This window comes from Micromonospora sp. LOL_023 (assembly GCF_048060115.1).
Classification (GTDB): domain Bacteria; phylum Actinomycetota; class Actinomycetes; order Mycobacteriales; family Micromonosporaceae; genus Micromonospora_E.
The window spans coordinates 1-115,343 of record NZ_JBHMIM010000012.1 but is presented as its reverse complement, the minus strand read 5'-3'; the positions used below and the strand labels follow the sequence as shown (position 1 = coordinate 115,343).

The 115,343-nt window shown below is 70.8% G+C and carries 93 protein-coding genes, 1 pseudogene and 3 riboswitches (1 of these 97 running past the window's edge); of the genes and pseudogenes, 52 read left to right on the top strand and 42 right to left on the bottom strand.

From position 1 onward, the window contains the following. Nucleotides 1-1,120, top strand: the 3' portion of a protein-coding gene (locus ACFHVL_RS09150) for a S8 family peptidase (protein ID WP_416626952.1). Its footprint begins 95 nt before the window's first position; 1,120 of the gene's 1,215 nt are visible here — the last part of the coding sequence; the start codon falls outside the window, past its left edge; its stop codon occupies nucleotides 1,118-1,120. Nucleotides 1,121-1,197: 77 nt separating this feature from the next. On the opposite strand, the gene ACFHVL_RS09145 is transcribed toward ACFHVL_RS09150, so the two are convergent. Beyond that, nucleotides 1,198-2,172: a pyridoxal-phosphate dependent enzyme gene (locus ACFHVL_RS09145; RefSeq protein ID WP_416626951.1), complete on the bottom strand. Its 975-nt coding sequence runs from the start codon at nucleotides 2,170-2,172 to the stop codon at nucleotides 1,198-1,200. A 493-nt stretch (nucleotides 2,173-2,665) separates the two neighbouring features. Here ACFHVL_RS09145 and ACFHVL_RS09140 point away from each other — a divergent pair, with 493 nt between their 5' ends. From ACFHVL_RS09140 to ACFHVL_RS09130, 3 genes are all read left to right on the top strand, one after another. Then, nucleotides 2,666-4,117 carry an endo-1,4-beta-xylanase gene (locus ACFHVL_RS09140; RefSeq protein WP_416626949.1) on the top strand — a complete coding sequence of 484 codons (1,452 nt, stop codon included), beginning with the start codon at nucleotides 2,666-2,668 and terminating at the stop codon, nucleotides 4,115-4,117. Between the two features lie 234 nt (nucleotides 4,118-4,351). Next, entirely contained in the window at nucleotides 4,352-6,409 is a 2,058-nt protein-coding gene (locus tag ACFHVL_RS09135) for a DNA gyrase/topoisomerase IV subunit B (RefSeq protein WP_416626947.1), read from the top strand. A gap of 40 nt (nucleotides 6,410-6,449) precedes the next feature. Further along, nucleotides 6,450-8,933, top strand: coding sequence for a DNA gyrase/topoisomerase IV subunit A (locus ACFHVL_RS09130; RefSeq protein ID WP_416626945.1), 2,484 nt, complete (start codon nucleotides 6,450-6,452; stop codon nucleotides 8,931-8,933). A 20-nt stretch (nucleotides 8,934-8,953) separates the two neighbouring features. On the opposite strand, the gene ACFHVL_RS09125 is transcribed toward ACFHVL_RS09130, so the two are convergent. The 5 genes from ACFHVL_RS09125 to ACFHVL_RS09105 are packed head-to-tail and all read right to left on the bottom strand — an operon-like array spanning nucleotide 8,954 to nucleotide 13,289. Then, nucleotides 8,954-9,871, bottom strand: coding sequence for an aldo/keto reductase (locus tag ACFHVL_RS09125; protein WP_416626943.1), 918 nt, complete (start codon nucleotides 9,869-9,871; stop codon nucleotides 8,954-8,956). Nucleotides 9,872-9,920: 49 nt separating this feature from the next. After that, nucleotides 9,921-10,910 (bottom strand): glycosyltransferase 87 family protein, encoded by a 990-nt coding sequence (locus tag ACFHVL_RS09120; protein WP_416626942.1) that lies wholly within the window; start codon nucleotides 10,908-10,910, stop codon nucleotides 9,921-9,923. Next, a complete protein-coding gene (locus ACFHVL_RS09115; RefSeq protein ID WP_416626941.1) occupies nucleotides 10,907-11,548 on the bottom strand; it encodes a class I SAM-dependent methyltransferase in 642 nt (213 codons plus the stop codon). Before ACFHVL_RS09115 ends, ACFHVL_RS09120 begins: the two co-directional genes overlap by 4 nt. Continuing rightward, a complete protein-coding gene (locus ACFHVL_RS09110; RefSeq protein WP_416626940.1) occupies nucleotides 11,548-12,282 on the bottom strand; it encodes a polysaccharide deacetylase family protein in 735 nt (244 codons plus the stop codon). The genes ACFHVL_RS09115 and ACFHVL_RS09110 overlap by 1 nt, the downstream gene beginning before the upstream one ends. Next, nucleotides 12,279-13,289 carry a glycosyltransferase family 2 protein gene (locus ACFHVL_RS09105; protein ID WP_416626938.1) on the bottom strand — a complete coding sequence of 337 codons (1,011 nt, stop codon included), beginning with the start codon at nucleotides 13,287-13,289 and terminating at the stop codon, nucleotides 12,279-12,281. Before ACFHVL_RS09105 ends, ACFHVL_RS09110 begins: the two co-directional genes overlap by 4 nt. 325 nt (nucleotides 13,290-13,614) lie before the next feature. Here ACFHVL_RS09105 and ACFHVL_RS09100 point away from each other — a divergent pair, with 325 nt between their 5' ends. From ACFHVL_RS09100 to ACFHVL_RS09065, 8 genes are read left to right on the top strand one after another with little or no spacing between them, the layout of a single operon-like run. Then, entirely contained in the window at nucleotides 13,615-14,931 is a 1,317-nt protein-coding gene (locus ACFHVL_RS09100; RefSeq protein ID WP_416626936.1) for an aspartate aminotransferase family protein, read from the top strand. Continuing rightward, nucleotides 14,925-15,968 (top strand): NAD-dependent epimerase/dehydratase family protein, encoded by a 1,044-nt coding sequence (locus ACFHVL_RS09095; RefSeq protein WP_416626934.1) that lies wholly within the window; start codon nucleotides 14,925-14,927, stop codon nucleotides 15,966-15,968. The genes ACFHVL_RS09100 and ACFHVL_RS09095 overlap by 7 nt, the downstream gene beginning before the upstream one ends. Before the next feature lie 13 nt (nucleotides 15,969-15,981). Then, on the top strand, nucleotides 15,982-16,971 hold the full coding sequence (locus tag ACFHVL_RS09090) for a UbiA prenyltransferase family protein (RefSeq protein WP_416626932.1): 990 nt from the start codon (nucleotides 15,982-15,984) through the stop codon (nucleotides 16,969-16,971). Between the two features lie 25 nt (nucleotides 16,972-16,996). Next, nucleotides 16,997-18,007: a glycosyltransferase family 2 protein gene (locus tag ACFHVL_RS09085; protein WP_416626930.1), complete on the top strand. Its 1,011-nt coding sequence runs from the start codon at nucleotides 16,997-16,999 to the stop codon at nucleotides 18,005-18,007. A gap of 1 nt (nucleotide 18,008) precedes the next feature. Beyond that, complete coding sequence (locus tag ACFHVL_RS09080) at nucleotides 18,009-19,028, top strand: glycosyltransferase family 2 protein (RefSeq protein WP_416626929.1); 1,020 nt, start codon at nucleotides 18,009-18,011, stop codon at nucleotides 19,026-19,028. Continuing rightward, nucleotides 19,025-20,236: an endonuclease/exonuclease/phosphatase family protein gene (locus tag ACFHVL_RS09075; RefSeq protein ID WP_416626927.1), complete on the top strand. Its 1,212-nt coding sequence runs from the start codon at nucleotides 19,025-19,027 to the stop codon at nucleotides 20,234-20,236. Before ACFHVL_RS09080 ends, ACFHVL_RS09075 begins: the two co-directional genes overlap by 4 nt. After that, nucleotides 20,233-21,318: a glycosyltransferase family 2 protein gene (locus ACFHVL_RS09070; protein WP_416626925.1), complete on the top strand. Its 1,086-nt coding sequence runs from the start codon at nucleotides 20,233-20,235 to the stop codon at nucleotides 21,316-21,318. The genes ACFHVL_RS09075 and ACFHVL_RS09070 overlap by 4 nt, the downstream gene beginning before the upstream one ends. Beyond that, the gene (locus ACFHVL_RS09065) at nucleotides 21,315-22,316 is read left to right on the top strand and encodes a lysylphosphatidylglycerol synthase domain-containing protein (RefSeq protein ID WP_416626923.1); all 1,002 of its coding nucleotides are present in this window, start codon (nucleotides 21,315-21,317) and stop codon (nucleotides 22,314-22,316) included. The genes ACFHVL_RS09070 and ACFHVL_RS09065 overlap by 4 nt, the downstream gene beginning before the upstream one ends. An 11-nt stretch (nucleotides 22,317-22,327) precedes the next feature. Here the strand turns inward: ACFHVL_RS09065 and ACFHVL_RS09060 are convergent, their stop codons facing one another. After that, a complete protein-coding gene (locus tag ACFHVL_RS09060) occupies nucleotides 22,328-25,342 on the bottom strand; it encodes an AfsR/SARP family transcriptional regulator (protein WP_416626921.1) in 3,015 nt (1,004 codons plus the stop codon). A gap of 441 nt (nucleotides 25,343-25,783) precedes the next feature. Then, complete coding sequence (locus tag ACFHVL_RS09055; RefSeq protein ID WP_416626920.1) at nucleotides 25,784-26,758, bottom strand: sporulation protein; 975 nt, start codon at nucleotides 26,756-26,758, stop codon at nucleotides 25,784-25,786. Between the two features lie 182 nt (nucleotides 26,759-26,940). On the opposite strand from ACFHVL_RS09055, the gene ACFHVL_RS09050 reads away from it, so the two are divergent. Next, complete coding sequence (locus ACFHVL_RS09050) at nucleotides 26,941-27,984, top strand: sodium:calcium antiporter (protein ID WP_416626918.1); 1,044 nt, start codon at nucleotides 26,941-26,943, stop codon at nucleotides 27,982-27,984. Nucleotides 27,985-28,004: 20 nt separating this feature from the next. On the opposite strand, the gene ACFHVL_RS09045 is transcribed toward ACFHVL_RS09050, so the two are convergent. Both ACFHVL_RS09045 and ACFHVL_RS09040 read right to left on the bottom strand, forming a co-directional pair. Then, entirely contained in the window at nucleotides 28,005-28,463 is a 459-nt protein-coding gene (locus ACFHVL_RS09045) for an ATP-binding protein (protein WP_416626917.1), read from the bottom strand. Continuing rightward, nucleotides 28,450-29,322: an MEDS domain-containing protein gene (locus tag ACFHVL_RS09040; protein ID WP_416626916.1), complete on the bottom strand. Its 873-nt coding sequence runs from the start codon at nucleotides 29,320-29,322 to the stop codon at nucleotides 28,450-28,452. The genes ACFHVL_RS09045 and ACFHVL_RS09040 overlap by 14 nt, the downstream gene beginning before the upstream one ends. A 184-nt stretch (nucleotides 29,323-29,506) precedes the next feature. Between ACFHVL_RS09040 and ACFHVL_RS09035 the strand changes: the two genes are divergently transcribed. Then, nucleotides 29,507-30,520, top strand: coding sequence for a serine hydrolase (locus tag ACFHVL_RS09035; RefSeq protein WP_416626914.1), 1,014 nt, complete (start codon nucleotides 29,507-29,509; stop codon nucleotides 30,518-30,520). 19 nt (nucleotides 30,521-30,539) lie between these two features. On the opposite strand, the gene ACFHVL_RS09030 is transcribed toward ACFHVL_RS09035, so the two are convergent. After that, a complete protein-coding gene (locus ACFHVL_RS09030; RefSeq protein ID WP_416626913.1) occupies nucleotides 30,540-30,899 on the bottom strand; it encodes a hypothetical protein in 360 nt (119 codons plus the stop codon). A gap of 333 nt (nucleotides 30,900-31,232) precedes the next feature. Between ACFHVL_RS09030 and sthA the strand changes: the two genes are divergently transcribed. Then, the gene (gene sthA / locus ACFHVL_RS09025; protein ID WP_416626912.1) at nucleotides 31,233-32,636 is read left to right on the top strand and encodes a Si-specific NAD(P)(+) transhydrogenase; all 1,404 of its coding nucleotides are present in this window, start codon (nucleotides 31,233-31,235) and stop codon (nucleotides 32,634-32,636) included. Between the two features lie 41 nt (nucleotides 32,637-32,677). Here sthA and ACFHVL_RS09020 read toward each other — a convergent pair whose 3' ends face one another. From ACFHVL_RS09020 to ACFHVL_RS09005, 4 genes are read right to left on the bottom strand one after another with little or no spacing between them, the layout of a single operon-like run. Then, a complete protein-coding gene (locus ACFHVL_RS09020) occupies nucleotides 32,678-33,292 on the bottom strand; it encodes a hypothetical protein (protein ID WP_416626911.1) in 615 nt (204 codons plus the stop codon). Then, nucleotides 33,289-34,185 (bottom strand): carbohydrate ABC transporter permease, encoded by an 897-nt coding sequence (locus ACFHVL_RS09015; RefSeq protein WP_416626909.1) that lies wholly within the window; start codon nucleotides 34,183-34,185, stop codon nucleotides 33,289-33,291. The genes ACFHVL_RS09020 and ACFHVL_RS09015 overlap by 4 nt, the downstream gene beginning before the upstream one ends. Further along, entirely contained in the window at nucleotides 34,182-35,141 is a 960-nt protein-coding gene (locus ACFHVL_RS09010; RefSeq protein ID WP_416626908.1) for a carbohydrate ABC transporter permease, read from the bottom strand. Before ACFHVL_RS09010 ends, ACFHVL_RS09015 begins: the two co-directional genes overlap by 4 nt. Before the next feature lie 19 nt (nucleotides 35,142-35,160). Next, nucleotides 35,161-36,420, bottom strand: coding sequence for an ABC transporter substrate-binding protein (locus ACFHVL_RS09005; protein ID WP_416626907.1), 1,260 nt, complete (start codon nucleotides 36,418-36,420; stop codon nucleotides 35,161-35,163). Between the two features lie 265 nt (nucleotides 36,421-36,685). Here ACFHVL_RS09005 and ACFHVL_RS09000 point away from each other — a divergent pair, with 265 nt between their 5' ends. Genes ACFHVL_RS09000 through ACFHVL_RS08980 form a run of 5 tightly spaced genes read left to right on the top strand, consistent with a single transcriptional unit; the run spans nucleotide 36,686 to nucleotide 38,966 of the window. Beyond that, the gene (locus tag ACFHVL_RS09000; protein ID WP_326553803.1) at nucleotides 36,686-36,937 is read left to right on the top strand and encodes a YlcI/YnfO family protein; all 252 of its coding nucleotides are present in this window, start codon (nucleotides 36,686-36,688) and stop codon (nucleotides 36,935-36,937) included. Then, entirely contained in the window at nucleotides 36,934-37,248 is a 315-nt protein-coding gene (locus ACFHVL_RS08995) for a type II toxin-antitoxin system PemK/MazF family toxin (protein ID WP_326553802.1), read from the top strand. Before ACFHVL_RS09000 ends, ACFHVL_RS08995 begins: the two co-directional genes overlap by 4 nt. 59 nt (nucleotides 37,249-37,307) lie before the next feature. Continuing rightward, the gene (locus ACFHVL_RS08990) at nucleotides 37,308-37,910 is read left to right on the top strand and encodes a sulfite oxidase-like oxidoreductase (protein ID WP_416626904.1); all 603 of its coding nucleotides are present in this window, start codon (nucleotides 37,308-37,310) and stop codon (nucleotides 37,908-37,910) included. Continuing rightward, entirely contained in the window at nucleotides 37,880-38,632 is a 753-nt protein-coding gene (locus ACFHVL_RS08985; RefSeq protein WP_416626902.1) for a ferredoxin reductase, read from the top strand. The genes ACFHVL_RS08990 and ACFHVL_RS08985 overlap by 31 nt, the downstream gene beginning before the upstream one ends. 28 nt (nucleotides 38,633-38,660) lie before the next feature. Beyond that, the gene (locus ACFHVL_RS08980; RefSeq protein ID WP_416626970.1) at nucleotides 38,661-38,966 is read left to right on the top strand and encodes a DUF6510 family protein; all 306 of its coding nucleotides are present in this window, start codon (nucleotides 38,661-38,663) and stop codon (nucleotides 38,964-38,966) included. A gap of 354 nt (nucleotides 38,967-39,320) precedes the next feature. On the opposite strand, the gene ACFHVL_RS08975 is transcribed toward ACFHVL_RS08980, so the two are convergent. Continuing rightward, entirely contained in the window at nucleotides 39,321-39,851 is a 531-nt protein-coding gene (locus tag ACFHVL_RS08975) for a GNAT family N-acetyltransferase (protein ID WP_416626901.1), read from the bottom strand. Between the two features lie 136 nt (nucleotides 39,852-39,987). Between ACFHVL_RS08975 and ACFHVL_RS08970 the strand changes: the two are divergent. The 4 genes and pseudogenes from ACFHVL_RS08970 to adhE form a co-directional block, all read left to right on the top strand. Then, nucleotides 39,988-40,392 (top strand): annotated as a pseudogene (locus ACFHVL_RS08970) (ASCH domain-containing protein); the annotation flags it as partial. Between the two features lie 24 nt (nucleotides 40,393-40,416). Next, complete coding sequence (locus tag ACFHVL_RS08965) at nucleotides 40,417-41,127, top strand: maleylpyruvate isomerase N-terminal domain-containing protein (RefSeq protein ID WP_416626969.1); 711 nt, start codon at nucleotides 40,417-40,419, stop codon at nucleotides 41,125-41,127. 107 nt (nucleotides 41,128-41,234) lie between these two features. After that, nucleotides 41,235-41,960, top strand: coding sequence for a hypothetical protein (locus ACFHVL_RS08960; RefSeq protein ID WP_416626899.1), 726 nt, complete (start codon nucleotides 41,235-41,237; stop codon nucleotides 41,958-41,960). A 152-nt stretch (nucleotides 41,961-42,112) separates the two neighbouring features. Continuing rightward, nucleotides 42,113-44,785: a bifunctional acetaldehyde-CoA/alcohol dehydrogenase gene (adhE, locus tag ACFHVL_RS08955; RefSeq protein ID WP_416626897.1), complete on the top strand. Its 2,673-nt coding sequence runs from the start codon at nucleotides 42,113-42,115 to the stop codon at nucleotides 44,783-44,785. 81 nt (nucleotides 44,786-44,866) lie between these two features. On the opposite strand, the gene ACFHVL_RS08950 is transcribed toward adhE, so the two are convergent. The 4 genes from ACFHVL_RS08950 to ACFHVL_RS08935 all read right to left on the bottom strand — a co-directional run bounded on the left by ACFHVL_RS08950 (nucleotide 44,867) and on the right by ACFHVL_RS08935 (nucleotide 46,987). Then, the gene (locus ACFHVL_RS08950; RefSeq protein ID WP_416626895.1) at nucleotides 44,867-45,148 is read right to left on the bottom strand and encodes a hypothetical protein; all 282 of its coding nucleotides are present in this window, start codon (nucleotides 45,146-45,148) and stop codon (nucleotides 44,867-44,869) included. 488 nt (nucleotides 45,149-45,636) lie between these two features. Beyond that, nucleotides 45,637-45,960 carry a hypothetical protein gene (locus ACFHVL_RS08945; RefSeq protein ID WP_416626968.1) on the bottom strand — a complete coding sequence of 108 codons (324 nt, stop codon included), beginning with the start codon at nucleotides 45,958-45,960 and terminating at the stop codon, nucleotides 45,637-45,639. Between the two features lie 47 nt (nucleotides 45,961-46,007). After that, complete coding sequence (locus ACFHVL_RS08940) at nucleotides 46,008-46,766, bottom strand: CbtA family protein (RefSeq protein WP_416626894.1); 759 nt, start codon at nucleotides 46,764-46,766, stop codon at nucleotides 46,008-46,010. A gap of 14 nt (nucleotides 46,767-46,780) precedes the next feature. Beyond that, nucleotides 46,781-46,987, bottom strand: coding sequence for a CbtB domain-containing protein (locus ACFHVL_RS08935; protein WP_416626892.1), 207 nt, complete (start codon nucleotides 46,985-46,987; stop codon nucleotides 46,781-46,783). 31 nt (nucleotides 46,988-47,018) lie between these two features. After that, a riboswitch (cobalamin riboswitch) is annotated at nucleotides 47,019-47,197 on the bottom strand. Between the two features lie 112 nt (nucleotides 47,198-47,309). After that, nucleotides 47,310-47,438: riboswitch (cobalamin riboswitch) on the top strand. 80 nt (nucleotides 47,439-47,518) lie between these two features. Between ACFHVL_RS08935 and ACFHVL_RS08930 the strand changes: the two genes are divergently transcribed. Genes ACFHVL_RS08930 through ACFHVL_RS08915 form a run of 4 tightly spaced genes read left to right on the top strand, consistent with a single transcriptional unit; the run spans nucleotide 47,519 to nucleotide 51,791 of the window. Then, complete coding sequence (locus tag ACFHVL_RS08930) at nucleotides 47,519-49,528, top strand: VWA domain-containing protein (protein WP_416626891.1); 2,010 nt, start codon at nucleotides 47,519-47,521, stop codon at nucleotides 49,526-49,528. After that, on the top strand, nucleotides 49,528-50,130 hold the full coding sequence (gene cobO, locus ACFHVL_RS08925; protein WP_416626889.1) for a cob(I)yrinic acid a,c-diamide adenosyltransferase: 603 nt from the start codon (nucleotides 49,528-49,530) through the stop codon (nucleotides 50,128-50,130). The genes ACFHVL_RS08930 and cobO overlap by 1 nt, the downstream gene beginning before the upstream one ends. Then, nucleotides 50,124-51,545, top strand: coding sequence for a cobyrinate a,c-diamide synthase (locus tag ACFHVL_RS08920; RefSeq protein WP_416626887.1), 1,422 nt, complete (start codon nucleotides 50,124-50,126; stop codon nucleotides 51,543-51,545). Before cobO ends, ACFHVL_RS08920 begins: the two co-directional genes overlap by 7 nt. Nucleotides 51,546-51,563: 18 nt before the next feature. Then, entirely contained in the window at nucleotides 51,564-51,791 is a 228-nt protein-coding gene (locus tag ACFHVL_RS08915) for a DUF2277 family protein (RefSeq protein WP_416626885.1), read from the top strand. 446 nt (nucleotides 51,792-52,237) lie between these two features. Here ACFHVL_RS08915 and ACFHVL_RS08910 read toward each other — a convergent pair whose 3' ends face one another. Beyond that, entirely contained in the window at nucleotides 52,238-53,026 is a 789-nt protein-coding gene (locus tag ACFHVL_RS08910; protein WP_416626883.1) for a DUF2306 domain-containing protein, read from the bottom strand. 131 nt (nucleotides 53,027-53,157) lie between these two features. On the opposite strand from ACFHVL_RS08910, the gene ACFHVL_RS08905 reads away from it, so the two are divergent. The 3 genes from ACFHVL_RS08905 (at nucleotide 53,158) to ACFHVL_RS08895 (ending at nucleotide 56,246) form a co-directional block, all read left to right on the top strand. Beyond that, the gene (locus tag ACFHVL_RS08905) at nucleotides 53,158-54,312 is read left to right on the top strand and encodes a sensor histidine kinase (RefSeq protein ID WP_416626881.1); all 1,155 of its coding nucleotides are present in this window, start codon (nucleotides 53,158-53,160) and stop codon (nucleotides 54,310-54,312) included. 7 nt (nucleotides 54,313-54,319) lie between these two features. Then, nucleotides 54,320-55,012 carry a response regulator transcription factor gene (locus ACFHVL_RS08900; protein ID WP_416626879.1) on the top strand — a complete coding sequence of 231 codons (693 nt, stop codon included), beginning with the start codon at nucleotides 54,320-54,322 and terminating at the stop codon, nucleotides 55,010-55,012. Nucleotides 55,013-55,196: 184 nt separating this feature from the next. Further along, entirely contained in the window at nucleotides 55,197-56,246 is a 1,050-nt protein-coding gene (locus ACFHVL_RS08895) for a hypothetical protein (protein WP_416626877.1), read from the top strand. A 100-nt stretch (nucleotides 56,247-56,346) separates the two neighbouring features. On the opposite strand, the gene ACFHVL_RS08890 is transcribed toward ACFHVL_RS08895, so the two are convergent. The 3 genes from ACFHVL_RS08890 to ACFHVL_RS08880 form a co-directional block, all read right to left on the bottom strand. After that, complete coding sequence (locus tag ACFHVL_RS08890) at nucleotides 56,347-56,787, bottom strand: hypothetical protein (protein ID WP_416626875.1); 441 nt, start codon at nucleotides 56,785-56,787, stop codon at nucleotides 56,347-56,349. Between the two features lie 331 nt (nucleotides 56,788-57,118). Continuing rightward, nucleotides 57,119-57,577 carry a GNAT family N-acetyltransferase gene (locus ACFHVL_RS08885; RefSeq protein WP_416626874.1) on the bottom strand — a complete coding sequence of 153 codons (459 nt, stop codon included), beginning with the start codon at nucleotides 57,575-57,577 and terminating at the stop codon, nucleotides 57,119-57,121. 41 nt (nucleotides 57,578-57,618) lie between these two features. Beyond that, nucleotides 57,619-59,526: a family 10 glycosylhydrolase gene (locus ACFHVL_RS08880; RefSeq protein WP_416626872.1), complete on the bottom strand. Its 1,908-nt coding sequence runs from the start codon at nucleotides 59,524-59,526 to the stop codon at nucleotides 57,619-57,621. A 449-nt stretch (nucleotides 59,527-59,975) separates the two neighbouring features. Here ACFHVL_RS08880 and ACFHVL_RS08875 point away from each other — a divergent pair, with 449 nt between their 5' ends. Further along, nucleotides 59,976-60,596, top strand: coding sequence for a DUF4352 domain-containing protein (locus tag ACFHVL_RS08875; protein ID WP_416626870.1), 621 nt, complete (start codon nucleotides 59,976-59,978; stop codon nucleotides 60,594-60,596). 65 nt (nucleotides 60,597-60,661) lie between these two features. Here ACFHVL_RS08875 and ACFHVL_RS08870 read toward each other — a convergent pair whose 3' ends face one another. From ACFHVL_RS08870 to cobN, 4 genes are all read right to left on the bottom strand, one after another. Continuing rightward, nucleotides 60,662-61,315, bottom strand: coding sequence for a DUF305 domain-containing protein (locus tag ACFHVL_RS08870; protein ID WP_416626868.1), 654 nt, complete (start codon nucleotides 61,313-61,315; stop codon nucleotides 60,662-60,664). A 47-nt stretch (nucleotides 61,316-61,362) separates the two neighbouring features. Then, nucleotides 61,363-62,115, bottom strand: coding sequence for a lytic polysaccharide monooxygenase (locus ACFHVL_RS08865; protein WP_416626867.1), 753 nt, complete (start codon nucleotides 62,113-62,115; stop codon nucleotides 61,363-61,365). 146 nt (nucleotides 62,116-62,261) lie between these two features. Further along, entirely contained in the window at nucleotides 62,262-63,224 is a 963-nt protein-coding gene (locus ACFHVL_RS08860; RefSeq protein WP_416626866.1) for a pirin family protein, read from the bottom strand. A gap of 39 nt (nucleotides 63,225-63,263) precedes the next feature. Beyond that, a complete protein-coding gene (cobN, locus tag ACFHVL_RS08855) occupies nucleotides 63,264-66,914 on the bottom strand; it encodes a cobaltochelatase subunit CobN (protein WP_416626865.1) in 3,651 nt (1,216 codons plus the stop codon). Between the two features lie 56 nt (nucleotides 66,915-66,970). Further along, nucleotides 66,971-67,099, bottom strand: a riboswitch (cobalamin riboswitch). Between the two features lie 117 nt (nucleotides 67,100-67,216). On the opposite strand from cobN, the gene cobG reads away from it, so the two are divergent. From cobG to ACFHVL_RS08840, 3 genes are read left to right on the top strand one after another with little or no spacing between them, the layout of a single operon-like run. Continuing rightward, nucleotides 67,217-68,482: a precorrin-3B synthase gene (cobG, locus tag ACFHVL_RS08850; protein ID WP_416626863.1), complete on the top strand. Its 1,266-nt coding sequence runs from the start codon at nucleotides 67,217-67,219 to the stop codon at nucleotides 68,480-68,482. Then, entirely contained in the window at nucleotides 68,479-69,120 is a 642-nt protein-coding gene (locus tag ACFHVL_RS08845) for a precorrin-8X methylmutase (protein WP_416626861.1), read from the top strand. The genes cobG and ACFHVL_RS08845 overlap by 4 nt, the downstream gene beginning before the upstream one ends. Then, nucleotides 69,117-70,724, top strand: a complete 1,608-nt coding sequence (locus ACFHVL_RS08840; protein ID WP_416626859.1) for a precorrin-2 C(20)-methyltransferase — start codon at nucleotides 69,117-69,119, stop codon at nucleotides 70,722-70,724. The genes ACFHVL_RS08845 and ACFHVL_RS08840 overlap by 4 nt, the downstream gene beginning before the upstream one ends. Here ACFHVL_RS08840 and ACFHVL_RS08835 read toward each other — a convergent pair. The 4 genes from ACFHVL_RS08835 to ACFHVL_RS08820 form a co-directional block, all read right to left on the bottom strand. Beyond that, nucleotides 70,712-71,539 carry a cobalt-precorrin-6A reductase gene (locus ACFHVL_RS08835; protein WP_416626858.1) on the bottom strand — a complete coding sequence of 276 codons (828 nt, stop codon included), beginning with the start codon at nucleotides 71,537-71,539 and terminating at the stop codon, nucleotides 70,712-70,714. The two genes, ACFHVL_RS08840 and ACFHVL_RS08835, sit on opposite strands and share 13 nt — an antisense overlap. Next, nucleotides 71,536-72,279 carry a precorrin-4 C(11)-methyltransferase gene (cobM, locus tag ACFHVL_RS08830; RefSeq protein WP_416626856.1) on the bottom strand — a complete coding sequence of 248 codons (744 nt, stop codon included), beginning with the start codon at nucleotides 72,277-72,279 and terminating at the stop codon, nucleotides 71,536-71,538. Before cobM ends, ACFHVL_RS08835 begins: the two co-directional genes overlap by 4 nt. After that, nucleotides 72,276-73,505 (bottom strand): precorrin-6y C5,15-methyltransferase (decarboxylating) subunit CbiE, encoded by a 1,230-nt coding sequence (gene cbiE, locus ACFHVL_RS08825; RefSeq protein WP_416626854.1) that lies wholly within the window; start codon nucleotides 73,503-73,505, stop codon nucleotides 72,276-72,278. The genes cobM and cbiE overlap by 4 nt, the downstream gene beginning before the upstream one ends. A gap of 142 nt (nucleotides 73,506-73,647) precedes the next feature. Then, nucleotides 73,648-74,013 (bottom strand): pyridoxamine 5'-phosphate oxidase family protein, encoded by a 366-nt coding sequence (locus ACFHVL_RS08820; protein WP_416626852.1) that lies wholly within the window; start codon nucleotides 74,011-74,013, stop codon nucleotides 73,648-73,650. 583 nt (nucleotides 74,014-74,596) lie between these two features. On the opposite strand from ACFHVL_RS08820, the gene ACFHVL_RS08815 reads away from it, so the two are divergent. The 4 genes from ACFHVL_RS08815 to ACFHVL_RS08800 all read left to right on the top strand — a co-directional run bounded on the left by ACFHVL_RS08815 (nucleotide 74,597) and on the right by ACFHVL_RS08800 (nucleotide 79,249). Next, nucleotides 74,597-75,052 (top strand): hypothetical protein, encoded by a 456-nt coding sequence (locus ACFHVL_RS08815; protein ID WP_416626850.1) that lies wholly within the window; start codon nucleotides 74,597-74,599, stop codon nucleotides 75,050-75,052. 463 nt (nucleotides 75,053-75,515) lie between these two features. Next, nucleotides 75,516-77,129, top strand: a complete 1,614-nt coding sequence (locus ACFHVL_RS08810) for a hypothetical protein (RefSeq protein WP_416626849.1) — start codon at nucleotides 75,516-75,518, stop codon at nucleotides 77,127-77,129. Continuing rightward, the gene (locus tag ACFHVL_RS08805; protein ID WP_416626847.1) at nucleotides 77,126-78,598 is read left to right on the top strand and encodes an NADH-ubiquinone oxidoreductase-F iron-sulfur binding region domain-containing protein; all 1,473 of its coding nucleotides are present in this window, start codon (nucleotides 77,126-77,128) and stop codon (nucleotides 78,596-78,598) included. The genes ACFHVL_RS08810 and ACFHVL_RS08805 overlap by 4 nt, the downstream gene beginning before the upstream one ends. A gap of 126 nt (nucleotides 78,599-78,724) precedes the next feature. Further along, on the top strand, nucleotides 78,725-79,249 hold the full coding sequence (locus ACFHVL_RS08800; protein ID WP_416626845.1) for a hypothetical protein: 525 nt from the start codon (nucleotides 78,725-78,727) through the stop codon (nucleotides 79,247-79,249). Between the two features lie 61 nt (nucleotides 79,250-79,310). Here ACFHVL_RS08800 and ACFHVL_RS08795 read toward each other — a convergent pair whose 3' ends face one another. Continuing rightward, nucleotides 79,311-79,988, bottom strand: coding sequence for a DUF1345 domain-containing protein (locus tag ACFHVL_RS08795; RefSeq protein WP_416626843.1), 678 nt, complete (start codon nucleotides 79,986-79,988; stop codon nucleotides 79,311-79,313). Further along, complete coding sequence (locus ACFHVL_RS08790; RefSeq protein ID WP_416626841.1) at nucleotides 79,969-84,540, bottom strand: HAD-IC family P-type ATPase; 4,572 nt, start codon at nucleotides 84,538-84,540, stop codon at nucleotides 79,969-79,971. The genes ACFHVL_RS08795 and ACFHVL_RS08790 overlap by 20 nt, the downstream gene beginning before the upstream one ends. A 155-nt stretch (nucleotides 84,541-84,695) precedes the next feature. Here ACFHVL_RS08790 and ACFHVL_RS08785 point away from each other — a divergent pair, with 155 nt between their 5' ends. The 3 genes from ACFHVL_RS08785 to ACFHVL_RS08775 all read left to right on the top strand — a co-directional run bounded on the left by ACFHVL_RS08785 (nucleotide 84,696) and on the right by ACFHVL_RS08775 (nucleotide 88,602). After that, nucleotides 84,696-84,857 carry a helix-turn-helix domain-containing protein gene (locus ACFHVL_RS08785; protein WP_416626839.1) on the top strand — a complete coding sequence of 54 codons (162 nt, stop codon included), beginning with the start codon at nucleotides 84,696-84,698 and terminating at the stop codon, nucleotides 84,855-84,857. A 498-nt stretch (nucleotides 84,858-85,355) separates the two neighbouring features. Then, nucleotides 85,356-87,179 carry a S8 family peptidase gene (locus ACFHVL_RS08780; protein WP_416626837.1) on the top strand — a complete coding sequence of 608 codons (1,824 nt, stop codon included), beginning with the start codon at nucleotides 85,356-85,358 and terminating at the stop codon, nucleotides 87,177-87,179. A 22-nt stretch (nucleotides 87,180-87,201) separates the two neighbouring features. Next, complete coding sequence (locus ACFHVL_RS08775) at nucleotides 87,202-88,602, top strand: hypothetical protein (RefSeq protein ID WP_416626836.1); 1,401 nt, start codon at nucleotides 87,202-87,204, stop codon at nucleotides 88,600-88,602. A gap of 59 nt (nucleotides 88,603-88,661) precedes the next feature. On the opposite strand, the gene ACFHVL_RS08770 is transcribed toward ACFHVL_RS08775, so the two are convergent. Together ACFHVL_RS08770 and ACFHVL_RS08765 are read right to left on the bottom strand one after the other, a co-directional pair. Then, the gene (locus tag ACFHVL_RS08770; RefSeq protein ID WP_416626834.1) at nucleotides 88,662-89,399 is read right to left on the bottom strand and encodes a methyltransferase domain-containing protein; all 738 of its coding nucleotides are present in this window, start codon (nucleotides 89,397-89,399) and stop codon (nucleotides 88,662-88,664) included. A gap of 111 nt (nucleotides 89,400-89,510) precedes the next feature. After that, nucleotides 89,511-89,699 carry a DUF2795 domain-containing protein gene (locus tag ACFHVL_RS08765; RefSeq protein ID WP_416626833.1) on the bottom strand — a complete coding sequence of 63 codons (189 nt, stop codon included), beginning with the start codon at nucleotides 89,697-89,699 and terminating at the stop codon, nucleotides 89,511-89,513. Nucleotides 89,700-89,904: 205 nt separating this feature from the next. Here ACFHVL_RS08765 and dnaK point away from each other — a divergent pair, with 205 nt between their 5' ends. Continuing rightward, nucleotides 89,905-91,728, top strand: coding sequence for a molecular chaperone DnaK (gene dnaK / locus ACFHVL_RS08760; RefSeq protein WP_416626831.1), 1,824 nt, complete (start codon nucleotides 89,905-89,907; stop codon nucleotides 91,726-91,728). 55 nt (nucleotides 91,729-91,783) lie between these two features. On the opposite strand, the gene ACFHVL_RS08755 is transcribed toward dnaK, so the two are convergent. The 3 genes from ACFHVL_RS08755 to ACFHVL_RS08745 form a co-directional block, all read right to left on the bottom strand. Next, nucleotides 91,784-93,052, bottom strand: coding sequence for a mechanosensitive ion channel family protein (locus ACFHVL_RS08755; RefSeq protein ID WP_416626830.1), 1,269 nt, complete (start codon nucleotides 93,050-93,052; stop codon nucleotides 91,784-91,786). Between the two features lie 77 nt (nucleotides 93,053-93,129). Further along, nucleotides 93,130-93,810, bottom strand: a complete 681-nt coding sequence (locus tag ACFHVL_RS08750; RefSeq protein WP_416626829.1) for a BON domain-containing protein — start codon at nucleotides 93,808-93,810, stop codon at nucleotides 93,130-93,132. A gap of 42 nt (nucleotides 93,811-93,852) precedes the next feature. Continuing rightward, on the bottom strand, nucleotides 93,853-96,567 hold the full coding sequence (locus ACFHVL_RS08745; protein WP_416626827.1) for a LuxR C-terminal-related transcriptional regulator: 2,715 nt from the start codon (nucleotides 96,565-96,567) through the stop codon (nucleotides 93,853-93,855). A gap of 295 nt (nucleotides 96,568-96,862) precedes the next feature. Here ACFHVL_RS08745 and ACFHVL_RS08740 point away from each other — a divergent pair, with 295 nt between their 5' ends. The 4 genes from ACFHVL_RS08740 (at nucleotide 96,863) to ACFHVL_RS08725 (ending at nucleotide 103,706) form a co-directional block, all read left to right on the top strand. After that, nucleotides 96,863-97,954, top strand: coding sequence for a glycosyltransferase family 4 protein (locus ACFHVL_RS08740; protein ID WP_416626967.1), 1,092 nt, complete (start codon nucleotides 96,863-96,865; stop codon nucleotides 97,952-97,954). A 132-nt stretch (nucleotides 97,955-98,086) separates the two neighbouring features. Further along, on the top strand, nucleotides 98,087-99,847 hold the full coding sequence (locus ACFHVL_RS08735; protein WP_416626825.1) for a PP2C family protein-serine/threonine phosphatase: 1,761 nt from the start codon (nucleotides 98,087-98,089) through the stop codon (nucleotides 99,845-99,847). Next, the gene (locus ACFHVL_RS08730; protein ID WP_416626823.1) at nucleotides 99,847-100,887 is read left to right on the top strand and encodes a cobalamin B12-binding domain-containing protein; all 1,041 of its coding nucleotides are present in this window, start codon (nucleotides 99,847-99,849) and stop codon (nucleotides 100,885-100,887) included. Before ACFHVL_RS08735 ends, ACFHVL_RS08730 begins: the two co-directional genes overlap by 1 nt. 329 nt (nucleotides 100,888-101,216) lie before the next feature. Next, entirely contained in the window at nucleotides 101,217-103,706 is a 2,490-nt protein-coding gene (locus ACFHVL_RS08725; protein ID WP_416626821.1) for a putative bifunctional diguanylate cyclase/phosphodiesterase, read from the top strand. On the opposite strand, the gene ACFHVL_RS08720 is transcribed toward ACFHVL_RS08725, so the two are convergent. After that, nucleotides 103,707-104,153 carry an OsmC family protein gene (locus tag ACFHVL_RS08720; RefSeq protein WP_416626820.1) on the bottom strand — a complete coding sequence of 149 codons (447 nt, stop codon included), beginning with the start codon at nucleotides 104,151-104,153 and terminating at the stop codon, nucleotides 103,707-103,709. It abuts the gene before it with no gap. Nucleotides 104,154-104,524: 371 nt separating this feature from the next. On the opposite strand from ACFHVL_RS08720, the gene ACFHVL_RS08715 reads away from it, so the two are divergent. The 5 genes from ACFHVL_RS08715 to ACFHVL_RS08695 all read left to right on the top strand — a co-directional run bounded on the left by ACFHVL_RS08715 (nucleotide 104,525) and on the right by ACFHVL_RS08695 (nucleotide 112,368). Then, nucleotides 104,525-106,825, top strand: coding sequence for a HelD family protein (locus ACFHVL_RS08715; RefSeq protein WP_416626966.1), 2,301 nt, complete (start codon nucleotides 104,525-104,527; stop codon nucleotides 106,823-106,825). A gap of 381 nt (nucleotides 106,826-107,206) precedes the next feature. Further along, complete coding sequence (locus ACFHVL_RS08710; protein ID WP_326553752.1) at nucleotides 107,207-107,356, top strand: hypothetical protein; 150 nt, start codon at nucleotides 107,207-107,209, stop codon at nucleotides 107,354-107,356. A gap of 14 nt (nucleotides 107,357-107,370) precedes the next feature. Next, the gene (locus ACFHVL_RS08705) at nucleotides 107,371-108,813 is read left to right on the top strand and encodes a methyltransferase (RefSeq protein ID WP_416626819.1); all 1,443 of its coding nucleotides are present in this window, start codon (nucleotides 107,371-107,373) and stop codon (nucleotides 108,811-108,813) included. Next, nucleotides 108,806-110,920 (top strand): sulfatase-like hydrolase/transferase, encoded by a 2,115-nt coding sequence (locus ACFHVL_RS08700; protein WP_416626817.1) that lies wholly within the window; start codon nucleotides 108,806-108,808, stop codon nucleotides 110,918-110,920. The genes ACFHVL_RS08705 and ACFHVL_RS08700 overlap by 8 nt, the downstream gene beginning before the upstream one ends. A 164-nt stretch (nucleotides 110,921-111,084) precedes the next feature. Further along, nucleotides 111,085-112,368 carry a citrate synthase gene (locus tag ACFHVL_RS08695; RefSeq protein WP_416626815.1) on the top strand — a complete coding sequence of 428 codons (1,284 nt, stop codon included), beginning with the start codon at nucleotides 111,085-111,087 and terminating at the stop codon, nucleotides 112,366-112,368. A 99-nt stretch (nucleotides 112,369-112,467) separates the two neighbouring features. Here ACFHVL_RS08695 and glgB read toward each other — a convergent pair whose 3' ends face one another. Both glgB and ACFHVL_RS08685 read right to left on the bottom strand, forming a co-directional pair. Continuing rightward, entirely contained in the window at nucleotides 112,468-114,444 is a 1,977-nt protein-coding gene (gene glgB, locus ACFHVL_RS08690; protein ID WP_416626813.1) for a 1,4-alpha-glucan branching protein GlgB, read from the bottom strand. Next, a partial coding sequence (locus tag ACFHVL_RS08685) for a glycosyltransferase family 4 protein (RefSeq protein ID WP_416626811.1) occupies nucleotides 114,441-115,343 on the bottom strand: 903 nt, incomplete at its 5' end. The genes ACFHVL_RS08685 and glgB, both read right to left, overlap by 4 nt.

Here is a 115,343-nt window from a genome sequence, read left to right as displayed (position 1 = left end):
GCCGGCGATGGCTGCCGGCGGGCCGTACCGGGCCATCGCGCTGCCGATCACCACCCCGCGGGCCGCGTCGGACGTCACCGTCATTGCCGGGGCGTACGTCGTCACGATGAAGCCCGGAACCGACGCGGCAGTGCCGGTCCGCGCGTTGCGGGCGCGCCCGACGGCGTACTTCCGTAGCGCGCTCAACGGCTTCGCGGCCCGGCTCACCTCGGCCCAGGTGGCCGAGTTGTCGCACAACGCCGACGTGCTGAGCATCGAACGTGACGTGATGCAGTCGAACGTGGTCGACGCGACCCAGACCAACCCGCCGACGTGGGGGATCGACCGGATCGACCAGGCGGGCCTGCCGTTGTCGTCGAGCTACACCTACGACTCGACCGGTGCCGGGGTGCACGCGTACGTCATCGACTCGGGAATCCAGGCGAACCACCCGGACTTCGGCGGCCGGGCCCAGTTCGCGTACAACTCGATCGACGGCAACGACACCGACTGCAACGGACACGGTACGCACGTCGCCGGCACCATCGGCTCGACGACGTACGGCGTCGCGAAGAACATCCGGCTCCACGGCGTGAAGTGGCTGAACTGTTCCGGTGGAGGCACCCTGTCGAGCGCCATCGGCGCGGTCGACTGGGTGACGGCGAATGCGGTCAGGCCGGCGGTGGCGAATGCCTCCTGGAACTACACCTACAGCGCCACCCTGGCCACCGCGCTGACCCGGATGATGGGCAGCGGGGTCTTTCTCGCCGCGTCCGCCGGCAACACGGGCGGCGACTCGTGTGACCGGCTGCCGCGCAATCTCACCGCCACACTGGTGGTCGCGGCCACCACCTCGACGGACGCCAGGGCCAGCTACTCGTCGACCGGTTCGTGTGTGGACATCTACGCTCCGGGGTCGTCGATCGTCTCGACGTACCCCACCTCGACCACCAAATCGGTGAACGGCACCTCGATGGCGTCGCCGCACGCCGCCGGCGTCGCGGCGCTCTACAAGGCCACGTACGGTGACGCGACCCAGTCGACGGTGCACGACTGGATCGTCTCGAACGGATCCACCGGTGTGGTGACCGGTAGCCTGTCCGGCACCCCGAACCTGTTGCTCAACAAGCGGTCGCTGTAGTCGCCGAGCGTGCGCTGTCGCGGCGCGCCGGTGTGACTACCGTGCCGGCCACCCGACCGTCGGGTGGCCGGCAGCGGTCAGCTGGCCGGGCCCAGCAGAGTCATGAAGCGCCTGGTGTCGATGTTGCCGCCGGAGATGATCAACCCCATCCGGGCCGGTGCCGGGGCCAGCCGCCCGGCGAGCAGCGCGGCGAGGCCGGTGGCCCCGCTCGGCTCGACGACGATCTTCATCCGGTCGAAGGCGAACCGCATCGCCGCGCGGATCTCGTCGTCGTCGACCAGCACGATGTCGTCGAGCAGCCGCTGGTTGATCGAGAAGGTCAACTCCCCGGGGGTCTCGGCGGCCTGGCCGTCGGCGATGGTGCGGGGCACCGCGATGGCGACCCGCCGGCCAGCGGCAAGCGACCGCCTGGTGTCGTCGCCGGCGGTCGGTTCGACTCCGATGACCTGGATCCCGGGCTGTGTTCCCTTGCCGGCGACGGCGGTGCCGGCGGCGAGTCCGCCACCGCCGACGGGCACCAGCAACGCGTCAAGTGGCCCCACCTGCGCCATGAGTTCCAGGGCGGCGGTGCCCTGTCCGGCGATGACATGCGGATGCTCGTACGGCGGGATCAGCGCCAGGCCCCGGTCGGTGGCCAGCGCCGCACCGATGGCGACCCGGTCGCCGGTGTACCGGTCGTAGGTGACGACCTCTGCTCCGTAGCCGGTCACCGCTGCCATCTTCGACTCCGGGGTGTCCTGTGGCATGACGATGACCGCGGTGGTACCGAGCTCCCGGGCGGCGAGGGCGACGGCCTGGGCGTGATTACCCGACGAGTAGGCGGCGATGCCCCTGGCCAACTGCGCGGGTGAGAGCCGGGAGATCGCGTTGTAGGCGCCGCGGAACTTGAACGCACCGATCCGCTGCAGGTTCTCACACTTGATGAACACCTCGGCGCCGGCCAGCGCGTCCAGCGTCCGGGAGCGCAGCACCGGGGTGCGGTGCGCTACCCCGGCGATCTGGTCGGCGGCGTCGTGCACGTCATCGAGGGTGACGGTGGGAATCTGGGACACGCTTCTTCCTCCACGGGCTCGGATCTGACAGAGTTCCACACAGCGGTCGGGCGAGTCGCAGCTGACCGGCGGGTCTCCATGCCGCATTGTCCGGGCGCGGCGGGTACCACTGACGCCGCAGCGCGACAGGTACCGCTGCGTCATCGCGCGGGCGCGGGCGACGGTGGTCGCCATGGTGGGCGCCCGTTGGTCCTCGTACCGGCGGGAGCCGCCGAAGTCGAAGTCAGGGGCCGGCTGGCCGCCGGCCCGGGCTGATGCCGGCCAGGCGACCGAGAGTTTCGAAATGTTCCGGTGCCGCCTGCTGCCGGAAAATCGCTGACGAGGCGGTACTCCCTGGTGTGCCACCGGTCTTGCGAGTCCACTCGCCCGGCGCCGCGACTCATTGAGCTACCGGAACATTTCCGTTAGCATCGCTCGACAGGACTTCGACCAAAGTCGATGTGTTGCTGAGGTTCGTGCCGTCCTGATCCCGCACTGAGAGGCAATCACAGACATGATCCATCAATCCGCCAGCAGATCGAGGAGAAGAGGCCCCCGGGCCGCGTTGGCCTCGATCGCGGTCGTCGCCCTCGCGGCCGGCACCGCCATGCTGTACGCGACGTCCGCCAGCGCTGCCGAGGCGACCCTCGGGGCGGCTGCGGCCCAGTCCGGGCGGTACTTCGGTGCCGCCGTCGCGGCCTACAAGCTCGGCGACTCGACGTACGTGAACATCCTGAACCGGGAGTTCAACAGCGTCACCGCCGAGAACGAGATGAAGCTCGACGCGACCGAGCCGCAGCAGAACCAGTTCAACTTCACCAACGGTGACCGGATCGTGAACCACGCGATCTCGCGTGGCATGGCGGTGCGGGGTCACACCCTGGCCTGGCACTCGCAGCAGCCGGGCTGGATGCAGAGCATGGAGGGATCCGCCCTGCGGTCGGCGATGCTCAACCACGTCACCCGGGTCGCCACCTACTACCGGGGCAAGATCCATTCGTGGGACGTGGTGAACGAGGCGCTCGCCGACGGTAGTTCCGGCGGCCGGCGCAACTCGAACCTGCAGCGCACCGGTAACGACTGGATCGAGGCGGCGTTCCGGGCCGCCCGGGCGGCCGATCCGGGCGCGAAACTGTGCTACAACGACTACAACATCGACAACTGGTCGTGGGCCAAGACGCAGGCGGCGTACAACCTGGTGCGCGACTTCAAGCAGCGAGGCGTGCCGATCGACTGCATCGGTCTGCAGTCGCACTTCAACAGTGGTTCGCCGTACCCGTCGAACTACCGCACCACGTTGTCGAGCTTCGCCGCGCTGGGTGTGGACGTGCAGATCACCGAGCTGGACATCGAGGGTTCGGGTTCGGCGCAGGCCAACAGCTTCCGTGGTGTGGTCAACGACTGCCTGGCGGTGGCCCGCTGCACCGGTATCACGGTGTGGGGCATCCGGGACAGCGACTCGTGGCGGGCAAGCGGCACGCCGCTGCTGTTCGACAACAACGGCAACAAGAAGCAGGCGTACGACGCGACCCTCGCCGCGCTCAACAGCGCCACCCCGGTCCCCACCACGGCGCCGCCGACGACCGCGCCACCCACCACGGCGCCGCCGACGACCGCGCCACCCACCACCGCACCACCGACGACCGCGCCACCACCGACGACCCAGCCGCCGGGCGGTAGCTGTTCCGCGACGGTGTCGCTCAACCAGTGGCCGGGCGGGTTCGTGGCGACCGTGCGGGTCACCGCCGGATCCTCCGGCACCAACAGTTGGGCGGTGACGATGACGATCCCGTCCGGGGCGGCGGTCACCAACACCTGGAACGCCCAGGCCAGTGGCAGTACCGGCTCGGTGCGCTTCGCCAACGTGTCGTACAACGGTCGGATAGCCGCCGGGCAGTCGACCGAGTTCGGCTTCCAGGGCACCGGTACCGGCAGCGGGATGACACCATCCTGTAGCTCCAGCTGACGGACTCCACCGATGGAGCCGGTACGCGAATGCCATTCGCGTACCGGCTCCATCGCCGTACCGGCGGCCTACCGCGCCCGGCCGGTTGGCCCCGGCCCGGCCCGACGCGGCGTCGTCTGGGGCTATGGTTAGGCTCGTCAGGCGGTGGCCCACCGGCCGCCGAGTCCTACCCGCTGGCGGCCAGGTGCCTCCGGCGCGACGGGACAAGCTGGCCGGCACCGGGAGTTCGACGCGTTGACTGCACAACCTGAGACGCTGTACGGAGCAGACGACCTCACCCACCTCGAAGGGCTGGACGCCGTCCGCAAGCGGCCCGGCATGTACATCGGGTCCACCGACAGCCGGGGCGTCGGACACCTGCTCAACGAGATCCTCGACAACTCCACCGACGAGGGGATCGCCGGACACGCCAGCCGGGTCGAGGTCACCCTGCACGCCGACGGTTCGGTGCAGATCGACGATGACGGCCGGGGTATCCCGACCGACGTGCACAGCCGGTCCGGCCTGTCCGGGGTCGAGCTGGTGCTGACCAGGCTGCACGCCGGTGGCAAGTTCGGCGGCTCCGGGTACAAAGCCTCCGGTGGCCTTCACGGCGTCGGTGCCTCGGCGGTGAACGCCTTGTCGTTGCGGTTCGACGTCCAGGTCAGCCGCGCTGGCCAGGTGTTCGAGATGTCCTTCCAGCGAGGCGTCCCGGGGGTGTTCGACGGCGTCGGGCCGACCGCCGGATTCACCGCGACTTCCGGTCTGCGCACGGTGCGCCGGATGAAGCGCGGCGAGGCGACCGGGACCTCCATCCGCTACTGGTACGACGCCCGGTACTTCGACGCCGGTGCCGTCCTCGACGTCACCGGGGTACGGACCCGGCTGCGCAACACCGCGTTCCTCGTGCCCGGGGTCACCTACGTGCTCCGGGACGCGACCGGTGAGGAACAGGTGGAGGAGGTCTTCCACCACCCCCGGGGCCTGGCCGAGATGGTGGAGTTCCTCACCCCGGACGCCGACCGACCGGTCAGTGGCACGCTGCTGATCACCGGCACCGGCACGTACAAGGAGAACGCGGCCGACGCCAACGGGGTGATGCAGTCCGACGTCGAACGCCGTGCCGAGGTCGAGGTGGCGCTCGCCTGGAGCACCGGCTACGAACGTGTGGTCGAGTGCTTCACGAACACCATCCGCAACGTGCACGGCGGGACCCACCGCCGGGGTTTCGAGCGGGGCGTGGCCCGAGCTGTCGTAGAGGCCGTCCGCAACACCCGTGGCCTGCTCAAACCCAAGGAGGATCCGCCGACCGTCGACGACGTACTCGAAGGCATGACCGCCGTCGTGCACGTCCGGATCCCCGAACCGCAGTTCACCTCACAGACCAAGGACGAGCTGTCCACCGCCGGCATCACCCGGGTGGTGCAGGGCGTCGTCGAGCGCCACATCAAGGCGTGGGTCGAGGACCGCAAGACCCGTGCCGAAGCCCGTACCGTGCTGCAGAAGGTGGTCGACGCGGCCCGGGTCCGGCTCACCCAGAAGCAGCAGAAGGACGCCGCCCGGCGCAAGACCGCGTTGGAGGGCGCGTCCATGCCGCCGAAGCTGGTCGACTGCCGATCCACCGGGTTGGACCGCAGCGAGTTGTTCATCGTGGAGGGTGACAGCGCGCTGGGTTCGGCCCGGATGGCCCGGGTCGCCGAGTACCAGGCGCTGCTGCCGATCCGGGGCAAGATCCTCAACGTCCAGAAGGCCAATCTGGCCGACACGTTGCGCAACGCCGAGGTGGCGGCCATCGTCCAGGTCCTCGGTGCCGGCACCGGACGTACCTTCGACCTTCCGGCGATGCGGTACGGCCGGGTGATCCTGATGGCCGACGCGGACGTGGACGGATCCCACATCCGTACTCTGCTGATCACTCTGTTCGCCAAGTACCTCCGTCCGGTGATCGAGGCGGGGCGGCTCTACGCCGCGATGCCGCCGCTACACAAGATCACCACCAAGGGTCGTAACGCGGAGACGATCTTCACCTTCACCGAGTCGGAGATGGAGCAGACCGTGCGGCGGCTGGAACGCGCCGGCCGGCAGATCGTCACCCCGGTTCCCCGGTTCAAGGGCCTGGGCGAGATGGACGCCGACGAGCTGTGGGACACCACCATGAACCCCGCCACCCGCGCCGTGCGCCGGATCACCCTGGCCGACGCGGAGGCAGCCGACCGCACCCTGGAGTTGCTGATGGGGGAGAAGGTCGAGCCCCGCCGCAACTGGTTGATCGACTCGGCGAGCCGGGTCGACCAGGAGAACATCGACGCCTGAGCACCGCCCCCGCTCAACCGAGGAAGCGCTGGAAAAGCCGATGGCACGTAGCAGGAACAAGCAGTCCCAGGTCGACCTGTCCGCGTTCGACCAGGCCGGCGCCCGGGTCCTGGACAACCCCCTGACGACCGAGATCCAGGACTCCTACCTGGAGTACGCGTACTCGGTGATCTACTCCCGCGCGTTGCCGGACGCCCGCGACGGGCTAAAGCCGGTGCACCGGCGCATCCTCTACTCGATGAGTGAGCAGGGCTACCGCCCGGACCGCGGCTACGTCAAGTCGGCCCGGGTGGTCGGTGACGTGATGGGCAAGTTCCACCCGCACGGCGACACGGCGATCTACGACGCGATGGTCCGGCTGGCGCAGCACTTCTCGCTCAACGTGCCGCTCATCGACGGGCACGGCAACTTCGGGTCGCCCGATGACGGTCCGGCGGCCAGCCGGTACACCGAGGCGCGGATGTCCCGCCCGGCGATGCTGCTCGTCGGCGAACTCGACGAGGACACCGTCGACATCAAGCCCAACTACGACGGTTCGCTGACCGAGCCGAAGGTGCTGCCGGCGGCCTTCCCCAACCTGCTGGTCAACGGCGCGTCCGGGATCGCGGTCGGGATGGCGACCAACATGATCCCGCACAATCTCGGCGAGGTGGTCGCGGCCGCCCGGTGGCTGATCCGTCACCCGGATGCCGACCTGGACAAGCTGATGGAGTTCGTGCCCGGTCCCGACCTGCCCACCGGTGGCCTGCTGCTCGGCCTCGACGAGGTGCGACGCGCCTTCGAGACCGGTCGGGGCGTGGTGCGGATGCGTGCCAAGGTGCAGATCGGTCCACTGGAAGGCAGCCGCGGCCGCCAGGCGATCACCGTCACCGAGCTGCCCTACGGCGTCGGCACCGAACGCATCATCGAGAAGATCACCGAGGAGGTCAACAAGACCAAGCGGCTGCAGGGCATCGCCGACGTCAAGGATCTGACCGACCGGGAGAACGGCACCCGGCTGGTCGTCGAGTGCAAGATCGGCGTCAACCCGCAGGCGTTGCTGGCGGACCTTTACCGGCTCACCCCGATGGAGCAGTCGTTCGGCGTCAACAACCTGGTGCTGGTCGACGGGCAGCCGCGCACCCTGGGGCTCAAGGAGTTGCTGGAGGCCTTCCTCGCCCACCGCTACGACGTGGTCGCCCGGCGCAGCTCCTACCGGCGGCGCAAGCGTCAGGAGCGGCTGCACCTGGTCGAGGGCCTGCTGATCGCCCTGCTGGACATCGACCGAGTGGTGCGGCTGATCCGGGCCAGCGACGACGCGCGGGCGGCCCGGGACGCGCTGATGGCCGAGTTCGGCCTCTCCGAGGTACAGGCCGGGTACATTCTCGACACCCCGCTGCGGCGGCTCACCCGCTTCGACCGGATCGAACTGGAGGCCGAGCAGGATCGGCTGCGCGGCGAGATCGCCGACCTGTCGCGGATCTTGGACGACCCGGCGGTGCTGCGCAAGGTGGTCTCCGACGAGTTGGCCCAGGTGACCAAGCAGTTCGCGACGCCGAGGCGCACCACGCTGATCGACGGGGATCTCAAGGAGGTGCTGGCCGCGTCGGTGCCGGCCGGCCCGCTGGAGGTCGCCGACGACCCCTGCCAGGTGATCCTCTCCGCGACCGGGCTGGTCGCCCGGACCGTCGCCGAGAGCGAAGAGTCCGTCGAGGACGCCCGGCGCAACAGTCGGGCCCGCCACGACGCGGTCCAGGCCGTCGTGCCGGCCACCGCACGCGGTCAGGTGCTGCTGATCACCAGCACCGGGCGGGCGGTCCGCACCGACGTACTGCCGTTGCCGGTGCTTCCGCAGCGGTCCGGCACCGTCTCGCTGTCCGGCGGCATGCCGGTCGCCGAGCTCGTGCCGCTGCTCGCCGGTGAGCGGGTCGTCGGCCTGGCACCGGCCGCGCAACGCGACACCCCGGGGCTCGCCCTCGGCACCCGGCAGGGCGTGGTGAAGGTCTGCGCGCCGGACTGGCCGGTGCGCGCCGACGAGTTCGAGGTGATCGGGCTGCGCGACGGTGACGAGGTGGTCGGTGCCACCTGGCTGACCGATGGCACCGAGTCCCTGGTGTTCGTCACCACCGATGCCTCGCTGCTGCGCTTCGCGGCGAAACTGGTCCGCCCGCAGGGGCTCAAGGGCGGGGGGATGGTCGGGGTCAACCTCGCCGCCGACGCGCAGGCGCTCTTCTTCGCGGCGGTGCGTACCGACGATCCGGTGCACGGGGAGCCGATGGTGGTCACCTCGACCGGACGCGGGATCAAGGTCACCCCCTTCGCCGGGTTCCCGGCGAAGGGGCGGGCCACCGGCGGGGTGCGGGTGCACCGGTTCCTCAAGGGGGAGACGACGCTGGAGTTGGCCTGGATCGGGTCACGCCCGGTCGGTGCGACCCGGTCAGGCGAATCCGTCGCCCTGCCGCCGGTCGACCCGCGACGCGACGGCTCCGGCACCCCGGTGATGCTTGCCCCACAGGTGGTCGGTCACCTGCTCGAACGCGGTTGACGCCGGGCAGGGTGGACTCCTCACCAGTCCAGCGGTCGGGCGGCGAGCCGGCTGTCGTACCAGGCCCGGATGGCGGTCACCGCTGCGGCCGGCAGCGGCCCGTCCGCCGCCGCCGCGATGCTGCTGCGCAGTTGCGCCACCGACTTGCTGCCCGGGATGACCGTCGACACCGCGTCGTAGCTCAGCAGGAACCGCAACGCGCCGGACAGCAGGCTGACACCGTCGGGTAGCAGCGCCCGGAATTCGTCGACCAGGCTGGCGCGCAGTGCGATGTCGTCGCGCGACCAGCGGTCCCGTACGTCGGTGAAGATACTGTCCGTGGTGTAGCGCCCGGACAGCCAGCCGGACTCCAGCGGAACCTTGACGATCGTGCCGGCACCCAGGTCGCGGGCCCGGCCCACCGCCGGCCAGGGTTCCTGGTACAGCGCGGACAACCGCACCTCGAACGCGGTCGACGCACTGCTGTCGAGCACCGTGTCCAGGTCGGCGCTCCAGTCGACCGAGGCGCCGTACGCCCGGATCACGCCGTCGTCCTGGAGCCGCTGCAGCACCTCGTAGTGGTCGCTGCGCCGGCCGTCGAGGATCTCCGGCGGCGGGTTGTGCAGCACGACGATGTCGACGTGGTCGACGTTCATCCGTTCGGCGCTGCGCCGCACCGACGCCTCGATCTCGGTCGACGACCAGTTGTCGCTGCCGTCGGGCAGGTAGCCGAACTTGGTGCAGATGACCGCGTCGTCGCGGCGGCGACCGGCCAACGCCCGCCCGATGTTGAGCTCGCTGCGCCCGTCGGCGTACCCCGGTGCGGTGTCGATGAAGGTGACCCCGTTGTCCAGGGCGGTGTGAACGATCCGTACCGCCTCGGCCTCGTCCGGTCCGTCCGGCCACTGGGTTGAGCGGCCTAGCTGCCAGGCGCCCAGGCCGATGGCGCTGACCTTCATGCCGGTCGTTCCAAACGGTCTTGTGTGCACGATCGTGTCCCTTCACGAATCAGGAGTGGACTCTTGCGACAGCGTATCGACGATCATCGGCCGCCGCGGACCTGTCGCGGTACAGGCGCCAGGCGGCGGCACCGAGACCGGTGAGCGCCAGCAGTACGTACAGGTTGCTGTAAACCAGACCGAGGCCGGTGAACCGCAGGTCCCACCCACCGGGGCTCGCCAGCACCCAACTGGTGCTGGCGACCAGAGTCACCCAGACGACCATCGCGGTGATCGTGGCCCCGCGGTCCCGGTGTTCCCGGGCGTGCCGGGCGAGTAGCAGCAGCGCCGGCACCCACCACACCCAGTGGTGGTGCCAGGAGACCGGGGAGATCAGCAGGCCGGTCGCCGCGCAGGCGAGCACGGCGGCCAGCTCGTCGCCCGCGCGGTGGTAGGCCACGGCGACCGCCATCCCGGCCGCGCCGGCCAGCGCCGCCACGATCAGCCACGCCAGGCCCGGCTGCGGATCGTCGGCGATCCGGGTGACCGCGCCGGACAACGACTGGTTGAGGATGGTACGGGGGTCCCCGGTGACCCGGGTGGTGTCCAGCAGCCCGCCCGACCAGAACCGGGCCGAATCCGCCGGTCGCCAGGCGAACCCGAGTCCGATGGTGGCGGCGAACGCGGCGACCGCGATGCCGGCGGCGCGCCACCGTCCGGTCAGCACGAGGTAGCCGACGAAGATCAGCGGGGTGAGCTTGATCCCGGCGACGATGTGCAGGTGGCCGGCGACGGCGAACGGTCGGAGCAGCAAGGCGGCGAACGGCGGGTAGGTGAAGCCGAGGGCAGTGCCGTCGGGCGTGTGGTGCACCGCCTGGTAGAGCTCACCGGCGCCCGCCGCGACAGCGCCCGCCCGGTACGCGCCGAGGTCGCCCCAGAACATCCCGGTGACGTGGTGCAGAGCCGCCGCCGCCGCACCTGCCGCCACGGCGACGATGGTGGCGAGCAGCCGGGGATCGGTCGACGATCGCTGGGTGTCCGGCGTTGGCGCCGCCGTCACGACGGACTCGACGCGTTGCTGTCCGCCGGGTCGGTGGTGCCCAGCGCCAGGACGACGCGGCGGTCCGGTCCGGCGGGGAGTTCGGCGTGTACGGCGAGCCCACAGCCGCGCAGCGCGCGTAGTAGGTCGGCGAGGCCAGGACTGTCGACATCGTACAGCCAGACGAGCACCTGGCCACCCGGGTCGAGGAAGCCGGCGGACCGGCGTACCAACCCGACCGCCTCGTCGACGGTGAAGTAGTAGAGCACCTCCCGAAGCAGCACCGCGTCGTAGCGGGCGGCGGTGCGGTAGCTGAGCAGGTCGGCGGCTTCGAACGAGGTGCGCGGGCGGCGCAGCGACCGGGCCCGGCGGATCGCGGCCCGGCTGATGTCCACCCCGTGGTAGTGCCGGTACCCGTCGGCGGGCAGCGCCAGGTTGACCGTCGTGCCGCAGCCCAGGTCCAGCACCCGGGGTCGGGGGACGACCTGTCGGGCGAACTCCAGTGGGGTGGGATCCTGGCCGTGGTCGAGGTAACGCCACAGGCCCAGCGCGTACTGCAGGTCCCACACCACGGCGTTCAACCGGGGGTATGGGCGGACCAGGACGCGCAGCGGCCAGTTGAGTACGCGGGCTGCGAGCCGGAAGATCGGGTGTGCCATCACGCCTCCCGGGCGGTGGGGGGTTGGGCGGGGACCGGGACGAACCGCAGCCCACGGTGCAACAGCCGGGGGATCACGGTCGTCAACGCGGTCACGGTCTGCGATCGGTCGCCGCCGCCGTCGTGGCAGAGCAGGACGTGCCCGGAGCCGGCCCGGGACAGGACCCGGGTGATGCGACCGGCCCCGGGCTCCTTCCAGTCGCCGGAGTTGACCGTCCAGTCCACCGGGGTGAGGCCGGCCGCGACGGTGGCGGCCAGCACATCGGTGGACCATCCGCCGCTGGGCGCCCGGAACAGTCGTGGGACGACACCGGTGGCGTCGACGATGTGCTGCTGCGCCTGGTCGATCTCCGTGCGCAGGACGCTGGAGGGCAGCGCGGCGAACGGCATCGGATGGCGCATCGAGTGGTTGCCGATCTGGTGTCCGGCCGCCGCGATCCGGCGGGCCAGCTCGGGATGCTCGGCGACCCGTTCGCCGATCAGGAAGAAGGTGGCCGGTACGTCGTACCGGGCGAGCAGGGTCAGCACCGCCGGGGTCCACCTGGGATCCGGGCCGTCGTCGATGGTGAGCGCGACGCGACCGTCGGCCACCCGGAACACCGGCCAGCTCCGCCGGGCGGGCGGGGTCACCGGCTGCAGCCGGTGGTAGGTGCGCAGGCCGAGGAACGCCGCCTCCAACACCTTCGCCCGCCATCGCGGCAGTTCACCGGTCGGTGCGGCGGCCGGCTCGGTCATCGGTCCGCCGTCGGGGTCACGTGTCGGGTGGGCCCGAAGTCCCGGTCCAGCAGGAAGCGCGTACCGCCGACCGCCGCTCCGCCGACTATCGCCAGATGGACCAGGAAGTGCAGACAGAGGAACAGACCGAGGAAGGCGGTGCCGCGTTCGCGTCGGACGAACCGGGCGAGGCCGGGATCGGCGGTAGCGAACCAGAGCAGGCCGGCGCCGGGCACCGCCAGCAGCACGGGAGCCAGCACCACCAGCGGCAGGGTGACCAGTACGGCGGTGGTGGCAAGCACCCCACCCATGCGGTTGGCGCGCAACCCGGCCGGTCCCCGTTCCCGGACCGCGACCGGCACCAGCAGCTGCGAGCGGCTGAACTGCTTGCGCAGCAGCGGGCCAAGCCGGCTGTCGTCGTCGTGGTGGCAGGTCATGTCGGCGGACAACCAGATGCCGTGCCGGTCCGCCATCCGGTCGCTGATCTCGACGTCCTCCGAGGCACGTAGGCGTTCGTCGAAGAGACCGACATCGTCGAAGACGCACCGGCGGACGACACACAGCGCGAAGATGGCGGTACGGACCCGTCCGGTGTTGATCGCCCGCCAGTAGTGGGCGTGCAACAGCCGGTAGGCCTCGACAGGTCCGTCGTCGTACAACGGCTCGGTGAGATAGATGCCGTGGACACAGTCGACGGCTGGCTCGTCGGCCAGGACGCGTAGCGCGGTCGCGAGCGCAGTGGGGGTGGGTGCGCAGTCGGCGTCGACGAAGAAGATCAACTCGCCGGTGCTCGCCTTGATTCCCCGGTTGCGGGCGGCCGCCGGACCGCTGTTGACCGGGGTCTGAAGTAGCCGGACCGGAAACTGGCGGGCGATCTCGCGGGTCTGGTCGGTACTCGCGTCGTCGACGACGATCACCTCCACTGGTGGAAGCGTCTGCGCGTACACCGCTGACAGGCACGCGTGCAGAGTGCGTTCGCTGTTGTAGGCCGGAATGACGACTGAGACGTGCACAGGCACGGACACCACCTTGGAATGTCGGACCCACCCGGGGACTGTGCCGCACCGGACTGGGCGTGACGCTAGTCGCGACGGTGGCGTTGGTCAATTGCCACAGCATCTCGTCCAGTCCGGTTCCAGTCTCGATTCAGTGCCGATCCAGTGGTGCTTCAGTCGATGGGGGAAAGATCTCCACTGGCGGAAGTATGCCGCACCGGTGTGTAGGGTTCCGTCAGTTCTTGAGAGAGGGTCGGTAATGTCGAGTTTGTTCACTGTCGAAGACTGTGACGGATTGTCGGTCAGACAGGTGCACGATCTGTACCGGCAGTTCGTCAATCGAAGTCAGGTCGGCCTGATGACCTCCTTCGGATTCGGGCGTGAGCTGGTCGACCATGCCGAGGGGGCGTACCTGCATCTGCGCGACGGCCGCCGGATCCTCGACTTCACCGGCGGCGTGGGCGTGCTCAACCACGGGCACAACCACCCCCGCATCATGGCGGTCCGACGACGCTTCGCCGAGCATCGGCGCATGGAGGTCCACAAAACCTACTTCTCGCCGTACGTCGCGGCGCTGGCGCACAACCTCGCCGAGGTGCTGCCCGGCGATCTGAACATGTCGTTCCTGCCGAACTCCGGGGCTGAGGCGGTCGAGGGTGCCGTCAAACTGGCATACAAGTATCACAACGGTCGTCGGAACACGATTCTGCGTGCCGACATCAGCTTTCATGGCAAGCTGCTGGGCTCCGGCAGCCTGACCGGAGGTGCCCAGAACCATTTCGCATACCCTGGACTGTCTGGCGTGGTCACCTTCGGATACGACGACCTCGACTCGGTACGTGACGCAGTTGCCGCGCATCCCGACGATGTGTACGCCATCCTGATCGAGCCCTTCAGCGCCTCCACCATGCGTTGGTGCTCGGAGGAATTCCTGCGCGGACTGCGTGACCTGTGTACCGAACAGCAGATCGTCCTCGTGTTCGACGAGATCTACACCGGCTGGGGAAAGACCGGGAGCATGTTCTACTTCATGCGTCACCCCGGCCTGCTGCCGGATGTGCTGACCACTTCGAAGTCGTTCGGTGGTGGAAAGTCGTCGATCTCGGCGTATATCGCCCGGGAGCAGATTTTCCGTAAGGCGTACGACAACCCGGTGGACGCGCTGATGCACGCCACCTCGACCACCTACTACGGCTTCGGCGAGGAATGCGCGACCGCGATCGAGGCGGTCAACATCGCCGTCGAGGACGACTATCCGGGCCGGGCGCGGCGCATCGGGGAGCTCCTCGGCGCGGGCCTGCGCCGGATCGCCAAGCAGCACCCCGAATCGGTGGCCGACGTCGCAGGCTCGGGCGCGCTCTGGGGGATGTTCATCGACGGCGGCCCGAAGGCGCTGGACCTCGCGGCGAAGCTGGCACCGGCCGGTCTGGCCCGGGATCCGCGGCTGCGGACCAAACTGGTCACCTGCGCGGTGATCAACGCGCTCTACCGGGACCACGACATCTACACCTACTACACCCTCAACGGTGCCAGCCCGCTGGTGGTGGGACCGCCGCTGGTCGCCTCGGACGACGACGTCGAGTACTTCCTGGACAGTCTCGAAACGGTGCTGGGCCAGGGACTCACCCGGTTGCTGACCCGGTTCGTCGCGCAGAAGGTCGGCTCGCTGTGGTGATCGCGGTCACCGGTGCCGCCGGCATGCTCGGCTCCCAGGTCGTCGCCCGGCTGACCGGGGACGGGGCCGAGGTGGTCGGCATCGACCTGCGCGAACCCGCTGCCGCTGCCCCTGGCATCAGCTACCGGCACCTGGTCGGCGACGTCCGTGACCCGGCGGTGCTGCGGATCGCCTTCGGTCGTGTCGACGCCGTCGTGCACTGCGCGGCCGCCCTGCCCAGCTACCCCGCCGCGCAGATCCGCTCGATCGTGGTCGACGGCAGCCGAGCGGTGCTCGACGCCGCCCGCGCCGCCGGCGTGCCCCGGCTGGTCTACATCTCCTCCACCGCCGTCTACGGCCTGCCCAGACAGGTGCCGACCCCGGAGGACCACCCGTACGCGCCGGTGGACACGTACAGCACGGCGAAGGCCGACGCCGAACGCCTGGCGTTGGGCTACCGCGACGCCGATCTGGTGCTGCCGGTGTTGCGCCCGAAGACGTTCCTCGGTCCGGGCCGGATGGGACTGTTCTCGATGCTGTTCCAGTGGGCGCAGGAAGGGCGCAACTTCCCGGTGCTCGGCGACGGTCGGGTCCGGATCCAGATGCTGCACGTCGCCGATCTGGTCGACGCGATCGTCACCGTGTTGCGGGCACCGGCGGCGGTCGCCAACGACACCTACAACATCGGGGCGGCGCAGTTCGGCACCCTGCGCGACGACTTCCAGGCGGTGCTCGACGCCGCCGGCCACGGCCGACGGGTCGTGTCGCTGCCGGCCCGGCCGACCCGGGCCGCCCTCGGCCTGCTCGAGCGCGCCGGTCTGTCTCCGGTCTACGGTCGGTTGCTGCACAAACTGATGGACGACTCGTACGTCGACATCGGCCGTGCCCGGCGACGACTGGACTTCACCCCACGCCACAGCAATCAGGACGCGGTACTGGAGGCGTTCCGCTGGTGGCAGGCGCACCGCACCGGCGGCGCGGCACCCACCTCCAGCGGCCGGACCAGCCGTGACCCCTGGCGGCAGGGCGTTCTCGCCGCCGCCAAGTTCTTCTTCTAGCCAGGAGGCTCCGATGAGCGCGGTCGAGGTGGCGGCACAACCCGAGACCTCCACGACGGCGACCGGACAGACCGGCGGCCGAACCCCGGCCGGTGTGGCCGGCCGGTTCGTCCGGGCCGGCCGCACCGGCGCGGACCTGACCACGCTGACCAGGCCACACCAGTGGTCGAAGAACCTGCTCGCTGTCCCGGTCGCGCTGCTCGACGCCCCAGGTTGGAGCGCCGCGACGGTGGGGCGGGTCGGGTGGGCGGTGTTGTTGTTCACCGTGGCGTCGTCGTTGGTGTACGTGGTCAACGACGTGGCCGACCGGCACCTGGACAGCGGTCATCCGGCCAAACGTGCCCGGCCGGTGGCCAGCGGGCGGATCACCCCCGGCACCGCCTGGTCGTTCGCCGCCGCGCTCGCTCTGTTGCTCGTCGTCGGCGTCGCGGCCGGCCCGGCGCTGTCCTGGTGGCCACTGGTCGGCTATTTGGCGCTGAACCTGGCCTACAGCCGGTGGCTCAAGCACGTCCCCCTGGTCGACATCTGTGTCGTCGGCGCCGGGTTCGTGCTGCGGGTACTGCTCGGCTATGCCGCGACCGCCGGGCCGGTGTCGGCCTGGTTGCTGACGACGGTGTTCGCCACCTGTCTGGTGCTGATCCTCGGCAAGCGGCGCCAGGAACTCGCCGTCGACGGCGCCGCGCACCGGCCGGCCCTGCGCGGCTACAACCTCGGCCTCGCCGACCAACTGCTCACCGTGAACGCCACCGTCGCGGTCATGGGATTCCTGCTCTACCTGCACACCGACGCCCCGGTCGGGGTGCACCGCAACGCCCTGCTGCTCGCGGCGGTGCCGCTCGTCACGTTCGGAATCTCCCGCTATCTGCAGGCCGTGCTGGTGCGCCGCAGCGGTGGCGACCCGGTGCGCACCCTGCTGCGCGACCGGCTGATCGTCGCCACCGCCGCCGTACTGATCGTGGCCTTCGCGGCCGCCCTGTTCGCCCATCAGAATCCGTCGTCCTAGCCGAGTCCCGAAAGCGGTATATCTCATGTCCGATCCGCTCGTGTCGGTCATCGTGCCGAACTACAACTATGCCCGGGCGCTGAAGCTGTGCCTGTCCGCGTTGCGCGCCCAGACGTATCCCAACATGGAGATCGTCGTCGTCGACGATCGCAGCACCGACGAATCGGTCGCTGTCGCCGAGTCCTACGGCGTACGGGTGGTGCGTACCCCGGTCAACGGCGGGCCGTCGGTCGCCCGCAACCTCGGCGCGGCGAACGCCAACGGCGAGATCCTGTTCTTCGTGGACTCGGACGTCGCCGCCAAACCCGACGCGGTGGCCAACGCGGTCGCGCTGCTCACCGAGCGACCGGAGATCGGGGCGGTCTGCGGCAACTACGACCCGGTGCCGCTGATCCGCGACAGCCTGGTCGAGGAGTACCGCTGCATGCAACAGTCCTACTGGCTGATCGCCGACGAGGGACGCATCTACACCATGTACACGGCGTTGCTGGCGATGCGCACCGAGGTGTTCCGCGAGATCGGGCCGTTCAACCCACGGCTGCGCGAGACCGAGAACGCCGACTACGGTTTCCGGCTGGCCAGCCGCTACGAGATCTGGCTGACCCCGGCGGTGCGCGGCGTACACGACCACGACCACGAACTACGGGTGATGATCCGCAAGGTCTTCACCCGCACCATGCTGCACATCCCGATGTACGCCCAGAACCCGACCTTCCCCGGCGGCCTGCGCAGTGGTCCACGCGCCTGGAGCAGCGTCGCCGCGCTGCTGGTGGTCCTCACCGCCGTGCTGCCGGTGCTGCTCGGCGCGTGGTGGAGCGTGCTGCCGCTCGGCGCGGCCGCCGCCTTCCTGGCCTGCGACTGGCCGATGTACCGGTTCGTCGCCGCCCGGCGCAACCCGCTGTTCGTCGGCTACTTCGCGGCCATGCACTTTCTCCTCAATGTGGTGATGGCGATCGCCGCGGCCACCGGTTTCGCCAGCTACCTCACCTCGCGGGCGTTCCGGCGGCTCTACGACAAGCCCGCGCAGGTGGTGTGACATGGCGACTCCGCTGGTCTCGGTGATCGTGCCGAGCTACAACTACGCCTCGTCGCTGGCGGTGTGCCTGCACACCGTCGCCGCGCAGACCTATCCCGCGATCGAGGTGGTGGTGGTCGACGACCACAGCACCGACGACTCGGTGGCGGTCGCCGAGTCCCTCGGCGTACCGGTGATCGCCCTGGCCGACAACGGTGGTTGCGGCCGGGCGCGCAACGTCGGCGTCGCCAACACCACCGGGGAGATCCTGTTCTTCGTCGACGCCGATGTCGCGATGGCCCCGGACGCCGTCGCCGAGGCGGTGGCGATTCTCGAGGCCGAACCACAGGTGGGCGCGGTCTGCGGGATCGAGGACCCGGAGCCGCTGCTGCACGACACCCTGGTGTCGCGCTACCGAGGGCTGCAGTACCACCACTGGTCGGCCAGTGGCGAAGGCAACGTCACGTTCCTCTTTCCGGCGATGTGCGCGATCCGGCGCCGGGTCTACACGGAGGTCGGCCCGTTCAACCCGGCCCTCAAGCAGACCGAGGAGGTCGACTACGGCTACCGGATCTCGCGCCGGCACCAACTCCGACTGACCTCCCGGGTGCGGGGTCGCCACGACCACGACCACCAGTTGCTGCCGCTGCTGCGTAAGTTGTTCCACCGGGCCCGGCTGCGGATCCCGCTGTACGCGAGAGCCCGCCGCTTCGCCACCGGCTTCGAGACGGCGTCGCGGGCCTGGGGAAGTCTGGTGGCGGCGGCCGCGTTGCCGGCCCTGGTGCTGCCGTTGTCGTTCGGAGCGCCATGGTCGGTGGTGCCCGCCGCGCTGTTCGTGGCGTCGATCGCCGCCGACCGGCAGATGTACGCCCTGGTGTACCGCCGCCGAGGGATCGGGTTCCTGCCGTTCTTCGTGGCCGTGCACTTCCTGGTCAACGTGACGATCACCGTCGGGGTGGCGGCGGGAGCGGCCCAATGGCTGCTGTCGCGGCCGTTCCGCCAGCTCTACGACAGCACCTTTCCGGTGGAGGCCGCCGCATGACGTCCTCACCAGGGACCACCGACGACGTCTCGGCCCTGCACCGCGCCGCGTCCGCGTCCGGGGCCACTACGGTGGCGGATGTGCAACCGCTGCCGGCCACCTCCGCGTCCACGAAGGAACTTCCTGACGTCGAGGAGTCGACCGGGCCCGGCCGGTGGGGTCGGTGGTGGCGGCGCTGGCTCGGCCGGGTGTTCCTGACCGGTTCCGGGCTGTGGCTGTGCTACGTGCTGGCCCATCGGGCGCTCAGCGGCCGGGTCTGGTGGTGGGTGCTCGCCGAACTGATCCCACCGGTGATGTTCCTGGCCGTACCGCTGGCGTTCGCCGTCGCGGCCGCCGGCTGCCGGCGTACCCGCCGCCCGGCGGCGCTGCTGTGTACGGCGGCGCTGTTGGCCGGCGGCGGACTGTCCGGGATCAACCTGCCGGGTCCGCTACGGCCGGTCCAGCAGGTGCCGGGCGACGCCCTGCGGATCGTCTCCTGGAACACCTTGTACTGGCATCCCGACGGCGGGGCTGCCGACTTCTACCAGCTGCTGCGCGACCAGCGGGCCGATGTCTACCTGCTGCAGGAATACATCGCCGAGGTCGACGGGGTGATCGTGCCGATCGACGAACAGGACCGACTGCGGCGGGAGATGCCCGGATACGAGATCGCGGTCGTCGGGGAACTGATCACCCTGTCGCGCTTTCCGATCGTCGACCAGGCGCCGGTCGAAGCGGTCGGGCTGCCGCCGGCACCGGACGACTTCGTCGACTTCTGGCGATACCAGGTGCTGCGGACCGACCTGCGGGTCGACGGCCAGGTGCTGTCGGTGTACAACGCGCACGTGCCGGTGCCGTTGTGGGCCGGCGGACCCAGTGTGTTCAGCCGGCAGTTCCACGACACCGTCCGGGAGCAACACCAGCGGCGCGTCGCGCAGTTGCGGGCGCTCTCCGCGGACGTGGCCGGCAACGCGAATCCGGTGCTCCTGGCCGGCGACCTGAACACCACCCCCGCGATGGGGGACCTGCGCCGCCTGCCGCCCGGGCTGCGCGACGCCGTCCCGGCCAGCAGGTCGCTCTACCCCGCCTCGTGGCAGGCGGGACAGCTACCGGCCTGGCGGCTGGACTGGGCGCTGGTGTCCGACGCGGTGACCGTGCACCGCTACGAGTTCGGCGACGCTCGCGGGATGTCCGACCACCTGCCACAGACGATCTGGATGTCGCTGTGAGCCGCCGACCACGGGTGTCGGTGGTGATTCCGACCTACAACAAGGCCAAGACCCTGGCCGAGTGTGTCCGCGCCGTGTACCGGCAGACCCACCAGCCGGCCGAGGTGATCGTCGTGGACGACGCCAGCACCGACGGCTCGCGCGAGATCGCCGCCGGTCTGCCCTGCCGGCTGGTCTGTCTGCCGGTCAACCGGGGCGTGTCCGCCGCCCGCAACGCCGGCGCGGCCATCGCCACCGGCGACGTACTGTTCTTCGTCGACTCCGACATCGCGCTCGCGACCGACGCCATCGGCAACGCCCTGCGGGTGCTGCGTGAGTACCCGGACTGCGGCGTGGTGCAGGGGATCTACGACGCCGAACCGTTCGTCGCCGATGGTCCGGTCGAGGTCTACAAGACGCTGTTCGAGCACTACTGGCGTCGGCGCCGAGCCGGAGTCGCGGACGCTACGCTGTTCGCCCTCACCGCGATCCGCCGGCCGGCCTTCGACTCGGTGGGCGGCTTCGACGAGAGCCTGCGTGACGCGGAGGACATCGAGTTCGGTACCCGGCTGCCGGACCGGTACCAGATCCGGATGTGCGCGGACGTGGTCGGGCGGCACGACGACGTCGACCGGCTCCGGCCCTTTCTGACCGAACATGTCCGCCGGGCCGTCAGCTACGGCGGGCTGCTCGCCGGAACCCTGCTCGGCCCGGGGCGCCGTAGTGTGCACCGCCGTACCGTGCCCGTACCGGCGACGGCCGATGGCCCGACCGGTGCCCAACGTCCGACGTCGGGTATCGACGTCGGCGCCGTGGCCGCGATGCTCTGCTGCGTGGCGACGGTGACGACCGTGCCGTTGGCCGCCGTCAGCTGGTGGCTGCTGATGGTGCCGGCGGTACCGTTCGCGGCCTTCGCTGGCATCGACAGCGGACTGTTCTGGTTCGTTCGTCGGCGCAAGGGAAGTCTGTTCATGGTGTACTTCCTGGGGATGCACTTCCTCATGCACACCACTCAACTGACGGGCATGGCAGTCGGCTTCGCCGCCGGCGTGTGGCGTACGGCGCGGCACCGGTCGACCCCTGCGACGGGGGCGGCCCGGTGATCGGCACCGCACCGGCCGGGCGCCGGGCACGGTGCTGGCGGGTCGCAAACCGAATCCTCGTCGCCGTCTTCGTCGGACTGCTCGCCATCGGCCTGGTGAGCGTGCTGCGTAACCAGGACTGGGCGCCGGTCCGGGAACTGGCCACCTCACTGGACCCGACCACGGTCTATCTCACGGTGGCCGCCGCGTTCGCGATCAGCTGCGTCGGTCTGATCTTCGGCGTGCTGTCCTGGCGGGCGATCTTCGTCGACCTCGGTGCGAAGGTCGACACCTGGACCGCAGCCCGGATCTTCTTCGTCGGTTTCCTCGTCAAGTTCGTGCCCGGACGTTTCGTGGCTCTGCCGGTACTGCTGCGGCTGGGCAAGGCGGTCGACGTCGGTCCGGTACGGCTGGCATCGGTCTTCGCCCTCAGCTGGAGCATCGTCGCCCTCACCGGCCTGACCGTCGGGATCGCCGCCGGGCCATCGGTGGGCGGCGGCGGAATGTGGTGGCTGCTCGCCGCCGCCCTGCCAGTGACGATGCTGCTGATCCGGCCCGACCTGCTCGATCGTGGCATCCGGCTCGCGGCCCGGTTGCTGCGTCGACCGGCGCCGCAGGTCAGCGCGTCACCGACGGGCGTACGCCGGGCGATTGTCGCGCAGGCGCTGTCGTGGATCATCTCCGGCCACCACCTGTGGTTGTTGGCGGTCGTCGCGGGTGCTCCACCCGCCGGCTCGTACCTGGTCTGCGTCGCCGGGTTCGCCCTGGCCACCGTCACCGGCCTGCTGGTCATGGTGGCACCGGACGGAATCGGCGTACGTGAGGCGGTGCTGGCTCTCGCCCTGGCCAGCGTGATGCCGCTGCCGTTGGCCAGCACCGTGGTCCTGGCCAGCAGGCTGGTCACGGTGCTCAGCGACGTGGCGGTCGGTGCCGGTGGGCTGCTGATCGCGCAGTACCTGCACCGACGTCGGCAACGGTCGCTGGCTGCCGTACTCAGCGACCCGGTGACGGTGCGCTGACCGCGACTCCGTCACCGACCGCGATCCGCTGCAGCCAGTTGAGCGCGGATCTGTTCGGCCTCCGGCGCACCGATCGCGCTGAAGTGGGCCAGCGCGTGCCGCCAGTGGTCCCGTACGTCGTCAAGGGTCGGGCCGTGACCACCGGCCGGCGGCGCCGGCCGGGCGTCGGCGAGGCGCTGGCCGGCTCTGGCCAGGCCGGCGTGTGCCCTGGCCTGCTGCGTCCGGTCCCCGATCTGCGCGGAGATCGTCAGTGCCTGCCGGTAGTGGTCACGGGCGGCGGCCGGGTGCCCGACCTGCATCAGTGCGTCGGCCAGACCAACCAGCGCGGATGCTTCGCCGACCGGCTGGCTGGAGTCGCGGTAGATGGCCAGGGCGCGCCCATGGTGCTCGGCGGACTCGCGGAACCGTCCGAGGCGGGCGTGCAGTTGGCCGAGGGAATTTAGGGCGAACGCCGTTCCCACCCGGTGGCCGATCCGCCGGCACAGGGCGATCGCCTGGTCCAGGCGTTCGGCCGCTTCGGTGTAGCGGCCCTGGAGCACGTGAACCCATCCGAGATTGCCCAGCGCCATCGCCTCGCCGTGCGCCTCGCCGGTCTCCCGTAGCAGGACCAGCGCCTGCCGTAGGTAGGTCCGGGCCTGGTCGTACTGGCCCTGCTGACCGTGAAAGACCCCGAGGTTGCCCAATGCGCGCGCCTCGCCCGCCCGCTCACGGGTCATCCGGTAGAGAACCAGCGCCCGTTGCAGGTGATCGGCGACCAGCTTGCGATGGCCCTGCATGCCGTACACCACGGCGATGTTCGTCATCATGTGCGCCTGCGAGTCCCGGTCCCCGATGGCTTCGGCCGCCAGCAGTCCGTGATGGTGCACGGTCACCGCGTCCGGGTAGTGACCGGCCCCCTCCAGGTACCGGAACATGGTGAGGACGAGGCGGCGGGCATGCTCCGGCCAGCCGTGCCCGGCGGTGTGTACGACACCGGCGACCAGGTTGGCCCGTTCCTGTTCCAGCCAGGCACGGGCCTCCGCCGCGTCGGCCAGCGGCCGGGCCGAGACCGCCGGCCCGGTGACCGTCGGCCGGCGGTGCCGTTCCGCCGGGCAGGTCAGGTCCATCGCCGCGGCGGCGGTCTGCAGGTAGTGGTCGAAGAGGGCGGTCATCGCGCGATGCCGCTCCATCGGCGACTCCTGCTGCTCGGCGAGATCCACCGCGTACGCCTGGAGCAGGTCGTGCATCCGGTAGCGGTTGCCGTGGCCCCGCTCGACCAGGTGGGCGCGCGCCAGCAGGTCCAGCAACCGGCGGGCGTCCGGCGTCCGACCACCGATGATCGCGGCCGCCGCATGGGACTCCAGATCGGGGCCAGGGTGCAGGCCCAGTAGCCGGAACGCGCGGGCGGCATCGTCCGGAAGGTTGAGATAGGACCAGGAGAACACCGCCCGTACGCCGGTCCGCAGGTCACCACCGGCGTCGAGGAGATCGAGCCGCCCGTGTTGGTCGGCCAACTCCCGGACCAGCTCGCCCAGTTGGGTGCCCGGCCGGGTGGCGGCCATCTCCGCCGCGACCCGCAGGGCCAGCGGGAGCCGGGCGCACTGCGCGGCGAGTACGGTGGCCGCGGCGTGTTCGGTGGCGACGCGGGCGCCGATGAGCCGCTGGATCAGCGCTACCGCATCGTCGGGCGGCAGCGGATCGAGGTCGAGCCGTCGGGCGCCGTGCCGGGCCACCAGTCCGGCCAGGGAGTCGCGGCTGGTGACCAGAACCAGGCAGGACGCGGAGCCGGGCAGTAGCGGACGGATCTGTTCGGCGGATGCCGCGTTGTCGAGCACCAGCAGCATCTGCCGTCCATCGGTCAGGCTCCGGAAGCAGGCTGACCGTTCGTCGACGTCCAGCGGCAGGTCGGGCCCGCTGACACCTAGCGCCCGGAGGAATCCGGCGAGCGTGTGCCCGGGGGATACGGGCTGGGCCTCGTCATAGCCCTGCAGGTCGACGTAGAGCTGGCCATCGGGGAACTGGTGGCGTACCCGGTGCGCCCAGCGGATCGCCAGCGCGGTCTTGCCGACGCCAGCGGTACCGGACACCGCCGCGACCGTGATCCCGGTCAGCCCGGCGTCGTCCCCGGTGCTACTGCTGGCGGCGCTGAGGATGTCGTCGAGCTGGGCCAGTTCGCCGACCCGGCCGGTGAAGTCCGGGATGTCGGCGGGCAGCTGGGCGGGGACCGCGCCGGTCGCTCGGGTGGCCAGCAGCCGGGGTGCTTCGGCGGGTACGCGTTTGGCCGCGCCGGCCGGTTCGTCGTCGTGTAGCAGCGCCGTGTGCGCGGCGGTCAGCTCCGGCCCGGGATCCACACCGAGTTCGTCGGTCAGACGATGGCGCACCCGATGGTAGGTGTGGAAGGCGCGGGCCCGCTGTCCGGCGGCCTGGTAGCCGCGGATCAGCCGGGCCTGGGCCGCCTCGTCCAGCGGCTGTGCCGAGGCGGCCTCCTCCAGCGCCGGGACCGCCTCGGCGGCCCGCCCGGCACAGATCATGACTTCGCCGTACCGGGCGAGCGCGGTGTGCCGCTCCTCGACCAGCGCGACCACCCTGGGATGTCCGGTCAGGACCGGCAGGTCGGCCATTGGCGGCCCCTGCCACAGGGCGAGGGCCTGTTCGAGCTCGGCGGCGGCGCCGTCCAGATCGCCGCAGCGTTGCAGGCCGGCCGAGGCCACCAACCGTTCCCGGAAGTTGAGCGCGTCGACGCAGGACGTCGGCAGACACAGCGCGTAGCCGTTGCCGACCTGTCGGAGCACGGTGCTGGGGGCGCGTGGCCGACGGTCTGGCTCGAGCCGGCGCCGGAGGTGTTTGATGTGGGTCTGGATCACGTTTCGCGCGCTGGGCGGCGGGCTACGGTCGGCCCACACCGCTGTCGATATCTCCGAGGTGCCCACCGGCTGGCCGCAGGCGATCGCGAGCAGGCCCAGGACGGCCCGTTGGGCCGTGGGTCCGAGATCCAGCTGTACGCCGTCGCGCCAGGCGGAGACCTGGCCGAGGATCTGGATACGCAACGTCGTCACCCTCGCCAGTCGTGCCGGTGCCGCCGCTCGTAACGGGTTGGCCGTGTCCGGCGGTCGGATCACCAACAAACTAAGCCACGTGGACTGCCGTCGCAATCCTCAGTCCAGAATGACCAGGGTGAATCACTGTCATAGACGAAAGTCAGGTGTCCGAATCGGACGAAACGACCGGTGGCGTAGGTATTCATCGCTTCCCTTGTCGAGGTGTCCGCCGTTGGTGACGGTGTCGACCTTGGGAGCTTCCGTACGGTTTTGACGATCCGGTAGACAGTAAATCTGCTTTCCAGTATCGCTTGTCAATTGAAGCTATTTCGCGCTGAGTCTGCTGAGCGGCGACAAAGTGTGCCGTTTGAGGCGATGTTTCGCGGCGGTCGACGTCCACCCCGGGTGCCGGGTGGGCACCGGGTGTGGACGTCGACCGCCGGTCGACGGTCACTCCTCGGCGAACTCCTCGCCCGAGTCGTCGTCGCCGAAGGCGTCGAAGACCTCCCCGGCGATCATCCCGCCGGCGAAGCCGAGTGCGGCGCCGCCGACCGCGCCGGCCACCATCGCGCCCATGCCCGCCCCGCTCCGCGGCTCGCCGTGATGTCCGCCGCCGTACGCCGCCGGACCGTATCCGCCGAGGAAGGACTGTCGCTGAGCCATCGCCTCACGTACCCAGGCGTCGACCTGGGCGGTCCAGTCGACCCGGTCGGCGTCGGCGTGGCTGACCCGGTACCGGCCGTACGAGTCGTGGCCGGCGGTGAAGAGTCCGCCCCGCTTGTCGAACTCCAGGATGACGTCCACACCGTACTCGCTGGCGATGAAGGTCAACTCGACCTCGCGGATGCCGTTGGCGTACTGCGGCGCCGCGTAGTACTCGATCTCCTGGTAGAAGGGGAGCGTCTGCGGCACCCCGTGGAGCCGACCGTGCTCCAGGTCCGCGCCCTTGAAGGCGAACCCCAGCCGGGCGAAGGATTCCAGGATGCGGTGCTGCAGCCCAAGCGGGTGGACCTGGACCGGGTCGAGGTCGCCGCGGTCGATCGCGCCGGGGATGGCGACCTCGGTGCGCAGCCCCATGGCCATCCCGTGCAGTGGCTGTCCGTACATGGCGGTGACGGGGGTTTCCCATGGTACGGCGAACTGGAAGGGCAGCGAGAGCCGTTGGCCTTCGGAGAGGTGCAGGCCGCCGGCCACGCCGACCCGGAGGAACTCCGCCACCGCGTTGTGGTCCTCGCCCCCGGCCTCCACCTCCACCCGGGTCACCAGACTGACGGTGATCTGGTCCAACTGCACGTCGTGACTGCCGCCGACCAGATTGACCTGGCCGGCGAGGACCGCGCCCGGCTGCACGTCGGGGTTGGACAGCACGGTGTCGACACTGGGGGCGCCGATGCCAAGTGCGCCCAGCATCTTCTTGAAGACCACGTACGTACCTTTCGTTTCTTGGTGGTCGTGCCACGTCGACTGCAGTCGCCGAGCACTTCTACAGTGGATATAGTGAAACATACCGCCTGTTTCTGGGCGGTCGCTGTGAATCGTCGTGGGCCCGGTCGATCCGTTGGTGTTTCACGCCCTACCGATCCCCCGGCTGTGGGAATATGCGTTTTATGTCGGACTTCTTGGTTGCGGCCTTCGGGTCGGTTCCTTGGGCGATCGCGGCTTTTGCGATCGCCGGACTGCTCACCGTCGTGTGCAGCGTCCGGCTGGTGGCGCTGGGCGACGCGCTCGCGGATCGGACCGGCTGGGGCGAAGCACTGTTCGGCGCGGTCTTCTTCGCATTGGCGACGTCGTTGTCGGGCATCGTGATGACTGCGGTGACCGCAGCCAACGACGTCCCGCAGCTCGCCTACAGCAACGCCGTCGGGGGGATCGCCGCGCAGACCACCGCGATCGCCGTCGCGGACCTGTTCTACCGCCACGTCAATCTCGAACACGCGACGGCGTCGCTGGCCAACCTGCTCTTCGGGTGCCTGCTGCTCGCGTTGCTCGCGCTCGCGTTGCTCGCGACCTTCACCCCGGACCTGGCGGTAGCGGGGATCCACCCGGTCTCGGCGCTCATGATCGGCTGCTACCTCGGCGGCGGGCTGATCGTCCACTCCGCCGACGCTACCCCGTACTGGCAAGCGGTCGACACCGTCGAGACCCGCCGCGATCAACCGCAGAGCCACGGCGATCTGGACGGCCGTCCACTGGAGCTGTTGTGGATCCGGTTCGCGTCGGTGGGTCTGACTGTCGCGGCAGGAGGATGGATCATCGCACTGGCCGGTGAGACCCTGGTGTCGGCGACCGGCCTACGGGCCGGGCTCGTCGGCGGGATCCTGATGGGGCTGATCAACGCACTGCCGGAGACCATCACCGCCATCGCCGCCGTCCGGCGCGGCGCGGTGACGCTCGCGGTGGCCGCCATTCTCGGCGGCAACAGCATCGACGCGCTCAACCTCGTGGTCGGCGACCTGTTCTACCGTGGCGGCTCGATCTACCACGCGGTCGGCCCGGACGAACTATTCCTCACCACGTCCGCGATGCTGATGACCACGGTACTGCTCGGCGGGCTGTTGGCCCGGCAGGTCCGTGGCTGGGGGAAGTTGGGCTTCGAAGGAACCCTGTTGCTCGGCGGCTACCTCGCCGTGGTGGCCGTGCTGGCCCTCTGAGTGGTGCTGACCGACGGTGGTCAGGCCGCCGGATCGAGACTGATGACCGCGGTGACGACCGCACCCGGCCCAGGAACGGCGCGTTCGATGAGCAGTTCGGCGCAGAGCTGTCGACAGATCCACACGCCACGCCCGCCGGCGCATGCCTGGTCCGGCGGGGAGGTCCCGACAAGTAGGTCGGCGATGCCCGGACCGTCGTCGCTCACCTGGCAGAACAGGATGCAGCTCTGGCGCCACAGTCGCAGCCGGCCGCTGCCACCGCCGTGACGTATCGCATTCGTCGCGAGCTCGCCCGCGACGATGAGCAGATGCTCGGTCTGCTCCGCGGAGATCCCCAGCAGCGGGGCATGGGCGGTCAACGTGGCACGTAACCCGTAGAGCCCATCGCCGTCGAACGGCTGGTCGACGAGCCCGTCCGGCGGCGCTGTGCCGTCCGGGCGGCCGCGCGCCTCGGCCCAGGCGGGATCAGGGCTGTTCATGGCGTCTCTGTACCCGAAGTTGAGCCACGTCGTCGGCACCGACCAGGGCCAGAACGGTGCCGACGAGACGCCGACAGGTGACGGTCATCCGGCGGGTCCTCGGCAACGCGCGGGCCGCAGCGACGACGATGCCGGCGCAGGCCCCGTCGATGTAGTCCAGGCCGGTCAGGTTCAGATGCACGTGTCGATCGATGCGGATCGACTCGGCCAGCGCCAGCTCGAGGACATCCTTGTGCCGGTAGTCCAACTCGCCGGCGACCCGTACCCCGGGCGGGCTGTACTGGCGGCAGACCCGCAGCAGTGGATGTTCCAGGTACACCTGGGCGGCGACCGTACGGGGGTGGGCCCGGGCGGCGAAGGCCAGCGTGACCGCGTCGAACCGTTCCCGGTCGTACTGGCAGATCAGGCAGAGCTGGCCGTGCGCGAACAGTTCGGCTACCAACGACTCGAACTCGAGCAGTTGCTCGGCGGAGGCGAACGGACGGGTCGCCCAGCACATGTCCGCCGTCACCCGCAGCCCGGGGTAGCCCTCCTGGCTGGCGAGCTGTACCTCCCCGGCGAGGATCTCCACCATGGTGGCCGCGTCGGCCGTCGCGCCGCCGAGTAGTGACTCGGTCGCCGAGGTGATCCGTAGCTGACCTCGCCGCAGCGCCGAGCCTGGCCGTACCGAGCGCTCGTGCAACTCACCGGTGAGTTCGTCCGGGCTGACGGAGTCGGTCAGACACACCACCTTCTGTCCGGCCCGCAGCCCACCACGGACAAATGCCGCAACCAGGTCCAGCCGTTCCTCCTGGTCGGAGAAGGTCAGGCAGGCATGGTCACCGACGCCGAGCGCGCCAACCGCAGCCGTGTCCGCCATCGTCGGTCCGCCTGTTCGTGATCGGGGAGGATGCCTGCCACCTTAAGCGTTGCGCCGGACGAGCTGGGGACATCCCCCTCCTACGGTGCCTGGCCGGTCGCCGGTCCGCCGTTGAACGGTCTGCCCGCGCGCTGCGTACCACCTGGCGCAGTGAGTGTCGGACAACCGGAATCGTGGAGCGGACGTGGTGAACCGGGAGGGTCGCATCGGCGGTCGGGGCTACGCCGGGAACAGCCGTGGCACTGTCGGGCGCCGGACCACACCGAGCCGACATGCCCGGTCCGGCGGCGGCGCGTCCCGCCGGTCACTGTTCGGCTTCGGCGTACTCGGCATGCTCGCCGTGGCCGGCGTGGGCTATGTCCTGCACGAGTCCGGCGGTCTGCCGGCGGCGGCGAACGCCGGCCGGGCGAGGACCGCCGGAGGCGAGGGCGCCACGACCGCGCGGACGCCGTCGGCCAGCCCGGATCCCGCCGCCGAGCAGCGCGAGCGTGCGGTCCTCGCTGCCGAGAAGGTACGCGAGTTCACGGCCGGGCTGCCCAGCCGACTGAGCTTCGCGGCGGTCGACCAGACCACCGGTGCCGGCTTCCGGATCGGCGACGGTCCGCGGTTCCAGACCGCGAGCATCGTGAAGGTCGACATCCTCGCGGCCCTGCTGCTCCGCCGCGGCGACTCGGCGCTCACCGCCGCCGAGCGCCGGTCCGCCGAGCGTATGATCACAGTCAGTGACAATGCCTCCGCGACCGAATTGTTCGGGGTGATCGGTGGAGTTTCCGGGCTGAACCGGGCCAACGACGACTTCGGGATGACCGAGACCCGGCCCACCCCGTCGTGGGGGACCACCACCACGACGGCGGCCGACCAGATCCGGCTGCTGCGCACGATCGTCGCCGAGGATGGTCCGCTGCGGCCAGGCGACCGTGGTCTCGTGCTGGAGTTGATGAGCCAGGTGGTCGACGGGCAGCGGTGGGGCGTATCCGCCGGGGCTGGTTCGACAGGCGCCCAGGTCTGGCTCAAGAACGGGTGGGACACGGTCGACGCGCACTCCGGCCAGTGGCTGGTGAACAGTATCGGCCGGATCGTGGAGGGTGACCGTGACTGGTTGGTGGCCATCCTGTCCGACCACCACGACACCCTCGATCAGGGTGTCGCGGTGGTGGAGCAGGCGGCGGCGATCGCCTTCGACGCATGGCGTGGCTAGCGGTGGGGCGGCGTACTGGTCAGGCCGGGCCGAAGGCTTGATCGCACGCCTGCCGGAGAGCCGTCTGTGCGGCCGAGATCGCCAGATTCCCTTCGATCGGGTCCTGATCGCCGGCCCGCCGCGAGATGTCCTCGAGGTCCTTGCCCCGGGCCACGACCGTGGCGTCTACCGAGGCCTGGGCCTGGCGTCCAATCGCCCGGTTGACGTCGTGGTTGAGTTCGGCCGCGCCCAGTTCACGCAGATCCTGGCAGGCCTGCCAGCCCTCCGCATCGGCCGGCGGGGTCGGCGAGGCGCTTTCGCTCTGCGTCGGCACGGCGGTTGCCTGTAGCTCTTCGCCCCTGGTCAGCGCGCCGATTGCGAGGACCAGTACGGCCAGCACGATCGGCGCGAGAATCCACAGCCAGATCGCCCGACGACGCGATCGGCGGGGCGGCGTGAATCCAGAGTGGCCGACTGGGGCGGAGTAGGGGTGACTCACGGTGATGCCTCTCAAGGTCCGACTGGGCAAGGGAAGGCGAGGGAAGCAACGGGTTGCCGCATAGCGGACATCAGCGACGGTGCCTTATATATTTGTAAACGTCACGTTTGTATGTCGCACGTTGCCCCATGGTAGGCGTTTCGCTGCGGAAGGCAACCCATCCATCTTCCTGGACGGCCCGGACGATGGTGACGTCGTAGCCGGCCCGAAACCCAGGGCTGTCAGACTGGAGCGGTGTATGACGTCGACGTGCTAGTGATCGGATCCGGCCCCAGCGGACAGAAGGCGGCAATTGCCGCGGCGAAGCTCGACCGGCGCGTCACGGTCGTCGAGCGGGCGCACATGCTCGGCGGGGTGTGCATCAACACCGGGACGATTCCGTCCAAGACCCTGCGGGAGGCGGTGCTCTACCTGACCGGCCTCAACCAGCGGGAGGTCTACGGCCGCAGCTACCGGGTCAAGGATGACATCACGGTCACCGATCTGGCGGCGCGGACCCAGCACGTCATCGGCCGGGAGATCGACGTGACCCGCAGCCAGCTGAGCCGCAACCGGGTACGGATAATGACCGGGACCGCCCGATTCGACGACCCGCACACCGTCGTCGTCACCGACGCGACCGGGCACGGCAACAAGGTCACCGCCGAGAAGATCGTCATCGCGGCGGGAACCAGGCCGGCGCGTCCAGGCAGCGTCGATTTCGACGAACGGACGATCATCGACTCCGACGGCATCATCAACATCGAACGGGTACCGCAGTCGATGGTCGTCGTCGGTGCCGGCGTGATCGGCATCGAGTACGCCTCGATGTTCGCCGCGCTCGGCACTGAGATCACCGTGGTCGAGCGACGTGACCGGATGCTCGAGTTCTGCGACCTGGAGATCGTCGAGGCTCTCAAGTACCACCTGCGCGATCTCGCGGTGACGTTCCGCTTCGGCGAGGAGGTCGCCTCGGTGCAGCGCCACCCACGTGGTGCCGTCGCCGTGTTGGAGAGCGGCAAGCGGATCGCTGCGGACACCGTGCTGTACTCCGCCGGGCGCCAGGGCGTCGCCGCCGATCTCGACCTGGAACGGGCCGGCCTGACCGCCGACTCACGCGGCCGGGTCAAGGTCAACGACAACTTCCAGACCGAGGTCGGGCACATCTACGCGGTGGGTGACATCATCGGTTTCCCCGCGCTGGCCTCGACGTCGATGGAGCAGGGCCGGCTCGCCGCCCACCACGCGTGTGGCGAACCCGCCCGTGGCATGCCGCAGCTGCAGCCGATCGGCATCTACACGATCCCGGAGATGAGCTTCATCGGTGCCACCGAGGACGAGCTCACCGACAGGCGGGTGCCGTTCGAGGTCGGCGTCGCCCGCTATCGGGAGCTGGCCCGGGGGCAGATCATCGGGGACTCGTACGGGATGCTCAAGCTCCTGGTCGCCGCGGAGAGCCACGAACTGCTCGGCGTGCACATCTTTGGCACGGGCGCGACCGAGCTGGTCCACATCGGTCAGGCGGTGATGGGCTGCAACGGCACCATCGACTACTTCGTCGACGCGGTGTTCAATTACCCGACTCTCGCCGAGGCGTACAAGGTCGCGGCGCTGGATGCCATGAACAAGATGCGTCACCTGGCCCAGCTGCACGACTGAGCCGCCGGCCGGCAGCTCGGTCCGGGTTGCCGGCACACCAGTCAGTCCGGCGCGGTCGGTCCGCGTCGTGCGGTCGCTCGCCGCTCGAGCGCCACGGCGGCGAGCACCAGACAACCGGTCATCGGCACCACCAGTGGGATCAGCTGCCAGGTGACCAGTACCAGCCCGCCGATGGCAAGCCCGAGTAGCGCGGTTGCGCCCGGATCGGTGCGCACCGCGCGTACCGTCGCCGCCCGCAGCAGGTCCGACCAGCGCGACCCCGGCCGCCAGTCGGCCGCCGCCCGCAGCGCCACGACCACGAGTGCCACCGCGGCGAGCAGGCACACCGCCGCCACCACGTCGCCGCCCGGCAACTGCCCGGTGCGGACCACCGCGGCGTCGAAGCCCAGCAGCGCCCCGGCGGCCAGCGCGGCGAGCGACCACGGCCAGCTACCCGGGGTCGCGGCCCACACCCGCGCCGGGTAGGTGCCGATCCGGGTGCTGCCGGTGCCATCTACATGGGCCCGCAGGTGCGTGCACCCGGCGGCCAGCGCGGCCAGCAGGGTCACCAGCGCAAGCGCACCGACCAGCACCAGCACCCCAACCAGCAGGGTCTCGCCGAACAGCGCGAACCGGACACCGCGCGGACGGGTCCCGGCCGGGCCGATCCCGGTCAACCCTTCAACCCCGAGGTGGACACCCCTTCGACCAGGAACCGCTGGAAGAACAGGAAGAACCCGATGACCGGCAGCAGCGCGAGCATCGACATCGCCATCAGCGCACCGTAGTCGGACAACGTGGTCTGGTCTATGTAGAGCTGCAGGGCCAGCGGCAACGGATACTTGTCCGGCGTGCTGAGGTAGATCAGCGGGCCGAGGAAGTCGTTCCAGGTCCAGATGAACGTGAAGATCGCGGTGGTGATCATTGCTGGCCGGGACAGCGGCAGGACGATGTGCCAGAAGGTGCCCCACTGCCCGGCACCGTCGATCCGGGCGGACTCGTCCAGCTCGTTCGGGATGTTGCGCATGAACTGCACCATCAGGAAGACGAAGAACGCCTCGGCCGCCAGGAACTTGCCCAGCAGCAGCGGCGCGTAGGTGTCCACCAGCCCGAGGTTCTGGAAGACCGCGTACTGCGGGACGAGCAGCACGTGGAACGGCAGCAGCAGCGTGGAGATCATCAGCACGAACATGGTAGACCGGCCACGGAACCGTAGCCGGGCGAAGGCGTACCCGGCCAGCGCGGACGACGCGACCGTGCCGACCACGGCGAGCACCGCCAGCACCGTCGAGTTCCAGAAGAACCGCCAGACGCTGATACCGGCCATGCCCTCGGCCGCGCGCCGGTAGTTGTCGGTCGTCGGGTCGCCGGGCAACAGCTCCAGATCGCCGATGATCGACGCCGAGGGCGTGAACGACGCGGAGACCACCCAGGCCACCGGGTAGAGAATGACGGCGAGCAGCGCCAGCGCTGCCAGGTGCCACCCGAGGCTGCCCCACCGGCGGCGTCGGCCGGCCCGCCGCCGCACGGCACCGGCCGGGTTCGTCGCGACCCGCTCGACGGTGCTCATCGGTTGTCTCCCGAGTAGTGGACCCAACCCCGGGCGGTACGGAACAGCATCGCGGTCACCAGCCCGACGCCGAGCAGCAGCATCCAGGCCATCGCCGAGGCGTAGCCCATCCGGAAGTCGGTGAAGCCCCGGTCGTACAGGTAGACCGTGTAGAACAGGGTCGATCCGGCCGGGCTGCCGTTGCGTCCACCGATGACGTACGCCGAGGTGAAGATCTGGAATGAGTTGATCGTCTCCAACAGCAGGTTGAAGAAGATCACCGGGGAGATCATCGGCACCGTCACCGACCAGAACCGGCGCCACCGACCGGCGCCGTCGACCTCGGCGGCCTCGTAGAGCTCACGGGGGACCTGCTTGAGTCCGGCAAGGAAGATCACCATCGGCGCACCGAACTGCCAGGCGGCCAGCAGCACCAGCATCAGCAGCGAGAAGTCGGGGTTGCCGACCCAGCCGCCGACGCGGACACCGACGGTGCTCAGCAGCCGGTCGACCGCGGCGTCGTCGCTGAACAGCGCCTTCCAGGCGATGGCGACGCTGACGCTGGCGCCGATGAGCGACGGGCCGTAGAAGGCTGCCCGGTAGACGCCCTGGCCGCGCCGCTGGCTGTTGAGCAGCATCGCCACCGCCAGCGCCGCCGCGAGCTTGACCGGCACGGCCAGCAGCACGTACGTCCCGGTCACCTGGACCGCCCGCAGCCACCGGCTGTCGTCGAAGAGTCGTCGGTAGTTGTCGATGCCGACCCATTCCGGCGTGGTGAACAGGTTGTAGTCGGTGAACGACAGGTAGAGCGAGGCGGCCATCGGGCCGATCGTCAGCAGCAGCATGCCGACGATCCAGGGGGACAGGAACAGGTAGCCGGCCAGATTGTCACCGGGCCGGCGCCGCCGCGACGTCGTCACCGGCCGTTCGCCAGCGGCGGGCCCGGCCCGCGTCGCGGTCACCGTGTGGATGGGCATCGGTGGATCTCCTCGCCGGTCAGGACTGGAGGATGTCCTCGGCTTCGGTGAAGAACTGGCCAACGGCCTGCTGCACGCTGATCCGGCCGTAGTGCAGTTCCTCGCTGATCCGGATGAACGCGGCCTCGATGCCGCCGGCACCGCGCGGCGGGGCGGGCGGTGCCTGGGTCAACTGGTCGGCGATCGTCTCCTCGTAGGCGGCGACGTCGGCGAGCGGCCCGGCGAGTTCGGCTGCCTCGCGCTGGGCGTTGGTGGCCGGCAGACCACGGTTGCCGCCGAAGATCCGGCCCACCTCCGGATCGTTGATCATGAAGGAGATCAGCTTGGCGGCGGCTTCGGGATGCTCGGTCCGCGCCGACGCGCTCAGCAGCATCGCCGGCTTGAGGTACTGGCCGAGTCGCCCCGGCTCGTCGCTCGGCAACGGGCCGAGGCGGATCTCGGTGTCGGTCTCGCCCGCGTAGCGGACCAGGAAGTTGTCCCAGCTGAGGTCGGACGCGGCCAGGTCGTCCACCCACAGCGAGGCCGGCTTGATCTGGACCGCAGTCTCCACCGGCAGGACGACATCCTGGGCGATCAGCTCCTGCCCCTGCTGCCAGAACCGCGCCAGCCGCTCCTCGTCGAAGCCGAGTTGGCCGTCCTCGGTGAACAGCGCGCCACCCTCCTGGCGGAGCTGCGCTTCCAGGTTGTAGATCACGCCGGTGTAGTTGCCGCCGCCGTAGACGCCGGTGGCGGACTTGATGGCGGCCATCGCGGCGTGGTAGTCGGCCCAGGTCCAGCCGACCTGCGGGGCGGGCACGTCGGCCTGGGCGAACAGCGCCGGGTTGTAGAACATGCTCCAGGTGTTGCCGCCGATCGGCACCGCGTAGCGCGCGTCGTCGACCTCGCCCACGCCGTCGAACCCGGTGAGCAGATCATCGAGTACGAGCGCGTCGCCGGTCTGTTCGTCCAGGTCGTACAGGACGCCGCGGTCGGCGTACTCGCGCAGGTAGGAGAAGTCCATCTGGAGTACGTCCGGCATGTTGCCACCGGCGGTCTCGGTGGTCAGCTTCTGCCAGTACGCCTCGTACTCCTGGAAGCTGGGTGTCACGGCGATGTCCGGGTTCTGGTCCTCGAACAGATCGATCGCCTGCTGCATGAGGTCGGCCCGGTCGGCGTTGCCCCACCAGGAGTAGCGCAGGGCCACCGGATCCGACCCGCCGTCGTCCCCGCACGCCGCCGCTCCCGTGGCGATCAACGCAAGTGCGGCCGAGGTGGCAACGATTGTCTTGAATCGTTTCAAACTTTCCATGCTGAGCCTCCGGATCCCGGGTGACGAGTAGTGGCATAGATGAGTGACGCAGACCACAGGAACGGGCTTTTCAACGTAGGCTAGGAGGCTGTTACATCCACGTCAATGGTTGTCCTTGAACGTTACAACCAGGCTCCGCCGCGAGCATGATCACTCCGCTGGAACACCGGTCGACGAGACCGACACGGACATGTCCGGGCCGCGCCAGTGGCAGCCCGGGGCGGCGTACCGGGCGCGATGGTCGTACCATCGCGACATGGCAGACATGGTCACGCTGCGCCTGAGTCCGGAGACCTTGGCCCGGGCGCGCGCCGCTGCCGAGCGGGAAGGAATGACCCTCTCCGACTGGATGGACCGCGCCGCCCGCCGGGAGGCCCGGCGCGATTCCGCCCGGGCACACGAGGAGTGGCTGGCCGCCAACCCGGAGGTCCGCGACGAACTCGACGGCTTCGACCGGCTCGCGGACACCCTGGAGTCCGGCTGGTCCGACCTGTCTGACGCGGCGTGAACCGCGGCGAGATCTGGACCGTCGGCGACCGTTCGGACCTGCGCTACCGGGTGGTGGTGCTCTCCGGCGACACGCACAACGAACGGCCCCGGGCGGCGCCGTACTGTGCGCCGATCGTCCGCCAGCGGGGCGCGACGACCCTGCCGCCGTTCGCGGTGCCGCTGGCCGAGACCGACCCACTGTCCGGCGTCGTCGTGGTCAACCGGATGCGCCGCATCTCCGGCAATTCCGGCGCGGAACGCGTCGGCATGGTCACCGGCGCCAGCATGGTGCGCCTGGAAGAAGCCATGCGGGACCTGTTCGACCTCTGACGGGTGCATTCCCGGCCGACCGCTGGCGCACCCGCCCCCACCAGTGGTACCACTGTCCGATGGGTATCGTGTCGCCCGGGTTCACGGGCCGTCCACGTTCTCCCGGCGCGGCCACCCTGCCGCCGGGCCAGTACCTGACCGAGGACTTCCCGGTGCTGTCAGCCGGGCCCACCCCACGCATCGACCTCGCCGGCTGGGAGTTCGTCGTCACCGCCGAGGACGGCGGTGAGCAGCGGTGGAGCTGGCCGGAACTGCTCGACCTGCCGAGTGAGGACGTCACCGTCGACATCCACTGCGTGACCCAATGGTCCAAGCTCGGCACCCGCTGGCACGGCGTCTCCCTCGACACGTTGCTGGCCGACGTCGAGACCACCGCCGACTACGCCCTCGCCCACTCGTATGGCGGCTACACCACCAACCTGCCGCTGGCGGACCTGTTCGACGGCCAGGCCTGGATCGCCTACCGGTACGACGACGCCGACCTGGCCCCGGAACACGGCGGCCCGGCCCGGCTGTTGGTGCCGCACCTGTACTTCTGGAAGTCGGCGAAATGGGTCAACGGCCTCCGGTTGCTCACCGACGACGAGCCCGGCTTCTGGGAGACCGCCGGCTACCACGACTACGGGGACCCATGGCGCGAGCAGCGGTACCAGGGCGACTGAGCTGGCGGGTGGCCCGGCTCGCCGGCGTGCGCGACGAGACACCCACCGCGCGTACGCTGATCCTCGATGTCGCGGACTGGCCCGGACACCTGCCCGGACAGCACGTCGACGTGCGGCTCACCGCCCCCGACGGCTACCAGGCCCAGCGCAGTTACTCGATCGCCAACGCCCCGGACGGCGACCGGGTCGAGCTGACCGTGCAGCGGGTCCCCGACGGTGAGGTCTCCGGCTACCTCGCCGGGCCGTACGCCGTCGGTGACCCGGTGGAGATCCGCGGACCGGTCGGCGGCTGGTTCGTCTGGCGGCCGGAGACCACCGACCCGGTGCTGCTGGTCGCTGGCGGATCGGGGATCGTCCCGCTGATCGCGATGATCCGGACTCGCCGCGCCGCCGCCAGCCGGGTGCCGTTCCGGCTGATCTACTCGGTGCGTACGCCGGCCGACGTCTACTACGCCGACGAGCTGCGCAGCCGGGCCCGTGACGACGCCGGACTCGACGTCAGCTACGTCTACACCCGGCAGGCGCCCGAGAGCTGGCCCGGCCAGGTCGGCCGGATCGGGGTGTCCCGGGTCAACACCGACGGCTGGCCGGCCATGCTCGAACCGGCCTGCTTCGTCTGCGGGCCGACCGGCTTCGTCGAGACGGTCGCCGACATCCTGATCGCCCTCGGGCACGACCCACGCCGCGTCCGCACCGAACGGTTCGGACCAACCGGAGGTTGACATGGCCGAACAGCAAGCGACCTCGGTGCTGCCCGACGAGCAGCACCTGGACGGCAACGCCCTCGCCGGGCCGCTCGGCGAGATCTTCGCGGTCGACGTCACCGCCGCTGTCGGCCGCTGCGCGAGCTGCGGCGAGGCCGGCCCGCTCGCCGCCCTGATGGTCTACCCGGCCGCACCCGGCCTGGTCGCCCGCTGCCCGCACTGCACCGGCGTGCTGTTGCGGCTGGTACGCGGACCGCACGACGTCTGGCTCGACCTGCACGGTGCGCTCAGCCTGCGGATCACGATGCCGCCTCACCTGGCCGCCGGTGAGGCGGCGTCAAGATCAATGTGAGCGCCAGATACCCAACCTCGCCGTTTAGGGTATCAAGTGCTCACATCGATCTTGATGGGCCCGGTCTCGCGGGGGCACCTGGCGGTTCGGGCGCGGCGGGCCCCAGGCGCGGCCGTCGCGCGGTCGTGGCCGTCGGAGTGACAACCAAGCTGGCGGTAGAGGGGCCGGCCGTCGGCCGAGGTCTGTAGTCCACCGCGACGATCCCGCGCTGGCGGAACCAGTCGACCAGCCCGGGTGAGCATCACTGCCCGGAGCCGGACCAGCTCCCGACGTCGACGATGGGCGCCGCGCGGGCGACCGCCGAACCGACTGCGGAACCGGGCGGCGGGTCGTCGCTGGCGTCTGCCGCCGCGATCACGCGTCGCGGTCCGGCGCGGCGGCGAAGCCGATCGGCTTGACCATCTGCTGGGCGGTGACGGCGAACCCGGTCGACTCGTACAGCCGGCGGGCCACCGGATTGTCCGCGAAGACGTTGAGCCCGAGCCGGAGCACCCCACGGGCGGCGAGTAGCGGCTCGACGGCGGTCAGGATCGCGCGGCCGTACCCGTTGCCGCGTTGGTCCGCATCGACCTCGATGTTGTAGATCCAGGCCGGCAGGTCCGGCTCGGCCGGGTCGGGTAGGCCGATCCAGATCCAGCCGACCGCTGGTGCGTCGGCGGCATCCGTCGGCCGCGCGGCCAGGAACAGCATCCGATCGGTGGCCAGCCCGGCCGGCAGCAGATTCGTGTGCTGGCGGCCGGACTCGTCCAAGGCCAGGGCGGCGCTGGTCCGCCCGGACCGCACCAGGCTTTCGGCGTACCGCTCCACCAGCACGGGCATCCGTACGTCGAACTCGGCCTGGGTCATCGGGAGCAGCGTCACCGCATGTTGATCTGACGGGGTCACCGGCTCATCGTGACGTACCGGGCCAGGTGCGTCACCCGAATTGCCATGCCGACCGGTCGCGCGCGGTGCCGGGCGAAGGCGCGGACCAGACCCGATCGTCGGTACGGTCGTACTCGCACCGACCCGAGGAGCCACGATGCCCGAGCTGCCCAAGGCCCAGTTCGCCTTCCCAGGTCCGTTGCGCGACCGGCTGGTCGCGGCGATCCTCACCGGCGAGAAGACTTCGACGACCGGGTTGCTGCGCGAGTACGAGTACGGAAACGAGCCACTGCCGCGACCCGGTGAACGGTCGGTGCTGGTGGATTCGGCGGACCGGCCGTGCGCGGTGCTGGAAACCACCGAGGTACGGGTGATCCCGCTTGCCCAGGTGGATCTGGCCCACGCCGTCGACGAAGGTGAAGGGTTCGCCGACGTCGCCCAGTGGCGGCGTGCGCACGCCGCGTTCTGGCAGTCGGCGCCGATGCGTGCCGCCCTCGGCGGTGCCGCCGCCGTCGTCGTCGACGACCAGACCGACGTAGTTGCCGAGAGGTTCACTGTCGTCGAGCGGATCTGGCGGCCGGACGAGGTGGCGGCCGCATACGTTGCTGAAAGTCGAGCCGCCGTCGCCGCTCTGCGCGCCGTCGCGCCCGCAGCGTTCGATCGGTCGACCCGCTGCGAACCGTGGACGGTCCGCGAACTGCTGGCACACACGGTGATCGCGCTCGCCCGTACCAGCGAAATGCTGGACCATCGCGGTGCCGCCGCCGATCGCGGCGGCGATCTGGTCGGGGCCGTCGGCTACTACACGCCGGATGCGCGGTTCCGCGCTGAGGTGAACGGCGCGCGGGTGGCCGACGCTCAGCGGTGGGCTGCCGCCCGGACGCCGGCCGACATCGTCGACGAGTTGGCGGACACGACGGACGCCGTGGCCGCGCGGGTGGCCACGCAGCCACCGGACACGGTGGTGCTCACCCGCCACGGCGACCTGATGCGGCTGGCGGACTTCCAGGCGACCCGGGTGGTGGAGCTGGCCGTGCACGGTGTCGACCTGGCGGACGGGCTCGGCGTCACACCGTGGTCGACCGCGCCGGCGGCGGACCTGGTGGTCGCGCTCGCGACGGGGACGACGCAGTTGCCGCTGCGGGCGGCGCGCGGCTGGGATCGGGCGACCCTGGTACGCGCGGTGACCGGGCGCGGCAGGTCCGGTGAGGTCGAAGACTCCGTCCTGCCGCCGGCAGGTGTCCGGTCACCGTTCTTCGGCGGCACACACCGTCTCGAACCAGTTGGCGAAGAGTAGCGGGCCTCCCTGCCATCGCGACGCCCGGCCGCTGCCCGTAGGTTGACAGCGGCATGGCCACAACGAGACCCTTTCGCAATTCTGACATTTTGTCCTGGAGGTTTGCCGTGGACTGGTCCCTCGGAAACATTCTGATTCTGCTGGTGGTGCTGCTGCTCGGTGCCGTGGCCGGTTGGCTCGTGATGAGCCGCCGCTCCGGCGCGACCCGCGTCACCGAGACCCCGGCGAAGGAGCCGGCGACGGTTGCCGAGGAGCCGGCGGCCACGACTCAGTCGCAGGCCGACCCGGTCGTCCCTGAGCCGTCCGACGATTCCTCTGCAGTGGAGTCCGTTGACCGACCCGCCGAGCCGGTCGCCGCTGCGCCCGCCGAGCCGGCGCCGGTCGCCGACAGCGTGCCGATCGTCGAGCCTGCGCCGGTCGTTGAGCCCACCCCAGTCGTCCCGCCCGCGCCAGTGGTCGAGCCCGCGCCAGTGCCCGACAGTGCGCCGGTCGTCGAGCCTGCGCTGGTCGTCGCCGACGTGCCGGCGGATTCCACACCAGCACTGGCTGACCCGGTTGTCCCGTCGCAGGCCGTGCCGGAGCCGGAGCCGGTCGCCTCGGTTCCCGCGCAGGCGGGACCTGGCCGGGTGGACGACTTCCGGCGCATCGAAGGCATCGGGCCGAAGATGGCCGCAGCGCTGCAGTCCGTCGGCATCAGCACGTATGAGCAGCTGGGCGCGACCGACGAAGCGGACCTGCGTGCGGCGGTGCGCTCCGCCGGGATGCGGGCCACCGCCAGCCTGCCGAACTGGCCGGCGAAGGCCCGGGAACTCGCTGCGCGCAATCAGGGCTGACCGGTCGGCACGGGTTGCGCGTGGTCGGTGGGGACCAAGGTCCCGCTGATCGAGGTCGTCCGGCGGCAGCGATCGATCACCGTCTGCGGAGACGATGAGGTCGAGCACCGGTGGCAGGGTGCCACCGGTGCCGACCGAACGAGGTGATCCGCATGACCGCAGCCGTCCAGGTGCCCCTGAATGCGACCGCGTCGACTCAGCCGACCGAGCCGACCGAGCCGCAGGTCGCGATCGACGATCTCGTGTCCGCCGCTGCCAAGGCGCTCGACGACTACGCCGAGTTCGACCAGGATCGGGTCGACACCATCGTCGGCAAGGCTTCGGTCGCCGCCCTCGGACGGCACAGCGACCTGGCCCGGTTGGCGGTGCAGGAGACCGGCCGTGGCGTCTTCGAGGACAAAGCGGTGAAGAACATCTTCGCCTGCGAGCACGTGACCCACAGCATGGCCACGTTGAAGACGGTCGGCGTGGTCGGCCGGGACGACATCAGTGGCATCGTCGAGATCGCCGAGCCGGTCGGGGTCATCTGCGGCATCACGCCGGTCACCAACCCCACCTCGACCACCATCTTCAAGGCGCTGCTGGCGCTGAAGACCCGCAACCCGATCATTTTCGCCTTCCACCCGGCCGCGCAGCGATGCAGCGCCGAAGCCGCCCGGGTGGTACGGGACGCGGCGGTCGCCGCTGGTGCTCCCGGGCACTGCATCCAGTGGATCGAGCACCCGTCGCTCGAGGCCACCGGCGCGCTGATGCGCCACGACGGCGTTGCGTTGATCCTCGCCACCGGCGGCAACGGAATGGTCCGGGCGGCGTACTCGGCCGGTAAGCCGGCGCTCGGGGTCGGTGCCGGCAATGTCCCCGTCTACCTGGAGCGGACCGCCAACCTGCCGCGCGCCGTCAACGACGTCGTGCTGTCGAAGGCGTTCGACAACGGCATGGTGTGTGCCTCCGAACAGGCGGTCGTCATCGACGACGCGATCTACGCCCCCGCGCTGGCCGAGTTCGCAAAGCTGCACGCGCACCGGGCCACCGTGCAGCAGAAGCAGCAGCTGGAGCAGTTGTTGTTCGGCGCCGTCGCCGGGTCGGCGGGCTGTGCCCAGGCCAAGCTAAACCCGGCGGTCGTCGGCCAGTCGCCGGCATGGATCGCCGCGCAGGCCGGCTTCACCGTGCCCGCCGACACGTCGATCATCCTGGTCGAAGTCGACGAGGTCGGCCCGGCCGAGCCACTGACCAGGGAGAAGCTTTGTCCGGTGCTGGCGGTGCTGCGGGCCGACGACACCGCCGCCGGCATCCGGTACGCCGAGCAGATGGTCGAGTTCCACGGGCTCGGCCACAGCGCGGTCATCCATACCAGCGACGCCGCGCTCACCGAGGAGTTTGGCCGGCGAGTCAAGGCGGTGCGAATCATCTGGAACGCGCCGGCGTCGCAGGGCGCGATCGGCGACATGTACAACGCGATCGCGCCGTCGCTGACGTTGGGCTGTGGCAGCTACGGCCGCAACTCGGTGTCGAACAACGTGACCGCCGTCAACCTGCTCAACATCAAGCGGGTGGCGCGGCGGACCAACAACCTGCAGTGGTTCAAGGTCCCGCCGAAGATCTACTTCGAGCCGCACGCGATCCGCTACCTGGCCGACATGCCGGACGTGCACCGGGTCACCGTGGTCACCGACGCGACGATGACCCGGCTCGGGTTCGTCGACCGGGTGCTGACCGTGCTGCAGGGCCGGGCGCAACGGGTGGCGCTGCAGATCATCGACACCGTCGAGCCGGAACCGAGCATCCGTACTGTCGACGCCGGGGCCGAGCAGATGCGCCACTTCCGGCCGGACACCATCATCGCCCTCGGCGGCGGGTCGGTGATGGACGCGGCGAAGGTGATGTGGCTGCGCTACGAACGCCCCGGAGTGGTCTTCGCCGACATGCGGGAGAAGTTCTTCGACATCCGCAAGCGGGCGTTCACCTTCCCGGCACCGGGCGAGCTGGCCAAACTGGTCTGCATCCCGACCACGTCGGGTACCGGTGCCGAGGTCACCCCGTTCGCGGTGATCACCGACACGGCGACCGGCAAGAAGTATCCGCTGGCCGACTACGCGCTCACCCCGAACGTGGCGATCATCGACCCGGTGCTCGCCGCCGACCTGCCGGCCGTGGTCACCGCCGACAGTGGTTTCGACGCGCTGACCCACGCCACCGAGTCGTACGTGTCGGTGTACGCCAACGACTACACCGACGGGCTCGCCCTGCAGGCGATCCGGTTGATCTTCGCCTACCTGGAGCGGGCGGTGCGCGACGGTGCCGCCGACCCCGAGGCCCGGGAGAGGATGCACAACGCCGGAACCATCGCCGGGATGGCGTTCGGCAACGCCTTCCTCGGCATCGTGCACGCCATGTCGCACACCCTCGGGGCGTCGTTCCACATCGCCCACGGCCGGACCAACGCGATCCTGATGCCGCATGTCATCCGGTACAACGGGGCCCGGCCGGGCAAGCTGTCCGGCTGGCCGAAGTACGAGCACTACCGGGCGCCGGAACGCTTCCAGGAGATTGCCCAGCTGCTCGGCCTGCCGGCGGCCACCCCCGAGCAGGGCGTCGAGTCGTACGCCGCAGCCGTCGAACGGCTGCGTGACGCCGTCGGCATCGAGCCGTCGTTCCAGGCCGTCGGGGTCGACGAGGTGTCGTTCCTGGCCAGCCTGCCGCAACAGGCGATGAACGCGTACGAGGACCAGTGCGCGCCGGCCAACCCACGGATGCCGATGCTCGACGACATGCAGGAGATCATGCGAACCTCCTACTACGGTGCCGACGCGGTGCCGGACCAGTGAGCCGGCAAGGACACCCGGCTGCGGTGCCGCTGACAAGGGACCGGTTCGCCTCCCGTCGAGGGGGGCGGGCGGTCCCGGCGTTCAGATCGTGATACTGACACAATTGCCGCAGGTCGGGCTGCCGCCCTCCGGCTGCTCGAGGCTGTGCCGAGCGTTCCTGGACACGCGTGGATCGTCTACCGGGATCTCTTCCGCAGAGATCACCCCGTCAGCGGTGACGACCATCAGGAAACTGGCCATCCGTTCGCTGAGGGTCCTGATGATACAGACGGCGCTGCCGGCGACCGCCGGCCTGACGCGTACGCGGATCTGCGCCGGTCCGTCACGCTGATACGGCTTCAAATGAGAGTTGAGTACGTACACGGGTTCTCCGGCGGCGCGGTATCCCACGACGCCGAACCGATACCCTTCGTCGTAGCCTGCGCACGACGACGCTGCACCTGCGAGTATCAACCCGAGGTGCGGGTCCGTGTCGACGTTGTTCAGGTGGGCTGTCGCGCATGACGGGTAGAGCCACGGGGTGTGGGGCACGACGGGCCCAGTTGTCGTGCTGACCTGGGCGAGTTTGGCGTCCTCCTCGTTCGGGTGGTTCAGGGCGGTGGCGCTTTGCCACGGCGGCGGTGAGGTGCCGGTCGCGCCGAGCAGGATTGCCAGCTGGAACCGGGCTTCCGCGCCGGGTGCGCATTGGGTACGCCACTGTGCGCAAGCTCAGCCGAAGCTCCTCGGCGGCTGTCGTAGTGGGACGGACCGATCCCGGGGGTGAACTTCGCCTGACCGGCACCTTCCGGATGATTTTCGGCACCGGCGGCGCGCGAGGGCCCCAAGTGCCCAGCCCTGTGGCTGGCCGGAGGCTACTTCCAGCGCGGCGCGGGAAACCGGTGCGGCCCGAGCCGGCCCGGCAAGGCCCGGTGGCCCGGACCGCCGGCGGTGGCCCACTCGGCGACCGCTGACAGGGTCGCGTCGTCGAGGATGTCGCCCAACCACACCGGCCGGGCACCGAGCCGCCGGGCCAGCGGTGTCGGCTGCACCACGACCACGTTGGACCGCTCGCAGGCGTTCAGACAGTCGGCCACCTGCACCGGGACCGCAGAACGCAGCAGCGCGAGCTGCCGGTCATGGTCGATGTCGGGATGCTTGCGTACGGTGCCGCAGCAGCAGCCCCGGCACACCGTCACCCGGGCGGTCTGCCCGAGAGCCGGCTCCGGCGCGGTGGCGCCGGCGGTCACGCCGTGTCGGCGAGTACGGGCCGTCGACCGGCGACCTTCGCCGGGGTGAGCAGTAGGCCGAACACCACGCCGAGGACCGTCCACATCGTCGCCAGCTGGGCCAGTGAGGCCAGTCGGAACTCCCACAGCAGCACCGCCGGGATGTCCGCCGGCACCTCGACGGCCGTCGCCGGCCACAGGGCCAGTAGCAGGGCGTACCCGATGATCGCGACGGCCGTCGCGACCACCGCCCGCAGCGGCTCCGGCCGGGACCAACCGGCCAGCCGACGGTGCACCAGCACCGCCAGCCAGCTGAGTGCCGCCGCCGCGATGATGAACGACAGGTACTGCCCGGTCCGTTGGTTGACCGTTGCCGGGTCGCCGACACCCGGCGGGTTGGCGGGGAACCGGATCGCCGGCAGCAACGCCACCACGACGAAGCCGAGTCCGGCGAGCAGACCGGCCCGGCGGAAGTCGTCGCGGCCGGGCAGCAGGTGCCGGGTCGAGGCGAAGACCACCGCGACGATCGACGCCAGGCACAGTGCGACCGCGACCGTCGCGACCAGCCCACCGAAGACCTGCATGACGCGGCTGACCAACTCGCCGTCGTGACTGTGCCCGCTGGCCCCGCCGGCCGCCCGGCTCTCCTCGACGACCAGCGCCGATTCGATCTGCGGCTCGACGATCAGCAGGGCCGCCACCGAGCCGGCCACCCCGGCGGCCAGCCCGGCCGCCAGGCCACGGCGCAGCACGGTGCCGAACGAAAGGGTGCGCATCGTCGCCGCCGTGCTCAGTGGCACGGTACGCCGAGCGCGTGCCGGCCGTCGTGAGTGAACTCGTGCACGAACTCGGCGGCACCTGCCAGGACGAGTCCGTTGTCCTGTGCGACCAGGTAGATGACGACCGCCGCCACCGCGGCGAGCAGCCAGCCGGCCAGCGGTACGCGGATGGTGGGGGTGGTGCTGGCGGCGTCGCCGCCGACCGAAGATGCAGACATGCCAGGGAATCCTCTCGTCCATGCCTCGTGGCGATGCGGTGCGTGCCACGGCCGGTCTCCTGGCTCCCGGATCGTCGCGATCGTCCCGCCTTCCCAAGCCGCCGTGTGGCGGCCCAGTGGCGTGGTGGAACGGACACTCCCCGGTCACAGTGGCGAGGACCACGCCGGAATTACACCGGCTTCCCGAGCACCGTGGCGTCCGCAGCGTACCGCCGAATCACCGGGCCGGACAATGGCCACCGCCGGGACCAGCAGCGGGACCGGCGCCACATTGACGGTCGAGGCGCCGGTGGGGGAGCATGGCCGGTACGAGCGGTGCGCGGAGGAACCCGGTGCGAATCCGGGGCGGTCCCGCCACTGTGACCGGGGAGGCACGTCCCCTTGAGACAGCCACCGTCGCGACGCGGCGGGAAGGCTGGGACGTGGCGACGATCCGGCAGCCAGGAGACTCCGGCCGCTCACAGGTTCACCGGCACGCGGGCGTGGATACCCGCGGGAGGGATTCACCATGCACCGCTGTCGGCACGCCCGATGAGGCCGTATCCGTTCACCGCCGTGGTCGGCCTGCCCGACCTGCGGCAGGCCCTGCTGCTCGCGGCGGTGCATCCCGGCATCGGCGGGGTGCTGATCCGTGGCGAGAAGGGCACCGCCAAGTCGACGATCGTCCGGGCGCTGGCCGGGCTGCTGCCCGAGGTCGACAAGGTGGTCGGCTGCCGGTTCGCCTGCGACCCGGCCGCACCCGATCCGGGCTGCCCAGACGGGCCGCACACCGCGCCGGCGGCCGGACGTCGGCACCCGGCCACCCTGGTCGAGTTGCCGGTCGGGGCCACCGAGGACCGGGTGGTCGGCACCTTGGACATCCAGCGGGTGCTCAGCGCCGGGGTCAAGGCGTACGAGCCGGGGTTGCTCGCCGCCGCCCACCGGGGTCTGCTCTACGTCGACGAGGTCAACCTGCTGCCGGACCATCTGGTGGATCTGCTGCTGGACGCCGCGGCGATGGGGCGGGCGCACGTCGAGCGCGACGGGGTGTCGGTCAACCACGCGGCCCGGTTCCTGCTGGTCGGCACGATGAACCCGGAGGAAGGGGAGCCGCGGCCGCAACTGTTGGACCGCTTCGGGCTGGTCGTGTCGGTGACCGCGCCGACGCAGGTGAGTGACCGGGCCGAGGTGGTGCGTCGGCGGCTGGCGTACGAGGCCGACCCGGCGGCGTTCGCGGCGACCTGGCGGGCGGCCGACGACCGGTTGGCGCACCGGGTACGTAGTGCGCGGGCGGCGTTGCCGCAGGTCACCTTGCCCGACGCCGAGATCAACCGGATTGCCCGGATCTGTCTGGCGTACCAGGTGGACGGGTTGCGCGCGGACATCGTGATGGCCCGGGCATCCATCGCGTTGGCCGCCTGGCGTGGACTCGCCGCCGTGACCGCTGCCGAGGTACGCGACGCCGCGCGGCTGGCGCTGCCGCACCGCCGCCGTCGGGATCCCCTCGATCCGCCCGGGACGGACGAACAACGCCTCGACGAGGTGCTGCGCGACGAGGGCGGCGACGACCCCGACCCCGACCCTGGTCCGCCGTCGCCACCGGACCCGTCGCCCCCACCGGACCCGTCGCCGGCTGACGCACCGGTGTCGTCGCCGGCTGCCGGATCTGGAGACGACGCCGGTCCTTCCGGTGACGTTGGACCTCCCGACAGCGCCGGATCACCCGTGACCGACGGAGGCTCCGAGGCTGACCCGTCGGGCGGAGCGCAGGCCGGCGGTCCGCCGCCGGTAGCGGCCGGGCCGGCGTACCGGCCGCAGCGGTTGCGGCTGCCCGGCCTCGGCAAGGGCGGCACCCCCGGCCGGCGGTCGGCGGCCCGCGCGGACCGGGGCCGGGTGGTCGGCGCCGACCACCCGCGTGGTCGACTGTCCGGTGTGCATCTGCCGGCGACCCTGCTCGCCGCCGTGGCCCGTGGCTCCCGTGGCATCACCTCCGCCGACCTGCGCGAAGCCCGCTACGTCGGGCAGGAGGCCAACCTGATCCTGTTCGTGGTCGATGCCTCCGGGTCGATGGCCGCCCGGCAGCGGATGGCGGTGGTCAAGACCGCTGTGCTGTCCCTGCTGCGTGACGCCTACCATCGGCGGGACCGCATCGGCATGGTCACGTTCCGGGGTGCCGGTGCCGAGGTGGTGCTGCCACCGACCAGCAGCCACCAGGTCGGAGTCGCCAAGCTGACGCAGTTGCGCACCGGGGGGCGTACCCCGATCGCAGCCGGTCTGCGCGCCACGGCCGCCGTCATCGACGCGGAACGCCGCCGCGACCCGCGGCGGCGGCCACTGGTCCTGCTGGTCACCGACGGCCGGGCCACCAGCGGACCGGACCCGGTGACCCTCGCACCGCTGTTCGCCGGCACCACCATGGTGGTGCTCGACTGCGAGTCCGGCCCGGTCCGGCTCGGACTCGGCCGTCGGCTCGCCAGTGGATTCGCCGCTGAGTGGCTTCCGCTGGCGGCACTGGCCGCCGGGTCAGCCGACCCCGACCGGACCGTACGGAGGGCAGCCTGATGCCGCAGGGCAAGCCGGAGTATGTGCCCGACGACGGGCTGACCACCCGGGCGCGGCGCCGCCAGCCGGTGCTCGCGGTACACACCGGGGCAGGCAAGGGCAAATCGACGGCCGCCTTCGGGATGGCGCTGCGTGCCTGGTCGGCCGGCTGGCCGGTCGTCGTCTACCAGTTCGTCAAGTCTCCGAAGTGGAAGGTCGGCGAGGAGGCCGCGCTGCGCGCCCTCGGCGATTGCGCCAAGGGCGCGCCGGTGACCTGGCACAAGATGGGGGAGGGCTGGTCCTGGATCCAGCGTCCCGGCACCGAGCGCGACCATGCCGCAGAGGCCGCCGAGGGCTGGGCGCAGATCCGCCGTGACCTCGCGGCGCAGGCGTACCGCTTCTACGTGTTGGACGAATTCACCTACCCGATCAAGTGGGGCTGGGTCGATGTCGCCGAGGTGGTGTCGGTGCTGCGGGACCGGCCCGGCAGCCAGCACGTGGTGATCACCGGCCGCGACGCCGCCAGCGAGCTGGTCGAGCTGGCGGATCTGGTTACCGAGATGACGAAGGTCAAGCATCCGATGGACGCCGGACGCAAGGGCCAGCAGGGCATCGAGTGGTAGCGGTGCCCCGGGTGGTGATCGCGGCTGCCGGCTCCGGTCACGGCAAGACCACCGTCGCGACCGGGCTGCTCGCCGCGTACGCCGCCCGAGGGGTGCGGGTCGCCGGCTTCAAGGTCGGCCCGGACTACATCGACCCCGGCTACCACACGCTCGCCGCAGGTCGGCCCGGCCGCAACCTGGACCCGGTGCTGGTCGGCGAGGACCTGATCGGCCCGCTGTTCGCCCACGGGGCGGCTGGCGCGCAGCTCGCCGTCGTCGAGGGCGTCATGGGGCTCTACGACGGCCGGGTCGGCGCCGGTGACTTCGGCTCCACCGCGCACGTCGCCGCCCTGCTGGCCGCGCCGGTGTTGCTGGTCGTCGACGCCTCCGGGCAGAGTCGGTCGGTCGCCGCTCTGGTCCACGGCTTCCGGTCGTTCGGGCAGGTCCGGATCGCCGGGGTGATCCTCAACCGGGTCGGCTCGGATCGGCACGAGCAGGTGTTGCGCGACGCGTGCGAGGAGGTCGGTGCCCCGGTGCTCGGCGTGCTGCGCCGACATCGGTCGGTCGACACACCGTCGCGGCACCTCGGGCTGGTACCGGCGGTGGAGCGGGTGGCGGCGGCGACCGCGTCGGTGGGCTCGCTGGCGGAGCTGGTCGCCGCGTCGGTCGACCTGGCGGCGGTGGCTGCGGTGGCGGCCAGCGCCCCGGAACTGACGGCGACCCCCTGGTCGGCGCCGGCGGCGACCGCCGACGCGCAGTGCTCCGATGCGTTCCCCGACGGGCGGTCCGAGGCGGTCGTCGGCCGGCCGGTGGTGGCGGTGGCCGGCGGTCCGGCGTTCAGCTTCGGCTACCCGGAGACCGTCGAGCTGCTCGCCGCCGCCGGGGCCGACGTCCACCAGGTCGATCCGGTGCGCGACGAGCGGCTGCCCGCCGGCACCGCCGGGTTGGTCGTCGGCGGCGGCTTCCCCGAGGTGTACGCCGCCGAACTGGCCGCCAACGTCGGACTGCGAGAGCAGGTCGCGGCACTGGCGGCCACTGGTGCTCCGGTGATCGCCGAGTGCGCCGGTCTGTTGTGGCTGTGCCGGACCCTCGACGGGGCGCCGATGTGCGGGGTTCTACCGGCTGACGCGGGGATGGCACCCCGGCTGACGCTCGGCTACCGGGACGCGGTGGCGTTGACCGACAGCGCGGTGATGCCGGCAGGGGCCCGCCTGACCGGACACGAGTTCCACCGGACCGAGGTGACCCCGCGCGCCGGTGCGGCACCGGCCTGGGGCTGGCATGGCGCGGCCCCGGAGGGTTTCGTCGCCAACGGGGTTCACGCGTCGTATCTGCACCTGCACTGGGCGGCGCGGCCGGAGATGGCCACCGGGCTGGTGTCAGCCGCCCGTCGGAGGGTTGGCCGACCGGATGCAGACCCCCTCGGGACCGGCTGATGGGGCAGGATGGAGCGTATGTGCCGAAGCATCAAGACGCTCCGTGAGCCGTACGCCACCGATGTGACCGACGCCGACATCGAGGCCGCCGCCCTGCAGTACGTTCGCAAGATCTCCGGGTTCCGGGCGCCTGCGGCACACAACGCCGCGGCGTTCGACGCCGCGGTGGCCGCCGTCGCCGCCGCCAGCCGCGAACTGCTGGAGAGCCTGGTGGTTCGTGCTTCGGCGGCCCGTTCCAGCGACTGACCGGGCCGCCGCCGAGGGCGTCGTCGCGGCGCGTGCCGAGAATCCGGCGGCTCCGCCGTCGACACGGTCCGACCGCTTCACCGGCTCACCCGAGAGAACTATGAAGGTTCTGAATGAAGACTTGAGGCAACGGGTAGATCCACGCGTCGTCCGTACCCGTACGGATCGGTAGCTGCAGCTGGGCAGCGGCAACCGAAGGAGTGGTGCATGTACGGGCGGGACATCAGCGGTGGCCGGTGGCGCAAGGTGCTCCTCGGGGTGGTGGTGGCGGCCCTGCTCGGCACCGGACTGGCGGTCGGCACCGGGCTGGGCAACGCCGGCGAGAACTGTGATGGCCTGGACGCGGCGCTGCGCAACAACCTCACCTTCATCGCCGAGCAGTGGGCCAATCCGGATGCGCTGTCCAACGACCGGATCGCCAACCGGCAGGCCGTGGTCGACCTGATTCAGCAGCGTCGGGCGACTGCGGGCTGCACCGCCGACGTGGCAGCCGGCGTACCGGCCGCACTGCCGGTGACGCCGGCTGCTCCGTCTCCGTCCGCGCCGCCGCAGGACTGCCGGCCCGGGCCGGCGGCGCCGCGCAGGATGATCCACTCCGCCACCACGATGTTGATCAGCCAGCCGGCCGTCAAGGTGCTGGTCGTTCCCACCGTGGTGACGGGGCCGACCGCGACGATCCAGGCCATCTGGGTGAAGAACTGCGTGCCCGCTCCCATCCCGATCGCGTAACCACGGATCATCCACGACCGGTGCGCGGCGAAATCGCGTCGCCGTACGGAGACGAAGCCGAGGCAGACACACGCTGCCATCGCCACGCTCACCACCACCCGGATGGCGACCAACGCGTCACCGTCGGCCGCCCCGCGCGGCAGGAAAAGGGTCAGCCACAAGCCGGTGAGTGCGGTGAGTAGCCCACAGAGCACCACCAGGCGACCGGCGATGCGGTGCCAGCCCCGGCGACGTCGGCGTAGGCGGGGCGCGAACTGGAACGCGCCGAGGACACTGAAGACGGTGACGCTGACGATGTGCGCCACGAGCGCGACCGGGGCCGACCGCACCCGGTCGCCATCCGGTAGCACCGGCAGACCCCCGACCATCTCGGCCAGTCTGAGGCTGCCGGCTACCACCGGCACGGCGCTGAGCAGCAGCAGCGCGACGGGGATCAGCCAGTTTGCTGCGGGGGACCAGGCAGCGGACTTGCCGCTCGGGGACGGGACCTGTACGTACTCCGACATGGTTCGATCGTCGCGGCGGGCGCGGCGTCGGTCATCGCCGTGCGGGCCGGCGTCGTACCGGCCGATGGGTGGGCCCGGTCGTCGTACTTCAGGCCGGTCCGCCCGCTGGGCGTGCTGCGTCCGATCGTGACGTGGGTGAGCTGCTGCGCTCGGTGTGGGCCGAGCCCCGCGTCGCCGACCCGCCGCCGCGGGGCCGGCGGGACCGGGCACTCGTCGGCGGCGTCGCGGCGATGGCGATCATCGAAGGACTGCTGCGGTCTGACCTGGTGTCACCGACGTTTTCGCTGATCGTCGCGCTGGCGCTGGTTCCGACGTTGTGGTGGCGCCGCAGCAGACCACTGTCGATGGTCGCGATCGCCTTTCCCGTCACCGGCGTAGCCGCGCTGCTGGCCGGCCACGAGCCGGAGCTGCACACTGGGGCCTACCTGTTGATCCTGGCGTTCGCCTTGTTCCGCTGGGGCTCCGGCCGGCAGATGCTGGCCGGATCGTCGATCATCCTCGCCAAGATCTGTCTGTCGGGTGCCGTGGGTCACCTCAGCCCCGCGGACATGGCCGGCGGGGCCGTGGTGGTGTTCGGGGCCGCCGCCCTCGCGGTCGCCCTGCGGTACCGCGCGACGCTCTGGGTCCGTGGGCTCGAACAGGCCAAGCTGCGGGAACGGGAACGGCTCGCCCGTGACCTGCACGACACCGTGGCGCACCACGTCTCGGCGATGGTGATCCGGGCCCAGGCCGGTATCGCGGTGGCGCCGACCCGACCGGAGGCGGCGGTCGACGCGCTGCAGGTGATCGAGGCCGAGGCGACCCGCGCCCTGGCCGAGATGCGCCTGATGGTGCACGGCCTGCGTCACCGCACCTCGACCGACCAGTTGGAGCCGGTGGATCTGGCGCCCAGCCCGGGCATCGCCGACGTCGCGCAGCTGGCGAGTCGGGCACAGCCCGGCCCGGTGGTCGACGTCGAGCTGCTCGGCGACATCCAGGATATCCCGGCGACGGTCGCTACCGCCGTCTTCCGGCTCGCCCAGGAGTCGGTCACCAACGCACGACGGCACGCCCGGCACGCGACCCGCGTCGAGGTACGCGTCGTCGCCGACGCCACGTCGGTGCGACTACGGGTCAGTGACGACGGCGACACCAGCTCGATCCGGTCCACCGCGCCCGGCGGGTTCGGCATCGTCGGGATGACGGAGCGGGCGGCGCTGCTCGGCGGGACCTGTGCGGCTGGTGCCGAGCCGGGTCAGGGCTGGACCGTGGCGGTGGCGTTGCCCCGGCACGCACCGACCGGATAATCCGGGCATGGCCATCCGCGTTGTCGTCGCAGACGACCAGGAAATCGTGCGAACCGGGTTGAGGATGATCCTCGACGCCCAGCCCGGCATCGAGGTCGTCGGTGAGGCGGCCGACGGCCGTCGTGCGGTCGAGCTCGCCGGGCGGCTACGCCCCGACGTGTGTCTGTTCGACATCCGGATGCCCGATGTGGACGGCATCGAGGCGACCCGCAGCCTTGCCGGCCCCGGCGTGGCCGATCCGCTCGCCGTGGTGGTCATCACCACCTTCGACCTCGACGAGTACGTCTACGCCGCGCTGCGCGCGGGGGCGCGCGGATTCCTGCTCAAGGACGCGGGGACGGCTCTGCTCACCCAGGCCGTGCGTGCCGCGGCCGCCGGCGACGCGTTGATCGCGCCGGCCGTCACCACCCGGCTGCTCAGAGCGTTCGCGCAGGCCGGACCCGCCACACCGCCACGGCAGCCGATCGACCCGCTGACCGACCGGGAGGAGGAGGTGCTCGTGGCGGTCGCGGCTGGTCGCACCAACACCGAGATCGCCCACGGGCTGTTCATCGGCCTCAGCACGGTCAAGACCCACATCGCGGCGTTGATGGCCAAGCTCGGCGCCCGCAACCGGGTCGAGGTCGCGATGTGGGCGTACGAAACCGGCCGGGTCCGGCCCGGCGGTCGGCCTGGCCCGAGTCCTCGATCTGGCAATTGAGGCCGCAGAGAGAATGGATGCGGGCATCAATTGTCCGGCAGTGGACACCTCTCACCCACCCGATGGGGTCGAGAGCGTCGCGCCGCTGTCACAACAGTGACATTCCACTGTCGATCTACAGTTTTCTCGTTTCTCATGGGTGAGGTTGCGGCAAACGGGCCGCTAACTCATCTGGAGGAAACTCATGCTCGTGAAGAAGAAGACGCTCGCCAGTGCCGTGCTCGCAGCGGCAGTGGCCCTGACGGTGCTCGGCACCGGTGCGGCGCAGGCCGCGCCGGGCGGCGACAAGGAATCCGCCCGCTCGATCAGCGGGCAGGCGGCCAGGACGGTGGCACCGGACCGGGGCACCCACTCCACGGTCACCGCGTCGGCCGTGGCGACGGCGGCCCTTGCCGCCATGCAGCGGCGGATCGCCGACTACGTCGCCATCCATGGCACGAAGTACACGTTCGGTAGCTACCTCGACGGCACCACCGGCGAGATCGTCCTGGAGACGAACGCGCCCACCGAGGTGGTCGCCGCGCTGACCCGGCCGACCGGTGCGATGACCGCGCAGACGGCCAGCGAGGTGCGGGTCCAGCGGAGCGAAATCGCCGACCTCTGGCACCGGCGTGACGACATCCAGCCGTACTGGGGCGGTGGGGGCATCACCCAGACCGCGAACACCGCGTGGTGCTCGGCCGGGTACGCGGTGCAGAACAGTGCCGGCGCCCGTTTCTCGGTCACCGCCGGACACTGCTTCGCCAACGGCGTCAACGTGCTGACCGAGTCGGGCGCGAACCCGTACGGCACCGTCTCCAACCGGCGGTTGCCCACGGTGAGCGGGCACGCCCAGGACATGGAACTGGTCGGCGGCCGCTCCTACTCGGGACGCATCTTCACCGGCGGTGTCACCAGCACCTCCAGCGCCCCGGTCGTCGCGGCCGGCACCGCCTACGTCGGATTCGCCGACTACTGCCACAGCGGCCGCACCACCGGCGAACACTGTGGGCACACCGCGACCAGCATCACCGGGCAGGTGTGCACGTCGACCGGTTGCAAGTCGCCGGTCATCGTCTTCACCGGCGGCACCCAGCCGGCGGGCGGCGACTCAGGCAGCCCGTTCTACGTCAAGGACACCTCCGGCGGCGCCTGGATCCGCGGGAACATCATCGCCGGCAACGGCGTCACCAGCTACGCCGAGCGGTGGCTCGACGTCCAGGCCGCCTACGGGGTCAGCATCGTCACCGGCTGACCGGCGTTCGGTTGATGGCCGGGGCCGGGGCCGGGGCCGGGGCCGGGGCCGGGGCCGGGGACCACCACCCGATCCCGGCCCGGACCCGTCCGGCCACCGCTCAGGTGACCTGGATCGGCCACGGGCCGCCGAAGGAGACCAACGCCGCGCCGTCGTCCGGGGCGACCACCACCCGCGCGTACAGCTCGTACTCGCCCGGCGGAACCGGCCCGCCACCCGGCTCACACGAGATCAGCGTCGCGTCGGCGGGCAGCCGCTCGACCTCGCCGGCGGCGAGATCGAACTGGACGCCCAGCAGGTCCTGTGCCAGCGGGACGCCCACCACCCGGTCGTCCCGGACCAGGAACATCTCGGCCTGCTGGCTGACGACGCCCCGGACATCCCGCTGGCTGGTGACCTCGACGGTGCCGGTGACCATCTGGTCGGTGCCCGACGTCGTATCGGGGAAACGTGCGTCGAGACTGAGCGCCGGGTCGGCCGGCAGACGCAGCGGTTGCCCGCAGCCCAACAGATCGTCGTCGGCGCCGGGCGTCGGGTTCACCGTCACCTCCTCCTCTGGAACCCTTTCGGGATTCCGGGCACCACTCGCGTCGTTGCCGGCGCAAGCAGTGGCGGCGAGCACGAGAAAGAGCGAGACAATCGCTCCGCGAACCACACCTTTTCGTATGTCCTGCATGGCACTCCCTTTAGATCTCCGATCGGCACAATCCATCAGACGGGCCGGCGTCGGCACGGGTTCCCGTGTCTGCCGGCCGGATCTCCATGAATTGGCAGGCGTTGATTGAAGATATGCGAGTCGGGCTCGGAACCAACTCGGTGCGTGGCGGTATCGCGCCCCGCCGCCGCGCTACGCGCCGCAGGCGGCTCGGAACTCAGGCCTGCTTCCAGCGGAGCCAGAGCCGGTCCTGCTGGAAGCCCACCCGATGGTAGAACGGCACCGCCCGCTCGGTGGAGTGGACGGTGACGTGCTCCAGCTCCAACTCCGCCGCCTTGCACAGCACCGCGTCGAGCAGCGCCGCACCGACCCCGCTGTCGCGCAGCTCCGGGACCACGTACACCGACTGCACGTCTCCGCTGTGCCGGACCGGGTGTCCCGGATGGGGCACCCGGTCGGCGACCATCAGCCAGGCCATCCCGATCACCTCGCCGTCGGCCTCGGCGAGGAACGGCAGATGGGTCGCCGCATGGGCGGCGGCCCAGGCCGAGAAGTGCGCGATGAAGTCGGCCCGGTCGGTGCCCGGGTAGCCCCGCTCCTCGGTCTGCCGTCGCCACCGCAGCGCACCCAGGGCGGCGGCGTCGGAAACCGTCGCCGCGCGGACAGTCGCCTGCATCCATGCCTCCGGGTGGGACCTGCGGCGGGTCGGGAGCACCATCAGGGTACGCGGGTGAGGCGCACCGCGTCGGCGATGATGTGGCCGCCGGCCGGTGCCCATCGGCTCACCCCGACCACCGGCCGCCGGCCTGCCGCCAATGGGAAGACGCCCAGTTCCCGCCACCGCCCACCGTCGGCGCGTTGGTCCACCGGCCGGGTGACCAGTCCGGTGGTGGTCTGCACCAGATGCGGTGCGCCCGGGTGGTAGCCGGCTGCCGCCGGATGCCACACCTCGACCCGGTAGTTGCCGGTGGCCGGCACCGTCACGGTGAACCAGGCCGGGTCGCTGACCGGCTGCGCCGTGGTGAACCGGTAGTCGGCGCCGTAGCGTCCGGCCGACCAGCTCGACGTACCCCAGGCGGCGCTGGCGGTGAACCCACCCGGGGTGCCGTTGTCGACGATCACGCTGAACGCGTCGCTGCCGGCGGTCAGCACCCGCGCCGGGCCCGGTGGGCTTTCCCGGTGCTGACGGTCCAGCGCGGTGACCAGATAGGTGTACGCGGACCCCGCCGCCGCCGTGGCGTCGGCGAAGGAGTCACCGGCACCGGTGGCGCGTACCGTCGCCAGCAGGTGTCGGGCGTCGTCGAGCGCCGTCTGGTCGGCCGCGTCGGTGCCGGCGAGTCGGTAGACCGCGTACGCGGTCGGGGTGCTGCCGGGGACGGGCAGCCAGTCCAGACGTACCCCGGTCGGGGTGCGGACCGCGGCGGTGACGGTCGGCGGGGGTGGGACGGTGCCCGGTGCCGGGGTGCCGCCGCGACCGGCCGCCACCGGCGCCAGCGCGGGCCGCGAGTAATGCTCGGCGACCAGCCGGCTGACCGCACCGAGTCGGTCGGCGCGTACGTCCTTGGCGCTGAACTGCAGATCACCGCGAACCTGCGGGTAGGCCCGGTGCAGGTGCAGGTGGCGGCTCAGCTCCGCCGGGTCCTGCCAGGCCGGGTCCTGGCCGGCGGCACCCGCCCGGTAGGTCGACTGCCCGACGATCAACTCCACGGTGGTGCCGGCCACCACCTCGGACCACCAGCGGACCAGTTCGGCGTAGTCGGCCGCCGGGTGTCCGAGGTGCCAGTACAGCTGGGGTGCCACGTAGTCGATCCATTGTTCGCGTACCCAGTGGCGGGTGTCGGCGTGGATCGCGTCGTAGGACTGCAGTCCGGCGGTACGCGACCCGAGCGGGTCGGTGGTGGCGTTGCGCCAGATGCCGAACGGGCTGATGCCGAACCGCACCCACGGCTTGACCGCGCGCAGCCGCCCGCTCATCTGCTCGACGAGACGGTCGACGTTGTGCCGGCGCCACGCCTCGACGCTGCCGAAGCCGGCACCGTACCGCGCGAACGTGGCGTGGTCGGCGAAGGCCTCGCCGGCGACCGGGTACGGGTAGAAGTAGTCGTCCCAGTGGACCGCGTCGATGTCGTAACGGGTGACCGCGTCGAGCATCGCGTCCTGGGCGAAGGACCGCACCGCCGGGATGCCCGGGTCGTAGTAGAGCCGGCCGGCGTACGCGACGACCCAGTCCGGGTTGCGCCGGGCCGGGTGGTCGGCGACCAGCCGTTCAGGGGCGGCGTGGTTGGCGATCCGGTACGGGTTGAACCAGGCGTGCAGCTCCAGATTGCGAGCGTGCGCCTCGGTGACCAGGAAACCGAGCGGGTCGTAGCCGGGGTGGCCGCCCTGCCCGCCGGTGAGCACCGCCGACCACGGCTCGTACGGCGAGGGCCACAGCGCGTCGGCGGCCGGTCGGACCTGCACGACGACGGCATTGCACCGCAGCCGCCGGGCGAGGTCCAGCCAGCCGCGCAGCTCCGCCCGCTGGGCGGCCGGGCTCAGTCCGGGCCGGCTCGGCCAGTCCAGGTTGGCGACCGTCGCGAGCCAGATGCCCCGGAACTGCCGCTTCGGTGGTGATATACCTGACATAAACGAAATGCTTGCTCCTCGTCGAGGTCTCGGGCGATACAGCTTCCGACACTGGCAAGTCAACGACAAACGCTGGGCGTTGGCCGACCGGCTGGCAGTCGTCTCGCCGCCTGGGCTGTCTTGGTAGCCGGCCGTCTGTGCGTCGCGGCTGGTAGAAGAGTGGCGCACCATCATTAGTGGATCGTGATCGAGTCGCCCGGTCCATCCGGGCACGACCGCCGATCGCCGATAGTTAGCCGGTGACGATCCCTGGCCCGTCCCAGTACCCGTCCGGCGGAAATGGAAGCCCTTATCCGGGGCCATACCCGCCGGGTACCCCGCCGACCGGGAGTTACCCGCCAGGGGCGTACCCTCCCGGCGCCGTGCCTTCCTACGGAGTTCCTCCGCAGCCGGGGCCACCGGCACGAGCGAAACTCACGCCGCTCGGGATCGTCGGGATCATCGCCGCGGTGGTCGTCCTTTTCTGCTGCGGTGGCGGCGCACTCATCGGTGCACTCGACGGGTCGGCGGAAGAGACGACGTCGACTGCCCAAGGCAAGTCCGACCCGCAGGTGGAGCCGGCCGCCGAGGGTGTCGTGTCGGGAGATGACAACGGTTCTGCCGCAGACCCTGCCGATGGCGACGAACCTGAGGCCTCCGCCCAGGCCGCCGCAGCGCCTACGCAGGCAGCGGAGCCCGGGATCGGGGACCCCGTCCGGGATGGGAAGTTCGAATTCGTCGTGAACAAGATCGAGTGCGGCAAGGCGGAGGTCGGCAGTGGCTTCCTTACCAAGACTGCACAGGGTCAGTACTGCCTGATCACGATGCGGATCAAGAACATCGGCGATGAGGCCAGGACGTTCCACGACGGCAGCCAGAGCGCATTCGACAAGGATGGCCGGCAGTTTGACGCGGACACCGGGGCCGGGCTCGCGGTCAACCAGGACGCCGAGTCGTTCTTGACCGCCATCAACCCCGGCAACCAGGTGACCGCCGTTGTCGCGTTCGATGTGCCGAAGGGCGTCGACCTTGTCTCCCTGGAGCTGCACGACTCGCTGTTCTCTGGCGGTGTAACCGTCCGGCTGAACTGACTGCGGCCGTTGCCCAGCGGTACCGCCGCCTCCGCCCACCAGCACCGGGCGTCGACGGCTGCTGGTCACTGACCTCGGTCCAGCATCGTGAGCATCTGGCTGATCTGTGCGGTACGGGACCGGTCGATGAGTTCGGCCAGGTCGCGTACCTGCGGGTCGGTGCCGGCGTCGCGGGCCATCCGGGCGAGTTCCACCGCGTTGTGCTGGTGGGCGATGAGGATGTTGAGGAAGGTTCGGTCGAACTCGTCCGCCGGACTGCTGACGAGCAGCGCGATGTCGGCTGCGGTGCTGCCGCGTAGCGCGTCGTGCCCGTCGTGCTCTCCGTGCCAGCCGTGCGCGCCGGACGCGTCGGGCTCCGGCGTGGTCGGCTGGCCCCAGGCCGCCAACCAGCCGGACATGGTGTGCGCCTCGTCTGCCTGGGTCACCTCGATCGCCGCTGCCAGCATCCGTACCTCGGCATCGGTTGACCTGGCGGTGGCCAGTCGGGTGAGTTCGGCTGCGGCAGCGTGCTGGTCGAGCGTCATCTGCAAGAACATCACATCGACGGCGTTGAAGGTGCTCTCCGCTGGTCCGGGGGCCGGCTCGGTAGCGGTCGGCCTGGTGGTAGCGGCGGTGCCGGATGCCGCCGGTGGCGCGGTGACGCAGCCCGCGACGGTGGTGGCGAGGCTGGCGACGAGCAGTGCCGTCGCCGCCCGGCGGGGGATCGGGGACCTGGTCATGGCGGGTGGTGCGCTGGTCTCCGGCGGGGCGCTGGTCCGCCTGCCGGTCAGGCGCGTTCCCACAGAGCCGGCACGTTCGGCGGTTCCCAGCCGGCGAGCGCGGTGTGTGCCTGCCGGCACCGGTAGTTGGCGCCGGCGTAGCTGACGATGGCACCGACCTGGTAGATGGTGCCGGCCGACCAGGTACCACCGGGCTGACCGGGTGGGTTGGTGGTGGGCGGTGCGGTGGTCGGCGGCGGTGGCGAAGTGGGGGTGGGCGGCGGTGGCGAGGTGGGAGTAGGCCCGGGGCCGCCGTCGATCTGGACATCCACACACGAGTAGAACGCCATCGGGGTGTCGGCGATGTTCCAGATGGCCAGAACCTTCTGCCGGCCGGTGCGGTCGCCGAGGCTCACGTTGTGCGCCACGGTGGCGTTGGGCTGGCGGCCGCCGTCGTCGAACACGGCGATCCGGGTGCCGCCGACGAAGTATTCCCAGGTGCTGGTGGCGTGTCGGGCGGTGAGCGTCCAGGTGAAGGTCACCGAGCCGCCGACCGGAGTCGTCGGCCAGTCGACCGTGTCGTCGTTGAGGATGGCGAACTGGCTCAGCCCGCCGTGGCAGTTGCGCTGCCCCTTGGGGCCTTCGACGCTCTGCGGCTCCCATACGATCGGGCCGCAGTTGGCGACCCGGCCCTGGGCGCACATCGCCTGCCGGCTCGGTGGGTGGGCGATGTAGCCGTGCGCGCCCGCCGGGGTGGCGACCAGCAGGGTGGCGAGCACGACACCGGCGGTGAGCAGGGGCAGGGTGATCCGTTGTCGCATGGCGGACTCCGCACGTCGTGGGGGTGGCGGTGGGGAGATGGGCGACCGTCGTATCCACGAAGATAAAGTAAAGATTGTTAACAGTAAAGACTGTCGCCGCACTTCTCGTAGTGGGGCGGCAGAGCGGACGGCGGTCGGCGGTGCGCTCAGGCGACGGTACGGCCGTGCCGGTCACGTGCCTTGATCCGGGTGATCGGCATTTCCGGCGCGGGCAGCGGGGGGTCCGCGCATCCGGTCACGGCGCCGAACCGGCGGCCGGCCGACCAGTCGTCGCGGGCGGCCACGAGCTCCTGGTGGTTGCGGGCCACGAAGTTCCACCACATGACCAGCGGCTCGTCGAACGGTTCGCCGCCCAGCAGGAACAGCCGGGCCGGTCCGGCGGTGTCGACCGTCGTCGTGGACCGGCCCTCGCCCAGGTAGAGCAGCCCGCCCGGTGCCAACTCCACCCCGTCGACCCGGGCTCGGCCCGACATCGCCAGCAGGGCGTACTCGAAGTCGTCGCGCAGTGTCAGCCCGATCGGCCCGGTGCCGTCGACACCGATCTCGACCCCGACGATCGGGCTGGCCATCCGCGCCGGGGACCGGACCGACCCGTACTCGCCGACCACCACGGTGAGTCGGGCGTCACCGGCGGCGACCTGCGGCAGGTCGGCGTGGTGTTCGAAGCGGGGTTCACCGTGCCGGGCCGCCTCCGGCAGCGCCACCCACAGCTGCAGCCCGTGCATCACCGGCGGATGGGCCGGCGGCGACTGCTCCGAGTGGGCGATGCCGTGCCCGGAGGTCATCAGATTGAGCTGCCCCGGCACGATCGACTGCGTACTGCCCAGGCTGTCGCGGTGCAGGATCTCACCCTCGGCCAGCCAGGTGACGGTCTGCAGACCGGTGTGCGGGTGCGGCGGGATCTGCATGCCGGGCCGGTCGGCCACGTCGTCCGGCCCGAAATGGTCGACGAAGCACCAGGCCCCGACCATCCGGCGGGGACGCTGCGGTAGCAGCCGCCGGACCGTCGTGTAGCGGCCCAGCGGCACGTCGTGGCCGGGCAGCAGCACACTCGCCGGCTCGGCGCCCGCCGTCACGGTCCCGCCGTACCAGGTGCTCTCCCGACCCATGACGCCGACTCTACGTCGACCCGGGCCGGCCCGCCCGCCTCACCCGGCGCGGTCCTCCAGATCGCCCTCGGTACGCAGGAACACCTCCCGCAGCCCGTCGAGCACCGCCGGGTCGGGATACTCCCAGAGTTTGCGGTCGGCTGCCTCCAGCAGACGTTCGGTGATGCCGTGCAGGGCCCACGGGTTCGACTCGGCCAGGAACCGCTGATTCTCCTCGTCGAGCACGTACGTCTCGGCGAGTTTGTCGTACATCCAGTCGGCCACCACCCCGGCGGTGGCGTCGTAACCGAACAGGTAGTCGACCGTGGCGGCCAGCTCGAACGCTCCTTTGTAGCCGTGCCGGCGCATCGCCGCCAACCAGCGAGGGTTCACCACCCGGGCCCGGAAGATCCGGGCCGTCTCCTCGTGCAGCGCCCGGGTACGCACCGCCTCCGGGCGGGTGCTGTCGCCGATGTAGGCCGTCGGCGCCGACCCGGTCAACGCCCGTACCGTGGCGATCATGCCGCCGTGGTACTGGAAGTAGTCGTCGGAGTCGGCGATGTCGTGCTCGCGGGTGTCGATGTTCTTGGCGGCCACGGCGATCCGCCGGTACGCCGACTCCATCTGCGGCCGTGCCGGTGCGCCGTCGAGGTCCCGGCCGTAGGCGTAGCCGCCCCACACTGCGTACACCTCGGCCAGGTCGGCGTCGTCGCGCCAGTTGCGGCTGTCGATCAGCTGCAACAGACCCGCGCCGTACGTGCCCGGCTTGGAGCCGAAGATCCGCATGGTGGCCTGCCGCTGGTCGCCGTGGGTGGCCAGGTCGGCGCGGGCGTGCGCGGCGACGAAGTTGACCTCGTCCGGCTCGTCGAGGGCCGCCACCAGCCGCACCGCGTCGTCCAGCATCGTCACCACATGCGGGAACGCGTCGCGGAAGAAGCCGCTGATCCGTACTGTCACGTCGATGCGGGGCCGGCCCAGCTCCTCGGCCGGGACCACCGCGACGCCGGTCACCCGCCGCGACGCCTCGTCCCACACCGGCCGTACGCCGAGCAGCGCCAGCACCTCGGCGATGTCGTCGCCGGAGGTGCGCATCGCCGAGGTGCCCCACACCGACAGTCCGACCGAGCGGGGCCAGTCACCGGTGTCGGCCCGGTAGCGGGCCAGCAGGGACTCGGCCATCGCCTGCCCGGTCTCCCACGCCAGTCGGCTCGGCACCGCCTTCGGGTCCACCGAGTAGAAGTTGCGACCGGTCGGCAGCACGTTGATCAGCCCGCGCAGCGGGGAACCACTCGGCCCGGCCGGCACGTAGCCGCCGGCCAGCGCGTGTCGGACGTGCGCGAGTTCGTCGGTGGTGCGGGCCAGCCGGGGTACCACCTCGGTCGCCGCGAAGTGCAGGATCCGGGTGACCAGCGCGGCCCGGTCGGCATGGGCGTCGCTGCCGGACGTGTGGTCCGGGTCGGGTTCGCCGAGCACCGCGGCGGTGACTTCGCCGGCGGCCGCCGGCTGCCAGCCGTGTTCCTCCATCGCCGCCACCAGTTCCCGGGCGGTGGCCTCGGCGGCGTCGGTGCCGTCGCGGTCGGAGCCGGACTCGTCCAGACCGAGTGCCTCGCGCAGTCCGGGCAGCGCGGCCACCTGCCCACCCCACATCTGCCGGGCCCGCAACATGGCCAGCACCAGGTTGACCCGGGCCTCGCCGACCGGGGCGGCGCCGAGTACGTGCAGCCCGTCGCGGATCTGCACGTCCTTGACCTCGCAGAGCCAGCCGTCGACGTGCAGCAGGAAGTCGTCGAACTCGGCGTCGTGCGGCCGGTCGTCCAGGCCGAGGTCGTGATCGAGCCGGGCGGCCTGGATCAGCGTCCAGATCTGCGCCCGGATCGCCGGTAGCTTCGCCGGGTCCAAGGCGGCGATGTTGGCGTGCTCGTCGAGCAGTTGTTCCAGCCGGGCGATGTCGCCGTAGCTTTCGGCGCGGGCCATCGGCGGGACGAGATGATCGATCAGGGTGGCGTGCGCCCGCCGCTTGGCCTGGGTGCCCTCACCCGGATCGTTGACCAGGAACGGGTAGATCAGCGGTAGGTCGCCCAGGGCCGCGTCCGGACCGCAGCCGGCGCTGAGCCCGACCGTCTTGCCGGGCAGCCACTCCAGGTTGCCGTGCTTGCCGACGTGCACCACGGCGTGTGCGCCGAAGCCGTGCTCCAACCAGCGGTAGGCGGCCAGGTAGTGGTGGCTCGGCGGCAGGTCCGGGTCGTGGTAGATGGCCACCGGGTTGGCGCCGAACCCACGTGGCGGCTGTACCAGCAGCACGATGTTGCCAGCGGGCAGCGCGGCCAACACGATCTCGCCGTCGCCGGAGCCGGAGTGGTCGACGTACAGCTCGCCCGGTGGCGGACCCCAGTGCTGCTCGACCCGCTCACGCAGGTCGGCCGGTAACCGCGCGTACCAGCGGAGGTAGTCCGCGGCCGGGATACGTACCGGATTGCCGGCCAGTTGCTCCTCGGTGAGCCAGTCCGGGTCCTGCCCGCCGGCGGCGATCAGCGCGTGCATCAGCGCGTCGCCGTCGTCGCGGGCCAGCCCGGGCAGCGCGTCGGGTCCGTCGGCCGGCCCGACGTCGTAGCCGGCGTCGCGCAACGTGCGCAGCAACGCGAGCACGCTGGCCGGGGTGTCCAGGCCGACCGCGTTGCCGATCCGGGCATGCTTCGTCGGGTATGCCGACAGCAGCACCGCGATCCGTTTGTCGCCCGGTGCGATGTGGCGCAGCGCGGCGTGGCGCACCGCGATGCCGGCGACCCGGGCGGACCGTTCCGGGTCGGCGACGTACACCGACAACCCGTCGGCGTCGATCTCCTTGAAGGAGAACGGCACGGTGATCAGCCGGCCGTCGAACTCGGGGATGGCGACCTGGGAAGCCGCATCCAATGGGGACAGTCCGTCGTCGGTGTCAGCCCACGTCTGCCGGGAGCTGGTCAGGCAGAGTCCCTGCAGAATCGGCACGTCCAGTTCGGTGAGCGCGCCGACGTCCCACGCGTCGTCGTCGCCCCCGGCGGAGGCGGTCGCCGGCCGGGTACCGCCGGCGGCGAGCACCGTGACCACCAGGGCATCGGCCTGGCGCAGAGCGGCCAGTAGCCGTGGGTCGGGCGAGCGTAGCGAGGCACAGTAGATCGGCAGCGATCGGCCACCAGCGGCCTCGATCGCATCGCACAGCGTGTGTACGAAGCCGGTGTTGCCGGCCAGGTGGTGTGCCCGGTAGTAGAGCACTGCCACGGTCGGACAGTCCGTCGGTTCCGTCGCCGGGCGGCTGAGCACACCCCACTCCGGTGCCGGCTCGGGCGCGGTGAAGCCGTGCCCGGTGAGCAGCACCGTGTCGGACAGGAAGTGGTGCAGTTGCGTCAGGTTGGCCGGCCCGCCGTGGGCCAGGTAGGCGTGCGCCTGGGCGGCCACCCCGGCCGGCACGGTGGACAGCTCCATCAGCGCCGCGTCCGGTGCCTGCTCTCCGCTGAGTACGACGACCGGCCGTGGGCCGGACAGCAGCGCGTCGAGTCCGTCCGGCCAGGCCCGTCGGCCGCCGAGAAGCCGGACCACTACGAGTTCGACGTCGGGCAGCAGCTGCGGAAGGTCGTCGACCGACAGCCGGGCCGGGTTCGCCAGGTGCCAGTCGGCGCCGCTGGCCCGTCCACTCAACAGATCAGTGTCTGAGGTGGATAAAAGCAGCATCATGGGATGCCTGGTCCTCCCTCGGGGTCCGCGCCCCGGGTCGTCGGTCGCGGCGACCGGAGTCTCCTGGCTCCCGGATCGACGCTCGCCCCGGCCTTCCCGCCCCGTGGATCGGGGCCGTGGCCTTCGGTGGGGTCTGCTCCCCGGTGACAGTGGCGGGACCGCGCCGGAATCACACCGGCTTCCTCCACGTGCCGCCGCAGCTGGCTACCGACAACTGTCACGACTGACAGACGTTTCGTCAAGGTGTGATGAAATCGCCGCGACCACGTCGTCTCCTGGGGGCAGCCCGTAGTATCCGCCGCGTGCCAGCCTCGCCGTCGCCGCCCGTCCGGGGCGGCCCCGACGCCTGTCCCGGCGCGTTGCAGCTGCATCAGGCCGCCGACGGACACCTTGCCCGGATCCGCTGCCCGGGCGGACTGCTCACCGCCGGCCAGCTGACCGCCCTGGCCGCCGCCGCCCGCGAGCTCGGCGATGGGCGATTGGAGCTGACCAGCCGGGCGAACGTACAGCTACGCGGGGTCGACGTCGACGCCGCCGAGGCGCTCGCCGGCCGGTTGAGCGCCGCCGGTCTGCTGCCCACGCCGGGTCACGACCGGGTCCGCAACATCCTCGGCTCCCCCCTTGCCGGGGTGGACAACGTGCCGGACTGGAACGTCGCGGCGCAGGTCCGGGCGCTAGATGCGGCGATCTGCGCCCAGCCGCAGCTGACCCGGCTGTCCGGGCGTTTCCTGTTCGCTGTGGACGACGGGCGCGGCGACACCATCTCGGCGCGTCCCGACGTGGGCCTGCTGCCCGGCACGGACGGATTGGTCGTCGTCGCGCTCGCCGGCGTCGACCACGGACTGCGCACCGGCCACTCCGACGCGGTACGGGTGGCCGTCGCGGTCGCCCGAGGCTTCGTCGCCGACCAGCGGGCCGTGGACGGCACCATCTGGCGGGTCGGTGACCTGACCGCCGCCGAGGTGGCCCGGATCATCGCGCGGGTCGCCACCGAGCCGGGGGTCCACCAGGTGCCGACGGCGCACCGGCGGCCGCTGCCACGGCACATACCCGAACCGTCGGTGGGCGTCCTGCGTCGCCCCGACGGCGACCACGCTCTGGTCCTGGCCGTCCCGTTGGGACGGCTCACCGCCGGGCAGGCAGACCTGCTCGCCGCCGCCTCGCCGCAGCTACGGATCACCCCGTGGCGGGCGGTGGTGCTGCCCACCGTCATCGACGCGCCGGACTGGGCGGGTCGGCTGCGCACCGCAGGACTCGTCACCGACCCCGGATCACCCTGGCTCGGCGTCACCGCCTGCGCCGGCCGGCCCGGGTGTCTCCGATCCCGGGCCGATGTCCGGGCCGACGCGACAGCGGCGCACGGCGACCGGTCGGACCCGGCCGGGGTCGGCCTGCCGGTGCACTGGATCGGCTGTGAACGTGGCTGCGGTACCCCGACCGGCCGGGTCGTGCGGGTGCTCGCCACCGGCGACGGCTACCAGGTGGACGCCACCGGCCGGTCCGCCGTCCACGTTCTACCAGGCGCGGCGTTGGCCGCCGCCGTCCGCACCGCACGTGAGGAGCCGTGATGGAACACGTCCGCGACGGGGCCGAGATCTACCGGCAGTCGTTCGCCACCATCCGAGCCGAGACCGACCTGAGCCGGTTCACCGCCGAACAGGCCCGGGTCGCTGTCCGGATGATCCATTCCTGTGGCATGGTCGACCTCGTCGAGGATCTGATCTTCTCGCCCCAGGTCGTCGCCGCGGCCCGGTCCGCGTTGCGGGCCGGGGCACCGGTGCTCTGCGACGCCACCATGGTCGCGGCCGGCATCACCCGCCTACGGCTGCCCGCCGACAACCCGGTGCTGTGCACGTTGACCGATCCCGGGGTGCCGGAGCTGGCAGCCCGGCTGGGCACCACCCGCAGCGCCGCTGCCGTGGACCTGTGGGGCGACCGACTCGACGGCGCGGTCGTCGCAGTCGGCAACGCCCCGACGGCGCTGTTCCGGCTGCTGGAGCTGATCGGGTCCGGTGCCGCCCGGCCGGCCGCGGTACTCGGCGTACCGGTTGGCTTCATCGGCGCGGCGGAGTCGAAACTGGCGCTCGTCGGGCACTCCAGCGGGGTGGAACACCTGGTGGTACGGGGTCGGCGCGGTGGCAGCGCGATGGCCGCCGCAGCAGTCAACGCGATCGCCAGCGACGACGAGGGATGGGGGATTCGGTGACCACAGCAGCGAACGGGCCGGGCCGGCTTTATGGAGTTGGTCTCGGGCCCGGTGACCCGGACCTGGTCACCGTCAAGGCGTCCCGGCTGATCGGGGCCGCCGACGTGGTGGCCTACCACAGTGCCCGGCACGGCCGCAGCGTCGCCCGGTCGATCGCCGAACCCTACCTGCGTCCCGGGCAGGTCGAGGAGCCGCTGGTCTATCCGGTGACGACAGAGAAGAGCTCCCATCCGGGTGGCTACCGGGCGGCGATGCAGGAGTTCTACGCCGACTGCGCGCGCCGGCTCGCCGTCCACCTCGACGCCGGGCGGACGGTGGTGGTGCTCGCCGAAGGCGACCCGCTCTTCTACGGCTCCTACATGCACCTACACAAGCGCCTGGCGCACCGCTACCGCACCGAGGTGGTGCCCGGAGTCACCTCGATGAGCGGCGCGGCCGCGGCGTTGGGCCAGCCGCTGGTCGAGGCCGACGAGGTGCTGACCGTGCTGCCCGGCACGCTACCGACGGAGGAGCTGGACCGCCGGCTCGCCGACACCGACGCCGCCGTCGTGCTCAAGCTCGGTCGGACGTTCCCCGCCGTACGCGAGGCGCTGGCGGCCGCCGGCCGGCTCGACGACGCCTGGTATGTCGAGCGGGCCAGCACCGACGGCGAGCGCGTCGAACCACTGGCCGGCGTCGACCCGGACACGGTGCCGTACTTCTCGCTCGCACTGCTGGCCAGCCGACTCGGCGGCGTCGCAACGTCGGTACCGGGCGACGTCGCTGCGACGCCAGGTCCTGCAACCGCGGTGCCGGGTGATGCCGTCGCGGTGCCGGGTGACGCCGAGCAGGCACGAGTGGTCAACGCCGTGTCCGGCCCGGGCGAGGTCGTGGTGGTCGGGCTCGGTCCGGCCGGGCGGGACTGGATCACTCCGCAGGCTCAGGCAGTCCTGGCCGCCGCCGACGACCTGGTCGGCTACGGGCCGTATCTCGACCGGGTGGCGGTCAACCCGCGCCAGCGCAGGCATCCGTCGGACAACCGGGTCGAGGCGCAACGAGCCGCGTACGCGTTGGAGTTGGCGGCCGACGGTGCCCGGGTGGCGGTGGTCTCCTCCGGCGACCCCGGCGTGTTCGCGATGGCCGCGGCCGTGCTGGAGGTCGCAGCCGAGCCGCGCTGGAAGGGTGTGCCGGTGCGGGTGTTGCCCGGGGTGACCGCGGCTCAGGCGGTGGCGAGCCGGGTCGGTGCCCCGCTCGGCCACGACTACTGTGTGCTGTCGCTGTCGGACCAGCTCAAACCATGGCCGGTGATCGAACGGCGGCTGCTAGCCGCCGCCCGGGCCGACCTGGTGATCGCCATCTACAACCCGGCGTCGCGCAGTCGCACCTGGCAGCTGGCGAAGGCCCGGGACCTGTTGCTGGAGCACCGGGCGGCGGGTACCCCGGTGGTGCTCGGCCGCGATGTCGGTGGCGTTGGCGAACGGCTCGAGGTGGTGGAGTTGGCCCAGCTGGATCCGGCGATGGTGGACATGCGGACGCTGTTGATCGTCGGCTCGTCCACCACCCGGGTCGCCTCGACCGGTGATGGTCCGCCGGTGGTGTTCACTCCGCGCCGCTACCCGGTCTGATCACCCGATGCCCCGGCGGACTGGGGCAGGGCGAGTAGCCAGGCGAGGGCCGCGTCGACGGTGGCGACCGTCGCCGTGTCCGGTGCCGGGGCCCGGTCCACCATCAGCACCGGCAACCCGAGACGGTTGGCAGCGGTCAGCTTGGCCGCTGTCTCCTCGCCGCCGCTGTCCTTGGTGACCAGCACGTCGATGTCGTGCCGGCGCATCAACGCCACCTCACCCTCCACCGTGTACGGACCTCGGTCGAGCAGTAGCACCCGGTCGGCCGGCAACGGTGGCTGCGGCGGATCCACTGTGCGGATCAGGAAGAAGATCCCGTCCAGTGGTGCGAAGGCGGGCAGGCTCTGCCGGCCGGTGGTCAGCATCGCCCGCCGGCCGAGCACCGGCAATGCTGCTGCCGCAGCGCCCAGGTCCAGCACCCGGTGCCAGTCGTCGCCGGGGCCGGCGACCCAGCCGGGACGGCGCAGCACCAGCAGCGGAATCCCGGTCTCGGTACAGGCGGCGACCGCCGACGCGGCGATCCGGGTGGCGAACGGATGGGTGGCGTCGACCACCGCGCTGATCTGCTCGTCGCGCAGCCAACGGGCCAGCCCGTCGGGTCCGCCGAAGCCGCCGACGCGGGTCTCGCCGGCCGGCAGCCGGGGGCGGGCGACCCGGCCGGCCAGCGAGGTCACCACTCGCCCGGCCGGGGGCGCGTCCGTGACCGCGGTAGCTTCAGCGGCCAGTTGGCGGGCCTGCGCCGTACCGCCGAGGATCAACACCCGCAGCCGTGGCCCGGCGCGGCCGCCAGCCCGGATCCGTCCGCTGGTGGTCACTGCCGGCACCGGCCGGCGCTGTAGAGATGGCTGTCCGGAAAACCGGCGGCGCCCAGGACCGCACCGACGATGATGACCGCGGTGCGTACGACGCCGGCTGCGTGCACCGATGCGGCGATGTCGGCCAGCGTTCCACGCAGCACCACCTCGTCGGGGCGGCTCGCCCGGACGACCACCGCCACCGGACAGTCCGCGCCGTAGTGCGGCAGCAGGTCGGCGACGACCGCGTCGATGCGCTGCACCGCCAGGTGCAGCACGAGGGTGGCCCGGGTCGCGCCGAGGGTGGCCAGCTCCTCACCCGGCGGCATCGGGGTCGACTGTGCCGACACCCGGGTCAGGATCACCGTCTGCCCGACACCTGGCACCGTCAGCTCCCGGCCGAGCGCCGCGGCGGCCGCGGCGAACGCCGGCACCCCGGGCACGATGCGGTACGGCACCCCCGCCACATCGAGCCGGCGGATCTGCTCCGCCACAGCGCTGAACACCGACGGGTCGCCGGAGTGCAGCCGGGCCACGTCCAGCCCGGCGGCGTGCGCGGTGACCATCTCGGTGACGATCTCGTCGAGGGTGAGGTTGGCGGTGTCCACCAGACGTGTCCCGGCGGGGCAGTGGGCGAGCAGTTCCGCCGGCACCAGGCTGCCGGCGTACAGGCAGACCGGGCTGGCGGCGATGGCGTCGCGGCCACGGACGGTTATCAGGTCGGCGGCACCGGGGCCGGCGCCTATGAAGTGGACGGTCACGACCGGTGCACCACCCACTGGGTGACCGGCATCAGTGGCCGCCAACCGGTGAAGCCGCCGACCGGTGCGGCCCGGTTGATCGTGATCCGGGCCAGGTCACCACCGAACCGGGCGTACCAGTCGGCCAGTACGGCCTCGGACTCCAGGGTGACCGCGTTGACAACCAGCCGGCCACCGGGTCGCAGCGCCGACCAGGCGGTGTCGAGTAGCCCGTAGGTGGTGACCCCGCCGCCGACGAACACCGCGTCCGGGGGATCGAGCCCGGCGAGCGAGTCGGGTGCTGTCCCGGTGACCACCCGCACCCCTGGTACGCCGAGTGCCGTCGCGTTGTCGACGATCCGTCGCGCCCGCTGTGGATCCTGCTCGACGGCGATCGACCGGCACTGCGGGTGGGTCCGTGCCCACTCGATGGCGATGCTGCCCGAACCAGCACCAATGTCCCAGAGCAGGTGCCCCGGCAGCGGGCCCAGTCGGGCCAGCGTGATCGCCCGTACCTCGCGTTTGGTCAGCTGCCCGTCATGCTGGTAGGTGTCGTCCGGTAGCCCGGGAACGCGGGGCAACGGCACAATGTGCGGCTCGGCCCGGCACTGCACCGCGACCACGTTGAGCGGGTCGGGGGCGGGGCCGGACCAGTCCTGTGCGGCGACGGTCCGTACCCGCTCTCGCACGCCGCCGAGTTGCTCGAGCACGGTCAGCGCGCTCGGCCCGTACCCTCGGGAGGTCAGCAGTCCGGCCACCTCGCCGGGGGTGTCGGCGCCTGAGCTCAGCACCACCAGGCGCCGGTGCGGCTGTATCCACGGATGCAGCAGTTGTACCGGGCGACCGACGGTGCTGATCACGTCGACCTCTTCGATCGGCCAACCGAGTCGGGCACAGGTCAGGGAGGTCGCCGACGGGTGGGGCACCGCCCGTACGCGCTCGGTGCCGAGCAGCCGGACGAGGGTGCTACCGATTCCGTAGTGCATCGGGTCGCCGCTGGCCAGCACCGCGACATGCTGTCCGCGCTGTTCGTCGATGAGTCCGGGCAGGTGAGTGAGGAGCGGCGTCGGCCAGGCGACGGTGGCCGCCGGCCGGTGCGGCACCGGGATCAGGTCGATCTGTCGTCGGCTGCCCATCAGTACGGTGGCCACGCGTAGCGCCGCACGGCCGGCGCCGGACAGTCCGTCCCACCCGTCGGCACCGATGCCGACGACGGTGACCATGGCAGGACCGCGAGTGGGGGGCATGGTGGGACGGTAACCCCTGGTGCCGACCGCGGTCACCGCCACCCTGCCGGTTGCGGATGTCGCCCGCCGAGTGATCGGCGATCGGCGGGGTCGTCGGAGCGGTCGTCGGATCAAAGATTGCCGAGCCGGCGGGTGACCTTGATCACGATGACCACCCGGTCCGGGTTCGGGCGTGGCGTCCGGTAGCGCTGGGCGTAGCGTGCCTCGGCGTCGCGGACCGTCTGCGGATCGTCGCGGATCCATGCCTGGCCCTCGAGCGTCGACCACCGTCGCCCGTCGAGACCGCCACCCGGGCACCGGCCGCGCCGCTGGTGCGGACGTGCACGGCTTTGCGGGACCGACCGGAGGTGATCACCAGGGCGGTGCCGTCGTCGGGATCGAAGGTGACGCCGACCGGAACGACGTGCGGGCTGCCGTCGCCGCGCAGGGTGGTCAGCGAGCACAGGTGTCGTTCTCGCCAGAAGTCGCGAAGCGCGGCACTGGGCGCGTGCGGGTCGGTGGTGGCCATCGCCGTCGATTCTCGCACCCGAGGGCGGGCCGTGCCGGCAGCGGCGCACCGCCGGCTCGGCTGTCCGTCACGGCTGGGCCGCCGCCCCGCCACGTTCGCCGTGGCTGATCAGCTGATCAGCCAGCCGCAGTCCGCGCCCCGGCTGCGGCCAAGCAATTGCTAGTCCGCTACAGCGCGTCCAGCAATCCTTTTCGCAGGGTGCGGGAGTAGTGTGTGTGAGCGGGGCGGCGCGCCTTAACGTCGGTCTCCCGCAAGAGTCGGCTGCGTCGCCCCGCCTGATTTTCGGCTGGATCCCGCCGTGTTCGTCGCGGACCGTCGTCTCCTGCTGATCGGCCGGGGGTGGTTGCGTCTGCCGGGTCTGCCGAATGGCTCTCGCGGAGGTTGAACCCTCCCCGTCGGACCGCCGTATGCATGGACGAGACAGCGGCTGAGATCGCCGACGCCTCGCCAGAAGATTTCCGACAGTGTCCGGTGACCCCACGCTCGGGGCGTCGTCGGCCACGGGCCTTGCGGCCCACCGGAATGCCGTCGATCGAGCGGGCGGCGACCGGCAGCTGCCCCAGAAGGGTTGGGTTTCAGTCGCATGAACACGCGTTCTCCTCGACGCAGAGTCCATCACCCGGTCGGTCCGTCGCCGTTGCAGTCCCGACGGTGGAAGATCGGCGGCACGCTCGGCCTGGCCGCCGTGATCATGGGGGCCGGACTGGGCCTGGCGTCAGCGGACACTGTCACCGCCGCTGACGTCGGCACCATCGTGTGTCCGAGTGTCGCCGACCGGTTGCCGGCGGTGCCGGCTTCGGCGCAGGCCGAGGTGGACCGGAACCTGCAGGCGCTGGAGACGCAGATCGTCGAGGCGAACGCGCGGCTGATCAGCAGTCAGGGGCAGGGCGGCGCCAACTTCGTGAACAACGCGATTCTCGGGCCGTTGGCGGACAAGCGGACCGCGGCGCTGGAGCGGATCGCGACCTCGATCGGCCGTGAAGGTGAGCTTTCGGGCGGTCTGGAGCCGTTGGCCACCTGTCAGTTGCACACCAGCTGACCTGGGCTGGACCAGACGGGTTCCCGCCGCTCACCCGGGAACCGGCCCCTCCGGTGCCGCTCTGCACGCGGCGCCGGAGGGGCATCTCCATTTTCCCGAAATGATTTGTCGTGATCGGACAGCTACTTTACGTCATATGCGCAGCGTTTGGTTGGTGGCGTCGACCGGGAACTAGCGGGACGATTCCGGCAGAGTGACCTGCCCCCAATCAAATGCCGGCAGCGTTCATCCGCAGAGGCTCCGGCTACGTAGTTGCTGAGGGACGGGCACTGGAGCGGGCGAAACGACCGGGAAGCGGTACGGTTTCTCCGGCGCCACGCCAAGGGCAAGGCATTCGCGGTGGACCGGGCACTGGGCTCGGCCGCCAGGGTGCTCGGATGGCACCAAGCGGGAGATCGAGGAGCATATGGCGCGGACGAACCAGAACCAGCGACCCGCCGGCCCCAGGCCCGAGCTACCTGGGATGCGACAGCCGTCCCGGCTGTCGGTCCTGGTCCTTTCGGCATCGGCGCTGGCGGTCTTCTGGGCGCTGGCGATGCTCACGCCGGCAGGGCGGATCGCGTACGTGTACGCGTTCTTCCTCACGGACTTCTTCGGCGGCGTGTTCACGTTGGTGTCGCTGAGTATCACGGTGATGGTCGGGCTACTCGCCACCGACCGCATCGTCCTGCTGCCTCGACACCGGGTGCTGCTGCAGTCGGCGCACCGTACGACCGGGATCATGGCCATCGTCTTCCTGGTGCTGCACATCGTCACGCAGATCACAACCGGCGCGGTATCGACGGTCGGCGCGTTCATTCCGTTTCTCGGCGGTAGCCAGGCGTTCTACGTCGGCTTCGGCACACTTGCGGCATACCTCATGTTCGCCATCCTCTGGACCGGACTCGCCCGGGCGAGGTGGGCCGATGTCGGTCCGCCGTGGATGTGGCGGGCGATGCACAGCGGTGCCTACGTGGCGTGGCCGATCGGCATTCTGCACGGTCTCGCTTCTGGCCGCCCTCCCGCCACCTGGGTCATCCTGAGCTACGTTGTCTGCATCGTGCTGGTGGTCATCGCGCTGCTGGTGCGGTTGGCGACCGGGGTGGGCAAGAAGAAGCCGTTTGTCTCGCAGGCGACCGGCACGTCGATCAAGCCGGTCGGCAAGATGGCCGAGGACTCCCGCTCCGGTTCCGGCTCGTCACGCCGTCGCGGTAGTCGCGACGACCGGATCAGCCTGGAGCCGGCGACCGCCGGTTTCGGGGCGCTCGGAGGACGTGGGGACATGATCGACTCGTGGGCTCCGGCAGGTGCCGCCCGTGGCGCCACGCCGCGACCCTCCGACCGCTACCGGGTCCCCGAGGTGCCCCAGCCGGCGGAGCGGACCCGCTCGTCGCTGGCCGAGGAGACCCGCGCGTACCGCCAGGTCGACGCCGACCGGGTGCCACGGGTGGACGACTCAGGCCGGGGCCGGTACGCCGAGGAGGACCGCCCCGCCGCACGCCGGTACGAATCAGCCCGCAGCGAAACCACCGACCGACGCTGGCGCGAGGAGCAGGACTCCGGCCGGGGCCGGTACGCCGAGGAGGACACCGGCTCCCGACGGCGGTACAGCGAGGAGTCCGACCGTCGCCGCGTCGCGGATCCCGACGACGGCCGTCGTCGCTACGCCGACGACGGCCGTCGTCGCTACGCCGACGACGATCGCGCCTACGACAACCGGCGTCCGGTGGACGACACCGTCGGCTCCAGAGGCCGCTACGCCGACGACCGGCCGGTCTCCGGCTCGGGCGCCCGCAGCCGGTTCGCCGACGACCGGCCGGTTTCCGGGGCCGGTCCCCGGGGTCGCTTCGACGACCGGACCGAGCAGGCAGAGCCGGTCCGCAGCCGCGCCGCCCGACGGCGCGCCGAGGCGGAGCCGCCGGTCAGCAGCCGCGACCTGGCCGACTACCCGGCGGACGACACCCCCACCCTGGTCGACCTCGCGTCCCGCCGTGCCCAGCGGGCGGCCGCGGCGGAATCCGCAGGCCGCCGGTCCAGCCGTGGCGCCGACGACGTCGACGAGGACTACTGGAACCGGCTTCGAGGAGAGGCGAATTGAGCGCGGCAACCGTTCCGCCAGTCGCGACCATCGGTCCACCCCGGTTGACCGCTGGCTTCGAGGAGTTCGGCCGCCTCGACCTGCGGGCACATGAAGAGGTGCACGGTGGGGTCGGTCCACTGTCGGTCGACGACCTGATGCGACTGGGTGAGGCGATCGACCTCAAGGGCCGAGGCGGCGCGGGGTTCCCGTTCCATCGCAAGGTCAAGGCGGTGGTCGAGTCAGCCGACAAGCAGGACAAGCCGGTCGTGGTCGTGGTCAACGCCACTGAGGGTGAACCCGCCAGTTGGAAGGACAAGGTGCTGCTCACCCGGGCACCGCACCTGATCCTCGACGGCGCCGCGTTGGCGGCGTTCGCCTTGGAGGCTGAGGAGATCGTCATCGGGGTCGCCGATGACGGAGTGGGCGGTGCCTCGCTGTCGGCGGCGCTGGCGGAGCGACGGATGCCCGTGCCCACCAGCATCGTCACCGTGCCGCATCGGTTCATCTCCGGCGAGGGTGGCGCGCTGGTACGCGGCATCAACGGGCTTCCGCACATTCCACCCGGAGTCAAGATCCGGTCCAGCGACTCCGGGGTGTCCGGTCTGCCGACTCTGCTGTCCAATGCGGAGACCTACTCGCAGCTCGCGGTCGCGGCCCGGCTCGGTCCCTACGAGTACAGCGCGGTCGGCCTGCCCGACGAACCGGGTACGGTGCTGCTGACCATCGGCGGGTCGGCTGCCCGACCGGCTGTGGTGGAATGCCCCACCGGGACCCCGTTGCGTGACATCCTGGAGCTGTGCGAGGCGCCTGTCGGGCCGGGCCTGCTGATCGGCGGCTATCACGGTAAGTGGATCACGCCGGAAGCGGTGGCGATCGTCGAGGTCTCCCGCAAGGGTTTCGCCAAGGTGGGCGGCACACTCGGCGCCGGCATCACGATCCCGCTGGGTGAGGGCACCTGCCCGCTCGGCGAGGTGGCCCGGGTCGTGCACTACATGGCCGGCGAGTCGGCCGGCCAGTGTGGGCCTTGTCGGCTCGGCCTGCCGGACATGGCCCGTACCATCGACTCGCTGGTGATCGGTAGCGCTGCCGTCGACGCGGTCCGGGCCGCCGCCAGCGTGGTCAAAGGCAGGGGCGCGTGCAGCCACCCCGACGGCACCTCCCGGTTCGCCATCTCGGCATTGGATGTCTTCGCCGAGGACCTGGCCGCGCACGCTGGCGGCGACGGATGCGGGAAACCGGTCAAGGGCATCCTGCCGCTTCCGGCGGACGCGCCGTCCGGCGGGACCAAGCGGCTCAGTGTCGACTGGACCCGGTGCGACGGGCACGGGCTCTGCGCGCATGTGGTGCCCGAGTACATCCGATTGGACGCGAACGGCTTCCCGGCTTTCCCGTCGAGCCCGGTGCCGGTCTGGTTGGAACCGGGAGCCCGCAAGGCGGTCAACATGTGTCCCGCGTTGGCGCTACGACTCAGCGAGGGCAAGGGCTGACCCGGACGCGGACACCTGCGGCGATCTGGTCGCAGGTGTCCGCCCCGGCTTTCCTTCCGCGTCATCTGCTGCGACACTGCAATGGTGTCGAGACATGTCGATTCCTTGGGTGTTCCGCTTCGTCGCGTGACCGCCTGGTGGTTGGTTCCCGAGGTCCTCGTGCTCGCGTTGCTGACGGTGGGTCTCTACTACTCCGTCGCGTCCGCCGAGCCGGTGCTGACCGAGGCCCAGCTGCGCGAGGACGCGGCGACGCGGATCGCCACCACCATCGAGCAGTCGACCAGCGACGAGCACGCCGCGCACGGCCACGAGGTGAACCCGGACGAACGGATGCTGTGCACCGCAGAGGTGTGGCAGTTGTCCGCCGGCACCCCTGAGCAGCCCGGCACCGCGTACGGCTACTACCTGTGCGCCACCGGCACGCCTGGTACGCCGTACATGCTGTCACGGATGAACGCGGGGCCCATCGTGGCCCGCCTCGGTGAACCGGTGCAGGTGACCGTCACGAAGCTCGACGAGGACTTTCGTGCCCAGGTCGAGGTGATGATGCCGGCCGAGTTCGTCGATCAGGCCTTCCGGGGTTTCGCCGATCCGCAGCGGGCCGACTCACTGCGGCAGCGCTTCGAGAGCCAGATCAGCAAGGCGGCGTAGGCATCGTCTCGGCTAGGGGCAAGGGTGCCGGACCAGGGTGGCCTGGCCAGCTGTGTGGTGCTCAGCGCACCAGGCTGCCGATCAGGTTGATCAACACGGCGATGATCACCGCGCCGAAGAGGAACGACAGGATCGCGTGGCTGAGCACGGTCCGGCGCATCGCGCTGCTGGTCAGCTGCGGGTCGGAGACCTGGAACGTCATCCCGATCGTGAACGCCAGGTAGGCGAAGTCGCTGAACCGGGGCTGCTCCTCGGTGTGGAAGTCGATACCCCCGGCCCGGTCCGGGCCGTAGTAGAGCCGGGCGTACCGCCCGGTGAACACCTCGTGGATGACCGCCCAGGACAGCACCACGGTGACCACGCTCATTCCGATGTGCAGGCCGCTGGCCGGATCGTGCGACACCTGGGGCGCACCGAGCACCACCGCGACGGCGAGCAGACTGGCCAGGGCGGCACTGACCAGCACCGCGTCCGCCAGCACCCGCCCCGGGTCGACCTCGTCGACGGCACGGACGGTGGCGGCCGCGTCGCACCGCCAGATCACCGGCCAGCGCCAGAGCAGATAGCCGCTGGCGGTCAGACCCCAGCCAGCCAGCGGCCCCAACAGCGTCGGTCCGAGGGCGGCTACCGGCACCCCCACGGCCAGGCCTGCGGCGGCCAGGGCGAGCAGTTGCCACGGTGGGTGCCGCCGCGGCCGTGCCGAGCTGCGCCGACCGGCCTCAGACCGGGGCCGGGGCATCGGCACCAGCCGGCGTCAGCCGCCGGACCATCCGCCGTGGTCGCAGACCACGTCCCTGCCGGGCCGCGTCGACGCCCAGGCGACCGAGCCGGGTACGCCGGAGCCGGGCGATCCGCTCCAACGGCAGCAGCCCCAGGCCGGCGGCGGCGGTGGCTGAGCCCCCGACGATGCACCAACCCATCGGCCCGAGTGGCCGGCAACCGAAGAACTGGCTGACCACCGGGGTCTGCACCACGCCGAACAGGGTGCCGAGGGAGACGCCGGCGGCGGCCAGCACCATCGGGTCGCCCCTGGCCGCGACCGCGGTCTGCGCCAACTGCGCGGCGACGAGGCTGGCGAGCGCCACACTCGATGCCCGGGTCGGGGTGCCGGTGAACCGGGCGGTCAGCCAGCCACCGGTGGTGGCCAGCGCCGTCGCCGCCGCCCGCCGCGCCACCTCCCGGTTGAGGCTGGCTCCCAGGGAGGAATCCGGTCCCTCCCTGGCCAGTTCGTCGGTGCTCACCCCACGCGGTGGCCGCGATGCCACGGCGATCGCCGGCAGCAGGTCGGTCATCAGGTTGACGAACAGGATCTGTCGAGGGTTGAGCGCCTGCTGACCGGAGATCAGTGAACTGCCGACGGAGAACAGGATCTCGCCCAGGTTGCCACCCAGTAGCAGAGCGAGCGCCTCGCGTACCGACACCCACATCGCCCGGCCCTCGGTCACTCCCTCGGCGATGCTCTCGATCCGGCCGTCGACGACGATCATGTCCGCGGCCTGGCGGGCGGCGCTGGTGCCGTGGTCGCCGAGCGCGATGCCCACGTCGGCGAGTTGGATCGCCGGGGCGTCGTTGGCGCCGTCGCCGGTCACCGCGACGACCCGGCCCGCCTGCCGCAGTGCCCGTACCACCGCGACCTTGTGCGCCGGACTGACCCGGGCGAACACCGAGGTACGCGACACCAGCTCGGTCAGCCGGTCCGGACCTGCCGCGTCGAGGTCCGCTCCGGTGACCACGGAGCTGCCGTCGAGCAGCCCGAGCTGAGCGCCGATCGATTCGGCGGTGCTCGGATGGTCGCCGGTGAGCATCACCACGGCGATGCCGGCCAGTCGCAGCCGCCGGATGGCCTCGGCGGCGCTGTCACGTGGCGGGTCGGCCAGGCCGAGCAGCCCGCGCAACTCCAGTTGATCGACCCGGTCGTCGGCGAGGTCGCGTCGGCCGGACGCGGCCCGCCCGGCCACCGCGAGTACCCGCAGCCCGTCGCGGGCCAGCCGGTCGATCGCGGCGTCCACCTCGGTGCGTCGGCTCTCGTCCAGCGGGACCACCTCGTCGCCGCGTCGCCAGGTCGCACAGCGTGGCAGCACCGTCTCCGGTGCGCCCTTGACGTTGATGGTGGCACCGGCGGGGCAGACACCGAGCACCGCGTGGAAGCCCCGTCCGGGCTCGAACGGCAACTCGGCCAGCATTTCCCAGCCGTCGGCGCCTTCGCGTAGACCCACTCCGGCGCTCTGGCCGCCGTCGACGACGGCCTGGTCGGTCGGATGCGGTAGCCGCTGGTCTCCGTCCGGCACCGGGGTCGCCCGCAGCGCGGCGGCCAGGACATGGCGGTGGCCGTGGCTCAGTGCGTCCACCGGCTCGGTACGCGACCCGTCACAGACGCTCTGCAGCCGGATCAGACCCTGGGTGAGGGTGCCGGTCTTGTCGAAGCAGATCACGTCGACCCGACCGAGCGCCTCCATCGCCCGCGGGTCGCGAATCAGTACGTTGTGCCGTGACAGCCGCTTGCTCGCGCTGAGCTGGGCGGCGGTCGCCACGAACGGCAGTCCTTCGGGGATCGCGGCCACCGCCAGGGCGACCGAGGACCCGACGGACTCGGCGAGCCGGCCACGCAGCAGGCCGCTGCCGAGAGTCGCGGCGGCGGCCGCCAACGCGGCCGGTACCGAGGCCGAGGCGATCTGCCGCAGCCGGGCCTGCACCCCACCTTGCGGTGCCTCGTCGAGGACCTGATCGGCCGAGCGGCCGGCCTCGGTGGATCTGCCGGTGGCCACCACGACCGCCGCCGCCGTGCCGGCAGCCACGGTCGTGCCGGCGTACACCATGCTGGTGCGTTCGGCGACAGCGGTGGCGTCCGTGCCGGCAGGGGACTTCGTCACCGGCACTGATTCGCCGGTCAGATTGGACTCGTCGATCTCCAGACCGTTGGCGGTGATCAGTCGGCAGTCGGCGGGCACCGAGTCGCCCGGCTCCAGGCAGATCAGGTCGCCGGTGACCAGTTCCTCGGCGGGCCCGACTCGTTGCTGCCCGTCTCGTTGTACGCGTACCCGTAGCGCGCCGGCGCTGAGCAGACGCCGCAGGGCACGGCCGGCGGTCATCTCCTGCGCTCCGGCCAGCAACGCGTTCGCCATGATCACCGAGAGCACCATGACCGCGTCGACCGTGGATCCGGTGAGCGCCGAGACGCCGGCGCCGGCCGCCAGCGGCCCGGTCAGTGGGGTGTCCAGCTCGGCCGCAGCGGCCTGCCACAACCCTCGGCTGGAGTCCGGGTCCGGCCGGTTGCCGTCCTGCTCGGCCTGCCGTTGGTGGGCCTGTTCGTCGCTGAGCCCGCTGGCGGAGCTGCCGAGCCGATCGAGCACCTCGTCCACTGGCATCGCGTGCCAGGGCGCGTGGCTCTGCGGCACCGGCATCGGACGCCGACCCAGATCGCGAGCCGCCCGGTAGCCCATCGCGAGGTTCACCAGGCCCGCGACGTTGTCGATCAACAGTGATCGGGCGCCGCCGCGTGGCGTACCGTCGAGGACCCCCAGCGCCGCGGCGGCCACCGAGCCGAACATCGCCCGTCGGGCGCTGCCCGCGCTCACCGCCCGTGCCAGTGCCGTCGCCTCCACCACCAGCCAGGCGGTTTCCAGGCCGGGTGCGCAGATCAGATGCGCACCCCATGGCGGCCGGCGGGCGGCCTGACGGATCACCCCGATGCCGCAGTCGGCTGCGGCCAGGGCGACGTCGTTGCGGGTGGCGATGAGCGCCACGCCATGGCCGGCCTGCTGCAACGACCGCACCGACGCCGCCAGCCGTGACCCGCTGGCCACGGTGCCTTCGGCCCGGCAGCGGGCGGCGAGTGCCCGGCCGGACGAGCCGGTGACCGGATTGCGGCCGACCGCGGTGCGTCCGGCGATGAGTAGCCGTCCCACCCGGCGGGCGGCGGCGGTGAGCGCCTCGGCCTGCGGATCAAGCTCGGCCTCGACCCGGACGAGCGCCATCAGCTCACCGTGGTAGGTGAGTGCCAGCACGTCGCCGGAGGCCGGACCGTTGCCGTTGCCAGTAGCCGGTGGTGCCGAGGCACCACCGGCTACTGGCTCACCGGCGACGAGACGGTCGAGCGCCTCGGTCGGTACCGGCCGGTCCAGGCGGTGCGGTGGCGTCAGCGACCAACCCTCCGAGGCGTCGCCGACAGGCTCGCCGCCGCCGTCGAGCAGCCGGTTCGCCTGCTGACGGGTCTGCTCCTCGCTGGCGGCGACCGGAACCACCGCCGTGACGACGGTGCGGCCGGTGAGCAGCACCGAGGCGTCGATGACCACGGTGTCCACCCGGTCGAGCCTTCGCAGGGCGGCGGCCTCCCGGACCACCACACCCTGCCGGGCCAGGGCCCGGCCGAGGTGCCCGGCGTACGCGTCCCGGCCGGTGCGGGCGCTGCGTGGCGAGGCGACCGCGGTTACTCGGGCCGCGCGCTGCCGGCCGCCGGGCAGGACGGTGAGGATCCCGGCGGCGACCAGCGTCAGGGTGCTCATCCGTTGGGCGTACTGCTCGATGGGCCCGTCCGGTAGGGAACGGGGTCGGGCCGGCGGCGGCAGGGCCGGAGCCCGGCTGCTGTCGGCGTCCCGATGCAGTTCGTGCACCCGGGCCGCCCAGACGTCGTGGTAGGCCGAATCCTCGGCCATCAACGTGGCCCGCAGCACCGCGTCGGTGAGACTGGTGAGCGGGCGTTGGGTGGCTGCGGCGACCGCGGTGGTGAACAACGCCTGGCCGAGGTCGGCGCCGACCGGCCCGAGGGCGCGTCGTAGCCAGGCCCGTAGCTGCGGTACGTGTTCGAAGGCAGCCGGTAGCGCCGCGATCTCGTTCGGCAGCGCGGGCAGCCTCAGCACCTTGCCGACGGTGGCGATGCCGGCCCCGATCAGGTCGCCGGTGAGTGACGCGACGTTGCCGACGCCGGCGTCGACGTGGGTGCTGCCGCCGGTCGGCGGTGACAGTTGGGCTTCCGCCTCGGCGAGCGCCACCACCAGCCGGTTGCCGGTGATCACGTCCGGGTCGAAGCTCACGACCATCCGGCACAGGGCGCCGTTCCAGGCGGCCCAGTGCACCCCGTCGATGGCGTCGAGCGCCTGTTCCAGGCGCTGCGTGTCGGCGATGACCTGGCCGTGGTCGTCGGTGCTGACCTCCAGATGGGCGTGGCCGTCGTAGGCCCAGGCATGCCGGGCGTGGGCCATCCGGCGTCGCCGTACCGACCTGATGGTGGCTGCCGGACGCTCCAGCATGGACGGCACCTCCCGGGGTGGATCCGCCTGGGGGTTGACGGTCATCGGAGTCCTTCCACGGATGCTCTGGCCTGCAGGCCTGGGAGGAAATGGAACTCCTGCGGAGCAGGGCAGGGAGAGCCGATCCGCCGCCGGGGCGGATCGGCGTCCATCCACACGCCGCCCCAGGGCTCACCGGTGGGGTTGTTGGACTGTGGACTGTGCCCGGGACCGTGACGCGGGCGTTCGGGTACCGCTTCGACCCGACCCCCGGGCAGGCAGGCGAGCCTGCCCGGGCGTTCGGTTGTGTCCGGCTGGTCTACAACATGGCGTTGGCCGCCCGCACCGAGGCGTGGATCCTGCGTCGGGAACGGATCACCTAGTATCCGACGTTCAAGTCGAGGAATCGGTCGCGGAGGTCGGCGGAGTACACCGCGAGCGCGTTCCGCTGGCGCGACGGCCGGCTGACCCTGGCGAAGGTGTCCGCGCTGCACAAGCTGACCACTCGGCTCGTTCGTGAAAACCAAACGATCGTGCTCGCGGAGGGGCTCTGCGTGATTGCCGGTGGAGGCGGTGTAAGACCTCAACGGGGGTTCTCCTCTCGGCCGGGGCGGTCGTCGGTGAAACAGGAAACCCGAGGGTGACCAAGGGGGTCCCCGTCCTTCAGGGCGGGGAGGAAGTCAAGGTCACAGTCGTCTCCTGACGTGACGGTAGATCTGAGCGAGCGAACGTGAGGTGCTTTCCGGCTTCTCGGTCCTGTGGACGCGCTGAGTGAAGTAGCCATTCGGTCACTTTAAGTAGTTATTCGGTCGCTCTATGCTTGAACTGGTCGCCGCAGCAGCCGATCGGCCGAGGTGGCGGTCCGGTGGGAGGGGACCGCGATGTCGGAGCCGGATGAATGGGACCGCCGCACACTGCTCGCTCTCGCCGGCCGGTCCCGCCCGGCCGGTGACCTTCCCGTGGCGCTGCGCGAGGTGGCACTACGGTTCGGCGACCTGTTCACCGAGGTGGACCGCGCCTATCGGGCCGGTGAACCCGGCTGGCACGAGGCGGTCCGCCGGGCGGTCGACCGGCTGCGCGCCGCCGGGCTGATCAGCGGTACCCGTACCCTGCGGTTGACCGATGCCGGACGGCAGCACGCCGACGCCGCCGCGGCCGAGCGGCCGTCGGCCGCGACAGCCCCGACCGGTCCCGCCGCCGAGCGGCCGGGCGCCAGCGGGCCGCCGATCGCCCCACCGGGCACGATCGCGGACCCGCTGCGGGGCATGGTCGGACGGCTACGTCTGGGATTCCCGACCGGGCCGGACGAGCCGATGCCGGTGCTGGTGGCGGTGAATCTGCACTTCGCCGGCGGCGCACGACGTGCGGCGGAACACCTGGCCGGGCTGTGGTTTCGGGTCACCGGCGGGCGGCATCCCCAGCCGTTGGCCGGCGAGTATCTGGTCGGCGAGCTGAGCCTCAACCAGATGAGGCGACTGGTCGCCGCGGACCGGGTGTCCAGCGAACCGGCAGACCGAGCCGTGCACCGGATCTGGCCGGACTTCCCGGTCCGTCCGCAGATCGACGTCTCGACGGCCACCATCAAGGCAGACGCCGCCCGGCGCACCTTCGGCGCCGCAGGCCAACGGATCGTCTGGGCGGTGGTCGATTCGGGCATCGACGCCGAACATCCCCACTTCGCCAGCTACGCGACGTTGAGCGCGCCCGAGGTCCGTGACCTGCACCGTAGCTTCCCCGGCGGCGGGCCACCGCGTGCCGACGGTGCGTTGGTCGACGAGAGCGGGCACGGCACGCACGTGGCCGGGATCATCGCCGGGGGGATCGACGCCTCGGCCCGCCGGCAGCCGCCGTGGGCGGTGCGGGTGATCGAGCACCACTACGACATCGACAACCCGACAGAGCCGGTACCGGTGCCCCGGGAACTGCCTGACCCGACCACGATGATGGGTATCGCGCCGCAGACACGGCTGGTCAGCCTCAAGGTCCTGCACGGCGGCGGTGGACTCGCCGAACGGGTGTCCAGGGTGATCGGCGCACTGGCGTACGTGCGGCAGATCAACGCGCAGAGCGACCGGGTGATGCGGATCCACGGGGTCAATCTCAGCGTGGGGTACGAGTTCGACCCGGAGTGGTTCGCCTGCGGCCAGTCCCCGCTCTGCCGGGAGGTCGACAAGCTGGTCCGCTCCGGCGTGGTCGTGGTCACCGCCGCCGGAAACTCCGGCTACGGAATGGTCGGTGCCCCGTTCGGTCTACCGTCGCGGTTCGCGCTCGGTTCGACCATCAACGACCCGGGCAACGCCGAGCGGGCCATCACCGTCGGCGCTACCCACCGCGACATGCCCCACACGTACGGGGTGTCGTACTTCTCGTCCAAGGGACCGACCGGTGACGGACGCGCCAAGCCCGACCTGGTGGCGCCCGGCGAGCGGATCGTGTCCTGCGCGGCTGGGGCCCGGCTGGCGGCCGCGCAGGCCGGCTGGACCGGTCCGCCGGCGGCGGTCTATCTGGAGGAGTCCGGTACGAGTGTCGCCGCCCCCCACGTCTCCGGCGCGGTCGCGGCGTTTCTGTCCGTCCGACGGGAGTTCATCGGCCAGCCCGAGCGGGTCAAGCAGGTCCTGCTGGCCACGGCGGTGCCACTCGGTCGGGACCCACGGTTCCAGGGGCATGGACTGGTCGACCTGCTCCGCGCGCTGCAATCGGTGTGACCGGCCGGAGGAGGGAGCGGCGATGACGACCGCACGCATCGGTGGGCTGCCGTTCTGGGAACTGCGCTTCGATGCCTCCGGTGACCCGGACCCGGCGGCGGTGACCGCCCTGCTCAAGGGAGCCCGTGCCTGCGGCGTCACCGATCTGGTGCTCCTCGCCCACGGCTGGAACAACGACCGGCAGCTCGCCGGTCCGGCCTACGAGGCCTTCTTCGGACTGCTCGCCGTGCAGGCCCGACAGGCGGGGCCGTGGGCCGACAGCATCGGCCTGGCCGGGGTGCACTGGCCCGCACGGCGGTGGCCGGACGAGCCGGTGCCCGACTTCGCTCCCGCCGGTGCGGTGCCGGGCCCCGGTCCGGCACCGGCCACCCTGCCCGGCGCCGTCGCGGTGAGCGCGCAGCCCACGCCGTCGGGATCGCCCCGGCCGGCCGGCCTGGACGATGCGACGTTGGGTGCGCTGCGATCCACCTTTCCCACCGGGGCACCGGCCATCGACCGGATGGCCCACCTGCTGCTGACCCGACCGACCCCCGCCCGGGTCGACGCCTTCGCCGCCGAACTGCGGCAGTTCGCGGTCGTGATCGCGGGCGGGTTCGACGACGGCGAGTCCGCCGCTGCCCAGGACGACCCGGCGAGTCCGCCGCTGCCCGGGATGCTCCACGGTGAACCGGCCCAGGTGTACGGCCGGTTCCTCGACGGCCTACGGCGGTGCGGCACCCCGCTCGGGGATGCCCACGGCGGTGGGGCGGCAGGTCTCGGCGATCCGCTGCGGGGCATCTGGCACGGCGCCAAGGAGGCGTTGCGGCAGTTGACCTACTGGCAGATGAAGAATCGAGCCGGGGTGATCGGCCGCGCCGGCCTGGGCCCGGTGCTGGCCCAACTGCCCGGGGCGGTGCCGGGTGTCCGGATCCACCTGGTCGGGCACAGTTTCGGTGCCCGACTGGTCAGCTTCGCGGCGGCCGCGGCGGCTCCGGTGCGGTCGGTCACCTTGTTGCAGGGGGCGCTGTCCCGGTTCGCCTTCGCGCCGACGCTGCCGTTCGCCCCTGGGCGATCCGGTGCCCTCGCCACGATGCCGGCCGGGGTCGCCGGTCCGGTGACTGCCTGCTACTCGACCAACGATTCGGCGCTGGGGGTGTTCTATCCGCTGGCCTCACTGGCAGCCGGGGACGACGCAGCTGCTCTGCCGTCGCTCGGTCGACGATGGGGTGCGCTGGGCTTCCACGGTGCCAGCGCGGCCGGTGCGCCCCACGCGACCGTCGCCGCAGCCGGGCGGCGCGACGCCTATCAGTTCGGCCATGGCCGGATCCTCAACGTGGACGCTACCGGGGTGGTCCGCCGGGGCGGCCCGCCGAGCGGCGCGCACAGCGACGTCCTTCAGCCGGAACTCACCTGGTTGGTGCTGCTCGGCGGCGGACTGGTGTAGCGGCCCGGTCGACGGCAGCCTCGGCCCGGTCGACGGCGTGTCGAGCGCCACCCGAGGTGCTAGTCGAAGAACCGCGCCAGGTGGCTGGCGTCCGGGGTCGGGTCAGTGGGCTGGCCGGCGACCAGATCCGCGAAGACGGTGGCACCGTCGCACGAGGCGTGCTGCGGGTGCCAACGCCCGGCCGGGGCCGGTTGCTGGCAGATCCCCTTGATCGTCTGCAGGTCGAAGAAGCGCAGATGGGTCGGGTCGGCGACCGCGTTGACATGTCGCCACCAGGGGGAGAGCACGTGCAACACGCCGCCCGGCCGCAGTACCCGGTGACACTCGTCGACCAGACGCAGGTAGTCGGTGAGGTGTTCCAGCACGTGGACCGCGAAGATCTGGTCGACCGAGTCGTCGCGTACCGGCAGCCCGTTGCGCAGGTCGGCCACGACGGCGACGGCCTTGCCCGGACGTTGGTCCAGGCCGATGTTGCCTGGATACTGCGGGCAGTCGCCACAGCCGATGTCCAGGATCACCGGGTCACGGCCGCCCACCCGAACCCGGTCCCAGACTCCGTGTACGCCGGCCAACCGACCGATGGCCACGCGTACCCGGCGCAACTGGTCGAGGTCGGCGACGTCGCCGGTCAGGTGGGCGACGCCGCCGTCGAACCGGACCTCGACATCGAGATCGCGCAGTCGGGGGTCGGCGGCCAGCAGATCGGCGGCAGTGGCCGTCAGGTAGCCGTCGTGCAGCCGGTGCCGGGTGCTGGAGAACTCCGCGTAGAACACCTGCCGCCGGTACCCGGTCGGCACCCGCCGAAACGTCGGCGGTCGGAGTATCTGCCGGCCGACGGCGGGTAGTCGCCCGCCGATCGGGGGCGATGATTGCCGGCTGAGTCCGGCGGGAACCGACCGCCGGCATCGTCAGCTCGGCTGACCCAGGGCGACGAGTAGCTGGTCGACGCTGCTGAACCGCTCCATGGGCAGTGCCCGCAGCGTCTGCAGCAACGAAGTCTCGGCGCCGAGTTCCTGGGCACGCCGGATCAGATCCTCCCGGGACAATGGAAAATCGAGGCCCGCGACGTAGTCGGGGAGCTGCAACGAGTCAGCCATGGCGGCAGGTATACCCACCGTCGGGCGGTCCACGCCCGACGGTGTCGGTGTTGGTTCACGCGCTGCCGGCTCCACGACGTAGTCCCCACCCGTGAACGGAAGTGCTCATTCCCGCTGGGTGAGCCGAGGTCACCCAGCGGGCGGCGACGATGGGGCCGACACCGGGGGCCGGACGAGGCTGACACCGGCACGAGGGGGAACGGTCATGCCGCGCGCAGTGGGAATAGACCTGGGCACCACCAACTCGGTCATCGCAGCGGTCTCCGGCGGACGTCCGACGGTCGTGCCGAACGCCGTCGGAGCCCGGACCACTCCGTCGGTGGTGGCCTTCACCGAAGCCGGCGCCCGACTGGTCGGTGACGCGGCCCGCCGACAGGCGGTCCTCAACCCGAAGGGGACGGTCCACTCGGCGAAGCGGTTCACCGGGCGACGCTACGACGAGGTCGGCCGGGAGGCGGCCGGAGTGCTGTTCGACGTGATCGGCGACGGGGGCATGGCCCGGTTCGACATCAAGGGCCGGCGGTACGCGCCAGAGGAAATCAGCGCACTGGTGCTGCGTAGTCTGGTCGACGACGCGGCGGCGGTGTTGGGCGAGCGGATCGATCAGGCGGTGGTGACCGTACCGGCGCACTTCGACGCAGCGCAGCGCACCGCCACCCGCGAGGCGGGCCGACTCGCCGGCCTACGGATTCTGCGGATCATCAACGAACCGACTGCTGCGGCCGTCGCCTACGGACTGCATCTGCGTCAGCCGCAGACGGTTCTGGTGGTGGACCTCGGTGGTGGCACCTTCGACGTCAGTGTGCTGGACGTCGGGGACGGTACGGTCGAGGTTCGCGCCGCCGCGGGCGACGCCCACCTGGGGGGCGACGACTTCGACCACCGCGTGGTGGAGCACCTGGTCGCCGGGTTCCACCGGGACCACGGGATCGACCTCGCCGTGGACGCGCAGACCCGCCAGCGGCTGATTGAGGCGGCGCAGCGGGCCAAGGAGGAGCTGTCGTCGGCGACTGAAGCTGAGGTGAATCTGCCGTTCGTCGCCTCCGATCCGGGGGAACCGAAGCATCTGCGCACCCTCGTCGACCGCAACTGTTTCGACGAACTCACCGCCGATCTGGTGGAGCGCTGCCGGGGACCGGTGGAACAGGCGATGCGTGATGCCCAGGTTCGTGCCGCGGACCTGGACCAGGTCCTGATGGTCGGTGGCGCGACCCGGATTCCGGCGGTACGGGATCTGCTGCGGCGACTCACCGATGGTCACCAGCCGCATCTGCTGATCAACGCGGACGAGGTGGTGGCGTTGGGCGCGGCGGTCCAGGCGGGACTGCTGACCGGGGCCGGCGCGGACGCCGATACCCGGACCCGGCTGCGGGACGTCACCTCGCTCGCGGTGGGTCTGCAGGCGCATGACGGGGCGATGGCCACCATCATCGAACGAAACACCGCCATCCCGGTACGTCGTACCCAGATCTTCTCCACCGCTGAGGACGACCAGGTGAGCGTGGACATCGTGGTGCGGCAGGGGCAGCGTAGCCGGGCGCAGGACAACCGGATACTGGGCCGGTTCCGACTTTCCGGCATCCGACCCGCGCCACGCGGAACACCGCGGATCGAGGTCACTGCCGAAACCGACGCGGACGGAATCATCACCATCTCGGCCCGGGACGCCGACAGCGGGTACAGCCGGTCGATCACCGTGACCGAGATCGTCGAGCCACCGTCGGTGCCTGACAGCCCGCTGGCGGCTGGCGGTCCGTCGCCGCGCGGCGCTCTGCCGGCGCGGCCGGCGGGTGAAGCCGCCGGGATCGACCCTGGCGACGAACTGCAGATGCTGGCGGAGCGGGTCGAGCGGGAACTGGCCGGTCCGACGGCGGTCGCGCCCGCTCACGAGCGGACCAGAGCGCAGCTGCTCGTCGACGACGCCCGCGGCGCGCTGCGCGAACAGGCGTCGGTGGAGCGTCTGTGGACCCTGTCCGCCGAGCTTCGGCAGGTCGCCGAGGCGTTCGCAGCCGCTGCGGATCACCGGTAGGCCCACCGGTACGCACATCTTTCGAGCGGTTCGTCAATCCGGTCGGGTCCGGTGGTCAGTCGCCGGCCCGGTCGCCGGCCGACAGATCGATCATGCGCTGCCGCCGGGCGGTCACCGTGTTGCCGAACTGCCGGCTGGCCGCCGTCCGGGCGGCCCGGCCGCGCGGGCCGGTGCCGCGGCTACTGCCCGGATCCGGGCCGCCGGCGCCGGGACGGCCCAGCCGGCCGGTCGGCGGCCGACCCGCTGACCCCGCGGGGTGCGGTGTGGTGGAAAACGGCTCTGCCTCCGTCGGCCCGGACAACTCGCTGCGGGCGCGGGGCAACCAGTCCGGATGGCGACGGCGGAGAAACTCGAACAGTCCCTCGCGCAGCTCACACCGTAGATCCCAGGAACTCGGCGCGTCGGCGGCCGAGGCGAGGATCCGGATACAGATCGTCGTCTCGGTCGCGTCCACCAACTGCACCACCCACTCCCGCCGGTCCCACAACGGTGACGCGTCGACGATCCGGTGCGCCTCGGCACGTAGCACGTCGATGTCGGCGGTGAAGTCTAGGTGCAGGATCACGCTGCCCAGCACCTGCGCTTCGTTGCGGGTCCAGTTCTGGAAGGGAGTGGTGGTGAAGTAGGAGGTGGGCAGGATCAGCCGGCGCTGGTCCCAGACCCGGACCACGACGTACGTGAGCCGGATCTCCTCGACCCTGCCCCACTCCTGCTCGACCACCACCACGTCGTCGAGGCGCAGCTCATCGCTGAACGCCAACTGCAGGCCGGCGAACACATGACCGAGTACCGACTGGGCGGCCAGACCGGCGACCACGCCGGCCACGCCGGCGGAGGCCAACAACGATGCCCCGAGTGCTCGAAGCTGGGAGAACGTCATCAGGGTCGCGGCCAGCGCGACGATGCTGATGATCACCGCGGTGAGCCGGCGGAGCAGACCGATCTGGGTACGGGCCCGGCGCCGCCGCCGGTTGTCGGTCATGTCCACCGGCAGCCGCCGGAACGCGGTGTCCTCGAAGACGAAGAGGATCCGGATCACCAGCCATGCGCCGCAGTAGATCAGCGCCAGCAGGAGGAGGTGCAGCACCTCGTCGCGCAGTTCGCCGGTGACCCCGCTGACCGGCACTGCCAGCAGCAGCCCGCCGACCAGTAGCGTGGCTCCCCAGGGTCGGTGGCACTCCCGGTGCAGGGTGGTGAGAAACGGTGCGTACCGTCCACGGGCCGCCAGCCTGGCACCCCACCCGGAGAGCCAGGTCAGTGCGATCGACCCGCCGACCATGGCGATCACCGCCACGATCGCTCGACCGACCTGTTCGTCCAACATCTTCCGGTCACCTCCGTCGGCCTGCCCGTCACGCTGCCGGGGTGGCCCTCACCCGCCGACCATCTGCCGGTGCCCGGTCAACGCTGCGGATCGACGGTGATCCGGTTCTCCACCGCGGTGACACCCGGAGCCGACCAGACGATTCGCTCCGCCTCCTCGCGCTCCAACCAGGACTGGACAACGCCCTTGACGATGACCTTTCCGCCGTCGGTGTCGACCGTGATCTGTCTCGCGTCGGTGGCCGCGCTGCGGACGAGCGCGTCGGAGATGCTGCGCCGCAGCTCGGGCGGGGACGGGTCGACCCGGGGGCGGACCGCGACCAGATTGGTCACCCCGCGGACCCCGGACAGTCGGCGTACCGCCCGCTCTGCGGCCCGGCGTTGAAACTCCCACTCCACCTCGCCCTTGAGGGTGACCCAGCCCTGGGCCACGGTCACCTCCAGCCTTTCGATCGGTACGAACGCGTCCCACTCCAATGCCCGGGTGGCGGCGCCGGCGACGTCGGCGTCGGTACGTTCAGCTGAACTGGGCAGGCGCACCTCGATGTCGTTGGCGACCGCAGTGACCCCGCGTACCCGGTGGGTGGTCCGCTCCGCCGCCCACTTCTTGCCGTAGTTGTCGACGGAGCCGAGCAGCGTCACCACCCCGTCCTGCACGGTCACGCCGATCTCGTTGGGCTGGACCCGGGCGTCCCACTTCAGCTCCTCCAGGACGTCGCGTTGGAGCTCTTCGTCGGTGCGTACCGTTGCGGCGGTCATCGTTCCTCCCGTGGCGTCCCGTCCCGGCCGCGTAGCCGGTGGTTAGAGCAGCCGCAGCTCGCGGGCCCTGCGTACCGCTTCGCGGCGGCGGGGTGCGCCGAGCTTCTGGTAGATGTTGCGTACGTGCGTCTTGACAGTGTTGACCGACAGGAACAACTCGGCGGCGATCTCACCGTTGGACAAGGTGCCCTGCAGGTACCGCAGGACGGTCAGTTCCCGTTCGGTGAGGGGTTCGGCGATCGCGGGTGCCGGGCGGTGCCGGTCGGCATGCCGTCGGCCGGCGGCGTCGACGAGGTCGTTGACGAAGCCGCGGTGTCGGGTGCCGGAGTCGAGATGCTCCACCAGCAGCTCCCGCACCGGTGTGCCACCGTGCCCGAACACCCGTCGGTGGCCGTCCGAGGCAGCCAGGTCGAGCACCTGTTCGAGCAGGTCCCGTGCGGTGCGTTGGTCGCCGAGCGCCCGAGTGGCCACCGCCTCGACCAGACCGGCGTCCAGCCGGTGCAGCCGCGTCGACAGTTCGTCGCGTGGTGGCGCCCAGCCGGGCATCTCGGCCAGGGCCGAGGCCGGCTCGCCGGCGAGCAGCCGTAGCCGGGCCAGCGCGATCCGTGCGGTCTGCCGGGTCGAGGTCGGCCCCTCGCCGACCAGGCCGGACAGCAGCTCCCGTGCCCCACCCAGGTCGCCGCACGCCATCCGGGTCTCTGCCAGTGCCAGCCGGCGCAGCTGGTCGTGATAGTTGACGGTCGGTCCGGTGTCGGCGTCGCCGAGCAGGTCGGCGACCGCGGCGAAGTCGCCCTCGGCGTGCCGGACGGCGGCCTGGACCATCGCGACCAGCCCGGTCACCGTGGCGGGGGTTCCCGGACCGGCCAACGTCTGTGCCCGATCGAGCTGCCGGGTGGCATCGGACAGGTCGTCACGGTGCAGGGCGACCAGGGCGAGCGCCAGGTGGGCCGCTGCGGCGTGGCTGGCGCACCGGCGCCCCGGACAGGCGGGCGGGGTCAGCGCCGTCCGCGCGGCCACACCGGCCCGGTCCAGATCACCGCGCCAGGCCTGCAGCAGCGCCAACTGTCCGGTGGCGAAGCGGATCGTGCAGCTGTGCCGGCTGTCGGCCATCGCCGGTACGGCGGACAGTGCTTCTTCCGCCCCCGGCAGATCGCCCAGCCCGAACCGGGCGGTGCCGAGCATGGCGAGCGCCACCGGGTGTCCGCGACCGGCCTCGCCCTGCCCGGTCGCCGCCGTGGCGGCGACCAGGTCCGTGGCGTACGCGGCCGCCGATTCGAAGCTTCCGTGGGCCAGTGCGATCGCCAGTGGTGCCACGATCACGGTGAGGTCTCGGCCGGCGGTGTGCGCCCCGGAGCGGGAAGGCGGTGCTTCGCCGACGCATGCTGGCTGCGCGGCGCCGATCGCGCCTGCGGGTGGGACGTCGATCTCCAACTGGTCGAGTGCCAACGACATGGCCAGCGCCGCAGGCGCGCGATCGAGGCTCGCGGGTAGTGTCGTGCGGCCGGCGTCCTGGTGCCCGCAGAGCAGCAGCTCCGGCCAGTAGGTGGTGGCCAGTTCGATGGCAGCGGCGGCGTCGCCTATCGCCAGCCCGTGGCGCAGCGCCGCGATCGGGCGGCCATGCGCGCGATACCACGCGTACGCCCGGCGGTGAAGTTCGGGCAGTTCGTCCGGATACCGGCGCCGCAACTCGGCGTACAGTGCGTCGGCGAGCATCTGGTGGCAGCGGTACCAGGCCGGTTCACCGTCGATGGCGACGATGAAGCCGGCGACGTGGCGGGCTGCGGCGGCCAACTGCTGCTCGCCGTCGTGACGGCCGGTCAACTCGTCGGCCAACGCCCCGCAGACCCGGTCGAGTACCGAGGCGCGGACGAGCGTCTCGTGGGCGGGCGTCTCCGGGTCGGGAACCACCTCGGCCCGTAGGTAGCCGGCGACGCCGGCGTCCGGATCGCTGGCCGGGAGCCGTTCGGCAGCCGGCTCCGCTCCGCTGGTCAACGCCAGGCTGGCCAACCTGACGCCGGCGGGCCAGCCCTCGGCGCGGGTGTGCAACTCCCGGATCCGTTCGATCGGGTGCTCCGGCACCTGCATCCGGACGAGCCGGATGCTTTCGCTCAACGTCAGCGCGAGTTCGGCGGCGCGGATCTCGGTCAGTTCACCGGTGAGCCGCAACCGGTGCAGGGCGATGGCCGGTGCGCTGCGTCCGGCGACGACGAGTCGTAGCTGTCCCTGAGAGTGCCGTAGCAGGAACTCGATTCCCCGGATCACCTCGGCGTCGGCGACGGTGTGGATGTCGTCGAGGACGACCAGTGCCGGTTCCGGCTGCGCCGCGATCGCCGCCGCCAGTCGGGGCAGGAACACCTCGGGTTCGGTCCGGCCCGGTTCGGGCGGGGCCGCGAGGTCCGGATGTCGGCGCGCGATCTCGGCGGTGAGCGCCGCGTGCAGGTAGCACCAGAAACGGGTGCCGTGGTCGCCTGGCTCCAACGTCAACCAGGCGGCGGTTCCGTTCGCCCGGCGGCCGGCGAACCAACCGGTGAGTAGCGTCGTCTTGCCCCAACCCGCCGGCGCGAGCAGCAGGGTGAGTGGGCCCTGCGTCCCGGAGTCGAGCCGAACCGCCAGTCGGGGCCGGTCGACCAGGTCGGCCGGCGGATCCGCAGGTGTGATCTTCGAAGCGAGCAACGGAACGGTCGTGCCACCAGCCGGGCCGGTCGGCCGGGGCGAATGCCGTTGGTCCGCCACGGTTTCCTGTCCGGCTGTGCGCATCCGCCACTCCTGTCGCCTGTCGGCCGCGCCGCTGGCGGGCCTGACTGGGGTGTGTGTCGCGGTGGCGTTCCCCGCCGTGCCCGGATCTAACGCGGCGGCCGTGCCGGAACCATCCTGGGGGAGCGACCGGCGCTCACCCCACCTGAGCCATCAGATCATGCGATATCTGTTTTTATCCCTGCCTAGCAGGGTAAGCCGTGCATATCCGGCCGTAGTGTCGGCTGAGCGCAGGGGGTGCGCCGTGAACGACGACCCGTCCACGCACACCGAACAGCAGAAGCCGTTGCGGATCGCGATGATCGTGCCGCCCTACTACGAACTGCCTCCGTCCGGGTACGGCGGCGTCGAACAGGTCTGCGCGGAGCTGGTTGACGCCCTGGTGGCCCGAGGCAACGAGGTGACCCTGTTCGGCGCTGGCAGCAAGACCGGGACGGCCGCCAACTTCGTCAGCACGGTTCGGGAACTCCAGTCCGACCGGCTCGGTCACTCACTGCCGGAACTCGTCCACCTGGCTCGGGCCGATCGGCTGATCGAGGACGACACCTTCGACGTCGTACACGACCACACAACCGTTGGCCCGCTCGCAGCGGCCCAGCGCAGGGTGCCGACCGTCGTCACCGTCCACAACTCGCCAGATGGTGAACTGGGCGAGTATCTGCGGGGCATCGACCGCGCGGTGGCTCTGGTGGCGATCTCGTATTCTCAGCGGCGGGTCGGTGCCGGTCTGCCGTGGGCGGCCACCGTGCACAACGGGCTGGCTACCGACGTCGAGAGCAAATTCGTCCCGTCCGACGGGCCGGTGCTGTGGCTGGGACGTTTCGCCTCGGACAAGGGCCCGGACCTGGCGATCGAGGCCTGCCGTGCCTCGGGGGTCGAACTGGTGCTCGCCGGTAAGGCGACCGAGCCATCGGAGCGGCGCTACCTCGACGAGACCGTCCGACCGATGCTCGGACCGGATGTGGAACTGCTCGTCAATCCGGGTCGGGCCCGCTGCTGGGAGTTGCTCCTCGCCGCGCGGTGCCTGCTCATGCCGATCCGGTGGGAGGAACCGTTCGGGATGGTGATGCTGGAGGCGATGGCGTGCGGCACCCCGGTGGTGGCCCTCAAGCGGGGCGCGGTGCCCGAGGTCGTGCGGCACGGCGTGACCGGGATGATCTGCGAAGACCCGGCCGAGCTTCCGGCGGCGATCGAACAGGTCCGGCAACTGGATCCGTACGTCTGCGCCGAGCACGTTCGGACGTCGTTCTCGCCGGACCTGATGGCCTCGCGCTACGAGCGGATCTATCACCGGTGGAAGCACGCGATGCCGCAGACCGAACTGCGGGCGCACGACGGACGGGTCAACCGGGCGGTGCCTGAACTTCTCCCCACCACCACTGGAAGTTGACCCGCCAGGATGAGGATTCCCGGGGTGGCACGAAGGTGGCGGTTCCCGGCTGGCCGCGTAGGGTGGGTGCGAGGAGTGACCTCGGTGCCGAGCCGAGGTCCTCGACCCGATTGAGGAGTGGAGCCTGGCCTGGTGAGCGCCACCGATGTCACGAACTCGGAGTCGGGCGACGGGCGGGTACCCACACCCGAGCAGGTGGCGGCGGCTCCCGGCCTCGCCACGCCGGAGGCACTCGACCACGGGCGCGGCGGCGTGCACGTCCCGTCCGCCGATTTCGAGATCAGCCAGGCCGCAGTGGACAACTTCCGCGAGGGTCTGGTGATCTGTGACGGCACCGCCGTGGTACGTCACGTGGATGCCACGGCCCGGGCCCTGCTTCCGGAACTGGTGGTCGGACAAGTCGTCGGGGCCAGTGGTATCGCCCGGATCGAGGAGGCGATGAGCGGTTCGGACCGTGGCGAGCTGACGCACCACGGACGCCTGTTGCGGTTGCGTCGGGTGCCACTGGAACGTGACCGCGTCGCCTGGTACGTCGAGGACGCCACCGACAGCACGGCACTGGCTGACGCACTGCTCGCCGAACGCGCGCGGTGGATGTTTCTCGCCACCGCCAGTCAACAGCTCGGCAACCCATTGCACGAGAACCGCGCAGCCCGAGCCGTGGTGCGCCTGGCCGTACCGACGCTCGGGGAGTTCGCGGTGCTGGTTGTCGCACCGCGCAGGGGTCGCAGCCGTTGGTGGCGGGCCGAAGGGTCGGGGAACGGGGCCAGGCCGCACATCGATGGTGGCGTACTCGCTGTCAGTGAGCTGCCGCCGGCTTTCACTGAGGCGCTAGGCGGCGTGGAGGCGACCTCGACGCACTGGTTGGCCGAACAGATGATTGACCTGGGCTGGCTGTCCGCGTCACAGGCCAGCGACGTTGCGATTCGGGTGGCGGGACTACCCGGTAGTACGCATCCGACCGGCGCGCTGCTCGTCGCCCGGTGGGGCGCGGGGGGGTTCGGCGAGGCCGACATGCATCTGCTCCGGGGCTTCGCTGCCCGTGCCGGGTCGGCACTGGACGCTGCGGTGCTCTACCGCGATCAGGCCGAAGTCGCCGAAACGCTGCAGGCGAGCCTGCTGCCGACGGCACCGGTCGTGGTTCCGGGTGTGCAGTGGGGGACGGCCTATCGGCCTGCGCAGTCGTCACTGCGAATCGGTGGAGACTTCTATGGCACGTTTGAACTTCCTGACCGCAACGTCCTGTTCTTTTTCGGTGACGTATCCGGCAAAGGGGTCGACGCGGCGGTCTTCACCGGTCAGGTGCGTCAGGGGCTGCAGGCGCTGCGCAACGTGGAAACCGATCCGAAGCGACTGCTGAGACTGCTCAACGAGTCGGTCGTGGAGACCACCCAGGCGCACGGCCAGGGCCGGTTCGCGACAATGGTGCTCGGGGTCGCGCGACCGGCCGGCAGCGGGGGGCTGACTCTGAAACTGGCCGGTGGTGGCCACCTGCCGCCGCTGGTTCTGCGCGGCGACGGCACCGTGGAGACGGTGCCCTTGAGTGGCATGTTGATCGGTGTGGTCGCCGATCCGCGCATCGGTCAACTTACCGTGGACCTTGCAGCCGGCGAGACCTGCCTGCTCTACAGCGACGGTGTCACCGAGGCCCGTGGCGGGCGCCATGGGAACGATCAGTACGGCCTGGACCGGCTCGGCGAGGCGTTGCGGGGCTGCCACCGGATGCCGGCGCCGGCATTGGCCGAGCGGGTGGAGCAGTTGACCGGCGACTGGCTTGCCGGTCGCGATCACGACGACATCGCTGTGCTCGCGATCCGGGCCGAGCCGTCGGTGCAGCGGCAGCGAGAGCGGCACCGGCCCGTGGTCGCCGATCCTGGCTCGGACGCCACGTAGTGTCGGCGGCACCATCCGCCACTGACGTTGGGCGTGCCTACCCGACCCTGCTCGGTTGTCTGGAAGCGGCTGACGCAATGGGCGCACTCGACCTGGCGCACGACCTGCTGGATGCGGGTGTCGGGGCAGAGTCCGTACTGCTGGACCTCGTGGCTCCGGCGCAGGTCCAGGTCGGCCGTTGGTGGCAGCGCAACGAGTGGTCCGTCGCCCAGGAACACGCGGCGACGCACATCAGCGAACTCGTCGTGGCCGCCGTCGCCGGGCGCGCCGCGCCGCGACCGTATCGGGGAAAGGTCATTGTCGCCTGCATAGACGGCGAATGGCATGCGTTGCCCGCCCGGCTGGTCGGCGAGGTGCTGAGGCTGCGTGGCTGGCAGGTAACCTTCCTCGGCGCGAGCGTGCCGGCGGTGCACCTGATGGCGTACCTGCGTCGCCATGACGCGGCGGCGTTGGCTCTGGCCTGTGCACTTCCGATGCGTCTGCCGCAGGCGCACCGGATGATTGAGGCCTGTCGTCGGGCGGACGTGCCGATCCTGGTCGGCGGACGTGGGTTCGGTCCGGGCGGTCGGTGGGCCCGTGCGCTCGGGGTGGCCTGGGCACCGGATGCCCGTGCCGCGGCGGACCTGCTCGCCGCGCCCGGAAGCGCCCTGTCCGAGGCACGCGGTCCGAGTACCGATGTCGGCGGCGAGGAGTACGTCGCTCTGGTGGGTCGTCGGGCCGATCTCATCGACGTGGCGTTGCAGGAGCTGCTTCGCCCTGGGGCAGGTACGGCCGGCTACACCAGCGCACAGTGGGACGCCACGACGGCTGACCTCGGCTATCTGGTGGACTTTCTCGCGGCGGCGGTCTATGTCGACGACGCCGACTTGTTCGTCGAGGCGGTGCAGTGGACGGTCGAGGTACTGGACGCCCGTGCGGTGACTTCTACCGGAGTGCTGCGGACTCTAAGTGCATTCTCTGAAACTCTGCGTGATTTCCCTCGGGCTCACCGCTTCCTTCAAGTCGGCCGGCGCGCTCTCAGGTATCCCGCATCGGGTTGATCCCGCCGTCCTGAGTCTGGTGGCGGCGGGGTGATGGGACTCCATCCGGGTCGACCGGTTGATCGCCTTCACCGATTGTTTCCTGAAACGGGCGCAAAGTAATTATCGCTATATTAATCGCGTACAGGCGCAAAAGACATTTAGCTATACCAACCGGCACTTAAGTCTTTTATCCTTCGGGTACATCCGTTGGGTTGAGGAGGTGGCGAGATGCGTGACAACGATTGGCTGTGATTCCGGACCTGTTGCATGGACGGTGAGTTATGGGACGCTAACGCGAGGCTCATGTGGATGGTGCTGTCCAAGCAGAAGGCGAGGCGGCGGCGGCGGTGCGTAACGATGATGTGGACCGGCGACTCGCGCCGATCGTCGGACTCGTCGTCTGCTGTGGCCTGGCGGCTCTGGCATGGGCGGTGTCGGCAATCGAGACACCGCCCGGCCTCGGCTCCCTGTATCACCCCCTGATCCTGGCCAGCCTGGTCGCAGTGGCAAGCGCGTGCACCGTACCGATCCGGATCAGAGCCCCCCAGGGCATCTCGCCGACGAGCGCGGCGGTGCTCGTGTCTGTCGCGGTCCTACCAGCCTCCTGGGTGGTCATCTGTACCGCGGTGGGTGTGTCGGCCGGCCGGTTCATCGCAGGGTCCGCGCCCGTCAAGGTCGGTTTCGCGACAGCCAAGGAGGCCGTCGGCGCACTCGGAGCCGCATTGGCCGCTGCCTGGATCGGGCTGACGCCGGCCCTCGGTACCACCAGCCACCTGACGTATTCCTGGACCACGACCGGGCTGGCGCTGTGTGCGGCGGCGGTGGCCTACGCGGTGGTGGACGAGACCCTGCCGGTGCCCGTCGTGGCGATATCCGACGGGACATCCTGGCAGCGGGTCGTCCGCCGAGGCGCTCGAATGCGCGCAGGGGTGAAGATCGCGACGTTGCTGCTCGCGATCGCCACCGTGGTCGTCGTCGCGATCGACGCGCGGCTGCTCGTGGCTACACCGATGGCGGTGCTGCTGCTGCACTCCAGCTACCGGCGTCGGCTGCACCTGGACGAGGAACGGTCGGCGTGGCGGCAGTTGGCCGAGACCACCGACGCTCTCAACAGTGTGGACCTCGACGCGGTCCTGCGCACAGCGCTGTCGGGCGCGGCCCGGTTGTTCGCCGCACGCCACGTCGAGATCGAGTTCCAGCACGGCCCGCGGCGCCGACTGGTCCGAGGCGATGAGCACGGCCTACGGTACGACGGATGCGTCGATTCCGTGGCGTCGGCGGCCAGCGGTGAATTGGTCTGTGTGCCATTGGGGCCGGCCAACAGTGATCAGGATGATCTGGGTGCGCTACGGCTGGTGCTCGCCACCGCCGTCCTGTCCGACCGGGAGCGCTACACGCTACGGACCTTCGGGGCGGCACTCAGCACAGCTATCCGCAACGCGATCGCCTACTCACAGGCCACCGAACTCGCCGCCCGCCACGAACACGACGCCACCCACGATCCATTGACAGGGCTGGCCAACCGGCGGTTTCTGCGGGAGCGGCTCGGCGCGGCGTTGGCTGACCGGCGTAGCCTGCCCCGTACCGCCCTGCTGCTGATCGACCTCGACCAGTTCAAGGAGATCAACGACACGCTCGGCCACTCCGCCGGCGATCAGGTGCTGGTCGAGGTCGGTAGACGCCTCGCGGCGGCGGCCGCCGACGACCTGGTCGCGCGTCTGGGCGGCGACGAGTTCGCCATCCTGCTGTCCGGGCACGCGGCGCCGGCGTTGGCCGAGCATCGCGCACGCCAGATCCTCCAGGTGCTGCGCGATCCGATGGAGTTGGACGGGATCCGGGTGAGCCTGCAGGCCAGCGCGGGCCTGGCCACCGCCAACGGCAACGCCAGCACCGAGGAACTGCTCCGCCGGGCGGACGTGGCGATGTATCAGGCCAAAGAGACCGGACGTGGACTGAACAGGTACGACCGCAGCCACGACACGGCGGACCCGGACCGGCTGGCGCTCGGTGGAGAGCTACCCGGTGCGCTCGCCGGACGTCGCTACCGTGTCGACTTCGACCCGGTCGTCGACCTGGGCAGCGGCGCGGCGATCGCGGCCGCGGCGGTGGTCCGACTCGGGCGCAACGACCTCGGTGACCAGCCGGCGGCACGGCTGCTGGGGCTGGTCGAGCGGTCCGGGTGGCTGGCCGAGTTCACCCGTGGCACGCTCGACCGCGCTCTGGCCGCAGCCCGGACCTGGCGCGCCGGCGGATTCGTCCTGCCGGTGGCAGTCGGGATATCAGCGCGTAGCCTGCTCGATCCGGCGTTTCCGGTCGAGGTCCGCCGCCAGTTGGCCAGCCACCAGGTGCCGGCGGACGCCTTGATAGTGGAGCTGACCGACACGATCGGGGTCGGTAGTCCGGACCTGGCGCTGCGCACTTTGCACCAGCTGCACGATGACGGCGTGCGGATCGCTTTCGCCTCGTTCGGCACCTCGAACGCACCGCTGTCCACGTTGTTGCGTATCCCGGTCCACCTGGTGACGGTGGATCACCAGGTGCTGGGTGAGGCTGACAACGCACCATCCGCGTTGCGGTCACTGGTCGGGCTTGGCCGCGACCTCGCCGACACCGTGGTCGCCAGCGGAGTGTCCACCCCGGCGCATCGTCGGACGCTGTGGGAACTGGGCTGTGCCGCAGGTCAGGGCGCCCTGTTCGGGCCGGCGGTCGGTGCCGATGGTCTGCTGAGGTCCCTTCGTCGGGGTTGTGACGGAAAGGTGGGGACCCTGGCCACCAGCCTGCATCCCGGAGCGAACATCGTGCGGATGCCTCGACTTCGACGTACCGGTTCGGGGTGATCAGCGCGGCGGTGCGGGCACCGGGGCCTCGTCGCTGCGCGCCGCCACCACGTTGACCGTGTGTCGGCTACCGTCCTGCCCACAGAACGGCCAGAGCAGATCAGCGCGGTGGGCCAGGGCGGAGAGCTGTTCCGCGCTGAGACCGCAGGAGGAGACGCTGGCCCGGACGTCGGCGCGGTACCGTCCATCCGGATCCCGCAGTAGCCTGGTCTCGGCCCGGACCTCGACCGTGTGCGATTCGTCGGTCAGGTCGGTCGCCGCTTCGACAGCGGCGTGGTGCAGGCAGGACGCGAAGGCCGCCGCGAGCAACTGCTCCGGAGTCAGACCACTGCCGTGTGGCGCCAGTGGTGATGAGAGCCGGCTGGAGAAATCGCCGTCGTCGGTTCGGACCCGGCCCGCTTCGGCGGTCGCCGACGCGCCGTGGATCCAGGTGTCTGAGTCGCCCATCGTGCTCCCTCCGCGTGCTGCGCGGAGGCGTGGTACCCGTCGTCCGGGTGGCGAAACGCCCGGGCGGATGGCGCCGACGACCACGGCCCGCAGGCCGGGCTGGCGGTAGGGTGCGCTGGCGGGGGCCAGCAGCTATCGTGGGTTTCGTGGCGTGATAGCGCACAAAAATTGGACGAACTTTAGTCATCAGATGGTCGGGTGGCTACCAAGCCGATGACGAAAGCCGTCTTTGTTGGGAACGTATCAAACAGGGGGCACACTTGTCAAGTGCGGTGGGCGCGCCGGACCGCGGCGACGTCGGCGGGACGCAACAGACCGTTGGCGACCCGGATCCGAGCGCCGAACTGGCTCATGAGCAGCGCTACGTGACCATGTTGCACGACCACCTGGACGTCCTGCGGGCTCAGGCACAGCAGCGCCTGGCGGCTGCCCTGCTGCAGACCGGTGGCACCCCACAGGCAAGATCCGAGCGGGAGAGCACGGTCGCCCTGCACAGCGACCGGATCGCCCAGTACGGCGCGGTGGAGAACGGACTCTGCTTCGGCAGACTCGACCTGACCGACGGCGTTCGGCGCTACGTCGGCCGGATCGGGTTGTTCGACGAGTCGGACGACTACGAGCCACTGCTGATCGACTGGCGGGCTCCCGCCGCCAGGCCGTTCTACCTGGCCACCGCCGCTGCGCCGGAAGGCGTCTGGCGACGTCGGCACATCCGCAGCCGCCTCCGGACGGTGACCGCGATCGACGACGAGGTGCTCGACCTGGAACTTGCCCGCGACCGGCCGGCCAGCGTGTTGACAGGGGAGGCGGCGCTGTTCGCCGCGATCACCGCCGGCCGGACCGGGCGGATGAAGGACATCGTCCAGACCATCCAGGCCGAGCAGGACGAGATCATCCGAGCACAGGTGGACGGTGTGCTCGTGGTGCAAGGAGGACCGGGTACGGGCAAGACCGCGGTCGCCCTGCACCGGGCGGCCTACCTGCTCTACACCCACCGGCGTGAGTTGTCCAGCAGGGGAGTGCTGGTCGTCGGGCCCAACGCGACGTTCCTGCGCTACATCGCGCAGGTACTGCCGTCGCTGGCCGAGACCGGGGTGTTGCTGCGTACCCCGGGAGAGCTGTTCCCCGGCGTACGGGCCACCCGGTCCGAGCCGGCTCGGACCGCTCAGCTCAAGGGCCGCGCGGAGATGGCCGACCTGGTCGCGACCGCGGTAGCCGACCGGCAGGAGGTGCCCGACGAACCGATCCTCGTCGAGTTCGACGGCCACCAACTCCGCCTGACTCCGCAGATCTGCGCGACCGCCCGCGACCACACCCGCCGATCCGGGCGGCTGCACAATCTGGCGCGCCCACTGTTCGACACCGAGATCGTGCACGCGCTCGCCGGCCAGATCGCCGAACAGATCGGCATCGACCCGTACGCCGACGACCCACTCGGTGGCGACGACGCGCCCGGCGACCCCCAGGTCCTCGCCGAGACGGACCTTGCGGAGATCCGCCGCGAACTGCGGGCGGATCCGGCGGTGCGGGCGGTGCTGGACCGGCTCTGGCCGGTACTGACTCCGCAACGCCTGCTGACGGAGCTGTACGCCTCGCCCGAGCGGCTCGCCGCCGCCGCGCCGCAACTCGCCGCGGCCGACCGGGACCTGCTCCATCGTGGCCCGGGCGGTGGCTGGACGCCGGCGGACGTGCCACTGCTCGACGAGGCGGCCGAGCTGCTCGGGGTCGACGACAGCGCGCAGCGGGCCTTGGCCGAGGCGAACCGTCGCCGCCGGCTGGAGTACGCGGAAGGCGCGCTCGACGTGCTTCGTGGGTCCGAGTCGATCGATGTCGAGGACGAGGCCGAACCGGAGATCCTCGGGGCGACCGACCTGCTCGATGCCGAGACGCTGGCGACCCGCCAGACGGCCGAGGACCACCGGACGGCCGCGGAGCGGGCCGCCGTGGACCGGCAGTGGTCTTTCGGCCACGTGGTGGTCGACGAGGCACAGGAGCTGTCGGCGATGACCTGGCGGTTGCTGATGCGGCGGTGCCCCAGCCGGTCGATGACGATCGTCGGCGACGTGGCCCAGACGGGGTCGCTCGCCGGCGCGGCGTCGTGGTGTCAACTTCTGCAGCCGTACGTCGCGGACCGGTGGCGGATGACCGAGTTGACGGTCAGTTACCGGACACCCGCCGAGATTCTCGCGGTCGCTTCGCGAGTGCTCATGGCCATCGATCCGCAGGCCCGTGTACCCCGGGCGGTCCGTGAGTCGGGTCGCCAGCCCTGGTGGGAACGGATCGACGCGCCGGACGGGCTCGCCGACCGGCTGGTGGAACTGGTCCGCCGGGAGGTGTCGGCGGTGGGCGACGGCCGCGCCGGGGTCATCGTGCCGGCCGGCTCTGCCGCCGACTTGGGCGAGGCGGTCCGCGCGGCGATCGGTCCGGTGGCCCTCGGCGAGCAACCGGACCTCGAAGCGACGGTGGTGGTGCTCACCGTTTCCCAGGCGAAGGGTCTCGAGTTCGACTCGGTGATTGTGGTCGATCCAGCGGCAATCGTGGCGGAGTCGCCGCGGGGCCTCAACGACCTGTACGTCGCTCTGACGCGGGCGACCGCGCGGCTCGGCGTGCTCTACCCGGGCGAGCTTCCGCCAGTACTCGGGTCGGCGGCCGATCCCCCCTCGCCGCGGTAGCGGTGAGGTGCGACATGTGATCCAGCCTCGTCGGGGCCGGTCGAGCTGGCGGGTCCGCTCGACCGGAGCCCGTAGGTTCGCTGGCCGTTGTCGAACTGTTACTTGGCGGTGCGGTGGTGGGTTCGTCGGCCGCCTACCCGAAAAATGGGGCATAGAGCGCAAAAATTCGACTTGTCAGTGCTGATGCCGCGATCCGCCCTCCCAAGTTGTCGGTGGGGCTGAGGGTGCCGGTGCGACGCCCGGCGTAGGGTGGTGGACGGCAGCTGTCCGTGAGATGACTCGCCGGCCAACGTATGGTGACGCCGGCACCGGTCGCGACCACCGAGATCTGCTGCTCGGACCTGTTGCACGAACTTCGACACAGTTGGGAGGTGGCCTGGCATGACGGACTTGGCCTACCTGGACGCCGGATCCGGCAGCCTGATCGTTCAGGCACTGGTGGCCGGCACAGCCGGCGTGGTCGTCGCGACGAAGCTGTACTGGCGTCGGCTGACCAGCCGGTTCCGCAAGCAGCCCACCAAGAAGGACTGAGCGGCTCCGTACCGATGATCTCCGAAACGCCTACCTCGGTCACGCGCGACGAACCCGGCTCGTTCCGGGACCCGGACAATCAGGTCTTCTACGCTGACGGTGCCGTCCTTCGTGGGCTGGGGCCGCAGGCCGCGAAGGACTGGTCGACCGTCTCGGGTAGTTCGTTCCTGCCGCCGTTGCTCGCTGCCGGAAAGGTGATCGGCACCGAACTCGCCACACCACACACCCTGCCGGCGACGGTGACCGGGCGCTGGACAACGGTGCTGCGGCACGACCGGGTCCCCTTCGTGTCCTACCCGTACGAGTGGTCGTTCGCGATGTTGCGCGACGCGGCCCGGCTGCATCTGGAGATCCTGCAGGACGCGCTCGCCGACGGGATCACGATGACCGACGGTTCGGCGTACAACCTCCAGTGGCGGGGTGCGGATCCGGTCTTCATCGATGTCGGGTCGTTTCGACCCGGCACCGACGGTGAGCCCTGGGCCGGCTACCGGCAGTTCTGCCAGACGATGCTCTACCCCCTGATGCTCCAGGCGCACCTGGGGTTGGACTTCCAACCGTTCCTGCGGGCGCGTATCGACGGCATCGAGTCGAGTCAGATGCGTCGGATGTTCGGTGGCGCGCGGCGGTGGCGGGCAGGTGTGTTCAAACACGTACACCTGCACGACGCGATGCAGGCCCGGCACGCCGGAGCGAGCACGGGAGCGGTCCGGGAGGAGATCCGCAACGCCGGCTTCTCGGCCGAGCTCGTGCAGGCGACGGTCCGGGCGGTGGCCCGGCTGGTCGAGCGGCTGGACTGGGCGCCACCGCGCAGCCACTGGGTCAACTACCAGCAGACCTGTACGTACTCGGACGCCGATCGGACGGCCAAGACCGCCTTCGTCGACAGCGAGCTTGCCCAACGGCATCCCGCGACCGTGTTCGACCTCGGCGCGAACGACGGCACCTACTCCCGGATCGCCGCGGCGCATGCTGACTACGTGGTTGCCGTCGAGAGCGACCCGGCCGTGGTCGACGATCTCTACCGCAGACTGCGGGCCGACGGGGAGCGCCGGATCCTGCCGATCCTGATGGATCTGGCCGATCCGTCGCCCGGTGGCGGCTGGGCCGGCGACGAGCGCACGTCGTTCCTGACCCGGGCGAAAGCAGACTCCGTGCTGGCCCTTGCGGTCATCCACCATCTGGCGATCGGGCGCAACGTGCCGTTGCCGCGGATCCTCGACTGGTTGACCGCCATGCTGCCGGCGGGCGGTGGTCAGGGGCACCTGGTCATCGAGTTCGTGCATCCCGACGACCCGATGGCCCGGCAGTTGCTGGCGAACAAGCCGGCTGGGCTGTTCCCGGACTACCAGCGCGCGGAGTTCGAACGGCTGCTCGCCGAGCGGTACGAGATCACCCGACGGGAGGAGCTGCCGTCGGGGACCAGGACCCTGTACGCCGGGGTACCCCGTGGCTGAGGCCGCACCCGCACCTGCACCCGCTGCCGACACCGGCCCTGGCCCGGAGCCGACGGTTGAATCCGCACCGTCGCGCGGGCGCTCGGAGTCGGGCCGGCTGCTGGAGATCGTCGCGCTCTGTGGCCTGGTCGTGGCGCAGCCCCTGCTCGACGTGGTGGGTCGGAGTCCGGACTTCTTCCTGTTCCACGGCGCCACGACGGCGGAGATCCTGCTGCTGGTAGCGATCTACACGGTCCTGCCGCCGCTGGCCTGCTGGCTGCCCGGGCTGTTGGCGGGGCTCGCCGGCTCAGCCGCTCGCCGGGTAGCCCACCTGGTCACCGTGGGCCTGCTGCTGGTGGCTCTCGCGATTCAGGTGGGCAAGTACCTGCTGCCGGTGCGGGGTCTACTGCTGCTCGCGCTCGCGGTGGCGATGGGTGCGCTGGCCACCTGGGCGTACCGGCGGTGGTCCGGCATCGGGCAGCTGTTGCGGCTGGCCTCGGTCGGACCGGTGGTCTTCGTGGCGTTGTTCGTGTTCGCCTCGCCCGCCTCGGCCGTCGTCCTCGCCACCGAGCGGGAAAGCTCCGGCCCGGGGGCGGCGTCCGGCGATCACCCGCCGGTGGTGGTGTTGATCCTCGACGAGCTGCCGCTGGTGTCGCTGCTCGGCCCGGACGGGCAGATCGACGCCGAGCAATACCCGAACTTTGCGGAGCTGGCGGCCGGGTCGACCTGGTACCGCAACTCCACCGCGGTCAGCGGTTGGACTCCGTATGCGCTGCCGGCGATGCTGACCGGCCGCTACCCGCAACATGAGATCGCCCCGCACTACTCCCAGCACCCGGACAACCTGTTCAGCGCGCTCGGCGGCACGTACCAGATCAAAGCACAGGAGAGCATCACCGAGCTCTGCCCACCCAGCCGCTGTGCGGCGACCACCGGCGCACCGGTGGCGGCGATGCCGGTGCTGCTGCGGGAGACCGGGGCGCTGCTGGGGCAGATCCTGTCACCGGTTGAGAGCCATGACGATCCGACGGCGAGTTTCCGGGAGCCGACCGCCGGTGACGCCGGACTCACCGGCGCCGGCCCGACCCTGGGCGACGCGCCGACCGATCCGAAGTTCCGGTTCCACACCCTCAACGACAACCAACCGGCGCGGTTCACCACGTTCATCGACGGCCTGTCAGCCGCCGATGCGGAGCCGACGGTGCACTTTCTCCACCTGCTGATGCCGCACGCGCCGTGGAGCTACCTGCCCTCAGGTGTGCGGTACGACGCTCCCGAGGACTTTCCCAACGAGGGTGAGGGCTGGATCCAGCTGGCCCGCCAGCGGCATCTCGCCCAGCTCGGCTATACCGACGGGCTGATCGGTCAGACCCTGGACGCTCTGCGGTCCAGCGGCCGATACGACGACGCCCTGCTGGTCGTGACCGCCGACCACGGAGTGAGCTTCACCCTGGGGGAGCAGGGGCGGGGCATGGGCGCGGTGCGAGCGGCACCGGCCGAGGTGCTCTGGGTGCCGACCTTCGTCAAGGAACCGGGCCAGCGTACGGGCAGGATCGACGACCAGAACTGGGAGCATGTCGACCTGCTACCGACCATCGCCCACCACGCTGGCGTGGAGCTGCCGTTCGAGGTCGACGGCCGCTGCGGGACCTGCCCGGTACGCCAGCGCGCCGACAAGGAGTTCCGCGACGTGCCCGGCGAACCGGTGGCCGTGCCCGGCCCGGCGACGTTCGAGGCGCTGACGACCGGTCAGGCCGGTCCACCGGCACCGGCGCCGCTTCTTCCCGCGTTGGTCGGCCGGTCGGTCGACGAGTTGTCGGTCACCGACGACGGGGTGCGGGCCAACGTCGTCAACGCCGCAGACTACGCCGGAGTCGATCCGGCTGCGGGTGAGCTGCCGATGCTGGCGTACGGGGACCTGCCGGCGGTGGTGCGCGACGGTGTTCCGATCGCCGTGGCGCTCAACGGCGAGATCGCGGCGGTGGTGCCGGCGCTCGCGCCGGATGCCAAGGGCCGGCGGTTCGCGGCGCTGATCGAGGACGAGTCGCTGTTCCGGGCCGGCACCAACCGCTTGGAGCTCTTCGAGGTGGTCGACGGCGGGAACGCGCTGCTCCGTCGATCGCCCTGACCTCTGGGATGTCTGTCCGGCTTAGTGCCTTCTGTGTGTTTCGCGTGCCTTGAACGGGTGACGCATCCCTCACCCTTGCCCTGTCCCTGTGGCAGCACGGTGCCGCACGATTACGGTGAAAGTGAGGCACTCGACGAAGATCTGCCGGCGAAGCGAGGGACCATATGACGGATGTGAAGCTCGACCATCCCGGTGGCCAACTATCGATGCCGGTGCAGCCGGCAGTCGAAGGGCCACCCGGCATCGAGATCGGCGCGCTACTGAAGGACACCGGTCACGTCACTTTCGACCCGGGGTACGTCAACACCGCATCGTGCGCGTCGGCGATCACCTACATCGACGGCGACGCCGGGATCCTGCGCTACCGTGGCTATCCGATCGATCAGCTGGCGGGCAAGGCATCCTTCCTCGAGGTCAGCTACCTGTTGATCTACGGGGAACTACCGACCACCGCCCAACTGGCCGAGTTCAGCGGCCGGGTCCGGCTGCACACCCTGCTGCACGAGGAGATGCGTCGGTTCTTCGACGGCTTCCCGCGCGACGCACATCCCATGGCGGTGCTCTCCTCGGCGGTCAGCGCGCTGTCGACCTTCTACCAGGACAGCCTGGACCCGTTCGACTCCGACCACGTGGAGATCTCGACGGTCCGGCTGATGGCGAAGGTGCCGACCATCGCTTCGTACGCCTACAAGAAGTCGATCGGACAGCCGCTGCTGTACCCCGACAATTCCCTGGGCTACGTCGAGAACTTCCTGCGTATGACGTTCGGGGTCCCGGCGGCGCAGTACGAGGTCGACCCGGTCGTCGCCCAGGTACTGGACATGCTTCTGGTGCTGCACGCCGACCACGAGCAGAACTGCTCGGCCTCCACGGTACGGCTGGTGGGTTCCAGCAATGCGAACCTGTTCGCATCGGTGTCGGCTGGGGTCAACGCCTTGTTCGGCCCGCTGCATGGCGGTGCCAACCAGGCGGTCCTGGAGATGCTCCAGGACATCGACACTTCAGACGGCGACGTGCATGAGTTCGTCCGCCGGGTGAAGAACAAGGAACGCGGCGTCAAGCTGATGGGCTTCGGGCATCGCGTGTACAAGAACTACGACCCGCGGGCCGCGATCGTCAAGCAGGCGGCACAGGACATTCTGGGTCGGCTCGACAAGCCGGACCCGCTGCTCGACATCGCCATGCAGCTGGAGGAGATCGCCCTCGGCGACGACTTCTTCGTGTCGCGCAAGCTCTACCCCAACGTGGACTTCTACACCGGCCTGATCTACAAGGCCATGGGCTTCCCGCCGAAGATGTTCACCGTACTGTTCGCGCTGGGGCGGCTGCCCGGCTGGATCGCCCAGTGGCGGGAGATGATCGCCGACCCGAGCAACAAGATCGGTCGGCCCCGGCAGTTGTACATCGGACCGGGCGAACGCGGATTCGTCCCGATCGACCAGCGCTGACGGTCCGACCCACGGCGAAGGCGACGTCCCCGGCGTCGAACCGTCCCAGCCGGGGACATTCGCCCGGCCGGCCGGTGGACGTCGGCCCGCCGGCCGGGATCAGCTGATCTGCCGGCCTTCGTCCGGCCTCGGGGCCGTTTCCGCCACCGCGTCTGTTCGTGGTGTCATGCTGGTCTTCGCCGCCTGGCTCGTCCGCGCCGTCTCGGGCGCGAGCCAGACCGCCGCGAACGGCCCCACCTGGACCGTGGCGGACGCCGGCTGTCCGTGCAACGGCGGGCCGTCGGCCAGTACGACGCCCATGTTGCCGACGTTCGACCCGCCGTAGTGCCGCGCATCGGTGTTGACCACCTCGCGCCAGCGTCCGGGCGTGGGTAGCCCGACCGGGTGGCCGTGCCGGGGCGTACCGGAGAAGTTGACGACACAGGCCAGGACGCCGCCGTCCGCGGCATACCGCAGAAACGACACGAGGTTGGCGGCCCGATCGGTGTGGTCGATCCAGCGGAACCCCGCCGGGACCACGTCCTGCTCCCACAGCGCGGGGCAGCCCCGGTAGACCGTGTTCAGGTCGCGCAGCAGTGCGCGTACCCCGTCGACCGCCGGATCAGCGGCCAACGACCAGTCCAACCCACGTTGCTCGCTCCACTCCTGCTCGTCGGCGAGTTCGCTGCCCATGAAGAGCAGCTGTTTGCCGGGGAACGCCCACATGTAGGCGAGCAGGCCGCGCAGCCCGGCCAACCGTTGCCAGCGGTCGCCGGGCAACTTGGCGGTCAGCGAACCCTTGCCGTGGACCACCTCGTCGTGGCTGATCGGCAGCAGGAACTGTTCGGTGTGTGCGTACGACGCCGGCCAGGTCAGCTCGTCGTGGTGGTGGCTGCGGTGTACCGGGTCCCTAGCCAGGTAGCTCAGCGTGTCGTGCATCCAGCCCATGTTCCACTTCAGGCCGAAGCCGAGCCCGTCCCAGTCGGTCGGTCGGGTCACGCCGGGCCAGGCAGTGGACTCCTCGGCGATCATCACGGTGCCGGGATGCAACCGGTACGCCGTGGCGTTCAGCTCCTTGATCAGCTCGATCGCCTCGTGGTGGGCGTTACCGCCCTCGTCGTTGGGCAGCCACTGCCCCGGACCTCGCGAATAGTCCAGGTACAGCATCGAGGCGACCGCGTCGACCCGTAGCCCGTCGATGTGGAACTCGTCCAACCAGTACAGCGCGTTGGCGACCAGGAAGTTGCGGACCTCCCGCCGACCGTAGTCGAAGATCAGACTGCCCCAGTCCGGGTGCTCGCCGCGGCGTGGATCGGGATGTTCGTACAGCGGTGTGCCGTCGAAGCGGGCCAGCGCCCAGGCGTCGCGGGGAAAGTGCGCCGGCACCCAGTCCAGCAGTACGCCGATGCCGGCCTGGTGCAGGCGGTCCACCAGGTGGCGGAAGTCGTCGGGCGTACCGAACCGCGACGTGGGTGCGTAGTAGCCGGTCACCTGGTAGCCCCAGGATCCGCCGAACGGATGCTCCATCACCGGCATGAACTCGACGTGGGTGAATCCCAGGTCGGTGACGTAGCCGACGAGCTGGTCGGCGAGCTCCCGGTAGCCGAGGCCGGGCCGCCAGGAACCGAGGTGTACCTCGTAGACGGCCATCGGACGGGCGTGGTGGTCACCGCGCCGGGCCGCCATCCAGTCCGCGTCCTGCCATACGTAGCCGGACTGGTACACCACCGAGGCGGTCCTGGGTGGTACCTCGGTGGCGTTCGCCATCGGATCCGCCCGGTCCGACCAGGAGCCGTCCGCAGCCTGCACGCGGTACTTGTACCGCTGTCCGGCCACCATCCCGGAAACGAAGCCCGCCCAGACGCCGCCGGACCCGAGCCGGTCCAGTTCCTGCCCTTCGTACGGACCCCAACCGGGTCCGTCGCCGATCACCCGGACCCGCCGGGCGTTCGGTGCCCACACCGCGAACCGGCATCCGCCAGGTTGCGGGTGGGCACCGAGCATCCGCCACAGCTGTTCGTGGCGCCCTTCGGCGAACAGGTACAGGTCGAAGTCGCCGATCGTCTCGGTCAGGGCAGCCTCCCGGGTAGCGGTCATCTGCTCCCCGCGCCGGCGAGGAGGTTTCCGTCCGGGATGACGATAGTGGCCCGGCCCTGCGCCATCCGGGCGGCCGCCCGTTCGGTGTCGAACGCAGAGGCGTGGCTGATGGCGGCGGAGTAGGTCGCGACGGTCCGGTGCGCGATCGCCGACCAGCCGTACTGGTCGTGCACCATCCGTCGGGCACGTCGGGCGATCTGCCGGGCGAGTGAGGTGTCGGCCAGCAGCGCACCGACCGCGTCGGCGAGGCTTTCCGGATCCTTGGGCTGGAAGGTCATCCCGGTGACACCGGGGTCGACGATCTCGGCGAGCCCACCGGTCGCGGCGACCGCCAGCGGGGCGCCGGCCGCCGCACCTTCGAGAGCGACCATGCCGAACGGCTCGTAGATGCTGGGTACGGCGAAGCAGTCCGACGCGGCCATCAACGCGGGCAGGTCGGTGCCGCCGAGGAAGCCGGGCAGGGTGACGGCGTCACGCAGCCCGAGGCGGTCGATGACCGCCTCGAGTTCGCCGCGGTACGGACCGTCGCCAGCGACCACCAGGCGCAGCCCGGGGTGCTGCTGACGCAGCCGCGGCAGGGCGGCGATCAGGTGCTGGACGCCCTTCTCGTAGACCAGCCGCCCGACGAAGGAGACGAGCGGTCCGTCGCCGGCGAAGCGTGCCCGGGCGGCGGCGACCGCGTCGGTCGGCACCTGCCAACGGCCGGCATCCACGCCGTTGGCCACGACGTCCACCCGGTCCGCCCGTACCCCGAACAGGTCGATCACCTCGTCACGCATGTAGCCGGAGCAGGTGATCACCCTGCCGGACTCGTGGCCGAGCCAGTGTTCGATGGAGTGGATGGACTTGTTCATCTCTTCGGGGAGCCAGCCCTGGTGGCGGCCGGCCTCGGTGGCGTG

Excerpts from the sequence above, each read along its gene's own strand:
- ACFHVL_RS09140 (WP_416626949.1), top strand. The coding sequence starts at position 2,666 with ATGATCCATCAATCCGCCAGCAGATCGAGGAGAAGAGGCCCCCGGGCC.
- ACFHVL_RS09130 (WP_416626945.1), top strand. The coding sequence starts at position 6,450 with ATGGCACGTAGCAGGAACAAGCAGTCCCAGGTCGACCTGTCCGCGTTC.
- ACFHVL_RS09125 (WP_416626943.1), bottom strand. The coding sequence starts at position 9,871 with ATGAAGGTCAGCGCCATCGGCCTGGGCGCCTGGCAGCTAGGCCGCTCA.
- ACFHVL_RS09115 (WP_416626941.1), bottom strand. The coding sequence starts at position 11,548 with ATGGCACACCCGATCTTCCGGCTCGCAGCCCGCGTACTCAACTGGCCG.
- ACFHVL_RS09110 (WP_416626940.1), bottom strand. The coding sequence starts at position 12,282 with ATGACCGAGCCGGCCGCCGCACCGACCGGTGAACTGCCGCGATGGCGG.
- ACFHVL_RS09100 (WP_416626936.1), top strand. The coding sequence starts at position 13,615 with ATGACCTCCTTCGGATTCGGGCGTGAGCTGGTCGACCATGCCGAGGGG.
- ACFHVL_RS09090 (WP_416626932.1), top strand. The coding sequence starts at position 15,982 with ATGAGCGCGGTCGAGGTGGCGGCACAACCCGAGACCTCCACGACGGCG.
- ACFHVL_RS09085 (WP_416626930.1), top strand. The coding sequence starts at position 16,997 with ATGTCCGATCCGCTCGTGTCGGTCATCGTGCCGAACTACAACTATGCC.
- ACFHVL_RS09080 (WP_416626929.1), top strand. The coding sequence starts at position 18,009 with ATGGCGACTCCGCTGGTCTCGGTGATCGTGCCGAGCTACAACTACGCC.
- ACFHVL_RS09075 (WP_416626927.1), top strand. The coding sequence starts at position 19,025 with ATGACGTCCTCACCAGGGACCACCGACGACGTCTCGGCCCTGCACCGC.
- ACFHVL_RS09050 (WP_416626918.1), top strand. The coding sequence starts at position 26,941 with ATGTCGGACTTCTTGGTTGCGGCCTTCGGGTCGGTTCCTTGGGCGATC.
- ACFHVL_RS09045 (WP_416626917.1), bottom strand. The coding sequence starts at position 28,463 with ATGAACAGCCCTGATCCCGCCTGGGCCGAGGCGCGCGGCCGCCCGGAC.
- ACFHVL_RS09040 (WP_416626916.1), bottom strand. The coding sequence starts at position 29,322 with ATGGCGGACACGGCTGCGGTTGGCGCGCTCGGCGTCGGTGACCATGCC.
- ACFHVL_RS09015 (WP_416626909.1), bottom strand. The coding sequence starts at position 34,185 with ATGAGCACCGTCGAGCGGGTCGCGACGAACCCGGCCGGTGCCGTGCGG.
- ACFHVL_RS09010 (WP_416626908.1), bottom strand. The coding sequence starts at position 35,141 with ATGCCCATCCACACGGTGACCGCGACGCGGGCCGGGCCCGCCGCTGGC.
- ACFHVL_RS09000 (WP_326553803.1), top strand. The coding sequence starts at position 36,686 with ATGGCAGACATGGTCACGCTGCGCCTGAGTCCGGAGACCTTGGCCCGG.
- ACFHVL_RS08990 (WP_416626904.1), top strand. The coding sequence starts at position 37,308 with ATGGGTATCGTGTCGCCCGGGTTCACGGGCCGTCCACGTTCTCCCGGC.
- ACFHVL_RS08985 (WP_416626902.1), top strand. The coding sequence starts at position 37,880 with ATGGCGCGAGCAGCGGTACCAGGGCGACTGAGCTGGCGGGTGGCCCGG.
- adhE (WP_416626897.1), top strand. The coding sequence starts at position 42,113 with ATGACCGCAGCCGTCCAGGTGCCCCTGAATGCGACCGCGTCGACTCAG.
- ACFHVL_RS08940 (WP_416626894.1), bottom strand. The coding sequence starts at position 46,766 with ATGCGCACCCTTTCGTTCGGCACCGTGCTGCGCCGTGGCCTGGCGGCC.
- ACFHVL_RS08935 (WP_416626892.1), bottom strand. The coding sequence starts at position 46,987 with ATGTCTGCATCTTCGGTCGGCGGCGACGCCGCCAGCACCACCCCCACC.
- ACFHVL_RS08930 (WP_416626891.1), top strand. The coding sequence starts at position 47,519 with ATGAGGCCGTATCCGTTCACCGCCGTGGTCGGCCTGCCCGACCTGCGG.
- cobO (WP_416626889.1), top strand. The coding sequence starts at position 49,528 with ATGCCGCAGGGCAAGCCGGAGTATGTGCCCGACGACGGGCTGACCACC.
- ACFHVL_RS08915 (WP_416626885.1), top strand. The coding sequence starts at position 51,564 with ATGTGCCGAAGCATCAAGACGCTCCGTGAGCCGTACGCCACCGATGTG.
- ACFHVL_RS08910 (WP_416626883.1), bottom strand. The coding sequence starts at position 53,026 with ATGTCGGAGTACGTACAGGTCCCGTCCCCGAGCGGCAAGTCCGCTGCC.
- ACFHVL_RS08900 (WP_416626879.1), top strand. The coding sequence starts at position 54,320 with ATGGCCATCCGCGTTGTCGTCGCAGACGACCAGGAAATCGTGCGAACC.
- ACFHVL_RS08895 (WP_416626877.1), top strand. The coding sequence starts at position 55,197 with ATGCTCGTGAAGAAGAAGACGCTCGCCAGTGCCGTGCTCGCAGCGGCA.
- ACFHVL_RS08885 (WP_416626874.1), bottom strand. The coding sequence starts at position 57,577 with ATGCAGGCGACTGTCCGCGCGGCGACGGTTTCCGACGCCGCCGCCCTG.
- ACFHVL_RS08880 (WP_416626872.1), bottom strand. The coding sequence starts at position 59,526 with ATGTCAGGTATATCACCACCGAAGCGGCAGTTCCGGGGCATCTGGCTC.
- ACFHVL_RS08870 (WP_416626868.1), bottom strand. The coding sequence starts at position 61,315 with ATGACCAGGTCCCCGATCCCCCGCCGGGCGGCGACGGCACTGCTCGTC.
- ACFHVL_RS08865 (WP_416626867.1), bottom strand. The coding sequence starts at position 62,115 with ATGCGACAACGGATCACCCTGCCCCTGCTCACCGCCGGTGTCGTGCTC.
- ACFHVL_RS08860 (WP_416626866.1), bottom strand. The coding sequence starts at position 63,224 with ATGGGTCGGGAGAGCACCTGGTACGGCGGGACCGTGACGGCGGGCGCC.
- cobN (WP_416626865.1), bottom strand. The coding sequence starts at position 66,914 with ATGATGCTGCTTTTATCCACCTCAGACACTGATCTGTTGAGTGGACGG.
- cbiE (WP_416626854.1), bottom strand. The coding sequence starts at position 73,505 with ATGCCCCCCACTCGCGGTCCTGCCATGGTCACCGTCGTCGGCATCGGT.
- ACFHVL_RS08820 (WP_416626852.1), bottom strand. The coding sequence starts at position 74,013 with ATGGCCACCACCGACCCGCACGCGCCCAGTGCCGCGCTTCGCGACTTC.
- ACFHVL_RS08815 (WP_416626850.1), top strand. The coding sequence starts at position 74,597 with ATGAACACGCGTTCTCCTCGACGCAGAGTCCATCACCCGGTCGGTCCG.
- ACFHVL_RS08810 (WP_416626849.1), top strand. The coding sequence starts at position 75,516 with ATGCGACAGCCGTCCCGGCTGTCGGTCCTGGTCCTTTCGGCATCGGCG.
- ACFHVL_RS08795 (WP_416626843.1), bottom strand. The coding sequence starts at position 79,988 with ATGCCCCGGCCCCGGTCTGAGGCCGGTCGGCGCAGCTCGGCACGGCCG.
- ACFHVL_RS08790 (WP_416626841.1), bottom strand. The coding sequence starts at position 84,540 with ATGACCGTCAACCCCCAGGCGGATCCACCCCGGGAGGTGCCGTCCATG.
- ACFHVL_RS08780 (WP_416626837.1), top strand. The coding sequence starts at position 85,356 with ATGTCGGAGCCGGATGAATGGGACCGCCGCACACTGCTCGCTCTCGCC.
- ACFHVL_RS08775 (WP_416626836.1), top strand. The coding sequence starts at position 87,202 with ATGACGACCGCACGCATCGGTGGGCTGCCGTTCTGGGAACTGCGCTTC.
- ACFHVL_RS08765 (WP_416626833.1), bottom strand. The coding sequence starts at position 89,699 with ATGGCTGACTCGTTGCAGCTCCCCGACTACGTCGCGGGCCTCGATTTT.
- dnaK (WP_416626831.1), top strand. The coding sequence starts at position 89,905 with ATGCCGCGCGCAGTGGGAATAGACCTGGGCACCACCAACTCGGTCATC.
- ACFHVL_RS08755 (WP_416626830.1), bottom strand. The coding sequence starts at position 93,052 with ATGTTGGACGAACAGGTCGGTCGAGCGATCGTGGCGGTGATCGCCATG.
- ACFHVL_RS08750 (WP_416626829.1), bottom strand. The coding sequence starts at position 93,810 with ATGACCGCCGCAACGGTACGCACCGACGAAGAGCTCCAACGCGACGTC.
- ACFHVL_RS08745 (WP_416626827.1), bottom strand. The coding sequence starts at position 96,567 with ATGCGCACAGCCGGACAGGAAACCGTGGCGGACCAACGGCATTCGCCC.
- ACFHVL_RS08740 (WP_416626967.1), top strand. The coding sequence starts at position 96,863 with ATGATCGTGCCGCCCTACTACGAACTGCCTCCGTCCGGGTACGGCGGC.
- ACFHVL_RS08720 (WP_416626820.1), bottom strand. The coding sequence starts at position 104,153 with ATGGGCGACTCAGACACCTGGATCCACGGCGCGTCGGCGACCGCCGAA.
- ACFHVL_RS08715 (WP_416626966.1), top strand. The coding sequence starts at position 104,525 with ATGTTGCACGACCACCTGGACGTCCTGCGGGCTCAGGCACAGCAGCGC.
- ACFHVL_RS08710 (WP_326553752.1), top strand. The coding sequence starts at position 107,207 with ATGACGGACTTGGCCTACCTGGACGCCGGATCCGGCAGCCTGATCGTT.
- ACFHVL_RS08705 (WP_416626819.1), top strand. The coding sequence starts at position 107,371 with ATGATCTCCGAAACGCCTACCTCGGTCACGCGCGACGAACCCGGCTCG.
- ACFHVL_RS08695 (WP_416626815.1), top strand. The coding sequence starts at position 111,085 with ATGACGGATGTGAAGCTCGACCATCCCGGTGGCCAACTATCGATGCCG.
- glgB (WP_416626813.1), bottom strand. The coding sequence starts at position 114,444 with ATGACCGCTACCCGGGAGGCTGCCCTGACCGAGACGATCGGCGACTTC.